General features: G+C 58.7%; 93 protein-coding genes, 1 tRNA gene, 3 rRNA genes, 3 pseudogenes and 1 other annotated feature (2 of these 101 cut by a window edge). Of the genes and pseudogenes, 31 read left to right on the top strand and 69 right to left on the bottom strand.

Features of this window, described 5'->3' with window-relative positions:
• On the top strand, positions 1–444 hold the 3' portion of the coding sequence (locus HD598_RS02305) for a Stk1 family PASTA domain-containing Ser/Thr kinase (protein WP_183663529.1). The gene continues 1,932 nt to the left of window position 1, outside the view; the window shows 444 of its 2,376 coding nt (coding positions 1,933–2,376); its start codon lies off the left edge, out of view; the stop codon is at positions 442–444.
• A gap of 137 nt (positions 445–581) precedes the next feature.
• Here the strand turns inward: HD598_RS02305 and HD598_RS02300 are convergent, their stop codons facing one another.
• On the bottom strand, positions 582–1,985 hold the full coding sequence (locus HD598_RS02300) for a class II 3-deoxy-7-phosphoheptulonate synthase (RefSeq protein WP_071893700.1): 1,404 nt from the start codon (positions 1,983–1,985) through the stop codon (positions 582–584).
• 255 nt (positions 1,986–2,240) lie between these two features.
• On the bottom strand, positions 2,241–2,939 hold the full coding sequence (locus HD598_RS02295; protein WP_183663527.1) for a lysophospholipid acyltransferase family protein: 699 nt from the start codon (positions 2,937–2,939) through the stop codon (positions 2,241–2,243).
• A 67-nt stretch (positions 2,940–3,006) separates the two neighbouring features.
• Here HD598_RS02295 and HD598_RS02290 point away from each other — a divergent pair, with 67 nt between their 5' ends.
• Together HD598_RS02290 and HD598_RS02285 are read left to right on the top strand one after the other, a co-directional pair.
• On the top strand, positions 3,007–3,789 hold the full coding sequence (locus HD598_RS02290; RefSeq protein ID WP_183663525.1) for an alpha/beta hydrolase: 783 nt from the start codon (positions 3,007–3,009) through the stop codon (positions 3,787–3,789).
• Positions 3,786–4,214, top strand: coding sequence for a hypothetical protein (locus tag HD598_RS02285; protein ID WP_183663523.1), 429 nt, complete (start codon positions 3,786–3,788; stop codon positions 4,212–4,214). The genes HD598_RS02290 and HD598_RS02285 overlap by 4 nt, the downstream gene beginning before the upstream one ends.
• 42 nt (positions 4,215–4,256) lie before the next feature.
• On the opposite strand, the gene HD598_RS02280 is transcribed toward HD598_RS02285, so the two are convergent.
• On the bottom strand, positions 4,257–5,225 hold the full coding sequence (locus HD598_RS02280) for an ROK family protein (RefSeq protein ID WP_183663521.1): 969 nt from the start codon (positions 5,223–5,225) through the stop codon (positions 4,257–4,259).
• Positions 5,226–5,327: 102 nt separating this feature from the next.
• On the opposite strand from HD598_RS02280, the gene HD598_RS02275 reads away from it, so the two are divergent.
• Complete coding sequence (locus tag HD598_RS02275; RefSeq protein ID WP_311538920.1) at positions 5,328–7,148, top strand: AMP-dependent synthetase/ligase; 1,821 nt, start codon at positions 5,328–5,330, stop codon at positions 7,146–7,148.
• 91 nt (positions 7,149–7,239) lie between these two features.
• Here the strand turns inward: HD598_RS02275 and HD598_RS02270 are convergent, their stop codons facing one another.
• Both HD598_RS02270 and HD598_RS02265 read right to left on the bottom strand, forming a co-directional pair.
• Positions 7,240–8,670 carry a mycothione reductase gene (locus HD598_RS02270; RefSeq protein WP_183663519.1) on the bottom strand — a complete coding sequence of 477 codons (1,431 nt, stop codon included), beginning with the start codon at positions 8,668–8,670 and terminating at the stop codon, positions 7,240–7,242.
• Positions 8,671–8,783: 113 nt separating this feature from the next.
• Positions 8,784–12,227 carry a pyruvate carboxylase gene (locus tag HD598_RS02265; protein WP_183663517.1) on the bottom strand — a complete coding sequence of 1,148 codons (3,444 nt, stop codon included), beginning with the start codon at positions 12,225–12,227 and terminating at the stop codon, positions 8,784–8,786.
• A gap of 326 nt (positions 12,228–12,553) precedes the next feature.
• Here HD598_RS02265 and HD598_RS02260 point away from each other — a divergent pair, with 326 nt between their 5' ends.
• Positions 12,554–13,453 carry a ParA family protein gene (locus HD598_RS02260; protein ID WP_157103206.1) on the top strand — a complete coding sequence of 300 codons (900 nt, stop codon included), beginning with the start codon at positions 12,554–12,556 and terminating at the stop codon, positions 13,451–13,453.
• Between the two features lie 110 nt (positions 13,454–13,563).
• Here HD598_RS02260 and HD598_RS02255 read toward each other — a convergent pair whose 3' ends face one another.
• The 4 genes from HD598_RS02255 to HD598_RS02240 form a co-directional block, all read right to left on the bottom strand.
• A complete protein-coding gene (locus tag HD598_RS02255; protein WP_071895147.1) occupies positions 13,564–14,118 on the bottom strand; it encodes a MerR family transcriptional regulator in 555 nt (184 codons plus the stop codon).
• A gap of 275 nt (positions 14,119–14,393) precedes the next feature.
• A complete protein-coding gene (locus tag HD598_RS02250; RefSeq protein WP_071893708.1) occupies positions 14,394–14,876 on the bottom strand; it encodes a bifunctional nuclease family protein in 483 nt (160 codons plus the stop codon).
• A gap of 16 nt (positions 14,877–14,892) precedes the next feature.
• Positions 14,893–15,660 carry a transcriptional regulator FtsR gene (gene ftsR, locus HD598_RS02245; RefSeq protein ID WP_183663516.1) on the bottom strand — a complete coding sequence of 256 codons (768 nt, stop codon included), beginning with the start codon at positions 15,658–15,660 and terminating at the stop codon, positions 14,893–14,895.
• Positions 15,661–15,804: 144 nt separating this feature from the next.
• Positions 15,805–16,278: an FHA domain-containing protein gene (locus tag HD598_RS02240; protein ID WP_071895149.1), complete on the bottom strand. Its 474-nt coding sequence runs from the start codon at positions 16,276–16,278 to the stop codon at positions 15,805–15,807.
• A gap of 347 nt (positions 16,279–16,625) precedes the next feature.
• Between HD598_RS02240 and HD598_RS02235 the strand changes: the two genes are divergently transcribed.
• From HD598_RS02235 to HD598_RS02210, 6 genes are all read left to right on the top strand, one after another.
• Positions 16,626–17,369, top strand: coding sequence for a hypothetical protein (locus tag HD598_RS02235; protein ID WP_183663515.1), 744 nt, complete (start codon positions 16,626–16,628; stop codon positions 17,367–17,369).
• A gap of 133 nt (positions 17,370–17,502) precedes the next feature.
• Positions 17,503–19,365: a heavy metal translocating P-type ATPase gene (locus HD598_RS02230; RefSeq protein WP_311538919.1), complete on the top strand. Its 1,863-nt coding sequence runs from the start codon at positions 17,503–17,505 to the stop codon at positions 19,363–19,365.
• An 86-nt stretch (positions 19,366–19,451) separates the two neighbouring features.
• Complete coding sequence (locus HD598_RS02225; RefSeq protein ID WP_183663513.1) at positions 19,452–21,674, top strand: MMPL family transporter; 2,223 nt, start codon at positions 19,452–19,454, stop codon at positions 21,672–21,674.
• Positions 21,634–22,929 (top strand): sensor histidine kinase, encoded by a 1,296-nt coding sequence (locus HD598_RS02220; RefSeq protein WP_221244574.1) that lies wholly within the window; start codon positions 21,634–21,636, stop codon positions 22,927–22,929. Before HD598_RS02225 ends, HD598_RS02220 begins: the two co-directional genes overlap by 41 nt.
• The gene (locus HD598_RS02215; protein ID WP_183663512.1) at positions 22,929–23,549 is read left to right on the top strand and encodes a response regulator; all 621 of its coding nucleotides are present in this window, start codon (positions 22,929–22,931) and stop codon (positions 23,547–23,549) included. Before HD598_RS02220 ends, HD598_RS02215 begins: the two co-directional genes overlap by 1 nt.
• Positions 23,550–24,515 (top strand): arsenic resistance protein, encoded by a 966-nt coding sequence (locus HD598_RS02210; RefSeq protein ID WP_183663510.1) that lies wholly within the window; start codon positions 23,550–23,552, stop codon positions 24,513–24,515.
• A gap of 8 nt (positions 24,516–24,523) precedes the next feature.
• Here HD598_RS02210 and HD598_RS02205 read toward each other — a convergent pair whose 3' ends face one another.
• Complete coding sequence (locus HD598_RS02205) at positions 24,524–25,687, bottom strand: NAD(P)-binding domain-containing protein (RefSeq protein ID WP_311538918.1); 1,164 nt, start codon at positions 25,685–25,687, stop codon at positions 24,524–24,526.
• Between HD598_RS02205 and HD598_RS13825 the strand changes: the two are divergent.
• Together HD598_RS13825 and HD598_RS02195 are read left to right on the top strand one after the other, a co-directional pair.
• Positions 25,672–25,926: pseudogene (locus HD598_RS13825) on the top strand (DUF1304 family protein); the annotation flags it as partial. The gene HD598_RS02205 and the pseudogene HD598_RS13825 sit on opposite strands and share 16 nt — an antisense overlap.
• A gap of 303 nt (positions 25,927–26,229) precedes the next feature.
• A complete protein-coding gene (locus HD598_RS02195) occupies positions 26,230–26,667 on the top strand; it encodes a DoxX family protein (RefSeq protein WP_183663506.1) in 438 nt (145 codons plus the stop codon).
• Positions 26,668–26,887: 220 nt separating this feature from the next.
• On the opposite strand, the gene HD598_RS02190 is transcribed toward HD598_RS02195, so the two are convergent.
• The 9 genes from HD598_RS02190 to HD598_RS02150 form a co-directional block, all read right to left on the bottom strand.
• Complete coding sequence (locus HD598_RS02190) at positions 26,888–28,135, bottom strand: thermonuclease family protein (RefSeq protein ID WP_311538917.1); 1,248 nt, start codon at positions 28,133–28,135, stop codon at positions 26,888–26,890.
• Positions 28,136–28,261: 126 nt separating this feature from the next.
• Complete coding sequence (locus HD598_RS02185; RefSeq protein ID WP_183663503.1) at positions 28,262–29,494, bottom strand: Dyp-type peroxidase; 1,233 nt, start codon at positions 29,492–29,494, stop codon at positions 28,262–28,264.
• Complete coding sequence (locus HD598_RS02180) at positions 29,484–30,029, bottom strand: copper chaperone PCu(A)C (RefSeq protein ID WP_260170467.1); 546 nt, start codon at positions 30,027–30,029, stop codon at positions 29,484–29,486. The genes HD598_RS02185 and HD598_RS02180 overlap by 11 nt, the downstream gene beginning before the upstream one ends.
• A 99-nt stretch (positions 30,030–30,128) precedes the next feature.
• Entirely contained in the window at positions 30,129–30,755 is a 627-nt protein-coding gene (locus HD598_RS02175) for a hypothetical protein (protein ID WP_183663501.1), read from the bottom strand.
• A 163-nt stretch (positions 30,756–30,918) separates the two neighbouring features.
• Positions 30,919–31,704: an acetoin reductase gene (locus HD598_RS02170; protein WP_183663499.1), complete on the bottom strand. Its 786-nt coding sequence runs from the start codon at positions 31,702–31,704 to the stop codon at positions 30,919–30,921.
• Between the two features lie 230 nt (positions 31,705–31,934).
• Positions 31,935–33,146, bottom strand: coding sequence for a glycosyltransferase 87 family protein (locus HD598_RS02165; RefSeq protein ID WP_183663497.1), 1,212 nt, complete (start codon positions 33,144–33,146; stop codon positions 31,935–31,937).
• 148 nt (positions 33,147–33,294) lie between these two features.
• Entirely contained in the window at positions 33,295–35,556 is a 2,262-nt protein-coding gene (locus tag HD598_RS02160; protein ID WP_311538916.1) for a glycoside hydrolase family 3 protein, read from the bottom strand.
• A 334-nt stretch (positions 35,557–35,890) separates the two neighbouring features.
• The gene (locus HD598_RS02155) at positions 35,891–36,700 is read right to left on the bottom strand and encodes an alpha/beta fold hydrolase (protein ID WP_183663495.1); all 810 of its coding nucleotides are present in this window, start codon (positions 36,698–36,700) and stop codon (positions 35,891–35,893) included.
• Positions 36,701–37,773: 1,073 nt separating this feature from the next.
• Complete coding sequence (locus HD598_RS02150; RefSeq protein WP_183663493.1) at positions 37,774–38,883, bottom strand: SIR2 family protein; 1,110 nt, start codon at positions 38,881–38,883, stop codon at positions 37,774–37,776.
• 264 nt (positions 38,884–39,147) lie between these two features.
• Here HD598_RS02150 and HD598_RS02145 point away from each other — a divergent pair, with 264 nt between their 5' ends.
• Positions 39,148–42,210 carry an ATP-binding protein gene (locus HD598_RS02145; RefSeq protein ID WP_183663491.1) on the top strand — a complete coding sequence of 1,021 codons (3,063 nt, stop codon included), beginning with the start codon at positions 39,148–39,150 and terminating at the stop codon, positions 42,208–42,210.
• Between the two features lie 68 nt (positions 42,211–42,278).
• Complete coding sequence (locus tag HD598_RS02140; protein ID WP_183663489.1) at positions 42,279–42,755, top strand: hypothetical protein; 477 nt, start codon at positions 42,279–42,281, stop codon at positions 42,753–42,755.
• Positions 42,756–43,090: 335 nt separating this feature from the next.
• Here the strand turns inward: HD598_RS02140 and HD598_RS02135 are convergent, their stop codons facing one another.
• The 3 genes from HD598_RS02135 to HD598_RS02125 are packed head-to-tail and all read right to left on the bottom strand — an operon-like array spanning position 43,091 to position 44,834.
• On the bottom strand, positions 43,091–43,903 hold the full coding sequence (locus tag HD598_RS02135) for a TIGR02391 family protein (RefSeq protein WP_033107437.1): 813 nt from the start codon (positions 43,901–43,903) through the stop codon (positions 43,091–43,093).
• A 7-nt stretch (positions 43,904–43,910) separates the two neighbouring features.
• On the bottom strand, positions 43,911–44,462 hold the full coding sequence (locus HD598_RS02130; RefSeq protein WP_183663487.1) for an ImmA/IrrE family metallo-endopeptidase: 552 nt from the start codon (positions 44,460–44,462) through the stop codon (positions 43,911–43,913).
• 3 nt (positions 44,463–44,465) lie between these two features.
• The gene (locus tag HD598_RS02125; RefSeq protein ID WP_183663485.1) at positions 44,466–44,834 is read right to left on the bottom strand and encodes a helix-turn-helix domain-containing protein; all 369 of its coding nucleotides are present in this window, start codon (positions 44,832–44,834) and stop codon (positions 44,466–44,468) included.
• 309 nt (positions 44,835–45,143) lie between these two features.
• Between HD598_RS02125 and HD598_RS02120 the strand changes: the two genes are divergently transcribed.
• The 3 genes from HD598_RS02120 to HD598_RS02110 are packed head-to-tail and all read left to right on the top strand — an operon-like array spanning position 45,144 to position 49,401.
• Positions 45,144–46,151, top strand: coding sequence for a nucleotidyltransferase domain-containing protein (locus HD598_RS02120; RefSeq protein ID WP_183663483.1), 1,008 nt, complete (start codon positions 45,144–45,146; stop codon positions 46,149–46,151).
• A complete protein-coding gene (locus HD598_RS02115) occupies positions 46,148–47,614 on the top strand; it encodes a ThiF family adenylyltransferase (RefSeq protein ID WP_183663481.1) in 1,467 nt (488 codons plus the stop codon). The genes HD598_RS02120 and HD598_RS02115 overlap by 4 nt, the downstream gene beginning before the upstream one ends.
• Complete coding sequence (locus HD598_RS02110; protein ID WP_183663479.1) at positions 47,611–49,401, top strand: SAVED domain-containing protein; 1,791 nt, start codon at positions 47,611–47,613, stop codon at positions 49,399–49,401. Before HD598_RS02115 ends, HD598_RS02110 begins: the two co-directional genes overlap by 4 nt.
• Before the next feature lie 73 nt (positions 49,402–49,474).
• Here HD598_RS02110 and HD598_RS13685 read toward each other — a convergent pair whose 3' ends face one another.
• The 3 genes and pseudogenes from HD598_RS13685 to HD598_RS02095 form a co-directional block, all read right to left on the bottom strand.
• Positions 49,475–51,109 (bottom strand): LA2681 family HEPN domain-containing protein, encoded by a 1,635-nt coding sequence (locus HD598_RS13685; protein WP_183663477.1) that lies wholly within the window; start codon positions 51,107–51,109, stop codon positions 49,475–49,477.
• 60 nt (positions 51,110–51,169) lie between these two features.
• Positions 51,170–51,352 (bottom strand): annotated as a pseudogene (locus tag HD598_RS02100) (N-acetyltransferase family protein); the annotation flags it as partial.
• Positions 51,353–51,387: 35 nt separating this feature from the next.
• Positions 51,388–51,546: pseudogene (locus HD598_RS02095) on the bottom strand (integrase core domain-containing protein); the annotation flags it as partial.
• Between the two features lie 54 nt (positions 51,547–51,600).
• Here HD598_RS02095 and HD598_RS02090 point away from each other — a divergent pair.
• Positions 51,601–52,989 carry an IS256 family transposase gene (locus tag HD598_RS02090; RefSeq protein ID WP_183663474.1) on the top strand — a complete coding sequence of 463 codons (1,389 nt, stop codon included), beginning with the start codon at positions 51,601–51,603 and terminating at the stop codon, positions 52,987–52,989.
• Positions 52,990–53,002: 13 nt separating this feature from the next.
• On the opposite strand, the gene HD598_RS02085 is transcribed toward HD598_RS02090, so the two are convergent.
• The 5 genes from HD598_RS02085 to HD598_RS13285 form a co-directional block, all read right to left on the bottom strand.
• Positions 53,003–53,836, bottom strand: coding sequence for an IS3 family transposase (locus tag HD598_RS02085; protein ID WP_183663473.1), 834 nt, complete (start codon positions 53,834–53,836; stop codon positions 53,003–53,005).
• Positions 53,747–53,881 (bottom strand) — a sequence feature (AL1L pseudoknot). Its footprint overlaps the gene before it by 90 nt.
• On the bottom strand, positions 53,839–54,156 hold the full coding sequence (locus HD598_RS02080; RefSeq protein WP_071893850.1) for a transposase: 318 nt from the start codon (positions 54,154–54,156) through the stop codon (positions 53,839–53,841). (Overlaps the previous feature by 43 nt.)
• A 233-nt stretch (positions 54,157–54,389) precedes the next feature.
• Positions 54,390–55,678 (bottom strand): IS3 family transposase gene (locus HD598_RS02075; protein ID WP_183663472.1). Its coding sequence is split into 2 segments (ribosomal slippage): positions 54,390–55,405 and positions 55,405–55,678, totalling 1,290 coding nucleotides; the frame shifts between segments, so codons are not numbered across the junction.
• A 169-nt stretch (positions 55,679–55,847) separates the two neighbouring features.
• Positions 55,848–56,075 carry an IS3 family transposase gene (locus HD598_RS13290; protein ID WP_221244573.1) on the bottom strand — a complete coding sequence of 76 codons (228 nt, stop codon included), beginning with the start codon at positions 56,073–56,075 and terminating at the stop codon, positions 55,848–55,850.
• Between the two features lie 133 nt (positions 56,076–56,208).
• A complete protein-coding gene (locus tag HD598_RS13285) occupies positions 56,209–57,084 on the bottom strand; it encodes an IS3 family transposase (RefSeq protein WP_221244572.1) in 876 nt (291 codons plus the stop codon).
• A gap of 26 nt (positions 57,085–57,110) precedes the next feature.
• Here HD598_RS13285 and HD598_RS13280 point away from each other — a divergent pair, with 26 nt between their 5' ends.
• Positions 57,111–57,284, top strand: a complete 174-nt coding sequence (locus HD598_RS13280) for a hypothetical protein (RefSeq protein ID WP_221244571.1) — start codon at positions 57,111–57,113, stop codon at positions 57,282–57,284.
• Between the two features lie 89 nt (positions 57,285–57,373).
• Here HD598_RS13280 and HD598_RS02065 read toward each other — a convergent pair.
• Positions 57,374–57,447, bottom strand: a tRNA-Pro gene (locus HD598_RS02065).
• Positions 57,448–57,630: 183 nt separating this feature from the next.
• Positions 57,631–58,296: a TetR/AcrR family transcriptional regulator gene (locus HD598_RS02060; RefSeq protein ID WP_183663471.1), complete on the bottom strand. Its 666-nt coding sequence runs from the start codon at positions 58,294–58,296 to the stop codon at positions 57,631–57,633.
• Between the two features lie 39 nt (positions 58,297–58,335).
• Between HD598_RS02060 and HD598_RS02055 the strand changes: the two genes are divergently transcribed.
• A complete protein-coding gene (locus HD598_RS02055; protein ID WP_183663470.1) occupies positions 58,336–59,502 on the top strand; it encodes an ABC transporter permease in 1,167 nt (388 codons plus the stop codon).
• Positions 59,503–59,637: 135 nt separating this feature from the next.
• Here HD598_RS02055 and der read toward each other — a convergent pair whose 3' ends face one another.
• The 7 genes from der to HD598_RS02020 form a co-directional block, all read right to left on the bottom strand.
• The gene (gene der / locus HD598_RS02050) at positions 59,638–61,173 is read right to left on the bottom strand and encodes a ribosome biogenesis GTPase Der (protein WP_183663469.1); all 1,536 of its coding nucleotides are present in this window, start codon (positions 61,171–61,173) and stop codon (positions 59,638–59,640) included.
• A gap of 101 nt (positions 61,174–61,274) precedes the next feature.
• Positions 61,275–62,012, bottom strand: a complete 738-nt coding sequence (gene cmk, locus HD598_RS02045; protein ID WP_183663468.1) for a (d)CMP kinase — start codon at positions 62,010–62,012, stop codon at positions 61,275–61,277.
• Positions 62,012–63,154 carry a prephenate dehydrogenase gene (locus HD598_RS02040; protein WP_183663466.1) on the bottom strand — a complete coding sequence of 381 codons (1,143 nt, stop codon included), beginning with the start codon at positions 63,152–63,154 and terminating at the stop codon, positions 62,012–62,014. Before HD598_RS02040 ends, cmk begins: the two co-directional genes overlap by 1 nt.
• Before the next feature lie 7 nt (positions 63,155–63,161).
• The gene (locus HD598_RS02035; RefSeq protein ID WP_071893728.1) at positions 63,162–64,169 is read right to left on the bottom strand and encodes a pseudouridine synthase; all 1,008 of its coding nucleotides are present in this window, start codon (positions 64,167–64,169) and stop codon (positions 63,162–63,164) included.
• Positions 64,166–64,720, bottom strand: a complete 555-nt coding sequence (gene scpB / locus HD598_RS02030) for an SMC-Scp complex subunit ScpB (protein ID WP_071893729.1) — start codon at positions 64,718–64,720, stop codon at positions 64,166–64,168. Before scpB ends, HD598_RS02035 begins: the two co-directional genes overlap by 4 nt.
• Positions 64,713–65,543: a segregation and condensation protein A gene (locus HD598_RS02025; protein ID WP_183663464.1), complete on the bottom strand. Its 831-nt coding sequence runs from the start codon at positions 65,541–65,543 to the stop codon at positions 64,713–64,715. Before HD598_RS02025 ends, scpB begins: the two co-directional genes overlap by 8 nt.
• Positions 65,544–65,552: 9 nt before the next feature.
• On the bottom strand, positions 65,553–66,389 hold the full coding sequence (locus tag HD598_RS02020) for a ParA family protein (protein ID WP_260170607.1): 837 nt from the start codon (positions 66,387–66,389) through the stop codon (positions 65,553–65,555).
• A gap of 309 nt (positions 66,390–66,698) precedes the next feature.
• Between HD598_RS02020 and HD598_RS02015 the strand changes: the two genes are divergently transcribed.
• Positions 66,699–67,925 carry an amidohydrolase gene (locus tag HD598_RS02015; RefSeq protein ID WP_183663462.1) on the top strand — a complete coding sequence of 409 codons (1,227 nt, stop codon included), beginning with the start codon at positions 66,699–66,701 and terminating at the stop codon, positions 67,923–67,925.
• 128 nt (positions 67,926–68,053) lie between these two features.
• On the opposite strand, the gene HD598_RS02010 is transcribed toward HD598_RS02015, so the two are convergent.
• The gene (locus HD598_RS02010; protein ID WP_183666491.1) at positions 68,054–69,271 is read right to left on the bottom strand and encodes a cation:dicarboxylate symporter family transporter; all 1,218 of its coding nucleotides are present in this window, start codon (positions 69,269–69,271) and stop codon (positions 68,054–68,056) included.
• A gap of 244 nt (positions 69,272–69,515) precedes the next feature.
• On the opposite strand from HD598_RS02010, the gene HD598_RS02005 reads away from it, so the two are divergent.
• Entirely contained in the window at positions 69,516–71,243 is a 1,728-nt protein-coding gene (locus HD598_RS02005) for a sensor histidine kinase (protein WP_183663460.1), read from the top strand.
• On the top strand, positions 71,236–71,940 hold the full coding sequence (locus HD598_RS02000) for a response regulator (protein ID WP_183663458.1): 705 nt from the start codon (positions 71,236–71,238) through the stop codon (positions 71,938–71,940). Before HD598_RS02005 ends, HD598_RS02000 begins: the two co-directional genes overlap by 8 nt.
• Before the next feature lie 55 nt (positions 71,941–71,995).
• On the opposite strand, the gene HD598_RS01995 is transcribed toward HD598_RS02000, so the two are convergent.
• Entirely contained in the window at positions 71,996–73,894 is a 1,899-nt protein-coding gene (locus HD598_RS01995; protein WP_183663456.1) for an AMP-binding protein, read from the bottom strand.
• Positions 73,895–74,077: 183 nt separating this feature from the next.
• Here HD598_RS01995 and HD598_RS01990 point away from each other — a divergent pair, with 183 nt between their 5' ends.
• From HD598_RS01990 to HD598_RS01975, 4 genes are read left to right on the top strand one after another with little or no spacing between them, the layout of a single operon-like run.
• Complete coding sequence (locus tag HD598_RS01990) at positions 74,078–74,722, top strand: GntR family transcriptional regulator (RefSeq protein ID WP_183663453.1); 645 nt, start codon at positions 74,078–74,080, stop codon at positions 74,720–74,722.
• A 49-nt stretch (positions 74,723–74,771) separates the two neighbouring features.
• A complete protein-coding gene (locus HD598_RS01985) occupies positions 74,772–76,289 on the top strand; it encodes an MmgE/PrpD family protein (protein WP_183663451.1) in 1,518 nt (505 codons plus the stop codon).
• A 1-nt stretch (position 76,290) separates the two neighbouring features.
• Entirely contained in the window at positions 76,291–77,220 is a 930-nt protein-coding gene (prpB, locus tag HD598_RS01980) for a methylisocitrate lyase (protein WP_183663449.1), read from the top strand.
• A 28-nt stretch (positions 77,221–77,248) separates the two neighbouring features.
• On the top strand, positions 77,249–78,391 hold the full coding sequence (locus HD598_RS01975) for a bifunctional 2-methylcitrate synthase/citrate synthase (protein WP_183663447.1): 1,143 nt from the start codon (positions 77,249–77,251) through the stop codon (positions 78,389–78,391).
• A gap of 90 nt (positions 78,392–78,481) precedes the next feature.
• Here HD598_RS01975 and HD598_RS01970 read toward each other — a convergent pair whose 3' ends face one another.
• From HD598_RS01970 to HD598_RS13390, 16 genes are all read right to left on the bottom strand, one after another.
• On the bottom strand, positions 78,482–79,780 hold the full coding sequence (locus HD598_RS01970; RefSeq protein ID WP_183663445.1) for a hypothetical protein: 1,299 nt from the start codon (positions 79,778–79,780) through the stop codon (positions 78,482–78,484).
• A 91-nt stretch (positions 79,781–79,871) separates the two neighbouring features.
• On the bottom strand, positions 79,872–81,272 hold the full coding sequence (locus HD598_RS01965; protein ID WP_183663442.1) for a hypothetical protein: 1,401 nt from the start codon (positions 81,270–81,272) through the stop codon (positions 79,872–79,874).
• 5 nt (positions 81,273–81,277) lie between these two features.
• Positions 81,278–81,808 (bottom strand): RNA polymerase sigma factor, encoded by a 531-nt coding sequence (locus tag HD598_RS01960; RefSeq protein WP_183663440.1) that lies wholly within the window; start codon positions 81,806–81,808, stop codon positions 81,278–81,280.
• Positions 81,809–81,943: 135 nt separating this feature from the next.
• Positions 81,944–83,413 (bottom strand): hypothetical protein, encoded by a 1,470-nt coding sequence (locus HD598_RS01955; protein WP_183663438.1) that lies wholly within the window; start codon positions 83,411–83,413, stop codon positions 81,944–81,946.
• Between the two features lie 4 nt (positions 83,414–83,417).
• A complete protein-coding gene (locus HD598_RS01950; RefSeq protein WP_183663436.1) occupies positions 83,418–83,948 on the bottom strand; it encodes an RNA polymerase sigma factor in 531 nt (176 codons plus the stop codon).
• 148 nt (positions 83,949–84,096) lie between these two features.
• Positions 84,097–85,218 (bottom strand): hypothetical protein, encoded by a 1,122-nt coding sequence (locus HD598_RS01945; RefSeq protein ID WP_183663434.1) that lies wholly within the window; start codon positions 85,216–85,218, stop codon positions 84,097–84,099.
• Between the two features lie 139 nt (positions 85,219–85,357).
• Positions 85,358–85,600 (bottom strand): hypothetical protein, encoded by a 243-nt coding sequence (locus HD598_RS01940; protein ID WP_183663432.1) that lies wholly within the window; start codon positions 85,598–85,600, stop codon positions 85,358–85,360.
• A gap of 270 nt (positions 85,601–85,870) precedes the next feature.
• Positions 85,871–86,806 carry a site-specific tyrosine recombinase XerD gene (gene xerD, locus HD598_RS01935; RefSeq protein WP_183663430.1) on the bottom strand — a complete coding sequence of 312 codons (936 nt, stop codon included), beginning with the start codon at positions 86,804–86,806 and terminating at the stop codon, positions 85,871–85,873.
• The gene (locus HD598_RS01930) at positions 86,803–87,273 is read right to left on the bottom strand and encodes an NUDIX domain-containing protein (RefSeq protein ID WP_260170465.1); all 471 of its coding nucleotides are present in this window, start codon (positions 87,271–87,273) and stop codon (positions 86,803–86,805) included. Before HD598_RS01930 ends, xerD begins: the two co-directional genes overlap by 4 nt.
• Positions 87,270–87,461, bottom strand: a complete 192-nt coding sequence (locus HD598_RS13395; protein WP_260170464.1) for a hypothetical protein — start codon at positions 87,459–87,461, stop codon at positions 87,270–87,272. The genes HD598_RS01930 and HD598_RS13395 overlap by 4 nt, the downstream gene beginning before the upstream one ends.
• A 66-nt stretch (positions 87,462–87,527) precedes the next feature.
• On the bottom strand, positions 87,528–89,246 hold the full coding sequence (locus tag HD598_RS01925) for a CTP synthase (protein WP_183663428.1): 1,719 nt from the start codon (positions 89,244–89,246) through the stop codon (positions 87,528–87,530).
• Positions 89,243–90,970, bottom strand: coding sequence for a DNA repair protein RecN (gene recN / locus HD598_RS01920; RefSeq protein WP_183663426.1), 1,728 nt, complete (start codon positions 90,968–90,970; stop codon positions 89,243–89,245). Before recN ends, HD598_RS01925 begins: the two co-directional genes overlap by 4 nt.
• Complete coding sequence (locus HD598_RS01915) at positions 90,967–91,989, bottom strand: NAD kinase (RefSeq protein ID WP_183663424.1); 1,023 nt, start codon at positions 91,987–91,989, stop codon at positions 90,967–90,969. The genes recN and HD598_RS01915 overlap by 4 nt, the downstream gene beginning before the upstream one ends.
• A gap of 109 nt (positions 91,990–92,098) precedes the next feature.
• Positions 92,099–92,893, bottom strand: a complete 795-nt coding sequence (locus HD598_RS01910) for a TlyA family RNA methyltransferase (protein ID WP_071893750.1) — start codon at positions 92,891–92,893, stop codon at positions 92,099–92,101.
• A 243-nt stretch (positions 92,894–93,136) separates the two neighbouring features.
• Complete coding sequence (locus HD598_RS01905; protein WP_183663422.1) at positions 93,137–94,192, bottom strand: HAD-IIA family hydrolase; 1,056 nt, start codon at positions 94,190–94,192, stop codon at positions 93,137–93,139.
• Positions 94,189–96,453 carry a hypothetical protein gene (locus tag HD598_RS13390; RefSeq protein ID WP_260170463.1) on the bottom strand — a complete coding sequence of 755 codons (2,265 nt, stop codon included), beginning with the start codon at positions 96,451–96,453 and terminating at the stop codon, positions 94,189–94,191. The genes HD598_RS01905 and HD598_RS13390 overlap by 4 nt, the downstream gene beginning before the upstream one ends.
• 173 nt (positions 96,454–96,626) lie before the next feature.
• Between HD598_RS13390 and HD598_RS01895 the strand changes: the two genes are divergently transcribed.
• Positions 96,627–98,153 (top strand): DNA-3-methyladenine glycosylase 2 family protein, encoded by a 1,527-nt coding sequence (locus HD598_RS01895; protein ID WP_311539046.1) that lies wholly within the window; start codon positions 96,627–96,629, stop codon positions 98,151–98,153.
• The gene (locus tag HD598_RS01890; RefSeq protein ID WP_084636999.1) at positions 98,150–98,656 is read left to right on the top strand and encodes a methylated-DNA--[protein]-cysteine S-methyltransferase; all 507 of its coding nucleotides are present in this window, start codon (positions 98,150–98,152) and stop codon (positions 98,654–98,656) included. Before HD598_RS01895 ends, HD598_RS01890 begins: the two co-directional genes overlap by 4 nt.
• 49 nt (positions 98,657–98,705) lie before the next feature.
• On the opposite strand, the gene HD598_RS01885 is transcribed toward HD598_RS01890, so the two are convergent.
• From HD598_RS01885 to HD598_RS01860, 6 genes are all read right to left on the bottom strand, one after another.
• Positions 98,706–99,431: a M15 family metallopeptidase gene (locus HD598_RS01885; RefSeq protein WP_183663418.1), complete on the bottom strand. Its 726-nt coding sequence runs from the start codon at positions 99,429–99,431 to the stop codon at positions 98,706–98,708.
• A protein-coding gene (locus tag HD598_RS01880; RefSeq protein WP_183662812.1) for an IS3 family transposase occupies positions 99,428–100,716 on the bottom strand; the annotation gives its coding sequence in 2 pieces (ribosomal slippage) (positions 99,428–100,443 and positions 100,443–100,716; 1,290 coding nt in all). The genes HD598_RS01885 and HD598_RS01880 overlap by 4 nt, the downstream gene beginning before the upstream one ends.
• A 32-nt stretch (positions 100,717–100,748) precedes the next feature.
• Positions 100,749–101,036, bottom strand: coding sequence for an SH3 domain-containing protein (locus tag HD598_RS01875; RefSeq protein ID WP_183663416.1), 288 nt, complete (start codon positions 101,034–101,036; stop codon positions 100,749–100,751).
• A gap of 552 nt (positions 101,037–101,588) precedes the next feature.
• A 5S ribosomal RNA gene (gene rrf / locus HD598_RS01870) occupies positions 101,589–101,705 on the bottom strand.
• 221 nt (positions 101,706–101,926) lie between these two features.
• A 23S ribosomal RNA gene (locus HD598_RS01865) occupies positions 101,927–105,028 on the bottom strand.
• A 513-nt stretch (positions 105,029–105,541) separates the two neighbouring features.
• Positions 105,542–107,065, bottom strand: a 16S ribosomal RNA gene (locus tag HD598_RS01860).
• Together the 16S, 23S and 5S rRNA genes form the textbook arrangement of a ribosomal RNA operon.
• Before the next feature lie 43 nt (positions 107,066–107,108).
• On the opposite strand from HD598_RS01860, the gene HD598_RS01855 reads away from it, so the two are divergent.
• Positions 107,109–107,390 (top strand): hypothetical protein, encoded by a 282-nt coding sequence (locus HD598_RS01855; RefSeq protein WP_183663414.1) that lies wholly within the window; start codon positions 107,109–107,111, stop codon positions 107,388–107,390.
• A 475-nt stretch (positions 107,391–107,865) separates the two neighbouring features.
• On the opposite strand, the gene tyrS is transcribed toward HD598_RS01855, so the two are convergent.
• From tyrS to HD598_RS01825, 6 genes are all read right to left on the bottom strand, one after another.
• Positions 107,866–109,188 carry a tyrosine--tRNA ligase gene (gene tyrS, locus HD598_RS01850; protein WP_409366166.1) on the bottom strand — a complete coding sequence of 441 codons (1,323 nt, stop codon included), beginning with the start codon at positions 109,186–109,188 and terminating at the stop codon, positions 107,866–107,868.
• 35 nt (positions 109,189–109,223) lie between these two features.
• Positions 109,224–111,515, bottom strand: a complete 2,292-nt coding sequence (locus HD598_RS01845; protein ID WP_183663412.1) for a HelD family protein — start codon at positions 111,513–111,515, stop codon at positions 109,224–109,226.
• 44 nt (positions 111,516–111,559) lie between these two features.
• Positions 111,560–112,096 carry an adenine phosphoribosyltransferase gene (locus tag HD598_RS01840; protein WP_311538915.1) on the bottom strand — a complete coding sequence of 179 codons (537 nt, stop codon included), beginning with the start codon at positions 112,094–112,096 and terminating at the stop codon, positions 111,560–111,562.
• 112 nt (positions 112,097–112,208) lie between these two features.
• The gene (locus HD598_RS01835) at positions 112,209–112,985 is read right to left on the bottom strand and encodes a maleylpyruvate isomerase family mycothiol-dependent enzyme (protein ID WP_183663410.1); all 777 of its coding nucleotides are present in this window, start codon (positions 112,983–112,985) and stop codon (positions 112,209–112,211) included.
• A gap of 80 nt (positions 112,986–113,065) precedes the next feature.
• Positions 113,066–114,502 (bottom strand): argininosuccinate lyase, encoded by a 1,437-nt coding sequence (gene argH / locus HD598_RS01830; RefSeq protein WP_183663408.1) that lies wholly within the window; start codon positions 114,500–114,502, stop codon positions 113,066–113,068.
• 152 nt (positions 114,503–114,654) lie between these two features.
• Positions 114,655–115,343, bottom strand: partial view of an argininosuccinate synthase gene (locus HD598_RS01825; RefSeq protein WP_183663406.1) — the 3' portion only. Its footprint extends 526 nt past the window's final position; only the last 689 of its 1,215 coding nucleotides appear in the window; its start codon lies beyond the right edge, outside the window; the stop codon is at positions 114,655–114,657.

The raw sequence follows: 115,343 nt of genomic DNA, 5'->3' as shown, positions 1-115,343 counted from the left end.
GGAACCGCGGTTCGCCGCGGAACGGAAGTCAGCGTCGTCGTATCTAAGGGTCCTGCACCAGTTTCCGTTCCCGGGCTTGCGGGAATGACCCTCGCCGAAGCCACCGCGGCTCTCGAGAATATCGGTTTGAATCTTGTTGAGGGCCAAGAGGAGAATTCGGCTTCTGTTCCAGCTGGTCAGATTTCAGCCCAAAGCGTCAAAGAGGGCACGAAGGTTTCACGCGGGACCGACGTCTCCGTGAGCATTTCCTTGGGCCCACGCATGATTGAAGTACCGCGTGTGATTGGAATGCAGCTCGACGAAGCCCGGAGCACGCTCGAAGATCTGGGCTTCGAAGTCAGCGTGAAGTACCCGTTAGGCAATCTTTTCGGCACAGTGCACGGTCAAAGCGTCCTCGGGGACACCGCGGCAGAAGGCTCGACTATCACCCTCACCGTGGTGTGACCTCGTCCCAGGCCATAACGGTGACTGGGGGAACGTCGATTCGTACATACAAGTAGGGTTAGGAATCACTAAGTGACTCCTACCCCTACTGTGTGCTTACCTCGCGGGTCTAGCCGCCAGACAAGCTGAGGATGAAATTAGGACTTCTGGTGTGCGAGAGAATCGGCCACCAAGAAGGCCATCTCAAGGGACTGCATGTGGTTCAAGCGTGGGTCACACACCGACTCGTAGAGAGCATCGAACTGGTCTTCACGAATCGGATCAGAACCGCCCAAGCACTCTGCAACGTCGTCGCCAGTCATTTCAACGTGCAAGCCGCCGGCTACAGAGCCGAGCGCGCGGTGCACCTCGAAGAAGCCTGCGACCTCGTCCATGACGTCGTCGAAGCGGCGAGTCTTGTAGCCGTTCTGGCTCGTGACGGTGTTGCCGTGCATCGGGTCAGTAACCCACACAACCTTGGCGCCTTCCTTCTGGACGGCCTCCACGATTGCCGGGAGCTTCTCGCGAATGTTGCCAGCACCCATGCGGGTGATGAACGTCAGACGGCCAGGCTCGCGGTTTGGATCAAGCTTGTTGATCAATGCAATTGCGTCATCACCGGTGGTGGTTGGGCCAAGCTTCACGCCGATCGGGTTACGAACACGGGACAAGAAGTCAACGTGTGCGCCGTCCAGCTGGCGGGTACGCTCGCCGATCCACAAGAAGTGTGCCGAGGTGTCGTATGGCAAGCCAGTGCGGGAATCCGTACGGGTCAGCGCACGCTCGTAGTCCAACAACAATGCTTCGTGAGCGGCAAAGAACTCGGTGCGCTTGAGCGCCTCGAAATCTGCGCCGCAAGCGCTCATGAAGTTCACGGCACGGTCAATTTCACCGGCGAGAACGTCGTACTTCGAGTGGGCAGGGTTCGCCATGAAGCCCTGGTTCCACTGGTGAACCGAGCGCAAATCTGCAAAACCGCCCTGGGTGAACGCACGGATGAGGTTCAGGGTTGCAGCCGACGTGTGGTACGCCTTGACCATGCGCTGCGGGTTGTGGCGGCGCGATTCTTCGGTAAATTCGTACCCGTTCACAATGTCACCACGGAACGCTGGAAGCGTCACGCCATCGCGGGTCTCAGAATCGGAAGAGCGTGGCTTGGCGAACTGTCCAGCCATGCGCCCCATCTTGATGACCGGCATGGAAGCGCCGTAGGTCAACACCACTGCCATTTGCAGGATGGTCTTGACGCGAGCGGAAATCTTGTCAGCGGTGGCGCCGGCAAAGGTTTCGGCGCAGTCGCCGCCCTGAAGCAAGAAGGCGCGTCCTTCGGCAGCTGCCGCGAGTCGCTCACGCAAAACGTCAACTTCGCCAGCAAAAACCAGCGGAGGCAACGTGCCGAGCTCGGCGACAGCCTGCTCATACTCTTCCGTGCCATGCCACGAAGGCTGTTGCGCGATGGGAAGCTCGCGCCAAATGTCCAGCTGCGGATCGGCTGCAGGACCGGAGATAGTTCCGGTCGGGGAAGTCGAGGAGAAATCGAATTGAGGTGCTGTCTGAGTCACCCCTCAAGGTTAGTCTCCCCTACGCCACTCGCCCAAAGCGTGACCACAGAGTGAACACCGTGTGTCATCCACGCATCAAATCAGCACCATAAAGACCCAGAATTCACCCACAAAGTAGGCGAACCACCGTGCAGCAGCGACAACAATCCCCAGCAGGGTCCGCGAAACTCCCGAAGTACTCAAACTCCCCAAGAATATTCGCGGAACTACCGCATCAAGTGGGTTAAGAGGCAGGTGGGTTAAGACCTAGGTAAGTTAGGAGCTAGCTCCGTGCTTGTGAGCGGCTCGCGCCTTGATCTTCTGCGCGTACTCGTCCACGTACTCTTGACCGCTCAAGCGCATGATGGAGTCCATGATTTTGTCCGTGACTTCGCGCTGAGCAAAGCGATCGTCTTCGCGGCCAGCGTAAGCGGAGAAGTCCAGCGGCTCACCGACGATCATGCCGACGCGTCGAATATTCGGAACGGTCTTGCCGATCGGCTGAACCTTGTCCGTGCCGATCATGGCGATAGGAATAACAGGCACGCCTGTGGCGATCGCCAATCGAGCGACGCCCACCTTGCCCTTGTGGAGCTTGCCGTCCGGGCTACGGGTGCCCTCCGGGTAGATGCCCAGGAGCTTTCCTTCGCGGAGTGCTTGTGCGCCTGATGCCAAGGAATTCATGGAGGCCGCGCCGCCAGAACGGTCCATGGGAAGCTGATTGGTCATTCGGAAGAACGCCGCGGTGACGCGACCTTTGAGGCCTTTACCGGTGAAGTACTCGATCTTCGCCAAGAACACCACGGGGCGGTCCACCGTAACAGGCAAGAAGACTGAGTCTGAGACCGAAAGGTGGTTGGACGCCAAAATGGCGGCACCCTCTTTGGGAATGTTGTCCAGACCCTTGACCCAAGGACGGAAGAGGACTGTAGTAATCGGGGCGACGACGAACGTCTTCATGAACCAATAGAACACTCTGCAAGAATACTGGGCAGAGGCACTTACTGTTGGACACTCACCAATCGAATGGACATTACCGGGCATGAACACGGCTCTTCCCGCTCCCCAGCCACCGCTTGATCCCACGCAGCCCTTCACTGTGTTGCGCCCGGGCTCTACGGCGGTTTTGGTGATTCACGGTTTTACCGGTTCACCATTGTCGGTTCGCCCGTGGGCCAACGCTTTCCTGGAGGCGGGGTTCAGTGTCAGCGTCCCGCTCCTTCCCGGGCATGGAACACGCTGGGAAGACCTCAATGGCACCAGCTACAAGGCGTACATCAATGCGGTGTCGGCGCACTTTGATCGTCTTCGACGCGAGCATGAGAACGTGGTGGTGGCGGGGCTATCGATGGGTGGAACGCTCGCCCTTCGCTTGGGGGAAATTCGAGATCCTGCTGGCATCATCACTGTCAATCCATCACTGAAGTTTGCTTCCCCTACTGCGAGTCTGGCCCCTGCTCTGCGGTGGGTCGTCAAATCGGTAGAGCCCATTAGAGATGACATCGCCAAGCCAGGGGTCACTGAGGGTGCTTACTCGCGGACGCCTGTGGGTGGTGTCGCCGAGCTGGGCAAGCTCATGGCCGTGACGCGTGGGAAGCTTTCACAGATCACCGCCCCCGTCTTACTGTTCCGCTCAGCCACTGATCACGTGGTCCCGGACTCCAGCATCAAGATCCTCGAAAAGGGGCTCGCCAAGAATCCCCTCAAGGGCAGCAATGTGCAGGTGACCGCGCTTCCGAACAGCTTCCATGTTGCTACTTTGGACTACGACGCCGCAGCTATCGAAAGCGGTTCCGTTGCGTTTGTGAGGGGTCTAGTTAAGTGACGCAGGGTCGCAATCCATCGGACGAGGAATGGGACGACTTGGTTCGCCGCTTCTTTGAGTCCGACGGCGTTGAATCTAACGGCCCTGAATATGTCAGCTCTGAATATGTCAGCTCAGAGTCTTCCGGCCGAGAAGCGAGCTCGCCGGAGATTCCCGAAGAGTTGAACGAATCCTCAGGTGAGCTGGATGAGCATTTCGTGCCGCCAGAACCGCGGCCGCTGGGCGTGGGTAATCCGTTGACGGTGTTGGCGTGGCTGGCCGCGGCGGGTGGACCGCTGCTCTTGGTGCTCTTCGCTATCGTGTGGCGTTCCGCGCCCTTCATGGCGTGGTTCGGAGCGATCGCTCTGGCCATCGCCGGAATTGGGTACTTGTGGTGGAATCTTCCGTCGGAGCGCAACGATTTCAACAACGGCGCCGAACTTTAGGCTGAGTTCTCAGCGGAACTCGGCTGCGAGAAACCTTTCGTACTAACTCTTGTGATGTGCAGCGAGTAGTGCCGCCCCCACCGCGCCGGCTTCGGGACCCCACGTGGCAACCTCTACGGGGACGAGCGGGCGTGATTCGGGTCGGGACGCCAGCGCCGCGTACTGGCGCCGCAACGAGTCCAGGAAGTATGGCGAGGCCGTTCCAAAGCCGCCACCGATGACCACTACACCAGGATCCAGTGTGCCTACCACCATGGTGAGCGCTTGCGCTAGGGGCCGGGCAACGTCGTCAAGCACTGCACAAGCGTCGCGATCGCCCAGCTCAGCGGCGGCTACGAGTTCACGACCGGTCATCATGAGACCGGCCTTCCATGCAGCACGTTCGGCGCCAGTTCCGGAGGCGAAAATTTCCAGACAGCCGATTCCGCCACAAGCGCATTCAGGTCCGGTGGGGTCGATGCACACGTGCCCTAATTCGCCCGCCATGCCGATCGCGCCACGAATCAGAGTGCCGTTCGCAATCACCGCAGAGCCGAGCCCGGTCCCTAGTGTGAGGCAGACTGCGTCGTCGTAATCCAGTGCGGCGCCCAAGCGAAATTCCGCCCAGCCTGCCGCATCGGCGTCATTCGCAATGACAACGGGGCGGCCCACACGGTACTCGAGCTCGTGCTTGACGAAGACGCCAGTGAGCGGCAAGTGCGGGCTGAAGCGGACAAAGTCGCTGGTCGCGTTGAGCCAACCGGCAATAGCAAAACCGACCGAGCATCGTTCGCGGTGTTCGGAAGGCGCCGCGTCGATCAATTCGAGCGCAACCCGAGCGAGCCCGTCGAGGAGGGATTCGGTGGAACTCTTGGGTACCGGCAATGTAGCGCGCGTTACAATTTGATTGTTACCATCGAGTAACAAGCCGGCAATTTTGGTGCCACCCACGTCGATGCCCACGGAGAATCGCGACTCGCTGACGAGTGATAAATCGCTCTTTACGGACTGATCTAAGTGATTCTTCAACATGATGTGATCCAAGACATATAGGCTGATAGTAACTGCATTGTTGGACCCATTTCCCGGCAATGTGATCATGCTGTACCAGCAGCCAGTGACAAAGGAGAGCCCGTGCGCGAATTCAGAGTACCCGCTAGGACCGAGTCCTCGCCCGAAACGAACATCACCGATTTCGTGATGGTGCACGCGCGAAACAGTCCAGATCTCACCCTGTTCTCAGTTCGTAACCCCAACGCCGCCGAGGGCCAGCCAGCCTGGACCCCCGTTTCGGCCGTTGAATTCCGCGATGACGCTATCGCCATCGCTAAGGGCATCATCGCAAGCGGCGTAGAGGCCGGGGACCGTGTGGCCATTATGGCTCGCACTCGCTACGAGTGGGCGCTCGTGGACTTCGCAATCTGGTTCGCTGGCTGCGCATCCGTGCCGATCTACGAAACCAGCTCCCCAACGCAGGTCGCTTGGATTATTGGCGACTCCGGCGCGACGGCCGCGGTCGTCGAATCCGGCAAACACGAGAACGTTGTCCGTACGGCCGCCCACAATGAGGGACTTGATCACCTCAAGCACGTGTGGCTCATGGAGGACAACGGCCTGGACGCCCTTCGCGAAGCCGGTAAGGATGTCTCGGACGAACTACTGGAGGAGCGCCGCCGCTCGCTCAAGCTCGATTCACTTGCGACCATCATCTACACCTCCGGAACCACCGGCCGTCCAAAGGGCTGCGAACTCAGCCAAAAGAACTTCGTGGATCTTTCCAAGAACGCACAGCTTGAGCTTCCAGAGGCCGTTAACCCGAGCGCATCAACGCTGATGTTCTTGCCGTTGGCTCACGTCTTTGCCCGATTCATCTCCGTCCTGGGCGTCGCAGCTGGCGTGAACATTGCCCACACGCCAGACGTCAAAAACCTGCTCCCAGACCTTCAAAGCTTCTCCCCCACCTTCCTGCTTGCAGTGCCGCGAGTCTTCGAGAAGGTCTACAACTCGTCCCTGCTCAAAGCTGAGGATGGCGGCAAGGGCAAGATTTTCCACGCGGCAGCAGACACGGCCATCGAATGGTCCCGTGCTACCGAAAAGGGTGCCGTGCCACTGGGTCTCAAGCTCAAGCACACGCTCTTTGACAAGCTGGTTTACGGAAAGATCCGTGAGGCAATGGGTGGCCGTATGAAGTACGCCGTGTCCGGCGGCGGCCCCTTGGGTGAGCGTCTGGGTCACTTCTTCCACGGAATCGGCCTCTTGGTCCTCGAGGGCTACGGCTTGACGGAAACCACTGCCCCCATCACGGTGAACACGCCAAAGCTCATCAAGATCGGCACGGTGGGCAAGCCACTGCCCGGCAACGGCGTCAAGATTGCAGACGACGGCGAAATCCTTGCCACCGGTATTTGCGTCATGCGCTCGTACTACAACCGCCCTGATTTGCAGGATGAGACCTTTGAGGGCGAGTGGTTCCACACCGGTGACATCGGCAGTCTCGACGAGGACGGCTTCTTGAAGATCACGGGCCGCAAGAAGGAAATCATCGTGACCGCCTCCGGCAAGAACGTGATTCCTTCTCAGCTCGAAGACAACATCCGTGCGAACGCCTTGGTCTCCCAGTGCGTTGTGATCGGAGACAACCAGCCGTTCATTGCTGCCCTGGTGACGTTGGATCCCGAGGCCCTTCCGGGCTGGTTGCAGCGCCACAACCTACCGCACATGTCCGTGGCTCAGGCCGCTCAGCTGGACGAGGTCCGCACGGAGATTCAGGCTCTCGTGGACAAAGCCAATGAGACGGTCTCCCGCGCCGAGGGCATCAAGGAGTTCCGGATTGTCGCCTCCGACTTCACGGAAGAGTCTGGTCACCTCACGCCATCGTTGAAGATCAAGCGAGCCCAGGTCTTGAAGGACTTCCAGGCCGAGGTGGATGCGATCTACGGAACCAAAGCCAACTAAAGAGCGCGAGCCAATAAGGCCCGCCCGCTTAACCGACGCCGCCCCGCCAGCTGAACAGCTTGGTGGGGCGGCGTCGTCGTACTGAAATGAACTACAGCGTTCCTGAATCCTTCGTGCCCAACGAGAGCAGCGCGTTCTCCACGACCTCCATGAGCGCCGGGTGAATCCAGTACGGAGCACGGGCCAGTGTGTGGGCGTCAGTGCCAAACTGCATCGCTTGAACCAGCGGCTGAATGAGGTTGGAGGCTTCATGCCCCATAAGGTGAGCACCCAGGATTTCGCCGGTTGACTTGCGGGCCAGCAGCTTCACAAAGCCTGTCTGGTCCTCCATGGCCCACCCGTAGGCGGTGGATCCGTACTCTTGAACGGCGATGGCCAGCTCATCCTCGGCCCAACCCTCACGCTCGGCGAGCTCTCGCGCTTGCGGCTCCGTGAGCCCAACGCTTGCCACTTGCGGGTGCGTGAAGACTGCCGAAGGCACGGCGCGGTGGTCGGTGGCCCGGAGGTCTTCGGGGTGCTCGAGGTTGTGAATGACCACGCGCGCTTCGCGGTTGGCCACATGCTTAAGCTGGTACGTATTCGACACATCACCGAGCGCAAAGACGCCATCTAGCGGTTGCCCGTTGGAGAGCACACGCTGGAATTCGTCCACGCTCAAAATGCCGTCCGCGACGTCAAAGCCTGCTGGCTGAGGGTCTAGTCGGTCCACATTGGACACGCGCCCGGTAGCAACCAGCACCACGTCCGCTGCGATCTCGCCGGCCTCCGTTCCGCCCTGATCTCGGTTTTCATACCGTACGACGACGCCGCCATCCGTTGCGCTTTCAACCGCGGTGGGGGTGGCGTGCAGAACGTTCCACCGTTTGGAAGCCTCAGCCGTGAAGCGTTCCGAGACAAGCGGATCGTGGGTGCGCAAGAGCTCGCCCGAGCGTGACAGCTGCGTCACCATGGCACCCAGGCTGTGGAAGATATTGGCGAACTCGGCTGCAATGAAGCCCGAGCCCACCACCACGACTCGCTGCGGGAAGTCCGCGCGCATGATGGTGTCAGAGGTATGGACTTGGGGAAGATCGATGCCCGGGATATCGGGCAAGACAGCTCGGGATCCAGCGGCGATGACTACCTTGTCTGCCGTGATCTCTTTGCCGGAGGCCGTCACCATTGATTTCGGAGACGTGAACGTAGCGAACTCCGCGTAGAGGTCTACGTTCTCGAGTTCGATGTCCCGGTACTTGCGTCCAGCATCCGAGATGAAGTCGATGCGTCCGAAGATGCGTTCGCGAATCTCGCCCCACCGGGCGCCCTTGAACTCGAGGTCCACACCAAGGCGGGCGGCTTCGTCAACGGAATCCGCAAGCTGGGCCGGGTAAACAAACATTTTGGTGGGGATGCAGCCCACGTTCAGGCAGGTACCGCCGAAGATACCGCCATCGACAATTGCCACCTTCTTGTCATCCCAGTACGGAGTAATAAGGGAGTTACCGGAACCGGATCCAAGAATCAGCAAATCGTAATGAGTCATAGAAATAGGCTAGCCGCCTCCCGTGAAGAAGGCGGCTAGCCTATGAGCTCGTTACGCTTCACTCATCTGGAAGCGTAATCCGATGAAGAGTTGTTTCCTCCCGGAAGGATTGGCTACTCGACCACCACGATCAAGTCGCCACCCTGTACCGGTTGTGTGCCGGAAATCGCAACGCGCTTGACGGTGCCGCCGGTAGGGCTTGTGATGGCAGCTTCCATCTTCATCGCTTCGATAGTGGCGATCGTTCCGCCCTGAGCCACCTGATCGCCCTCAGCAACCGTGACGGTGACAGCGCCCGCGAACGGAGCAGCCACGTGAGCCTTGTTGCTTGGATCAGCCTTCTCCGCGGACTTCACAGTGGATTCCACCGAGCGGTCGCGAACGGTGATCTGACGCATCTGACCGTTGAGCGTGAGCATGACGGTACGCATGCCCTTCTCGTCAGGTTCTGAGATTGCCTGCAGCGTAGCCAACAAGCGTATGCCCTTGCCCAACGAAATCACGTGCTCGCGATTCTTCGTCAGGCCGTACAGGTAGTCGCGGGTGTGGAGCACCGAAACGTCGCCGAACTCCGCCACCGTCTTCTCGTAATCACGAGTTGGGCCAGGGAAAAGCAAGCGGTTGAGCGTTGCGCGGACGAGCATGGAATCTCCGTTGAGAGCTTCCGAATCCTCCGCCGAGAGTTCTTCGACGTGCGGCTTGATGGTGCGACCCTCGAGCGCCTTCGTGCGGAACGGTTCCGGCCATCCTCCTGGAGGATCGCCGAGCTCGCCGGAAAGGAACTGAATGACGGAGTCCGGGATGTCGAACTTTTGAGGGTTCGCCTCAAACTCGGCCGGATCCACGTTCATGCCTACGAGCTGGAGGGCGAGATCGCCCACCACCTTCGAGGAAGGAGTCACCTTCACCACGTTGCCCAGCATCGTGTTGGCGGCCGTGTACATGTCTTCGATCGCTTCAAAGCGCTCGCCCAGACCCAGCGCAATCGCTTGCTGACGCAAGTTGGAGAGCTGGCCACCTGGAATCTCGTGACGGTACACGCGTCCCGTTGGCGCGGTCAGCCCGGATTCGAACGGCTTGTAAATCGTTCGAACGGTCTCCCAGTACGGCTCAAGCGAAGCCGCCGCTTCTAGATCAATTCCGGTATCGCGTTCGGTGTTGGCAAGTGCCGCAACCAGCGCTGAGGAGCTGACCTGCGACGTCGTACCAGCCATTGAAGCAACCGCAACGTCCACCGCATCCACACCAGCATCAACTGCCGCCATGAGCGTTGCCAACTGGCCGCCCGCGGTGTCGTGGGTGTGCAAGTGAACAGGAAGGTCGAAGCGCTCGCGCAACGCGGCCACCAGCTTCTTCGCGGCCATGGGGCGCAAGAGACCGGCCATGTCCTTGATGGCAAGAATGTGCGCGCCGGCAGCCACAATCTGATCCGCAAGGTTCAGGTAGTAGTCCAGCGTGTAGAGCTTCTCGTTCGGATCCAGCAGGTTGCCGGTGTAGCACAGGGCCACTTCAGCAACAGCGGTACCGGTCTCACGAACAGCCTTGATCGCAGGAGCCATCTGGCTGACATCGTTAAGCGCATCGAAGATACGGAAGATATCAATGCCGGACTTGGCCGCTTCCTTCACGAAAGCATCCGTGACCTCGGTGGGGTACGGGGTGTAACCCACCGTGTTGCGGCCACGAAGAAGCATCTGCAACGGAATGTTTGGCAACTCGGCGCGGAGCAGCTCAAGTCGCTTCCATGGGTCTTCGCCCAAGAAACGCAAGGAGACGTCATACGTAGCGCCACCCCAGACTTCCATCGAGAACAGCTGCGGCATAATGTGAGCGTAGGCCGGGGCCGCTGCGAGGAGCTCGCGAGTACGCACGCGGGTAGCCAGCAAGGACTGGTGAGCGTCGCGGAAGGTGGTGTCCGTGACGGCCACAGCGGTCTGCTCTCGCAGGGCCTTCGCGAATCCTTCTGGCCCTAGTTCGTCGAGCTTCTGCTTCCAACCGTCCGCCGGCTTGAAGGTGGACGGGCCGTCGAAAGGACTGCGATCCGGCTCAGCGCGTTTGTCACCGGGGTAACGAGGCAACTTATCGCGAGGATCGATGCCGTCAACGCGGTCACCGTTTGGCTTGTTGACCGTGACGTCCGCGAGGAACTGCAGCGCCTTGGTGCCGCGGTCCTGAGACTTGTTGCCCTCGAGAAGATCCGGACGGGAGTCAATGAAGTCAGTAGCGACGTCGCCCGCGATGAACTGCGGATCGCTCAGCACGTTCTGCAAGAACGGGATATTCGTGGACACGCCACGAATACGGAACTCGGCCAATGCGCGACGAGCACGGGCCACGGCCATCTTGTAGTCGCGGCCGCGGCATGACAGCTTGACCAGCATCGAGTCGAAGTGCGGGGACACCTCGGCGCCGGCGTAAATGGTGCCGCCATCCAGGCGCACCCCGGAACCGCCAGCGGAACGGTACGCAGTGATGGTTCCCACGTCCGGACGGAAGCCGTTCTGTGGGTCCTCGGTGGTGATACGGCACTGGAGCGCGGCGCCTCGGATGCGCAGCTCATCCTGACGGATACCGAGCTCTTCGAGGGACTCGCCGGCGGCAATACGCATCTGGGAAGCCACGAGGTCCACGTCCGTGATCTCTTCGGTCACGGTGTGCTCAACCTGGATACGCGGGTTCATTTCGATGAACACGTGCTGGCCAGCGCGCTCGCCCACGGTGTCCACGAGGAATTCCACGGTTCCGGCGTTCTGGTAGCCCAGCGCCTTCGCAAACTTCACGGCATCGGAGTACAGAGCCTGGCGAATGTTCTCGTCCAGGTTTGGCGCGGGCGCAATTTCGATGACCTTTTGGTGGCGGCGCTGCAGGGAGCAGTCGCGTTCGAAGAGGTGCACCACGTTGCCGTGCTTGTCCGCGAGAATCTGCACTTCAATGTGCCGCGGGCGCAGTACTGCCATCTCCAAGAACACCGTGGGATCACCGAAAGCGGTGTCCGCCTCACGCATGGCAGCGGCCAAGTTTTCTGGCAGCGCTTCGCGCGTATCAACACGGCGCATACCGCGTCCGCCACCGCCTGCGACGGCCTTGACGAAGATCGGGAATCCGATCTTGTCCGCTTCAGCGAGCAAGAAATCTACGTCCTTGCTGGGCTCCGAGGACTGGAGGACAGGAATTCCGGCGGCACGAGCGGCTTTCAGGGCAGCGACTTTGTTGCCCGCAAGCTCCAGTACTTCCGCGGGTGGGCCCACGAAGGTGATTCCCGCATCAGCGGCGGCACGGGCTAGATCCGGATTCTCGGAGAGAAATCCATAGCCCGGGTAAATTGCGTCTGCACCAGATTCTTTAGCTACGCGAACAATCTCATCAACATCGAGATAAGCGCGGACCGGGTGTCCCTCTTCGCCAATGCGGTAGGCTTCGTCGGCCTTTTGGCGGTGAATGGAATTTCGGTCTTCATAAGGAAAGACGGCAACCGTCTTGGATCCTAGTTCGTAGGCTGCACGGAAAGCACGGATTGCGATTTCTCCGCGGTTTGCAACCAAGATCTTGGAAAACATACGTCCCCTAAGGTCTGGAGTCTGGTATCTCGATCAATGCGAAACCTCGGTAGGTTCACCATCGATCCCAGCACTGAACGGGAGCCCAGTGCTCCATGTCACGCTAGCGCGTTTAACGAGTCACACCTACTTCATTGCGAGACTTGTCACGCCCGTGACCGTTCACCCCTACCGCAAGGGCCTTTCAGGTCAAATGAAGGGCTCAATACGCGAAACGTCAAGACAATCAGCCTGAGAATTTGGGAAGACATGACTACCATGGGGAAGGTTTATCTCTAAACTTCCCGCGCCACCGCGGGTTCCAAGCGAAGGGCGTGGTTTATCCCGTGCAGGTAGTGAGCATTTCGAGCCTCAAAGGCGGCGTCGGCAAAACTTCCGTGACACTCGGCCTGGCATCTGCTGCGCTCGATGCTGGCCTCAAGACCCTCGTTGTTGACCTCGATCCTCATGCTGATGCCAGCACCGGTTTGGGAATCAATCCCACCGGCCGCGAGCCCATTGGCCTGATGCTGAAGAACGTGCGCCGTTCCAATCTCAACGCCAACGCTGTTCCTAGCTCTTGGACTGAACGTCATCAGGAGATTGTGCGCTCAGTCAAGGAGAGCGCTGCTCGTTCGCAGAACGACGACGCAGCTCAAGACCCAGCGGACGCTGCGGCTTCGGACAACTCAAGCTCGGACAACTCAAGTGAGGCTTTTTCCGAGGGCCGTTTGGATGTTGCTTACGGTTCCGCTTTCACTGGCATCTACGATCGCCCAGATTTGCGCTTGCGCGATCTCAAGCGCCTCAAGACGGTCCTGTCACGAGTCACTGGCTACGACCTCGTGCTCATCGACTGCCCGCCATCGCTCAACGGACTTACCCGCATGGCCTGGTACGCCTCGGATAAGGTGCTCTTGGTCGCCGAGACCTCACTCTTCTCCGTAGCCGGCACCGAGCGCACCATGCGCGCGCTCAACATGTTCCGTCGCGAGTTCGCGCCATCCATTCAGACCGCCGGAGTGGTAGCTAACAAGTACCGTCCCGAGTCCGGTGAGCACCAGTTCCGCTTGAAGGAAATGGCCACCATGTTTGGCGACGCTCTTCTCTCCCCCGTACTTCCGGACATTCCAGACTGGCAGCAGATTCAGGGCGCTGCGCACGCTGTTCACCAGTGGCCCACGGAGTCCGCTCGACTCAGCGCCGTACTGCTCAGCGAACTGCTCGACGCCGTCCGCAATAAGTAAGCGCTTCACCACTCACGCAAAAGCCGCCCGGTCGCATCGCAGATTCTGCGTGCAGCCGGGCGGCTTTTGACTAACTACGTGTGGCTACATGCTGAGCCTGAGTGATCGCTTTAGCTTGCTGACTTCTTCGCAGCGCGACGCTTGGACAGTTCGTCCTCAGGGTAAGCCTGCGCATCGTCGCCGTCGTCGACTCGTTCTGACGGCAGCTCAGCCAAGGTGCCCTCGACTTCGCGCCATACTCGTCCAACAGCGATGCCGAATACTCCCTGGCCTCCCTGGACGAGGTCGATCACCTCGTTGGCGTTGGTGCATTCGTAGACGGAGGCGCCGTCGCTCATCAGCGTGATCTGGGCAAGATCCTCCACACCGCGTTCGCGCAAGTGGATCACTGCAGTGCGAATCTGCTGGAGGGAAACACCGGTGTCCAAAAGACGCTTGACGACTTTGAGGACCAGAATGTCGCGGAAGCTGTAGAGCCGCTGCGATCCAGAACCGTGAGCGCCACGGACGGTGGGCTCCACCAAGCCGGTGCGCGCCCAGTAATCGAGCTGACGGTATGTGATCCCTGCGGCACGGCACGCAGTGGGTCCGCGGTAGCCGGCGGTGACGTCTAGGTCGGGAAGATCATTGTCAAACAACAGACCTTGTCCGTTGCTAAGACGCACCTGGACAGGTTCAGGCGCACTTGGGCCGTTCTCAGTGCCGCGCGTGTTGTCCGTTGGACTCACGTGGACCTCCTTCAGTGGCTCCTTGCAGGCATTGCCTGAACCTCTCGTGGAGAACCTCTCCAGACAGGTGTGATAAAAAGTTTTTCTAGTAATGACGGTAGGCCGCTTTCGAGCTTCCGTCAAAGACCTTCGACCTTAACTTGAAGGCGTGTCGCACACACGGTGCTTCATGTGCCTTCCAAGCGTCAACAAAGACTACGAAGCCGCAATGATCAGGAGGCGAAATCTTCCGGATCAATGGTGTCCAAGAATTCGCGGAACTCCTTGAGTTTCTCTTCGTCCTCAATCACGTCGTCGTCAACGCGCTCGGGCACTATTCCGGTCTCTTCCATCACCGATTCGTCACAGAATACGGGGGCTCCCGCACGCAAGGAGAGCGCCAAGGCATCCGAGGTTCTTGCATCGATGCGTGAACCGTTGCTGAGCACCAGCGACGAGTAGAAGACGGCGCCTTCAACACGGTTGATTTCCACGCGGTCAATGCTCACGCCGGTGGCGGCCAAGGTATTGATGAACAGATCGTGAGTGAGCGGACGCTCGGTCTCAATCCCCTGTTGCGCCATGGCGATGGCCGAGGCCTCCGGCGCACCAATCCAAATGGGAATCTGGCGGTTGCCTTCGATCTCACCTACCAGGACCACAGGTTGAGTGGACGGTAGCTCAACACGGACGCCGGTAATGCTGACAGGAATCATGCGTTCAGTCTGCCGCTTAATGGTCCAGCTCGGAAAGTGCAGCATCCACGAGCGAAGTATGGATCGCCAAGAAGCTATCGCTAATTTCACGGGCGGTCTCGGCAGTCCTTGCCCGAGAAGCCACATCCTTGCGACCTGCCAAGGGCGTGATCGCGTGCTTGACGAGGGCGACTTGTCGATCGGCGGACTGCCGAAAGATTCCCAAGTGCCGAGGCTCAATACCGTGCTGCGCCAATTGCACGCATGAACGCGTGATCTTGACCGAGTGTTCCGTGAACCGTCCGGCAGGATTTTCTTGGATCAATCGGTACTGCAGCAGCGCATCAATGAGATCGCCGGTGGCTCCGGTAGCGCCAATGAGTTCAGAGCGGGTCAAACTACGACGACGCTGGGTCGCCTTTTCGGAGAAGGATTCAGTGACAGTCTGCGGAGTGAGCTTCATGCCGCCAGGCAACTGCTCAGGCTCTTCCCCGCGGTCTACTGCATCGAGGTAATCCTTGATGACTCGTAAAGGTAAGTACTGGTCTCGCTGAAGCGCCAAAATGAAACGCAAGCGATCGGCGTCGTTCTTGGTGTACTTGCGGTAGCCCGCAGCGGTGCGCTGGGGCGAAATCAGACCCTTTTCCTCCAAGAAACGAATCTTGGAAGCCGTGATCTGCGGGAAATCCTCAGCTAAGAGAGCGAGGACTTCACCAATGTTGAGAACGGAATTCGTGGACGAAGGAGTCCCTTGAGAAGCGGCGCTCGCAAGGCGACCGCGCGCAGATGTACCCAAAGTGGCCATGTCGCCCCCGTTCTTGAACATCGATGAATGACACAGCTTGGCACACCCCTTGCCAACGGCGTCACGAAGAATTTGGGTCACACTCCCTACGGGACCAGGCCGTTTTAGCAAGGCCCGGGACGTGGAAGCGTGTCCCTCCTAATTCTAGCTGTTTACTACGCCCTGACGAGCTGGTCGAGTTCCTACATAGAAGGTCAGACGGAACTTGCCAATCTGAACTTCTGCACCACTGCGCAAGGTAGCCGCGTCGACGCGGTCGTGGTTGACGTACGTGCCATTGAGGGAGCCTGAATCAACCACTTCAAAGGTGCCATTGGTACGGCGGAATTCTGCGTGGCGGCGGGAGACCGTGACATCGTCCAAGAAGATATCGGCCGACGGATGACGTCCTGCCGAAGTGACATCCTGATCAAGAAGAAAACGTGCTCCACGGTTTGGACCGGAGTGCGCAATCAAGAGCGCCGAACCTTCAGACAAAGCTGCGACAAACTCGCGCTCAGATGGGGACAACTGGTAGTCCGCAACCTCTTCTTCGCGATAAGGAGGCAGGGAAATGCTCGTAGTCTCGGAGGCGGTTTCGGGGCTCACGGCTGAGGCGCCGAACGTCTCTTCGCTCATGGTGTGGTGTCCTTTCCCCGCGGCGGGGGCTTGTCCAGTGGTGGCAGCATTCGTGTGTGTGGGGCTCGGGGCAGATGGCCGATCATCTTTGCCCGCAGAGGTAGGCGCAGGCGGAATGGGCCAGCAATCGGACATATTCGTTTCCCATCCCTCATTGACCTCTAGTTTCTGGTCTTTCGGAACGAGGTTGAGCTCACGTTTGTCCTGCGAATCCATCACAACACCCTACCTCCTTTACCGGAATGTTACCTAAGTGCAGTGCCTCTTGAACACCCGGGCGGAAAGCATTTACTGAATGTCCCACAAATATCAATCGGCAATTCACTAGCGTCTGCAAGAATCCCTATATGACTCATGGTTCAACTCAGCCTTCCGAGGCCACTGCTCAGGCACCTCAAAAGCCACGAACGCGCTGGGGCATGCGCATCATCATTGGGCTTGTCCTGCTGGTCGTCGCGGCTCTCGCCTTCTGGCTCTTGTCCGCATTCCTACCCATCTGGTGGGCAGACACCATCGCACAACAGGTCGGCGGAAACCTTGGCGGCGGAGTGCTCCTTGGCCTCATTTACGGCTTCGGCTTCACCATTATTCCCCTGCTTGTTCTCTGGCAGGCTCGCCGACGCCGCGTCTCTTGGGCTTGGAAGGGCGTCCTCGCAGTTCTTGCCGTCCTGATCTCCACTCCAAACCTCTTGACTCTCGCCATCATGACGGGAACGTCAGAAGCTGCACAGAACGCTCGAACCATCCTCGGCACCTCCGCAACATGGTTCACACAATGGGTGGGAATTGGCGCCATCATTGCGGCCGTCCTGTTTGTCATTTACATGATCTGGTCTCTGATGTGGTCCAAGCGCGGTCGTGACATTCGCAAGCTTAAGAGCCAAAAGGAAGCCGCCGAACTCGAGCGCGAGCAGTTGCGCACGGCGGCCGCTGCCCAAAGCACCCCTGAGACGTCGGCTCTCGGCACTGCCCCACGAGGCACTGCCCCACGAGGCACGGCATCTGACGACGCCCTAGCGCGCGATAACTCGCTGCAGAATTCGCCAGAACACACGGAGACGAACTCTCGCCAGAGGGACATCGAACTCTAAGATGATCTGAACTGAGGCAGTAACGTGAGGCCGTGCGAGAGCACCTAGCCTTACCTTGCTGGAATACCCCGCCCATCATTGGTAAACCTAAAGTATGGGCGGGGTATTTTCGTTGGTAAAGCAATATCCATTCGTGCTGGCGACGCTGTTGGTGGCTGGCACTGCCGGAGCGCTCTCCGTCACTTCGGCGGCTGGACTGGCGCCCTGGCTGCTCGGCGGTTTTGCCCTTCTGATGGCCGGCCGTTCTTTCATAGGCATGATCAAGGAATTGCGGTCAGGTTCCTTCGGTGTTGATCTGCTAGCCATTACGGCAATTTCGGCAGCTGTCGCTGTCGGCGAATATTGGGCAGCCCTGGTCATCGTGCTCATGTTGACCGGCGGTGAAGCCCTCGAAGACTATGCAGCCCATCGAGCAACACGAGACCTCACGGCGCTGTTGGCGAAGGCACCCCAAACAGCAAACCGTATGAGCGTGGACGGCACCGTGACCGTTGTTCCTATCGAGGATTTGTCCCCCGGAGACAGCGTGCTGGTGCGAGCCAACGAAGTGGTTCCAGTCGATGGGACCCTTGATTCTGAGTCTGGCGAGTTTGATGAATCCTCGCTCACCGGCGAAAGCCTTCCCGTGGAATTGCGCCGCGGCGATGAAGTGCTCTCTGGCGTGGTCAACGGCTCGGCGGCCGTCACCATCACGGCAACGCGGTCCGCTCAAGAGAGCCAATACCAGCACATCGTTGCATTGGTTGAAGAGGCAGCGTCGAGCAAAGCTCCCATGGTTCGGCTGGCCGATCGCTTCGCGGTTCCCTTCACGCTGATTTCGCTCTTGATTGCGGGCATGGCGTGGTGGTTCTCCGGCGACCCGGTGCGATTTGCGGAAGTCTTGGTGGTTGCCACTCCGTGCCCCCTCATCATCGCGGCTCCCGTGGCGTTCATGGCTGGAATGAGCCGTTCGGCTCGCGGCGGCGCGATCATCAAGAACTCAGCCACCCTCGAAAAATTTCACCGTGCGCGCTCTTTTGCTTTCGATAAAACCGGAACGCTCACGTATGGCCAACCGTCGTTGGTTGCCGTTCGAGCCACGCCCCGAGCTCAAGGTGCCGGCTTGACAGAGAACGAGCTCTTGAGGCTCGCGGCGTCCGCCGAACAATCGTCCTCTCACACGTTGGCAACAGCGGTCATCAAGGGCGCCGAAGCTCGCGGCGTCCATCTCATGGCCCCCGAATCCGCGCTCGAATCCACCGCTAAGGGTGTGCAGGCGGTCGTGGACGGCCGCGACGTAGCTGTCGGCAAACGAACGTTCATCGAACAGATTGTGGGTGCCGCCATCCCGCGCACGGCACTCAGTCCCGGCGAGCTGGCAATCTACGTGGCTGTGGGCGGCCGCAATGCGGGTGCACTGATTCTCAAAGACCAGATCCGGAAGAACTCCGCCGAAACTCTAGAAATTCTCAAGCACCACGGTATCCAGCACTTCACGATGCTCACCGGTGATGACATTGCCACTGCCGAACATGTTGCCGCTCAGTTGGGCATCGATCGTGTTCGCGCAAACTGCTTGCCCGCTGACAAGGTGGAAGAAGTCAAGAACATCACCAAGCGGCCAGTGGTGATGGTGGGCGACGGCGTCAACGACGCCCCGGTTCTTGCCGCGGCGGACGTGGGCATTGCGATGGGCGCTCGCGGGGCTACGGCAGCAAGCGAGTCCGCTGACGTGGTGATCTTGCGCGATGACATTTCGCGGGTGGCTCACGCCATGGTGGTGGGTCGCGAGACTGTCAACGTGGCGCTTCAAGCGATTGCCGCGGGCATCGCACTGAGTCTTGCCTTCATGTTGATCGCTGCCGTGGGAAACCTTCCGGCGATCGTGGGGGCGTGGATGCAAGAGCTCGTGGACATCGTGGCGATCCTGTGGGCTCTGCGGGCATCGCGCGGTCGAGACGTGGTTCCGGAATTGCACGCGTCAACGTGGAAATCCTCGGTTTCTGCGAGCGCTTAAGCCTCTCGTCTCCATCAAAAGTTGCATACCGAATGCAACCGGATAGGCGATGTGAGTAAGGGCGGTTTATCGCTGAAATGGTGAGTATGGAAAAAATTCGTGCTCTCCCCCGCACGCTCACCTCGCGCCGTGGCGCGTGGGTTTGGGCGCTCATTAGCATTGTGACGTTTGTGGCCCTGTTTGGGTTCTTTGGGCGGGCTACGGCTCCGTCATTGAGTGCGACGGCGCCGCTCACCTCTGAGTCCGCTCGCGTTGCGGACATTCTGGATACTTTTCCTAACGCGGATCAGCAGTCTGTGATTGTGGTGATTTCCCAGGACGACGACGCAGCGTTGAGTCCCGCTGTCATGGCGGCTTCCACGAGCCTGACGTCGGCTCTTTCTGAAGAGACTGGCCTGCCTGCGACCGGTCCGGTTCCGAGCGAGGATGGTAAGGCCGCGGTCATTGTTGCTCCCATGGTGATGACAGGAGATAACACTGAGAATGCGGAGCATCTCAAGGAATTGCGAAGCTTCTTAGCTGAGCAGAAGGATCAGTCTGCGGCACTCGAGGGTGCTTCCTTGTTGGTGACTGGCGGGCCGGCGTTTGGCGCGGATATCGCCGGAGCCTTCGAAGGTGCCGATCTTCGCTTGTTGCTCGTCACGATCGCCATCGTGGCCGTGTTGCTCATCCTCACCTACCGGTCCCCGGTTCTCTGGCTGATTCCGTTGGTAGTGGTGGCACTCGCAGATCAGTTGGCCAGCAATGTCACCGCCTGGTTGGGTGCCCAAGCAAACCTGCAGTTTGATGCCGGCATTATTAGTGTTCTGGTTTTCGGTGCGGGAACAAACTACGCGCTCTTGTTGATCTCTCGTTACCGTGAAGAGCTTCGTCTCCACGCCAACCACCGCACGGCACTGGGCGCGGCATGGAAGCACACGGCTCCGGCCATCCTTGCCTCCAACCTCACCGTGGTGGTGGCACTGGCTACCTTGGTCTTCGCGACTATCCCGGGCACTCGTGGTTTGGGAGTCGCTTCGGCAGCAGGGTTGGTGATCGCGCTTGTGGCAGTACTTTTCGCGCTTCCGCCGGTCCTTGCCATTGTGGGGCGAAAGGTATTCTGGCCATTCATTCCACGCGTCCAAGCACTTGCTTCCAGCAACACGTCAACCACGGCCTCCCCAGCGGTTGATACAAGCGTTGAAACGAACGTCGAGACGAACTCCGTGTGGCATCGCATCGCTAGCACCGTGGTCCGCAAGCCTCTGGTGAGTCTGTTGAGTGCCGTCAGCCTTCTGGCCGTCATGACGGCCGGACTGTTGGGTACCTCCGTGGGCTTGAACCAGCTCGAGAAGTTCCGTGAACCCTCAGAATCTGCGGCAGGACTCCAAGTCCTCTCCCAGCACTTCTCCCCCGGCGAGGCGCAGCCTCTGCTGATCGTCGCCGACTCCACTCAAGCGCAAGCCGTCGCAGACCGCGCCGCGCAAGTAGGCGGCGTCGTACGCGCAAATATCACCGGAGAATCAGCGGATGGCGCGCTCTCTAAAATCACCGTCACCGGAGACTACGCTACGGGTACTCCCGAGAGCCTCACGCTGGTGAATGAGCTACGCGACGCCGTCCATGAGGTACCAGGTGCTAACGCTCTGGTGGGCGGCGCCATTGCCACGGATGCCGATGCCCGAAGCGGCAATCTTGCAGACTTCCTGCTGGTGGTTCCGCTGGTACTCGCAGTATGTCTAGCGGTGCTCGTGCTCTTGCTCCGTTCCATCGTGGCACCGGTGCTCTTGGTAATCGTGAACTCGTTGAGTGCGCTCGCGGCGATCGGTGCAGGCTCATGGCTGAGCAGGCAGCTGTTCAACCAGCCAGCGCTTGATCTTCAAGTGCCGCTCTTGGCGTTCTTGTTCTTGGTTGCCTTGGGCATTGACTACACGATCTTCTTGGTGCACCGCGCGCGCCACGAATCTCTGCTGTACGGCACGCGAGCTGGAATGGTTCGCGCTGTCACCGGAACCGGTGGCGTCATCACGAGCGCGGGCATTGTCCTGGCCGGAGTGTTCGCGGCACTCGGCGTCCTCCCGCTCGTAACGCTGGGGCAGCTCGGGCTGATTGTGGGCCTCGGAGTAGTTGTCGACACCCTAGTAGTGCGCACCGTGTTGGTACCGGCGCTCTTTAGCCTGGTGGGTGAGGCCATGTGGTGGCCCGGAAAGCTTGCTGCGGGAGGCCCCCACAGCTCACGACGCGACGATCCTCACTCCGTGCACGGCGCGGAAGTGAAAGACTCAACTCATGACAACCCGGCAACAACCCCCCAGTTCGTTGGAAGATAAGAACTCAGCATCGCTGGTTTCAACCAGTGATCAGGGATTCAAGACACCGCTCGCGCCTTTCACCGAGGCTCGGGCGGTGTCCGGCATGCGTCTTGGCCAACACGTCATCGCGGTGGTGCTTCCGGCGGTTGCCGCGATCAGGGCAATCACCGATGGCACTCATCCAGCACTTGTCCTGAGCGCGGCCGGACTCTTCCTGGCGTGCTACTTCTTCGGTGTGCAAGCAGCACCCCATCGAGGCGGCGGACGACGCCCGCACCTGTGGCTCCTTGTTCTCTCCCTGGTCTGGGTGGGGTGCGTGGTGGTATCTGCTGAGTTCGTGTGGGTGGCGTTCTTGCTGTGGCTACTCGCGGGGCACCTGTTGCGGTGGCGAACCTCGATTGCGTTCTCTCTCGCCGTGTTCCTTGTTGTGGTGCTGGCCCCCGTGATGCACCACGGCACCACAAGCTACGCAAATGTCTTTGGACCGCTCATCGGCGGTGTGTTCGCACTGGTGATTTCCCGCGGCTACCTCGAATTACTCAAGGACGCTCGCGAACGCGAGGCACTCGTCACCACCTTGCAGCGCACGCAGACGGAGCTCCTGGGACTCCAAGACGAACTCGCGTTGTCCCAGCATCAAGCCGGCGCCATGTCAGAGCGCACGCGCATCTCCCGAGACCTCCATGACACCGTGGCGCAATCGTTGACTTCCATCCGCATGCTCGCGCTCGCAGAAGGCGCAAAAGCAAAGGACGACCCCTCGCAAACGGCGCTCAGCCAGATCGAGACCATTGCTCGAGAGTCCCTGGCCGATGTACGTCGAATCGTTGCAGCCCTCGCTCCCACCGAGCTAGAAGATCACGCTCTGGGTGAGGCACTTCGTCGTATCGTCGATCGCTTCCGCCAAGACACCGGTTTACGCATAGAACTGAACATCGACGCAACGGTCCCCGCGCTCTCCCCCGAAGTCAACGTGGTCCTGATGCGAATCACCCAATCAGCCCTCGCCAACGTTAAGCAACACGCGCACGCAAGCTTCGTCGTCGTCAGCTTGGTAGATGCCGCCGATACCGTACGGCTAGATATTCTGGACGACGGCAAAGGCATGGACACCACCGCGCTCGCAGGCACGTCACGCTCGGACAACTCCGGCTATGGTCTGGAATTCATGCGCTCGCGCTTGCGGGAGCTCGGCGGCGGACTGGATCTTGAAAGCACACCCGGCGAAGGCACCGTTATCAGTGCTCACGTACCGCTTCGAAAGGATTTCTGATGGTCGCAACTGTCATGCTGGTGGATGACCACCCTGTGGTGCGCACCGGTTTGCGTGCAGTCATCGACGCGCACGATTCGGTGGAAGTGGTGGGTGAGGCCGGAACCGGTGAGGAAGCGCTCGAACTCGCTGCCGCCATCCACCCGAACGTGGTGCTGTGCGATCTGCGCCTCGGCGATGGAATGGACGGTCTCGCGACAACCCGCGCGCTTCGTGCCCTCCCGCAGCCGCCCGCAGTGCTGATTTTGACCACGTTTGATCGCGATGCCGAAGTGCTGGGTGCGCTCGAAGCAGGCGCCGCCGGATACTTGCTGAAAGATGTCTCGCCGGAGACCATTGTTCGCGCCATCGATGTGGCCGCTCGCGGGGAACTATTCATGCCGCCGGAGCTTTCAGCACGCGTCATGCAGGGGCTGCGTGCACCGTTGCCGAAGCTGACGGATCGCGAGCTAGAAGTGTTGCAGCACGTGGCCTTGGGAGAGTCCAATAAGGATATTTCCAAGGCGCTGTTTGTTTCTGAGGCCACCGTGAAAAGCCATTTAGTGCATGTTTTTACGAAACTAGGGGTGGATAGTCGAGCTCGCGCGGTGCGCGTAGGCCAAGAGACGGGCCTGTTGTAGGTGACGGCGCTGACTCGGGATCGGCTTGAGCGACACCAGCTGTGGTTCTATGTTGCGGGCTTCTGTCTGGGGCTTGGCTTGGCGTTCTTGGCCCGTGGTGCGCGGGGAATCGCCGAAATATTGGTATGGCCGCTCCTGGCGGTTTTGCTGTTTGCAACCTTCGCACAAACCCCTTTTGCGCTGATACCTTCGGCATTCAAGGACGTCCGCTTTATGACGACGGCGCTGCTTGCGAACTTTGTGCTGGTTCCGATTCTGGTGTGGTTGCTAGTGCAATTACTGCCTTCGGTTCCTGCGATGCAGTGGGGTCTGGCGTTGGTCCTTTTGGTGCCGTGCACTGACTGGTTCTTGACCTTCACGCACTTGGGTGGGGGCGATATGCCGCGGGCCGTGAGCCTGACGCCCGTGAATCTGTTGCTACAACTGTTGCTCTTGCCGATCTACCTACCGCTGGTGACCGAAGGTGTGACGCCGCCTCTTTCCTTCAGCACGCTGACGCCGGTGGTGTTGCTTTTAGTGGTGCCGCTGATCTTGGCAGCGATCTGCGAACGCACTGTCTTCATGCTCCCTGCAGGGCGACGAATCCAGAGCGGGCTGGCATGGATGCCGGTTCCGGTCTTGGCTTTGCTCATCCTGTGCGTAGCGGCGGCCAATGGTGTGACCTGGGTAGCGTCAATCGATGTGCTCTGGACTGTGGTGGTTGCGAGTATCGCGTTTGCGGTCCTCGCCCTTACGCTGGCGCTTGTTCTCGCCCGGAGCGTGCGACTTCCAGCGACCCACGGGCGGACCCTCGCTTTCACCTTGCTGACACGCAATTCGTTTGTAGTGCTGCCTCTAGCACTTGCATTACCGGCAGGCTGGGAGCTCGCGAGCCTCACGGTGGTGACCCAATCCTTCGTGGAACTCAGTTTGCTCATTCTTGGTGTTCGGCTGGTGCCGAGACTGTTTCCGACTTCCCGGGACTGACGTTTCGCCTATCGACTTCCAACCGTTTGTTGTGCGGCTAGCTCTCGAGCAAGGGATGCCACAGCGGCTCGGCCGGCGCGGTTTGCACCCACGGTGGACGATGACGGACCGAAACCAATGAGGTGGATGAGTGGTTCACCGACCGGGTGGGTGCCTTCAAGCTGAATACCACCCAAATCATTGTGGAGGTTCAACGGGTCAAGGTGATGGATAGCCGGCTTGAAACCCGTCGCCCACATGATGGCGTCCACGCTGGTAAACGTACCGTCAGCCTCGCGGACCCCGCAGGGTTCCACTGCTGTAAACATCTTGCGCCAGTCCAGCGCCCCGTTAGCCTTGGCTTGTTTGGCGTACTTGTTTTCAAGCGAGAGTCCCGTGTAGGACACCACACTGCCGGTCGGCTTACCGGCTTCAACATCAGCCACGACTTTCGCGATGGTTTCTCGACCCGTCACTTCGGGCTCAAATTTATCCGTACGGAAATCGGGGGTCCTACGGACGTACCACAGCGTCGTCGTCATCTCCGAAATTTCCGCCAAATGCTCGATCGCGGAAATTCCTGCGCCTACGACGGCGACGCGCTTTCCACTGAACACCTCCGCAGATTGATACTCATGCGTGTGCAACTGCAAGCCGGTGAACGTCTCAAGGCCTGGAATCTCCGGAATCCGGGGGTTATCCCACGTCCCCGTCGCATTGATGAGCGCTTTGACCCGCCATGTTCCAGCAGTCGTGTCAATGACAAACTCTTGGGTGAGCTGATCTCTCGTGACGGTGTTGACGGTAACCGGACGCTGAATGGGTAGCTGGAATTCTTGCTCAAATGCAGCGAAGTACGCGGGAACTGCTTCGTTGCTGCGGCTCTTCGGATCTGCTGGTGGCTGCGGAAAACCCGGAAGATCGAAGATCCCGTTAACAGAGTCCATGAGCAAAGAATCCCAACGATGCTGCCAGGCTCCCCCGGGCGCAGGATTAGCGTCAAACATCACGAAGGTCTTTTCTGAGTCCACCGCCAGCTCGGCAGTGCCTTGTGTCGTCTCTGACGGGGCACCGAGTGCGCTTAAGAACCCCCGCTTTTTGAGATGGAAGCCGGCAGAAAGGCCCGCTTGACCGGCACCAATCACGGCGACAGTGGCGCTACGTTCAGCAACGTTCAATGAATCATTTTGCACGCGTTGAGAATATGTCATCTCGCCCGTGTTGTCTTACCAGGATCTTCATGGTGAAGTGTGAACATCATCCCGCCTCAAGGAGTACTGAAATGACTGTTGTTGCACTGGTACTGGGCGGGCTCGCCGCTCTCCTGCATGTCTATATCTTTTACATGGAATCGGTGGCGTGGACTAAGCCCAAAATACGAGCCACGTTCGGGATCAGCGAGGCCGAAGCGCTGGCTACCAAGGAAATGGCCTTCAATCAGGGCTTCTACAATCTGTTCCTTGCCATCGTGACTGTTACGGGAATTGTATTTTTGTCTCTGGCAATCTTGCCGTCGGTGCAGCGCTCATCTTCGCAGGCGCGGGCTCCATGGTGGCCGCCGCTTTGGTGCTGCTGGCGTCGAGTCCAGACAAGGCGTCCGCCGATATCAAGCAGGGTCTCTTTCCGCTCTTGAGCGTCCTCGCGTTGACGTTCGGTCTTTTGGTATGACACAAGCGACTCATTGATTGAAGTTTCATTAGTTGAAAGTTCAATCAAACGCCTCTACTGTGGTGATATGACTTCATCACAAACACTTCAGCACGTAGCACGTCTTGTTCTTCGCCTCGCGCTCGGCTTCATCATGGTTGCGCATGGACTCCAGAAATACAGCGAATACACGATCCCTGGAACGCAAGGCGCCTTCGTTCAGATGGGTATTCCAGCAGCAGAATTCGTTGCTCCCCTTGTTGCGACCTTTGAAATTGTTGGCGGCATCCTCTTGATCATCGGATTCTTGGTCCGCCCAGTAGCAATTCTTGCTACCGTTCAGATGCTCGGCGCACTCTTCATGGTGCACGCTGGCGCTGGCATCTACGCAGAAAAGGGCGGCTACGAGCTGGTTCTTATTCTTGCTGTCGTAGCCGTCACTTTGGCTCTTGTTGGCCCAGGAAAGTACTCCATCGACCAGGCTGCATTCGCGAACCGTAGCGGAGCCGTTTCCAAGCTTGCCTAGTTTTCGCCCCCTGACGTAAGAAAGAGGAGGAGCCATCAGGCTCCTCCTCTTTCTTTGTTGAATCGACGTTGTGCTCTATGCGACGCCCACTTGGTACATAGCATTCGGGGGTATTGACGCCCTACACAAGCAACGACGCGCGGATCTCCTCGGCTTGCGTCGTCGTCATTTAGTTATCAGCACCCCTGTTTAGCGCTCTGAATTTACCGCTGAGGCGAGGTTAGGGGCACGGCTTCCAGGATTGCCCGCCGGGAGCGTAGCAACGTGGCCCGGTGTAGCCCGGGTAAGGGTTGGATGGTTGTTGCCGCGGTTGCTGTTGTTGTTGCTGCTGTTGCTGCTGGGCCCGACGGGCCGCCTCAGCAGCGGCAGCCTGACGAGCAGCTTCTGCAGCAGCGGCCTGGCGACGTGCTTCAGCCGCCGCCGCAGCTTTTCGTTCTGCCTCGGCCGCAACGGCGGCTTTTCGTTGGGCTTCAGCTCGAATCACGGCTTGCCTCTTCGCTTCTGCAGCTGCGGCTGCTTGTCGCTTGGCTTCGGCTGCCGCCGCCGCTTTACGCTCGGCAGCTTCCTTCTTCGCTTGCGCTGCCGCTTGCAACTTTTCCAGCTTTGCGTTGATGGATGCACGAGACTTCTGTCCCGATGCGAGCGCCTTCTGCGCTCGGCCAGCGTCGCTGGTTCCTAAAGCCTTGTTAACTCCGTAGAGAGGCCGATTAGCTGCCTCCGGTCCCGGTACGGCCGAACCAATCAGTCCGATGAGACGCTTGGCGGTTTTGATGGAGACATCGATCGAGGCCAGCGCGGCAGCCGCAGTTGCGATGCTCGTGGGATCCACCGGTGCGGCTTCAAGCGGCGCCAACGGTCCAGCAAGTTGACCTGGAAGCGTGCAGTCAATGGCCGGGTTGAATAGTCCCGCACCCTGATCTTCAGCCTTCTTCTGAGCTTCCAACACTTCTTGATAGAAACGTCGGTTGGGCTCAAACAGCACCGCTACGCCGAGTCCCATGGCTGCGATGTCGGCGTTGACGAGCGTTCCGGATTCGTAGACGCCTGCAAGAGTGCGACCATAACGGTCTAGTCGTTCAACGTCATACTCGAGCCCGATCTCGTCGCCGGGCGCGAGCCGGCTTTCAAGATACTCCGTCGCCTCGGGACCCAAGCACTGGATGGGCTCGTTTGGGTGCTTGGTTTCTGGCGTATCAATGTTGAGAAGTCGAATACGGGTCTCGGCTCCGTTCACGGTGGCGTCTACGGTGTCGCCATCGATCACACGGATGACAGTTCCGGTGTCCTCGTAGGACTGATCGCCATCGTTGCTAGCAGCCTCTCTCTGTCCTTGCTGCGCGGCAATTGCCGCCTGACTAGCAGATTCCCCGGATGCCGAGGCGGCGCTGGCAGAGTTGCCTGCGCCGCCGGAACAGCCCGTGAGCAACAGCGACCCGATGGCCAGACCGGCCATGAGCCTAGAGCTCACGGATGTCTCTTTGAAAATCATTAATTCCCCAAACATTATTTTTAAGCGATGAAAAGTTCATTGAACCAACAACTATTCAAATCACCAAAAGGGTGTGGAGAATCGCCTTCATGTTGAGGTAACGAGCTACCCAAAGAGCGTTTCGCCCACGAACCCTCCTTCATGGCACCCCGGCAATATCGCGAAGACCGCCGACCCGATAGGCGTGGTCCACTGATTCAGTAGGTCCAGTTCATCTAGGCGGTGCTGCAGGGGAACGTATTGTCGATCAACATCGGCTTGATACGAAATGAAGATCAAGCCGGCGTTAGAGACCTCCGAACCGGTGGGAGCGTCGTCGTAATTGTAGGAACGGCGAAGAATCCGCTCACCCGGAACCGCACTACGCGAGCGTGCCACGTGGGAGAACTCCGGAATAACTTTCAATCCCCCAGCCGTGGTTGCCTCGAAGTTCGGGACCTCAAACTCCGCAGCCGGGTCATGCGGGGAGCTCGTGAGCGGCGCCCCGTTTGATAAGTAGCGACCCACGGATTGCTCGCGCCCGCTACGGTCCAGTTCGTCCCATTTATCCAGATCCATACTGATTTTGCGGACGACGACGCTGCTTCCGTTCCGTAGCCAGCCTTGCGGTTCCCAGACCAAGGCATCGAAGTCGGGGTCGCTGGGCTGCGGATTGCTGGTGCCGTCCACTTGGCCGAACAGATTACGCATGGTGGTTCCTGCGGTCACGCTTCCGTGGGCGCGACGGAATCCTCGCTGGGACCAGGCGATGCTGGCGAAGCGACGCGCGTCTTTAAGGATCATCCGCGATGCATGCGCCACAATCAGCGGGTCATCGGAGGCGAACTGGATGAAGATGTCGCCACCCGAGAACTTCTTTTCCAAACGATCAATGCTGAAGGCTGGAAGATCCTTGAGCCAATTCGGCGGTTGTTTTCCGGCAAGCTGGACCGCGTGGCGGCTCACCCCGAAAGTGATAGTGAGCCGGGCAGGGTTCTGCGCAAGCTCGGGCTCGGTATCTGCAAGCGCAGGCTGTCCTTGGGTGAGACGAGCCGCGTCGTCAGAGATGAGCCTGAACATTCGTTTCAGCCCCGCGCCGTCGGTGGCCCGTGCGAGCGTCAGTGCAACGAAGAGCGCGTGCGCCTGCGGAGCGGTGGTGATTCCCGCCTGATGATCGCCAAAGAACGGAATGCGCTCTTCGCCATTTAGCGGAGTCTGCGTTTCGGCAGCCGACGACGGAGCAACAAGCTGCTGAGCTGACAGCGTCCCGAGGACTCCCACACCTGCCGCTCCCCCGCCGAGGAGGAGTCTGCGACGAGTGGGGCCCTGACGGCTTATAGATGCTGGATTAGTGCTCATAGTTCTCATTGGCTCCTGCGAAGTCCTTGACAGGAGCTGTGTACGTAAACGTCGATCCATCTGCAAACGTCAACGTGATGGTGACGTCATCCCCTGCGTTCAGTGCGGATTTCACGCCCATGAACATCAGATGGTTCGCACCGGGCGCTAGAACCACGTCACCCTGTGCGGGGATAGTGAAGCCGCCGTCGACTTCGCGCATGGTCATGGTTCCGCCTGATCCCGCAGTGGTCTCATGAAGCTGGATCTCGGCGGCTACCTCTGACGATGCCGCCACAATCTGCAACGGCTGATCCGTGGTGTTGGAGATGATGCCGAAACCTGCGGTCATACCGGAGCTAACGGCCTTGATCCAAGGGTCTTTGACGCTGAGTCTTGCCGCCGAGGCGGAGGAAGTGGAGGAGGTTGAGGCGTTTGACGCGGGCTGAGTATTGGTCCCGCCGCTACCAGCGGAGCAACCGCTGAGTGCGAGCGCCATGATGGCCGCCCCTGCAGAGAGTTTGCTGAAGGAAAGAGTGAAGGAATTGCGGGTCAAGGTAGTGCCTTTCAAACCAAAAAGTGGACGCCAACAAACCACGGGAGCATAGCGATGCCCTGCGCGTGGAACGGCTCTAAAAATGGATGTTGGCCGGAACTAAGCGGCGAGAATGAAAGGCGGGCCACGTCGTCGTACTGACCGCAGAACTGTCTGCGAAGCCAGCGAAACGTGCGTGTCCGTAGCCGGCACGGCAGGAACTGTGCCGACCGGAGCAAAAACGGCCAAGAAGAGCCGCAAAAGGCGCCGAGTGACGCAATCTAAGCAGGCTGGAAGAGAACGAAGCTGGCGCAACAGCTGATCGCCGCCCAGCAAATAGGCCACCGTGATAGCACCAGCAAGCACGTGGCCGGCCCACATGGTTTCCCCTGCGCTCAACAAGCTGATATGGCTATCTGCGAGAGCCGGGGCGTACGTACCATGATGCGCGTGTGCGCCGATCAAAGACGCCTCAGACGACGGCGACGCTGGAATCGGAGTTCCAAGCACGAAGAGTGCGTGGAAAAGAATTTGGCTAATGGCCACCGCGAGCGACGTTCGCACCACTGAAAGCTTTTTGCCCGCAGGAGCCAGTGAAAAAGGGAGGGACAACAGAAACGGAACGGCAATACCTGCCAGTCCCGGCATATCGCCCCCACCAGCTAGGTGGGCAATCAGCGCAACGAGTGTTGCCATCAGCGCAGTCGTCAGTCCACGCACTACGCGAGGAGCGGTGGGACTGGCCATGGGGACATTCTGCCAAACTTCTACGATGCATAGAAATTGTGGGCGAAAACGTGCTGAAGCAGTTTTGGACGAGCGAAGGCCGCCATCCAGAAATGAGGATGGCGGCCTGCAGATGCCCTCTACCGGTTTCCGTCACTGGCGGACAACTCCGGAAATGAGTGGATTAGTTGTAGAGCATTCCGCCGTCAACCAGGAGAACCTGACCGGTGACATACTCAGCGTTAGGGCTTGCGAAGAACGACACAACGCCGGCGACGTCTTCAGGGGTTTCGATGCGGCCAAGGCTAATGCTGTCCACATTCTCCTTGAGGTTCTGACCAACAGGCTTGCCAGTGATTGCGGCAAGCTTCTTGTCGAGATCTTCCCAGAGGCTGGTGCCAACGATGCCAGGAGCGTAGGCGTTGACGGTGATGCCGTGCACGGCGAGTTCCTGCGAGGCAACCTGTGTGATACCGCGGACGGCAAACTTGGAAGCCGTGTATGGGGCAAGAATTGGGAAGCCCTTGATGGCTGCGATGGAGGCAGCAGAAATAATGCGGCCCTTCTTGCCAAGCTCAATGAACTTTGCAGCGGCAGCCTGGATTCCCCACAGGACGCTGTTCACGTTGACAGCGAAGACCTTCTGCATCGACTCTTCGGTGATCTCAGCGATCGGAGCAACCTGGCCCACGATGCCAGCGTTGTTAACCATGACGTCGAAGCTTCCCAGCTCTGCAGCAGCCTTGTCTACAGCTGCGGCAACCTCTTCACGCTTGGAAACGTCGGCAGAAACGAAGATTGCCTTGCGGCCCAACGCTTCAATCTCGGCGACGACGCCGCGACCCTTTTCTTCCTGGAATGCCATATCGGCAACAGCAATATCGAATCCGTCAGCAGCGAGCTTCAGCGCGATACCGCGACCGATACCCTGAGCTGCACCGGTGACCATAGCGACTTTGATGTCAGACATTTTTAGCCTCTTTGTAAAATCACTCCGCAATGCCTTCGCCTGCGGACAGATAGCCTGGCAGTCAGAACCTTTTCGGGCTGTCATGATGGGCCATCGATATATGCAAACGCATGGATAATGAGAATAGTTCCCACTTATTTTCAACCGGCGAGAGTGATGTTCAAAGCCTTACCTCCGCGGCGCCCCGAGGTGACGTCCAGCGGCCACCCTCGGCCCCAGCGATGGTCTGACTAGGCGGTGGCCCTTTGATCGGAGTGTGCGTCCGGCTGCCCTCCAGGCGCATTCTGGCGCGCGAAAAAGCCCAAGTAGAGGCAAATAATGTTGGCAATAACAGGCAATGTTGGGGCGATGTAACCCCAGGCCGGAACTACTTCCCCATCCGCGTAGACACCAAACATAAGCGAGACGTACTTAGGCGAAAGAATCAGCGCAAGGGAAGAAAGCGCAGTCAGCGCCCACGTGAGATATTTCACTGCCTTCGGAGCCGATGCCACAAGTGAAATCCAGCCATAGGCAATAACGGGCCACCACACCCAGTGATGAGACCAGCTCACGGGCGATACCAAGACGGGGCAGGCAGACGCGATTCCAAGGAGAGCAACGCGGTCCAAATGAGGCGCGACCTTCCAGAGCAACGCAACGAAGGAAAGGCCCACAATGAGCGCGATGACAAACCACAGCGCTTGCGATTGACCCGCACGTTCAAGGACGGCCTGAATGGAGACGTTATCGATGTAGTCAATGCCGCCCACACGCGAGGGATCGCGGAGCACGTCGGTCCAATAGTGAATGGTGTTCTGCGAGGATGCGATGAAGCCAATGAGCTGCGTTCCAATGAAAGCAGCAATACCGATTGCAACAGCACGCCACTTCTTCATGGCGAACGGGAGGATCAGGAACGCAATGGGTGTCAGCTTGATACCAGCGAAGACACCAACGGTGATCACGAACGGCGTCAACGACTTGAACTTCACAAACGTGAGGTAGCACGCCGCGAAGATCAAGATATTGATTTGCCCGAAGCCAATGGTGTCCCTGAACGGACCGGAAATCATCATGACGGCACTGACCGTGAGCGTGGTGACCCACGGCTGCAATTGCGGCCATCTGGCCACTAGTCGCTCGGAAAGATCCTTACCCACATAGAGCACCGCAATAATTGATGCCACATTGGAGATGAGGTAAGCAACCGAGAAGGGCACAAGCGCGATCGGCACAAACAGGAGTGCGGCGAATGGTGGGTAAGTAAACGGCAGACCGGGGTCACCTACGGCACCTAAATACGGGTCGTAGAGTGAGGAAGGATTGTTAAGTAGAGCCAGTCCGCCCTCACGATAAACCTCCAAGTCCAAGCCGGTGGGATTCTTGTTGAGAATCAACCAGACCGCTAAAGCCACCAATAGTAATTCCAGAATGATGGTGGCCGGTTTTGCCCGCCGCACAATTGATGAGTAGATCGCTCTACACCTTCCCCTGATTGTTTTCTTCCAGATTAGCCGGTCAAACGGATGCCGCAGTTTTGTCTGCGCTCCCCCGTCAATCCGTTCCACCCGCAATTCGCAACGCTCAGGTCCTCAGGGCCTCCCGCAACTATCCCGCAACCAAATCAACCTTTGCGTGAAGTGCCAGCTTGGTGACCGACGTACCAACGTGGAGGATGTACTCGCCGGATTCGTAAACCCAGCGGTCTTCCCAGTAGGCCAGCAGACGCGTTGGAAGTTTCACCGTGAGGTTTACGGTTTCGCCAGCATCGGCCCACACAGGTGCGGAGGCTACGAGCCATCGCACTGGGCGATCAACTGCTGAGTCGGGTTTCTCCGCATACACCTGAACGACGGTCTTTCCCGCGCGGGATCCCACATTCGTCACGGTGATGCTGATCGAGCTAACTTCACCGGCTGTTAGGTTCTCAGGTATCTCGAGGGAATCGAGAGTCCAGTCTGTGTAACCGAGACCGAATCCAAACTCATAGGCTGGTTCGGCGCCGGCTTTGAGCCAGGCGCGGTAGCCAATGTGAATTCCTTCGTTGTAAGTCAGAGTCCCATTGGATTCCGGCGTCACATTGATGACTGGTACATCTTCTTCGTTGGCCGGCCACGTGGTGGGCAGTCTGCCGCCTGGCTCTGCTACCCCCTTGAGAATATCGGCGAAGGCATGTCCGAATTCTTGACCGCCGAAGAATCCAATCAGGGTGGCGGCAACGTCATTTCGCCACGGCATCAGTACCGGCGATCCTGCATTAACCAGAACCACGGTGCGAGGATTGGCCGCTGCAACCTCGGACACCAAACGATCTTGCATTCCGGGCAGTGCTAGTGAGGTTCGGTCGTATCCTTCGGACTCCACTTTGGAGTTAGTTCCTACGACGACGATGGCCACATTCGCGGCGCGGGCCGCCTCTGTAGCCTCACGTATCAGCTCATCAGGGTCAGTGTCTTTCGGCTCTAGACCAATAGTCACACCGAGGGTGTTGGACAACTCTGCGTTCGAGCGAGGTGTAATTTCAATCAGAATCTCAAGAGGGATCCCCTGCTTTACTGTCTCCGGCGCTGAAACTCCTGGTGGCGCCAGCAAGGCAGCGCCTAAATCCGTGCCAACGGGATCTACAGTTGCCTCGCGGAGAAGTTCACCGTCCGCGAAGATCCGTCCATGTCCAACGCTTGAGAACCCGAGGTGGATGGTTCCGGTTTCTTCCGGCGCGTACTCGGTGTGAAATCGGATCTTTGAGGCGGACGAAATGGGAGCGTCCCCTCCGAACCACACGAGCGAGGTAGAAAGGCGGTCTTCAGCGAAGAGCACTTGACCGTCGGGCTCCACGAACTCGACCCTCATTCCCGGTTTGCCGGTGTGCGGGTGAGTGATGTGTTCCAGCGGTAGCTCGTTAATCCCGTCCTGAACAATCGCACCAGCACTATAGGTGACGTTGTCCGAACCAAACACTTCCTGAATGCCTTCAAGTGGGGTCACAACGCGCTCTGGGATAACGGTTGCTGACCCGCCTCCCTGAGTGCGCGCAAAGCGGGCATTGTGGCCAATAACCGCCACTTTCGTGTCTTCGTCCAGATTCAGTGGAAGGATGCCATCATTCTTCACCATGACAGTGCCGGCGATCGACGCCTCACGCGCAAACGCGACGAGGTCTTCGGTGTCGACGAGCTCAGTGTGAACCGGTTCGAAACCCTTAAGCGCTCCCACTCGTGCTGCAAGTTTTAGGATGCGAAGTACTTTGCGGTCCACTGGGGCCTCAGACACTTCACCTGATTGCACCGCAGCCACCAACGCTTCGCCCCAGGGTCCATCTGGGCCCGGCATCGCTAGATCTTGGCTGGCGTTGGCGCTACGGAGGCTACGAACTGCGGTCCAGTCGCTGATAACCACACCGTCAAAGCCCCACTCGCTATTGAGAGGCGCTTCGAGCAGGTGATTTTCGGTCGCCGTGACACCGTTGATTGAGTTGTAAGCACTCATCACAAGCCACGCCCTCGACTCAACGATGGCTTTCTCAAATGCCAGGAGATAGAGCTCTCGCAAAGTCCGCTCGTCGACTTTCACATCAACAGTGAATCGGTCCGTTTCCGAATCATTAGCGATGTAATGCTTCGGAGTGGCCCCAACTCCGTTGCGCTGAACGCCTGCGACGTATGCAGCAGCAAGCTCAGCGGTAAGCACGGGATCTTCGCTGAATGCTTCAAAGTGACGGCCACCCAGTGGAGAACGGTGCAGGTTGATGGTCGGGCCGAGAACCACGTCGACGCCCTTACGGCGGGCCTCAACAGCTGAAGCCGCACCGAGGCGGCGCGCAATGGAAGGATCCCAAGACGCGCTAATAGCCGTAGCTGAGGGGAAGTTCATGGAAGGCTTCCGCTCATCCCACTCCTCACCCCCTCACGCCGGAGGGGCCGTCAGAAAAGAGCATGCGTCGAAGCCCGATCTTTTCCAGAGACCAGGTCGTCCAAAAATCCCGACCAGTGAGCAAAAGAACCTTTTCCTCTAGCGACAGTTCAGATATGAGGGTTCTGAGTCGGTCGTCAGTATTCAGATCATCGTTCGGCGTATTGAATTCGGAATCCATCATTGCCTTTCTTGTCTGGTTACCAAGCGGTCAAGGCGATTCACTCACTTGTACTTGAGCAGGATTCGTCGTCGAACCCACACGTGTTAATCTACAGAATTCACTTGACCTTGCTCAGACCGTCGACGACTTGATGAATGCCAACAGTTCGCCGTTGAATTTCTCTGGCTCATTCCAATGAGGGCAGTGTCCACTCTCTTCAAAGACGGACAACGAAGCGTTCGGCAAGGCGTTCGTCATCCACTCCATGCCCTCAATCGGGAACGACGGCGAAAAGCGACCAGTGGATACCCACGTCGGCACATCAACACGTGGTAGGACGTCGCGCCAGTCAGCAGCAAAGTGATCGGCCAGCAAAGGGACCACACTTTCAGGGAAGTTCCAGAATCCGCCGACTTCTTCGAAGAGATTCACGACGTGAGCTGGCGCTTCAGGTTCCCGCGAAGGATCACCCCACGCAAAACGTCCGTTCACGGAGTCCCAGACGTTGCTCCAGTCAACTAGGCGCACACCCCAATCCCAAGTTTCATCATTGATCAGTTTCGGAGATTGGTCGATGGCAGCGAATGATCGAACTTTCTCCGTGCCGAAAAGATCGATATAGGAAAGGCAAACGGATACGCCCATTGAGTGTCCCACCAGCGCCACGTCATTGAGGCCTAGATGCTCAATCAGCTCCGCGAGGTCCGCGCCGAGGCGGGAAATACGCTGGCCCGTGGCCGGAAAATCTGAAGGTCCGTGGAATCGCAGATTTACAGCGATGGCACGATATCCAGCGGAAACTAGAGCTTCTTGCTGAAATTTCCAGTGTGCAGCGATGCACGAAAATCCCGGAACAAGAATGACCGCGGGACCGGATCCGGCATCCTCGTAGGCCAACTGCACGCCATCTGCAGTGTGGAAAAACTTCGGATCAGCGCTCATATGGACTCCTCTGGAATTACGCATAGTTCACCTGCCGAATTATTTCGACGGGCACCCGGAGCCCACAGGATGCTAAAGAGAAAGAGAATGAAGTTTGAAACAATAATTCTTTCGAAAAACTTATCAAAAAACACCATTCGGCTATCACTCAATGGTGTTCGTTCACCCCTCGAGCGCTCAAGCACGGACTCAGGACACAACCATTGCGAGAACAAACGGTCAGTACATCTTCATTGCAGATGTACCCGCACCAATTTCCTTCGCCTGTAAAGATGGCGACCGTTTCTAAAGACTAGAGAGTAAATTGGCGAGTATGACTTACATCTTGTTAGCGGTAGTAGGGCTTTCGGTTGGAATCTTGTTTCCAAGCAGCTTGATTCCACGAACTCGAGTGGTGCCGCTAATCGCCAGTGTGGTCGTAGTCTTCGCCAGTATCTATTACGTCAGCCTAATCCCTGGAATAGACTCAAACGGGTCCACGCTGTTTGGCCTTTCTGGTTTGGTCGGAGCTCTTCTCGCCCCGGGTTTTCTTTGGAAAGACCATCCGATGCTCAGAGATTTAGGATATTTCGACAGATTGAAATTCGCCTCACAGAACTTCAAGAGGCTTCGGGAAACTCAAAATGAGCAGTTACCAGACTGACGGTCTTGATTGTCCTATCCGACTACAGGCCAGAAGAGGTGCGGACTCCCTTCGGGCTACATTCCCAAGACGTCTAGTTGAGGAAACAAGGAAAGACCCAGCATCATCAGATGCTGGGTCTTTCCTTTACTTGCGGTAACTCTAGCGGTGTTGACGCCCTAAATCGGACCGTTCTCACCAAATCGAATTCGCGTTTCCGCAGGTCATCCTGCGAATTTGGTCGGGCTAGCGGGATTTGAACCCACGACCTCTTGACCCCCAGGCGTCCAAACGACCCAAATCGGGCCAAGAACCGCGTAGTTCCGGGGATCAGATCATGCAGGACACGTCATGCAATGCATGGTTTGCATGATTCTGGTCCCCTTTTGGTCCCCGCTTTCGACCGCCGAGCTCTCAGGGCTCAGGGCTCAGCCCGAGGGTTGCTTAACGGCTAAGCAACCAGCAGCGGGAGCTGGCTCTCCACGCCTCCAGTCAGGAAGATGATCCGGTTTTGTCCGAAGGTGGAAGCCACTGATGGAGCATGAGCCTCCGGCGTCCGGTACTCCGCATCCATCGCCCAAAGCAATCCGCCAAGTGTGTCCTCGTCTTGGCCGATGTGGCGACGCGGGTAAGGGTCGATCACGACGATGCGACGGGACGGTGACAACGAAGCCCAGCGGCGGATCGCCGCATCCACATGTTGATCGCGGAAGGAGTAGCCGACGACGACCAGCAGCTCTGATTCCTCAAGCCAGTCGTGGAACTGACGAGTCAACGCTGGGAAGGCCGAGAAGGGAGTGGTTTTCGAACCCGACCCGAAGATCACGGTCGGGGTCAGGAGTCGATTCGGCGCCGCCTCGTTGAGACCATTCGTTTCATAGAAGCCCACAGCCGGGACGAGGTTCCCGCTTTCGTGGTTGGTGGATCGAGAGCCGCGCCAGGTCATGGAGCCATGCAGCTTCAGGAGAGGCACGGCTGCTGTCTCGAATTGCCACTGGAAGCCTCCAGCCCACAGCTCGGCCCCTGCGGAGACTTCGACACCGAACCTCTCACCAGCCCGCTCAATGAGCTGGTCGTAGTTGAGCGTGACGATGCCAGTCTTGTCGGCACGAAGCAGCGGCTCGAAGTGGTCGAGAGGAGCGTTCGCCTGAGCAGCATCAAGCGCACCAAGCGCATGCCCCTGGATCATGTCGAGAATCCACTGCGCGTCTCGAGCCAGCGCTGCGGTGTCACCGCCATAGGTAGGGAACTCCATGAAACCGTTCACCCAGAACCGCGTTGGGTCGGAGTCCTGATAGGTCAACGTCTCGACGGCTTGATAGAGATCCTCGATGTTTGAGCCCATCGATAAGACCACCGGACGAATATCCCGCCAGAGCTCCGGGACTCGCGATTCAGCGGCGAAGTTGGTTGTCGCCTCATCGATGCTCGTGAGCACGATGTCAGTGAGCTCAGCGGAGACCGGAAGCGCAGGTTTAGAAGCACCCGCGCCCAAGAGAAAGAGGACTCGGCCGCCCGCCTGCGCCACCCACTCACGGGCCGTATTGAGATTCGTCTGCACGATATCAGCATGGCAGCGGCGACCCGTCCCTCACCAGCGACGCGGGGCAGGCACGAAAAGTGCCCACGCCTCCGGGCGGATGGCATCGGCCCTGGAGGCCGGCTCTTTCGCCGCATGAGATGCGGGCCAGTGACGGGGTGTCCCCCACGTTTGGCGTCGGGACTTGGTTCAGGAGTGCGCTCTAGCGCCCCTGTAGGATGGAGTCGACGGGTTCGTCCCCTAGTTCAGGGGCGCGATCGGGGCTGGGCGAGGCGGGAGTTTTTTGTGGCTGACTGGAAACCTCTGTCGCTGGCTTCATCGCTTTACGCGCCGGCGTCGGTCACCACCCCGGCTCCGGTGATCGGCAAGCTCGAGGAGCTTCCATTCACCTCCCTTTCTTGGGAGAACTTCGAGCGCCTTCAACTACGGATGATGCGAGACGTCGAAGGACTTCGCGAAGCACAGCTCTACGGAGACCGCGGGCAGGCCCAACTCGGACTCGACATCGTTGCACTGGCGCCGGATGGTGCGGGCGTCGCTCTCCAGAGCAAGAACTACAAGCAGTTCGGAAAATCTCAACTCACCGCCGCGATCAAGAAGTTCCGCAATGTGGAGCAGCCGTTCACGGTTCAGCGCCTGATCCTAGGCGTGGCATGCGCCGTCAAGAGCACCGGCGCAGTCGAGGAACTCGCTGTTCAGCGCAAGGAGCTTCACCCAATCGTTCTCGACCTTTGGGATGCGCAGGAACTCTCGGCGCTCCTGCGAAAGCGGCCAGAGATCGTGATCGAGTACTTCGGTATGCCCACCGCCGAGGCCTTCTGTCACGAGTTCAAGATCGACGTCACCCAAGTCCCCACCGCCGATGCTGCCGGGGTGCGCGAGGCAATCGCACGCACCCCAGAGGTCTCCACGGGCGCCCAGGAGTTCTTCGACAAGGCGGCTGAGACGACCGATCCCGAACAGGCGCTTGCTCTCATCGAGAAGGGGCAGGCTGCCCTGCAAAATGCAGGGTTCAAGCCTCATGCGGCGTCTCACGACAAGGAGCGCGTGCGCCTCTTGGCTCTCAACGGACGAGCCGAGGAGGCGGCACGCCACACTCTCGATGAGTTCTGGTCGGCACTCGAGCAAGGCCTCGCGACAACCGCCCAGATAACGCAGTCACGTCTCGCGGAGCTAACAACTCAGGCCGAGATTGCCCTAACAGTAGATGCCTGCCGCAAGGTCACCGAAAGCGCGATCAACCTCTATATGAATCCGCTCGGCTACCTTCCGGACATCAAGGAGCTGCGGCTTGGGGAGCCCGAGGACCAGGTGCGCCTCGCGCTCCTTGCGGGCGAAACAGCTATTGCTAACGACCGCTCCGACTGGCTGAGCAGCGCCGTCCCCACCCTGGCCGAGCTGTCCCGTCTTCCTGGTCTCGATCAAATACGACGCACGCGCCTTCGCCTGATCATCGCCGAGTCGACGCAGGACTGGGCAGAGCTTCTTGCCGATGCTCGAAAGATCACCCACGGATATAGCGTCTCCGGGCTCATCGCCGCTCGCCACGCACGCAGCCTCGCTCGATACGAGAAGTTCAAGGAAGCCGACCTGGCCTGGGATGAGGCCTCCGGCTTTGCGTCGCTTGCCTCGCAGTGGGGCGAAGCATCGACGTGGATCTTCAGCAGGCGTTCCTTCCGCTCACGCTGGAACCCGTTCACAAGCAACGAGCTACTCCCTCTGCAAACCGCTGTCCGGGAAATGGGCACCTCAAGGCCAATCGTGCCGACGGCCCATGACGCCTACGTCGACGCGCTATCAGGACTGAACGAGGGCACCCTGCGATCTGCGGCGATCTCCGCGCAGCGCGCGCTGCGCGATGCGGTCGCGACTAGCGACTTGGTAGAAGAAGAACGCGCGCGGCGCGTGCTTGCCTCGATCCTGATCGATTCTGACGAACCTACCCTCGCCGCTCATCACCTCGCGCAGGTCGGTGCGACAAAACAGATCGACTCACTGGGCAAGTCACTGCCGCTTCAATTCCTTGACATCACGGAAAATCTGGACGCGCCGAACTACTGGACGGTCGGCGCCACCTACCGCCTCATCGCTTCCCAGGCGGATCTCGTGCCCGACACCCTCGTGGACTTCATCGCGGAGCATATCGTTGCGGAGCTCGCAGCAGCCGAGGAAGGTACCCGACCCGATCTGCGCTCCTTTGCCACCTCGCGTTATAACAACGCGATCAAAGCATTGGCGGGTATTGCCGGCCGCATCGCTCTCGAACCGGCGACCGCCGCGTTGGAGCACTTTGAGCGGCAACCGGAGGTGCAGGAAAACCACTACCGGTTCCACGATGACGATGAAGCGCTTGCTGTGGCGAGAATCGCGCTCAGCCATCCGAACCTCGCTCCACGGGCCATCGCCCATCTTGTGCCGCTTCTGGGCAGAGCGCAGGGCGCGCGAAGTGAGACTGCCCACGATGCGATCAGCAAGTACGAGACGCTCGCACGCGACGGACTCACCGTACTCGCCGCAGCACGCAACCACTGGGCACAGGAAACGCTGGCACTCGCCAACCCGACCGACATCGATCCGGCCGTCGCGACCGATGCTTTGGCGCGGCTCACCACACCGCTTGCTCACGTCGCCGGCGTCTACAGCGTCGGCACGAATGCGATCGGCGACTCACTTCTCATCCGTCATCTGCCCTCAGACTCAATCAACACCGCGGTTACCGAACTACTGATTCGCGCAGATGATCCGCACCTTGGCTCGAGCGATCGCGCGGACTATCTAAACGCGGCAGGCAATCTCACACGTCATCTCAATAAAGCCCACCGTTCAAGTCATTTTGAGACTGCCATGCGACTCGCAACCTCGCCCACTCCGTCGAAGTACGACGAACTCAACGGCCAGTACACCCACAAGCTCGGCGGCTTCCGCATGAACGGGATGCCCCAGGGAAGTAGCGGGCAGGCGCTAGCGCTTGCCGCCAGCCTCGCAGGCAACGATAACCAGCGAAGAGAAGTCCGACGCGTCGTCTACGCGCTACTCGGCGAAAAGGCCGATTACTGGCCGACCATCGCGCTGCAACGTCTCGGTGACACGGTGAAAGACGACCTTGCGTTTCTCTCGATGCAAGGATGGGCTATCCGGAGTCTGGTGGCGCTGAAGTGGGTTGAGCACGGCGAACCTGAACACCTCGGCATCCGCTTGGCGCGGGACCCCGACGCGCGCGTCCGTCGAGCACTCGCACGCGCACTCACGGACCAAGCCAATCGGAATCATGCAGATGTGCGCGCTGTCTTGGCCGACGACCCCGCGTACAGCGTCCGCACGGCCCTTAGCGGCGCAGAGGCCCCCTAGATCCGACACTCCGACGCAACCGAGGACCGCCTCGCCCTCATGTCGGCGCCCCCTGCCACTATGGGCAGATGAGCGACGAACCGACTGACTGGACCGAAGAAGACGACGCGATGGTGACCTACGAGTCGCTCCCCGATTGGCATCCATCACTCTTCGTCGATGTATTTCGTACCGGCCTCGAGATGGAACAAGCGAATGCCGGAGAACTGTTAGGCGGCGCATTCGTCACTCCCGAATCGCTTGGCACCTGGGAAGACTTCTCCCGAGCTCGATCCGTCTTCTCATCAGGTCTCAAGATCAGCACCACAGCGTTATTCGGTATCGGGGCACCGGACGTCGCCTACGTGCGCCTCGTCGAAACCGATGCGCATCTCAACGATGACATCGCCGCCGTCCCCGCAACAATGCACGTGACACTCGTGTGGCGCCCAGAGATCGCGGTCGTGCCAATCAGCAGCTGGCGCATCCACCAACTCGGTGAGGCGATCGAGCCCACTCTCGTGCCGCGCACTGCGGCTGGCTTCGATCCGCGAACGCAGGCCTAGCCTGCAGCACGCTGCGAGCTTGGCGAACTGATTTTGGAACCTGTAGCGCGAGGCTGGGCTACCCGCGACCGCCGCCCATGCTTGCTCCACGTCGGCCCAGTCGTCACCCACAAGCGACTTTGCGTCAGCATCGTTACGCCCGAGTGCGCTGGCCAACTTTGATCGCGTGGCGACGTCGGTGTCCAGAGCATCCCACAGGAGGGTGGTCAGGCCTCGGGTGGCGGGGAATCGACTACTGATCGATAGCCCAGCAACGACAACCCCACCTACAGCTAGCGACGCACCCGCGCTCGCGATCCGCGCTGTTAGGTCGACTGAAATAGCTCCAGCAATGCTTAGGTTCCCTCACCGTTCCGTGAGGTCGCTGTGTCCAGCCGACGATGGATCATGGACAGCGTTCCCAGAACGTCAAGTGCGTCCAGCTCGCTCATCGTCCAGTACAGCTTGGGCTCGTGAGCCACGGGGTTCCGGAAGGCGCTGAACAGACCTTTCGCGAGGTTGGCTATGCCGAGTTGCTCGTCCCGTTCGGTTCGGGTTAGCCCTTCGTTGATCCGGAGTAATGGGCTTGAGCCGGCCATCGACTTCTCGATGAGGCCGTATCCATCGGCATCAACACCGGTCTGAGAACGAATTCGTGCCCCCAGACCCTTGATGGCCTCAAAGACCACTTCGTAGTAATCCTTGCGGAGGAGATCTTCGCGGCAGTACGCAAGCACTTCAGCATGTGCTCCGCGTTGTTCGAGAATCTTGTAGAGCCGCTCAGAGCGAGCCAGCGCCTCAGTGTCAGTAGACGCCCTCTTTGCCGTCGCTACTCGTCCGTCAGCGAGCACTTTGAGGCTCACCAGCGATAGCACCTGATTGAGTTCATCGCGTGCGATGTCTGCGCGGGACTTGCGATCGAGTGTGCGTTCCGGCCGCATTGCCGCCCGCACGAGAGCTACCAGCGCATTCCCATTACCGATCTTTGCTTGGTTGCTGGAGACAGCGTGGGCGAGTCGACGCCATTTGGTGTGTCCTTCGCCCGGGTCAGAGCGAAGCGGCACCTCGGCGATGATGCGTGTGAGTTCGGTGCCGCTGTAAAGGTCACCGACGATCTTGGCGACACCCTCAATAGTCCCGAGGGGAAAGGCGCTGATCGAGTTGGTCATGTGTGGTTCACGCCCATTTGGCACGAGCCCTTTGCATGACTTTGCGCGCTCCGCTGTGGTTCATTCGCCAGCGGGCAACCGCAAGACTCACGTCGAACACCTGAGCTGCACGCTCATCTGTGGCGTTGGCTCGGGCCAGCCGGAAGGCGCCGTCGTGGGGAATGAGCATCTCGCCAGAGAGCCAGTCGGCTTCCTCCTCCTGCTGGCCGCCGAGCCCGCACTTCCGTTCGTCGGACAGCGAGACACCAAATGAGTGCTCAAGAACAACGTGTGCAAGTTCGTGACACATTGTGGTCCGCCTCCGTGTGAGCGGTTGCGCATCGTTCTCCAGAATCACAGCTCCTGTGCCGTCTGGGATCAACGCGCCTGACAGCGCGCTCCCCTGTTCTTTCAGGAAATGCTCGCGGGCTGCTCCGTCGAGTTCGCTGAGTCGAACGACAGCGATTCCGTACTCCAACGCGAAGGCATACGGGTCGAAGGGCGCGTGCGCGCCGAGGCCTATTTCAGTCCGAAGCTCCAGTGCAAGGCGCTTCGCCTCGGTCTTGAATCCGCGACGCACAGATCATCCCTTCGCCCGAGCGCGTTCAACGGTGAGACCGATTACTTGCTGGAGGTAGTTGATATCCGTCTCGCTTAGATCCTTGCGGGCCCGGAGAAGGGGCGCGAGCTGCGCCATGAGATCCGGTTCACGCGCGTCGTCGGCATTGCTCTCGCCATCGCGCTCAAAGAAACTCTCGGCAGGGAGCCTGAGCCACGCAATGATCGTCGCGAACCCGTCGGTGTCAGGTTTCAGTCCGTTGCCGAGCCTTGAGAGCAGCGACGGGCTCACACCAATCTCACCCGCCAGCGTTCGCCACGAGAGCTGGCGTTCCTGGCGGGCAGCATCGAGCGCCGAGTAGAGCGCGGCCGTGTTGATCGTTGTTTTGGCCATGCTTGAGTGTCTCACATCTACAACGCCGAGTCACTCTCGACACGACTGTGTTAGAATTGAAACACGGAATCGAGTTTGGAACGCAAGGGAGGTGAGAGCAATGGCGGGTAAGCGAGGGCGTAGCGCCATCACCGGGCGCTTTGTGAAGCAGTCAACCGTGAAGAGTCACCCCAAGACGACGACCAACGAGAGCACTGGCAAGAGCGGCAAGAAGAAGTAGACCCACGTTCCGAGTCTTCCTCACGCTGTCGGTGGCGTGAGGAAGACTCGGAACACCCGACCCCCCTACAACCCGAATCGGAGGAGCCGATGGCTCACCTCAAACAGCAGTTCAAAGATGCGCTGAGTTCCATCGAGCCCAGCGATGACAAGACCAACGCGCCAGAAGCGCATCGACTGGTCCGCGATGCCCTCGAGGCGGACGCCAAGCTCACCGAGTACGGCGTCTCCCCCGTGTTAATCGGTTCATACAAGCGCAACGTGTCGATCAAACGCATCAAAGATGTCGACGTATTCGTGCGCCTCCCTGACATGCCGAGCGACGTCACATCGAAGGACATCCTCGATAAGTTCTTTGCCGTGTTGCACGCGGAATTCGGCACTGACTCCGACGGGCACCGACGCACCAAGCGTCAGGACCGCAGCCTCCAGGTCTCCTTCCCCGAGTACGACCTTTACGTGGACGCCGTCCCGGCCCGTCCCCATTGGGACGGAGAGACATGGGAGATCCCACAGAAGGGTGACGAAAACGAGTGGGTTCGCACAAACCCCGAGGGCCTTACTTCACTGTCCAGCGAGATGAACGCGGCTCACGATGGCTACTACGTGCCTACGGTCAAGTTGCTCCGTCAGACCCGGCGGGCCCAACTCGGCAAGAAGAAGCCCGGGGGCTTCTTCTTCGAACTGGCGACCTACCAGGCCTTCGCCTCGGGCGCCGTGTCAGGGAGTGACCAAGCGGAATACTATGTGTCAGCACTCACTAAGGTAAGCAAGATCCTCGAGAACTTCGTGACATACGGGATCGGCGTGAACGACCCCACCCTGGCTGGTGCGACGATTCACATACGTGCCTCGGACGAGGAACTTGAAGCGGCGCGAACTCGATTCGCGGATGCAGCCATCTCGGCAGATGATGCCCTGGCACAGGAGGATGAGGGCAAGGCGGCGCTCGCCTTCCAAAAACTCCTTGGCAAGAACGGCGACGACAAGACGGTGTTCCCGATGCCGCCCGGCTTCAACGAAGACGGCAGCAAGCGCGCGTCCGCAATCCTTGCTGGCGCCCGGGTGGTGCCCGCCGGCACAAGGACTTTCGGGTGAGCCTGACCGAGTACGACGACTACGTCGCCTACTCGCGGCAACACTTTGAAGAAGGTCTCATCCGTGGCGGCTTCACCGAAAGCGACGCCGGATGGCGGGGACCCATCTCGCACTCCGGCAGAGCTACGGAAGTGCTCATCACGCTACGATCGCGGTTCCCGTTCCAGCCGCCACGTGTCGTCCCCACTGAGCTCGATCTTGTGCCCTGGTCCTGGCACCGAGAACTCAACGGCTCACTGTGCCTGATCGCCGAGGACGATCATGACGGACTCTGGTGGACCGAAGCCAGCGAGTTCGTCGAGCACATCACCGCTTGGTTCGAGCAAGCAGACGCCGGTTGGCCAGACGATCGTCCCGATCTCGACCTCGACCGGTACTTCGACCCGTCCGAGGACGCTCGTGTCTACCTCTACGACGATCTCGCCCAGCACCGAAACGGCTTTGTGCGTTTCCGTCCCGCGAAGAACGACGTCATGCGAATCGGAACAGGCACGCGACCAGCGAAGGCCTCGAAGCACAGCAAAGACCGGTTCGGATACGTTGCCGACCTTGGCGAGGTGGCCGCTCCTCCCCGAACGTGGGAAGACATTTCAGCGCTGATCGATCCCGCAGTGGATCTGGATCGCCGGATTCGCGACCACGCAGTGGCAGTCCTCGTTCTCATCTATCGACGTGGTGCTCACGACGGCGCGATCGCTCTGGACGTCTGGCCGACGACCGCCGGCGGGATCGCCGTCAGACGCCTGCGTTCAGGAGCAGATACCAACGCAGCCAGAGAAGCTCGAGCCGGCATCCTGGCCCCCGCGCTCCGCGATCACCGTGTCGCCATCGTTGGTGTCGGAGCACTGGGCTCCTTCGTGGCAGACACGCTCGTGCGATCCGGTGTCCGCCATCTCACCCTCGTTGATACAGACGTCGTAATGCCGGGCAACCTCGTTCGCCATCTCGTTGGCCCCGAAGCCGTCGGGCTGACAAAGGGCAAAGCAGTAAAAGATCACCTTGTGGCTCGCGCCGACATCCAAGGTTCCGACATCCAAGTCATTGATGACAACATCAGTTCCGGCGACGCCGCCGTCGAGCTTCTCCAGAATCACGACCTTGTTGTCAATGCGACTGCTGACTTCGCGACGACGGCACTCCTCCATGTCGCGGCCAAATCGCTTGGAGCACGAGTTCTCTCGGCCGCGTTTCAGAACGATGGTGCCACTTACCGCATCGACGTGTTGCCGCCACTCGACGGCGCCACTCCTCACCCGCCCTCGGCGCTCAATGCTGAACGATCCACAGCGGAAGTGTTCGAAGCCGGATGCGGGAGCCCAATCTCGCCAACTCCGCCGTACGCGGTGATTGAAGCGGCTGCAGTGACAGTACGACACGCGCTCGGACTACTGACAAACAGCCCGCTCCACCCGGCGGGAGAGGTGCGAACCATCGCAACAAGCCCACAAGGAGATGAACTGTGACACGCTCGCCTGCCCGCATCGATTTGAGCGACGATGCTCACGAGACGATCGCCTCCAAGAGTGCAGAGCAGCTTCCACTCGAAACAGGCGGGGTCCTTCTCGGCTACCGGGAGGGACGCAACATCGTTGTTACCCACGCACTGACTATCGACGGGCAGGCCGGCACCAATCGCTACGTTCGAGACGACGTCCGAGCGAACGAGCTCCTTGAAGAATTCCTCGCCGGACGAGCAGATGACGACCCGACAGGGTACGTCGGCGAATGGCACAGCCATCCCACCCCCTCGGGGCCAAGTCCCACGGACGTCGCCGCCATGCGTGCAATCGCGAGAAGCATCGCTGACCCAGTAGCGCTGCTCGTCTATGCACCAGGCCGAACAAACCCGTTCATCGGACTGATCACCCAACGGCATCGGTTGGGTCGCATCACCAGCACCAGAGCGGAAGTTTCCTTCCCATCGTCGAGGTTCACACCCTTAGGCCCCTTGCCCGATGGAGCCGTGCGCGGAGACGGCCCGGTCTTCATCTCGTACCGACAGTCAGACGGAACTCCCCATGCCGAATCTATCGAGGGCCTCCTGAGAGCCGCGGGGCTCGTCGTGTGGAGAGATAACAGCGATCTGCGAGCCGGGACGACTATCGACCGGCTCGAACAGGCCCTCACCAAAGGACTCTCCGCTGGTGTTCTCGTCGTGACCCCGGAGATCGTCTACAGCGAAATCGTTCGCGAACGCGAGTTGCCTCGCCTACTCGAACTCGACAACGATTCGGCATTCAGCCTGTGTATCGCAAATGCGATTCCTCGGGCTGGGGACGGATCGAAGTGCGACTACGGCGGACCTGACCGCCTCCTACGGCTCTCACCCGCGCGAACGCTCGCAGACAAGAAGCAGAGCAACATGCTGGCTCCGACCGGTGAAGTAGAAATCGTGCGTGATCTACTCATGCACCGGGTCGAGCAGCGACGACCTAAAATCCGAGAGGAGGGGCGGCCGTTCACCATCCGAGTCCAGACGCGCCCCACACCGTTTGCCCTCGAAGCCGACGAAGACGACCTTCATATCCGTATAAGGTCGTCCGACAACGGGCGCCTGCCCTCCGGCGAGGGTCTCGAGAATCTCAAGACGACTCTTCCTCTTACCGGAGACGCCGTGTACGCCTCTGGCGCGAAAACTGCACGGATCTCCGGCGGGGCACACCTCTCGGTTGCCCTTGCTATCGGAGCAGCCCTCCCTGAAACCAAGATCGGCAACGTCGAGGTGCTCGATGCTCGCGATCAGATCTGGACGTCTGTCACCCCCGAAGACGATCCGATGATCACACAAGTCCACAGCAGGCGTCTCACTCTTGCAGGGCCACGAACACCGAAGGTCCAAGATCGTGCCGCGATCTTCATCAGTCTGACGCCCGCCCCCGACGAGACAGCGTTTGAACGACTCTTGCATGATTCAACCGAACCGTTCGCGACAGCGGCCGTGATCTCAATTACCGGATCAGATCGGATCGATTCTAGAGAGTCAGGACGGCTCAGCGCTGCCATCGCGCGCCTGATAAAGCAACTAGCCGCAACCAACGGACGTGCCGAGGTGCATCTTGCATTCCACGGCCCCTATCCGATGGCCATCCTGATCGGGCGCTATCTCAACACCTTGCGCACAGTGGTCTACGAATGGGAGAACAGCCACACGAGTGATTCCCTCTATTCGCCGGCCCTGATCCTCGAACCTGGCACCGCCGGAGGACCAATCACGGACGTACTCGTTCGAGGAGGACAGGGCGAGTCTTGATACTTGAAGCTTGGCTCCCAGCAGGATTGGCGCAGGCGGCGTCGTCAACTGCTGACAGCGACTACCACGTCGATCACGGTGATGGTTCAGTGGAATCTTGCGCATCGGTTGGCGAGTTTTGATCTGGATCGTCGGGAAGTTGCATGTACTCGAAGGAGGGGTACGGAGCGTACGTACCGGGATGATCGTCAGGGTGATTCCAACTCGCGACCAGATCGACGAGGTAGAGGTACGCGGATCGTGTTACTTGAAGAGCAAGGATCGTGGAGTCGACCAGTTCGAAGAGATCAACCCGGCTGCGGGCATCAATCGTCACGCCAGTTGCCTCCAAGTAGGCGGCATGCACGATTCGATGGGTTCCGGCATTGCGTAACGCCTGCGACGGGCCGTACATGCCGTCACCTTCCATGTCATAGGCAAGCTCAGAAAGCGCGTACGGGGGCAAAGAACGCTGAGGACTCTTCACCAGCTCTGGTCGAACCTGGCCATCTTTTTCGGCCCAGAACTTCCGGAATGAGATTCTTTTGGCTTCGTCTCCCGTGTCGAAGTGCTCGTTTGCGACAACGGCTGTCTTGTCGAGGACGTCGAGGGCGGATCGTTGCGCGAGGAACAGTTTCGAGTACTGAAGTCCGTAGAGCGAATAGTCGAGCGTCTCTACGTAGTAGCCGGAATCGTCCGACTTCTGTTCTGGACCTTCGGCGACTTGCACATAACCGTCATACGCAAGTTGGCGGGAGACAAGAAAGTCGGATTTCAGGACGTTCATCTCCGCCAGAATCGGCGGTGACATTTCGTCCACGGAGCCGCCAAAGAGCATCTCGATCGCGGCGCTATCCCAGTGCGCATCATCGGTCCCGAGTCCTTCGACCGCCGGTGACAAGGCGAGCCGGTATGCCGCGACCCACTTGCGGTACTCGTCGTCGGGGTCTTCCAACCCGTGTGCCAGGTGTCCCGGGCTTTCGGTCGGTTCGAGCCCGTCCCATCTATCGGCTATGTCGGCCCCTGCGAAGCTGATTGTGCCGTCGCGAAGGGATTGCGCCATCTTCGCGTACTTGTCATAGACCGCGGCGATGTGGCCGGTCTGCCCAACTCCCGACTGGATACGGTTCATCAGCAGTTGGGCCAAGTTGCCTGCGGCGTTACCGTTCGATGGGTCGGCTTCGAGTGCATGCAGGTAGAAGTCGTAGGCCTCGGCCCATCGACCGGAGTAGTCGAGACTGTTCGCCAGATTGCAGAACGCAGCCGACCGAGTGTGCGGGTCTGCATTCGTGGCTGATCCGACGGTAAGGAACATGCGCCTCGCCTGCCGCAGCTCTACCCGATTTGCCCGACGATTCTCCACGAGTTCCGACGCTCGATCCTCCCAACTGCCCGCAGTGGGCAATCCGAGGTCGCAAACGCTGACGATTGCGTTCGCGACGTTGTATATGCATTGGAAGTGCAGCGGTTGCTCTGATGTCGTGTCGCTCTGCGCGCTCATAGCGAGGTCTCGGCCTTTAGCGAGAAGCGCGATGTCGGCAAGGTCGACCCCCGCGTTGATGATCAGCGACGAACACACAAATCGGAGCGCAGACTTCTCATGCACTCCAAGATCAGAATTATCGATCTCCCCCGCGACCGTCAAGACTTCCTGCGCAGCAACAGCTCGATCCGCAGCTTGCTCAAAGCAAATGAGAAGTTGTCGGTACCAATCCTCATACGTTGCCACAGCACTCCCCTCATAGATCTATCGTTCGATATCGCAACGGCGAAACTTGATTGACCTCGGCTACTCGGTTGTTGCCCGGCGTTCAACAAGGATGGTGTCGCGCCAGCAGCCGGCCCACGGTCCGTAGCTCATGCGAGCGATGCGCTCACGTCGCCCGACCGTGCGGAAGCCGCATTTTTCATGCAGTGCCAAGCTCGCCGAGTTTTCGGGGAAGATGCTCGACTGGATCGTCCAGATACCGGCCGTGAACCGTACTGGGTTTGATAGACAGTTTGTGTTCACGCACTGAGGGTTCCAGCCGTGGTTTGTTGGTGGTAATTGGTTTCGAATTCCGTGGGAGTTTGATACCCGATACCTGAATGGATGCGCTGGGTGTTGAACCAGTGCACCCACTGCGCAGTGCTGGTTTCGACTTCTTGCACAGAGGACCTGTCAGATGGATTGTGTAAGACCTCTAGTCAATTGATAGGAAAAGATTAGGAAAACACGATATGACTATCCAGAAAGACCAGGCCGAACAGAGCATGGAAAACGCTTCCGATGTTGCCGAGAAAATCGCTGCCCTTGGCTCCATGGATGCCGTCAAGGACTCTGGCGCGTTCGATGAGCTGATGGGCTTTATTGATCGTGGCGAAATCCAGCTCGACGGCACAGACGGGTTTATTCAACAGATCATCCGTGCCGGTTTGGAACGTGGTCTGAAGTCCGAGCTGAGCAGTCACCTTGGCTACGAACAAGGCGAAGCCCACGGACGGTACGCGTCGAACTCCCGTAACGGTTCGTACCCGAAGACCGTGTCCACGGTGGCCGGGGATATCGAGTTACAGATCCCACGGGACCGGGCCGGCACCTTTGTCCCGACTTTGGTGCCGAAAGGTTCACGCCGCACCGGTGGGTTGGACGAGATGATTATTTCTCTGTATGCCGGGGGCATGACGGTGCGGGATATCTCCTACCACCTGGAAACCACTATTGGCACTGAGCTGTCCCATGACACGATCAGTAAGATCACCGACGAAGTCCTGGAAGAAGTCTCGATCTGGCAGGAACGGCCGCTCGAAGAGTTCTATCCGATCCTGTACCTGGACGCGATTGTCATCAAGGTCCGTACCGGGCATCAGGTGCGTAACAAGGCTGCGCATCTGGCTATCGGCGTCACCGTGGAAGGTGTCAAGCAGGTGCTGGGTATCTGGGTCACGGAGAACGAGGGCGCGAAGTTTTGGGCGCAAGTTTGCGCGCAGTTGGCCAACCGTGGGGTCAAAGACATCCTGATTGCCTGCTGTGATGGGTTGACCGGTTTCCCCGAGGCCATCGAAGCGACGTGGGCGCGGGGGACGGTGCAGACCTGCGTGGTGCACCTGATTCGGGCGGCGAACCGGTTCGTGTCCTACACCGACCGCCGCACGATCAGTACCCAGCTCAAGAGCATTTACACGGCGCCGAGCATCGAAGCCGCGGCGAAAGCATTGGACGAATTCGCGGCCTCCGAGCTGGGGCAGAAATACCCGTCGGCCGTGGCGACGTGGCGCAATGCGTGGGATCGGTTCACCCCGTTCCTAGAATTCCCTCCGCAGTTGCGCAAGGTCATTTACACGACGAATGCGATTGAGTCGATGAACTACCAGCTGCGTAAAGTCACCAAGTCCCGAGGGCATTTCCCCTCGGATACGGCCGCGGTGAAAATGCTCTGGCTCGCGATCTGCAACATCGAAGACAAGCGCGCCCGGGAGCGGTTCAAGGAGGCGCAGAAGAAGGGCCGAACCACAAGACCAGGGACGAGGTCCCACCTCGTGGAAGGAGCCGGAACCGACGGCTGGAACCAAGCACTGCAACAACTAGCGATGGCCTACCCCGAACGTATCGAACCGTATGTGAACTGATTGTTACGAAGCCCTAAATAACGGACATGACTAGGGGCTTACACAAACAAACTGACACGCTCTGCACAGAGCCCCACACTTTCCGCTTCATCGCGTGAATGAGTTCAGTCTTATACAAACCGATCGCCGATTCCATCAACGCGTTATCCAACGCGTCACCCACCGTCCCGATAGAACCCCGCACACCCGCATGTGACAAGGCATCTTTGAGTTCCGAGGACGTGTATTGAGTGCCGGCGTCTGAATGATGAATCAGCATTTTCACGCTGAAACGCTGCCCACTAAGCCGTCGAACCATGAGTGCATGATTCAACGCACTCGTCACCAACGAGGTACGCCGAGACGTATCCACGTTCCATCCCAGAATCCTGCGGGAGGCCACATCGGTAATGAACGCGACATACACAAACCCTGACGGGACACGCACATAAGTGAAATCAGCCACCCATACCGTGTTCAAATCCGTGACGTCCCACCCGCGTTTGACCAGATCAGGGAACCGGTGCGCGCTCCGATCGGAAACCGTGGTCACCGGCTTCTTGCCCCGAACGACCCCGTGAACACCGGCCAGTCGCATCAACCGTGCCACGTGATCACGTCCCACAACATGGCCTTCACGCTTGAGTGCATGCCACATTTTTACAATCCCATACACCCCGTAATGACGCTCATGCAGCTGCCTCACGACCGGCACAAGCTCACTATCACGTCGTGTTCTGGCGCTTATTGGTCGGGATTTGAAAGCGTAATACGTGCTCGGGGCGATCTTCACACCCGCATGACGCGTGAGCACCGTGCAGATCGGCTTGACCCCGTAGCGGTCCCGAAACTGATCAATGAATTTCACGATCAACCTCGTGGGCGGTCGAGCTCCGCCGCGAAAAAAGACGCGGCCGAACGCAAGATCTCGTTCGCCCGCTTCGCTTCCGCGAGCTCGCGCTTCAACCTACGATTCTCGCTCGCCAAATCCACACTCACAGCCCCTGCCAAACCAGGAGTTGATTGTCGATTCCATGTCCGCAACGTGTCATACGGCATCCCCACCACGCCAGCAACCTGACGAATCGACGCCGTAAGAGACTCTTCCTGATACTCCGAGCGCCGTTCCTGCAACAATCGGACCGCGCGCTCCCGAAACGCTGTGTCGTACTTCACTCCACTGGGCATAACTCATTCTCCAATCAATCATGAGTGTCTACCAAACCCAGTACGGTTCAAGGACTACCGCCAGAACACGCCAAACGAGCAGTGGAATGGTTCCTCTACCTGAACAGCGAGAACCCTTTACCGCCACACCAACTCATCCGACCCGAGCACTACAACCCACCCCCACAACACGCACGAACCCACGAAATCATCGGCCCCAAAGAACTTGAACTGTCCCAGGTTTAATGCCGCTGTTATGCGGGGAGCGGCTCTGGGGTGAGGGCCGCGTAATAGGTCGCCTCGAACTCGTCGGGGCTGACCATTCCAAGGCTACCGTGAAGCCTTCGGTTGTTATACCAGTCGACCCATCCAGCGGTCGCGAACTCGACGTCCGCGATCGTCTTGTAAGGGCCGTCGTGGAAGATCGTCGTGCGCACACACTCGGCCTTGTAGAGCCCGTTAACCGTCTCCATCAGCGCATTGTCATACGCATCACCCACCGACCCAATCGATGCGGCGATACCCTCCAACGCGAGATGCTCGGTGAGCATCACAGACGTATATTGAGATCCCGCATCTGAGTGATGCCGCAGCTGCCCAGGGCCGACTCGGTGGCCTTGCCGGTCACGTTCCCACAACGCCATGCGCAACGGGATCATGACCAGGTCGACATGCTTGGTGGTCTGGACATGCCAGGCCACGATGCGTTGCGAAAACACATCGAGGATGAACGCAACATATACCCAGCCCGTCCAGGTGCGGACGTAGGTGAAATCAGTGACCCACGTGTGATCAGGCCGCGGGGCAGTGAAGTCCCGGTTCAACAGGTCCCCGGCACGGATCCCGTCCTTCGCACGGATCGTCGTACGGATCGCTTTCGATCTCGTGACGCCCGAGAGTCCCAACGCCCGCATGGCGCGGTCGACTGCACCGCGGGAGACGTCTGGCAAGGCGGTACGGCGGATTAGCGCGGTCATCTTCTTCCGCCCGTACAACCCCTCCGGAGTCATCCGACGCCGTTGCGTGCCTGTCTGGTCGACGACGGTCTTCCAGGCGGCGTCACGGACCGCGTCCACGACCATCGCGTCGGTCACCGTACGAGCCGAGATCCGGGGGCGTTTCCACGCACGGTAGGTGCGTGCCGCGATCTTCACGCCCTGCTCACGCAGGACGCGTACGATCGACTCGACGGCGAAGCCCTCCGAACGCATTTGGTCGATGAAGCCCATCATCAGCGGTTGCGGGGGTCGAGTTCCCCCGCGAAGAAAGTCGTTGCCGCGCGCAGGATCGCTACGTCCTCACGGAGCTGACGGTTCTCGGCTTTGAGCCGCTTGATCTCAGCGTGCTCTTCGCTGGTCTGACCTTCCCGGGCACCGACATCGATCTCGGCTTGGATGACCCACCGGCGCAGCGACTCAGCCCCTACACCTTCTTGACGGGCAACGGCTGCGATCGCCTTCGCGTTCGATGGGTATTCCGCTCGGTGCTCAAGCACCAGCCTGACCGCTCGTTCGCGGACCTGGGCATCAATCTTCTTCGGCATGAAGCCATCCTCTCAACTCGAAAAGATACGGCATCAAACCTGGGACGGTTCAACTCGACACCGGCCTGGACGAAAACGAAGGACTCTGGCACCGAAAAGGATGGGCCGGACGCGCCTCCTAAAAGACACGCCCGACCCAGACACACATTTAAGGGGGTGCGGACTCTTTTTAGGAGTATTTCATCTTTTGTTCGGTCAAACGGCGGTAGGTTGCTATGCTTCGGCCGCCGAGGGACGTTTTGATTCTGTCATTGTTGTAGAACTTGATGTAGTCATTGACTGCTTTCTCGATTTCGGCCACGTTTTCCCACGGCCGGTGATAGAACATCTCGTTCTTGAGTCTGCCGAAGAATCCCTCGCAGGCCGAGTTATCCGGGGAGCACCCCTTCTTCGACATGGATCTGACCAATTTGGCTTCGCGAGCCAGAGCGATCCAACTATTCGAACGGTAATGAGTTCCTCTATCAGAGTGAATCACTCGGCGACGTTGAGTGGTTGGGAAAAGTTCGAGCGCATCTTTGAGCGAGTCATCAGCAAGCGCGGTGGTGGGGGTGGCGTCCGGTACGCCATCCCACCACCATCCCGTCATAACAATCGATGATCGCCGACAAGTAGAGCTTGCCGTTGTTAGCCGAGAATTCGGTGATGTCTGTCAACCACAATTCGCCAGGTTGATCTGCATGAAAATCGCGTTTGACAATGTTGCGCGGGGCTGGACTGATCTCACCCTCGTAACTGGAATAGCGTCGTTTACGCCGCGATGTTCGAACTTCTATCGCTTCCTCGATCATCAATCGTCTTATGACCTTTTCGCTGACGCGGATCCCTTCGTGGCGCAAGGCCCACCACATGCGGCGATACCCGTAGGTATACAGGCCGCGGCGGGCATGGTCATGCAGGCGTAACCTCAGCTCAGCGTAAGGCTGCGGCCCGTTCAAGACAGACTTTTGGTAGTAATAGCTAGAGCTACTCAACCCAAGATGTTCAAGCAGCATGAAGACTGGAAACTCGAGGCTCAGAGCGTCAACTACCTGGGTTTTCTGACGATTTGTCAGGCTTCCTGGCAGGACGCTCTCGTCTTTTTTTACCAAGGCCAACTCTTCAGCAAGCAAGGCCTTGTCCACTAATAGGTCGGCTGCGAGTCTGCGTAATTCAGCCGGATCATCAGGCAGTGATGCCTCCAGAGAAGCTCTCGTCGGAAACCCTTGAGCTTGTCTTCGCTCGCTCTTTGTCATCAATCCCCACTGACCGCCATTTTCACGAAAATTCTGAGCCCACTTGTAAACCAACATGCGGCTCGTCAGACTCAAACGAGTTGCGATTTCTTCCGGACGAAGACCTTCGCCTAGTAATTGGACTGCCTCTAACTTAACCGTCCAGGGATACGAACGCGGAGATTTCGACATTGTTTTCGCATTACGGACAGGCAGCAATGGCTCCCGCAACCACAAATGCAACGTCCAACGCCCCGGGTAACCAAGCCGGCGAACAGTTTTCACCACAGACCCAGTCCGACGGAAATCAGCCACCGCAGCCCGACGCTCTTGAAGAGAATAACGACGATTCACAAGTCAAAACCTTCCAGGAATACGTCCGCACCCCCTAATGTCCTATAACCCAGAAGGGGACCAGAAAAAACCGCCTCAGGAAACAACAAAACCCTGATGAAAATAGCTTCTCATCAGGGCTTCTCTGTCGGGCTGACAGGATTTGAACCTGCGACCCCCTGACCCCCAGTCAGGTGCGCTACCAAGCTGCGCCACAGCCCGTGGCATTCAATTTTCAGTTATTCGGGCCGTCCGGGAGGGGTAAACCCCTTAACCCCCAGTCAAGCGCGCTACCAAACTGCGCCATAGCCCGATGTCGGTTAGAAATTCTGCAATTCCTCGCCAAACAACCTGATAATACTATCCAAAGAGCGCTGACTTCGCGAATTGGCGCGCGCCTAAGAACTACCGAGCTTCCATCAATTTCAGTACATCTTGAACGCTACTGATGTAGTGATCTACGGATTCACGGACTTGGAGCGCAACGCTCAATGGCATCCCCTGAATCATCCCGATGGTCGCGGGAACAATTGAACGTGCGCGAGCGTCCGCGGTGTCACTGTCGAGGCCGCGTTCGGATGACAAATAGTGGCGGTAGTAATTCACCAGATAGTCGCCGAGCTCCGTGAAAATGCTGCTGGCAAGTGACTTCAGAGTCTCGTTATGGATCGCCTCACCCCACACTTGGACGGCCATGTTTGGGTAGGAGCCACTGCTGAGGAGTTCGCGGAAGAGCGCGGGGATCAGTTGGGACGGCGGCGGCACAGGGGTCTGCTGTGATGAGCTTCCAATGACGGCTAGCTTGATATCCAGAACAGCACGGCCCACGTCTACTACAAGAGCTTCTTTGTTCTTGTAGTAGAGGTACACGGCCCCGGCGGAAAGCCCTGCCTCGGCAATGATGTCCGCCATGGAGACGGATGAGAAACCTTTTCGCGCCACGCAGGCGAAAGCGGCTTGTTGAATCCGCAAGCGCATGGCTGCTTTGTGTTCCTCGGTAACTTTAGGCATCCCCCAGCGTACAAGAACCAGAACATTCATTCTTGATTTGGATTCTTCTGTGATGCTCATAAAGAACGATCGTTCCTTTTTAGTATTTCCAGGAGAACCATGACCCAACTCGACCCTGCCTCAGAGCACGCGGCGCCCGCATCCACAGCCACCGCTGAACACGCCACGGAAAGCACCGCCCGCGAAGAAAACAGCGGCCACCAAAAGACTCCCTTGGTTGGCAAGCACACCTCGTGGGTCCACGTCGCGCGAACCGCGCTCATTGCAGCAGCGGTTGTCTGCATTGTTCTTCTGGCTTTCGCCTGGCCCAGCGTGACCTCCAAGGTCCAGCATTTGCCCGTTGGCGCAGTGGGTAGCGCGGAGCAGATCGCACAGATCGAGGCACTCGATACCAACGATGCGCTGGAACTCCACACTGTCGCCTCGCGTGAAGAAGCCGTCAGCCTTATTCAAGAGCGCGACCTTTACGGCACCATCATCTTGGGCGACTCCCCCGAGGTGCTGACCGCAAGCGCGAGCGCTCCGGCAGCGGCAGCAACCCTGACTCAGATTGGTACGGGGCTGCGTTTGTCCTTACAGGGTGCGGCTCTGGCACAGATGGAGGCCGCTCTCAAGGCCAGCGCTGCAGGTTCGACGCTTGAGACGGGGAGCATTCCCAGCGACGTCGCGCAGGCTACGAACGTCACGATCACGGATGTTGTTCCTCTTGCCGAAACGGAATCGCGCGGCGCAGGCCTTGCCGTGTCCGGACTCCCCTTGGCGACGGGCGGCATGGAGGGCGGAGCGATGATCTCGCTGTTCGTCTCGGGCACGTGGCGTCGTCTGGCCGCCATCGCTGGCTACGGAATTCTTGCCGGTTTAGGTATCGCAGGAATCTTGCAGGGTTGGTTCCACATCTTGCAAGGCGATTTCATCGCGAATGCTGCTGCCATCACTTTCGGTACGGTGGCAACAGCCGCCACGATTGTAGGCTTGAATTCGCTCATTGGCCGCTTGGGTATTTTGGTGGGCGCCATCATCACCATCTTCGTGGGCAACCCGTTGTCATCGTTGCAGCAACCGCTCGAATTCCTGCCCGGCCTCTGGGGAAGCGTGGGCCAATACTTGGTTCCAGGCGCCAACGGAACCTTGGTGCGCGACCTCTCCTACTTCCCCGCGGCTGATACGTCATTCTCGCTGTGGGTGCCCACCGCGTGGACGCTGCTCGGCGCCATCTTGATGATGGTGGGTCACTTCCGGAACCAGCCGGCGGTTGCGGAAATCTAGGGCGCTACATTCCCAAGCGCCGCCTTCTCAAGCCCGGCGCCACCGCAGAAGCGGGGAAAACGCAAGCGGGCGTCGTCGTACTTTTTCAGGTACGACGACGCCCGCTTGCGTAAGCACTATTACTTGCGGAACAAACTACTTACGTGAGCGCTTCTCACGAACGCGCATCGACACTTCGATCGGCGTGCCTTCGAAGCCGAAGGTTTCGCGCAGACGACGCGTGATGAAGCGGCGGTACCCCGGATCCAAGAAGCCGGTCGTGAACAGCACGAAGCGCGGCGGGCGTGCCGAAACCTGCGTCGCGAAGAGGATTCGAGGCTGCTTACCGCCACGCACTGGGTGCGGGTTAGCGGCAACGAGCTCACCGAGGAATGCGTTGAGCTTACCGGTGGAGATGCGCTTGTCCCACGACTCAAGAGCGGTGTCCAGAGCAGGAACCAAGCGGTCCTTGTGCCAGCCGGTCTTCGCCGAGATGTTTACGCGCGGCGCCCACTCAACGTGTGCCAGATCCTGTTCGATCTCGCGCTCGAGGTAGCGTCGGCGGTCCTCATCCATGAGGTCCCACTTGTTGAAGGCCAGGACAATAGCGCGTCCGGCTTCGATAGCGGTGTTCAGGATACGAATGTCCTGCTCGGACAGGCGTTCGTCAACGGCCAACAAAATGACAGCGACTTCAGCCTTTTCGAGAGCTGCCTGGGTGCGCAAGGACGCGTAGTAGTCAGCGCCCTGAGCCATGTGCTGACGGCGGCGAATACCAGCGGTATCCACGAAACGCCAGACGCGGCCACCGAGCTCAATGAGCTCATCCACAGGGTCACGAGTGGTGCCGGCGAGGTTATCAACCACCACGCGTTCGGAACCAGCAAGCTTGTTCAGCAGCGAGGACTTGCCCACGTTCGGGCGGCCAATCAACGCAACGCGACGCGGTCCGCCGGAAGGGATCATGCCACCGTAAGCGGAGTGCTCGGGCAGCTTCTCCATGAGGTCATCAAGGAAGTCAGCCACACCGCGACCGTGAATCGCAGAAACCGGGTACGGCTTGCCCATGCCCAAGGACCACAGCGCGGCGGCTTCTGGCTCTTGGTTGAAATCGTCAATCTTGTTGGCGATCAAGAACACGGGCTTCTTGATGCGGCGCAGCAACTTCACGACGCCTTCATCGGTAGCCGTTGGACCCACGGCGGCGTCAACAACGAACACCACAACATCTGCAAGGTCAGCGGCAATTTCAGCCTGCTCAGCAACGCGAGCGTGGATGCCCTTGGCATCGTGCTCCCAGCCACCGGTGTCAACGATCGTAAATTCGCGACCAGCCCACTCAGCTTGGTAGGTGACGCGGTCGCGGGTGACGCCAGGGACGTCTTCCACCACGGCTTCGCGGCGGCCCAAAATACGGTTGACGAGGGATGACTTGCCCACGTTCGGGCGGCCAAGAATGGCGACCACGGGAGGGATGACTTCGTCCTCTTCAACGAAGTCATCATTGGCCGCAGCCAACAGGAGGCGGGCGTCTTCGTCTTCTAGTTCGTAGTCTTCAAGCCCAGCGCGGAGGGATTCCGCGCGGAGATTGGCTTCTTCTTCGGAAATCGCGTCGAGGCGCTCCGCGAGCTTGTCATCCCCTTCCGGGACATACTCCTCGCCAGGCGCGTCGTGGAACGTCGAGTCGGTCATTGGGTGTCCTTCAAATTTCGGAAAGGGTTGTCAATACTGTTCGTGCTCTGTCATCAAACAGGGCAGCACGGGTTGGCCGTCCAGTGAACAGACCTTCTAGTCTATCGGTTTTTGGCGGTAACTTGGCGCGCGACCGATGCCAACACCGCGTCCACCGTCTGAGCAAAATCTAGTTCGGTGGAATCCACCGTGTCCACACCGTCCGCGGCTTCCGTAAAACTCGTGGTTGCGGAGTCCTTTTTGTCGCGCTCGGTCACGATCTGCTTGAGCGTTTCTTTCGAGTACGACGACGCTTGCGCACCTTCCGCCATTGGCGTTGCGGTTGCTGATAATTGCAGTCCGCGACGAGCCAAGCGGGCCTCTTCGCTGGCGGTCAGCAGGATCCGCGCGTTGGCATCTGGAGCCACCACGGTGGTGATGTCACGACCTTCAGCAACGATGCGCGGTGCGGCCTCAATGATGGAGCGTTGCAGTGCGATCAAGTGATCGCGCACCGGCTGGATGCTTGCCACGGCGGAAACGGCCTGGCTTACCCGCTCGGTACGGATGTCCTCGGTCACGTCGATGCCGTTGACGCGAACAAACTCTTGGTCCGGACTCGTGGAAAACTCGAGCTGTCCGTCAAGAACGGTGCCGAGCACCAGGTCCTTGTCGTCCAGATCGATTGCTTGATCCAAGCACCACCACGTAGCAGCCCGGTACATGGCACCTGTGTCCAAGTACTGCGCGTGGAGTTGGCGGGCGGTCTCCTTAGAGACAGAGGACTTACCCGAGCCTGACGGGCCATCGATGGCAACGACCAAGGACTCCCGGGCGGCGGGATCTGCGATGTCCACCATTACTTGACCACTCTCCACTTCAAATTCTGCAAAACCTGTTCGAGTTCGGCTTCCTTGCCTGGAAGCACCGAAATCTCGACCATGCCCACAGGCCGGCCGTTGGCGTGATCCATGCGCAAGTCTTCAAGGTTGATGTTGGCGTCGCCCACATCTTTGAGCAAACGCGCGATCTGGCCCGGGGTGTCATCCACCAGGACGGTGACCACAGCGAAGGACTGCGGAGGCGCGCCGTGCTTGCCCGGAATCCGAGCATGGCCCGCGTTGCCCTCACCGAACAGCTCAGCCAAATCCAACAGCGCACCATCGGCGGATGGATCCTTGAGCGTGCTGATCAGTCGATCGATGTCCTCTTGCATGCCCTCGAGGTGGCCGACGATCTGCGGTGCATTGTGCGCCAAGATTTGAATCCACAAGCGCGGATCGCTTGCTGCGATACGCGTGGTGTCACGCAAACCGTTTCCGGCGAGCGCCAATTGTGAGGACTCCGCATTGAGCAAGCGGCTCGCCAACAACGAAGCAGTAATCTGCGGCATGTGGGAAACTAGCGCCACGGCGTGGTCGTGACTGAGCGGATCCATTGCTGTGGGCACTCCGCCCAAATCAGCAACCAAGGACCGAGCGGTGCGAATCGCACGTTCGCTCGCGCCGTCGTGCGCCGTAATCACCCAAGGGTTCGCCACAAAGAGCTCGCCGCGGGCGGCAGCCGGGCCAGACTTTTCACGTCCGGACATCGGGTGCGTCCCCACGTATCGGGACAACTGCTCCGACGTGAGCTGAGGATCCGCGAGCAGTTGATTCAAGATGCTGGATTTCACCGAAGCGATATCAACCACCACCGCGTGCGGGTAATCCCGAAGCGCTTGAGAAACCACACGAGCGGTCACATCAGGCGGGGCCGCACACACCACGAGCTCCGGCGACAGTTTCTCCCCCACGGGAAGAATGCGTCCGGCTCCCACATCTTGAGCAATCTGCTGAGCGCTCGGAGAAGGATCCTGAAGGTACACCTCAAGTCCAGCTCGAGTCAGGCCCAAGCCCACGCTCGCACCCAACAGGCCCGTTCCCACCACGAGGATGGGTCCCACCAGGTAGGTTGCTGCGGAAGTGGCGGCGGCGTCGTCGTCCTTGAATACTTCGCTCACTGCCGGCTTACAACCCCACGGAGGCCAACAAGTGGCCGACTTCCTGTGGTCCCAACAAACGCACGTTGCCCACCTTCGTGTTGCCCAGTCCAATGGGGCCCACCTGCAAGCGAACCAAGCGGACTACCGGGTGGCCCACGGCGTCGAACATACGGCGAACAATACGGTTCTTGCCCGAGTGCAAAACGACCTCGCACAGGACCTTGCCCGGGCTTGAGTCAACGAGCTTGAAGGAATCCACCTGCGCGAAACCGTCTTCAAGTTCAATGCCCTCGCGCAACTGCTTGCCAATACCAGGACCCATGGGGCCCTTGCACTGCACCAAGTACGTCTTAGGAACCTCGTAAGAGGGGTGCGTGAGACGGTTTGCCAGCTCACCATCGTTGGTCAGCAACAACAGACCTTCAGTGTTCTGATCTAGACGACCCACGTGGAAGAGACGCTCAGCCTGCTGCGGCTTGAGGTAATCCAGAATGGAAGGACGGCCCTCGGGGTCGCCCATAGAGGACACCACGCCCTTGGGCTTGTTGAACGCGTAGTAGCTCAAGCGCTCGTTGAGCTGAATGCGCATGCCATCAACGTGAATGGCGTCCGTCTCCGGGTTCACCTTGGTGCCAAGCTCCACCACGATCTCGCCGTTGACCTCAACGCGGCCTGCGGCAATGATCTCTTCACACTGGCGGCGGCTAGCCACACCGGCGTTTGCCAACACCTTCTGCAAGCGGACGCCATCAGCGGAATCCGTGCGGGAATCCCAGTTTGGCTCCGTCTTGCGCACCGGGCGCTTGGCATTCGGGGTGTTCGGGGTGGTTGCTGGACCCAAGTTGCGTCCAAAACGTTCCTTGCCGAACGCTACCGGGCCCTTGGGACGACCAGCAGAGGAGCGTCCTGCGCCCGACTTGCTGCCGCCCTTAGCACCCTTAGCGCCACCCTTGCCGAATCCTTGACCAGCTCCTTGACCTCTTTGTCCGCGTCCTTGACCGGAAGAGGGATTGGAGCGTGCTCCTTGGCTCATGAAAATTGTCCTTCGGGGTTGTCTTCGAATTCGTCGAGTGCGTCAATGCCCGGCAATAGCGGTGAAATGGGTGGCAACTCGGAAATACTGCTAATACCTAATCTTTCCAGAAAAGCGGGAGTTGTTTGATATAACGTGGCGCCGCTCTCAGGATCTACCCCTGATTCGGTGATTAAACCTCGTGTTACGAGAGTTCTCACCACTGAATCCACGTTGACGCCACGAATCGCGGCGACGCGGCTCCTGCTTACTGGTTGTCTATATGCCACGATAGCAAGCGTCTCCAAGGCGGCCTGCGTCAAACGGCTGGTTTGGCCCTCCAAAACGAACTTTCCAACCAGGTCGCCGAACTGTGGGCGAGAGAAAATGCGCCAACCGCCAGCAACCTCACGCAGCTCAAATCCGCGGCCCTCATAGTCCTGGACCAGGGTGCGCAGTGCGTCTTCAATCTCCTCGGAGGAGACTTCGAGCACTTCGGCGAAACGTTGCACCGTCACGGGAACGTCAGTGACCATGAGGATCGCCTCGAGGGCGGGGGTGAGCTCACTCATTTTGATCCTTCTCAAATTCATCCGTCACAGCATTCACGTCAAACTCTTTTTCGCCCGCGCTCCAGCGGACCACAAGATCTCCCAGCGGGGCCGCTTGATCAAATGCAATAAGGCCCTCGCGGAACAACTCCAAAATGGCAAGGAAACGCCCCACCACCACACTGAGAGAGTCAGCATCCGCAACGATCTCGCGGAAAGCCAACGGCTTCTGACCTTTGAGCATGTCCGCGATCAGCGCCGCTTGTTCCTTCACGCTGACCAGTGGCGCGTGGAGATGCGCTAGCGACACGTGATCCGGTGCGGCGGGCTTTGGCTCCAGTGCCTTGCGGGCGAGTGCCCCAAAATCCTCGAGGCTAAGCTTCCAGACGAGTTCCGGCAACAACGCGGCGAAGTGGGGTTCGAGGCTCACGGAGCGAGGGAACCGCACGGATTCCGCCTCGAGCCGGCGCGAAATATGAGTAGCTGCGAGCTTGAACGCCTTGTACTGCAAGAGACGGGCGAACAGGAGATCGCGCGCTTCGAGCGCGGCCACGTCCTCATCATTCTCCGTCTCACCGCCGGGAATGAGCCTCGCGGCCTTCATGTCCAGGAGGGTGGCCGCGATGACGAGGAACTCGGTGGTTTCATCCAGCACGCGTGCGCCCCACTGTTCGCGCATAGCGCGGATGTGGGCCATGAACTCGTCGGTGACTTTGGCCAGCGCCACCTCGGTGACGTCCAGTTCATGCTTGCCAATGAGATTCAGGAGTACCTCAAAAGGACCCTGAAAATTCTCAAGTGACACGCTAAAGGCCGGAGCCTTGGGTGTCTCCGCTGCGGTCATCGAGAAAGTTTAGGGAGCGCCGCCGCGCGAAATGAGCTCGCGGGCCAGCTGACGGTAGGCTGCGGCACCCGAGTGGTTTGATGCGTAGGAGGTGATGGGCTCCGCGGCAACGTTGGCGTCGGCGAACTTGATGGTTCGGCTAATGGCGGTTTCAAACACCTGATCACCGAAGGCTTCCACCAAACGGCCGATCACTTCGCGAGAGTGCAGCGTGCGAGCGTCATACATGGTGGTCAGCACGCCATCGATCTGCAGCGCAGGATTCAAACGATCCTGAACCTTCTCGATGGTCTCAACCAGAAGCGCCACGGCGCGCAAAGCGAAGAACTCTGCAGTCAACGGGATGATCACGCCGTGTGCGGCGGTCAACGCATTCACCGTCAACAGGCCAAGCGACGGCTGGCAGTCAATCAGGATGACGTCGTATTCGTCCGCGACCTTGCGCAAAGAGCTAGCGAGAACCTGCTCGCGAGCGACCTCGTTGACGAGCTGAACTTCGGCAGCGGAAAGGTCAATGTTTGCGGGGAGGATGTCGATGTTCTCGTAGTCCGTCTCCAAGATGGCATCGCGGATATCCACTTTGCGATCCATGAGCACGTTGTACACCGTGACATCGAGTTCGTGCGGGTTGGTCCCGAAACCGGCGGAGAGTGCACCCTGAGGATCGAAATCCACGAGCAAGACTTTGCGGCCGTATTCGGCAAGCGCAGCGGCCAGGTTGATGGTGGAGGTGGTTTTACCCACGCCACCCTTTTGGTTCACCATGGCAATCACGCGGGCGGGGCCGTGGGATTCCAGAACCGGAGGTTCGGGGAACGTGGTGAGTGGGCGGCCTGTTGGACCCATGACAGGAGGCTCCTTCAGCAGACCCGCTTTCCGCTTTCGCGGCGTCTCTGCCGTGCCCTCCGTCATTGCTTCCACCACGTTTCCATCGCTGTTTTCTACGCTCATTTGCGATCAACGTTAGCCCGTTTTCCTATGAGCCGCGGGAAATTCCGAATTCTCACGGCGAGCCTTTACCTTAAAGTTGAGGTGGAAGGTTGAAGGCTCGGTGTTTTCCGATGTTGCACCCAATACTACAGGCCCAGTGTGACCTCTTCCACGTTGACGGCGTAGGTTGCTTAGAACAGTACCGGCCACCTACAAGGAGAATCCATGGCGCTCCCCCAGTCTCTCGTCCTGACCGACGAGGCATACGAAACCCTCGTGACCAACTACAAGTACTTGCATCAGCACCCTGAGCTCTCCATGGCTGAGCACCAGACCGTGCAATGGCTCGAGGAACAATTCACTGCTTTGGGGCTGGAAACGTTCCGCTGTGCCGGGACGGGGCTGGTTGCCGTCTTGAAGAATGGCGAAGGCCCGACCGTTGGCTACCGCGCCGATACCGATGGACTGCCGGTGCGCGAAGACACCGGACTCGACTATGCCTCGACCGCGACCGCCCTCACGGTAGAAGGCGAAGAGCACCCAGCCATGCACGCGTGCGGCCACGACACCCACATGTCCATGGCACTTGCCACGGCCACCCTTTTCGCGAACGCGAAGGATACGTGGAGCGGCACGTTGGTGTTCATCCTGCAGCCGGGCGAGGAAACCGCAGCCGGAGCCAAGGCTATGGTCGAGGACGGCCTGTGGGACAAGGCGCCCAAGGCGGAGATCGTTTACGGGCAGCACGTCATGGGCTTCCAGGCCGGCAAGGCAACGATCGTCCCGGGCGCCGCCATGGCCGTGGCCGATTCGTGGAAGGTCACCGTCAAGGGCCGCGGTTCCCACGGTTCCATGCCCGAGGCCGCCATCGATCCGATTGTCGCCGGAGCTGCCATGGTGACTCGCTTGCAGACCGTGGTCTCTCGCGAAATCGGCGCTAAGGACACCGCTGTGGTGACGATTGGTACGTTCCACGCCGGAGTCAAAGAGAACGTCATCCCGGACCAGGCGGTCTTCACGCTGAACGTTCGCACGTTCACTCCGAAGGTCCGTGAGAAGGTGCTGGGCGCCATCGAGCGCATCATCAAGGCCGAGGCCGCTGCGTCCGGCGCTCCGGAACCCCTCATCGAAGAGATCAGCCGGTTCCCGATGTGTTTTAACGATCCAGCGGAATCGGAGAAGTTCCTCGGGGAAGCTCAGCAAGAACTCGGCGAGGAAGCAGTCCAGATTGGGCAGTCCCTCATGGGTTCCGAAGACGTGGGAGCGCTTGCGGATGCGCTGGGCGTTCCACTCGTGTACTGGATGCTGGGCGGCTTCGAACTGGATCAGCACTCGGAAGAGAACCCGGTTCCTGGCAACCACAGCCCGTTCTTCGCCCCGGTCATCGATCCCACGCTGCGCACCGGCGTCCGTCTGGCCACCACCGCGCTTTACTCGAAGCTCGGCAAATAGCCGCCCCGTGCGGATCTAGGGCGCCCAAAAATAGCCCCAAAAAAACGGAATACGACGGCGCAGCGTGAGCTTGCGTCGTCGTATTCCGTTAAGTGCGCCCCAGCTAGGGGCGGCACCGGTTATGCCATTTAGTGCTGGTTTTCCAAGAGCGTCGACTCGTCGAATGGTGAGGCGCCGGAAAGCGCGGCGCGGGCCTGATCCGTATCAAGCTCGCCAGTCCACTTGCCGATCAAGAACGTGGCCACAGCGTTGCCCGTGAAGTTGGTCAGCGCGCGAGCCTCGGACATGAACTTATCGATACCCACGATCACGCCCATGCCATCGAGCAGCTCGGGACGGTGTGCCTGCAGGCCAGCGGCCAGCGTGGCAAGGCCAGCACCGGTAACGCCGGCGGCACCCTTAGAAGCGATGATCATGAAGACCAAGAGAGCGATCTGCTCGCCCAAGTTCATCGGCATGCCCATAGCGGTGGAAACGAACAGCGCGGACATCGTTAAGTAGATGGCGGTGCCGTCCAGGTTGAACGAGTAGCCCGTAGGAACAACGATGCCGGCAACGGTCTTGGAGACACCAGCGTGCTCAACCTTGGCCAAGAGGCGTGGCAACGCGGACTCGGAAGAGGACGTCGAGAAGATCAACAAGTATTCGCGGCCCAAGTACTTGAGCATCGAGAAGATGTTCAAGCCGGTCACCAAACGCAGCAAGGTTCCAAGGATCACCACGATGAACAGTGCACACGTGGCGTAGAAAGCGCCCATGAGGATGAACATGGAGCCGATTGCGGCCCAACCGGTAGCGCCCACCACGGCGGCAATTGCGCCGAAAGCGCCGATCGGAGCAACCCACATGATCATCATCATGATGCGGAAGACCACGGCCTGGATGTTGCGAATACCCGTCAACACTGGCTCGCCAGCCTTACCCATGGACTGAAGGGCGAAGCCCACCAAGAGCGCGAGTACCAAGGTAGGAAGCACAGGAATCGAACCCGGGATCATCTCCAGCAAGAACTGGACCGTGGGATCTTCCTTGCCGCCAGCAGCAGTTTCATACGGCTGAAGCTTCAGGCCCTCGCCCGGGTGAATGATGTTGCCCACCACGAGGCCGATGGCCAGTGCAAAGGTAGACATCACAATGAAGTACAAGAGGGCCAAGCCGCCCACCTTGCCCACCGTGGCGGCCTTGGCTACGGAGCCAACGCCCAGCACAATGGTGCAGAAAATGATGGGGGCGATGATCATCTTGATCAACGCGATGAAGCCCGTTCCCAGCGGCTTCAATGACTTACCGAGATCCGGAGCCAAGAGGCCCACAGCTGCACCCAACACCACGGCGGCGATCACCATGATGTAGAGCCAGTGAGTACGGTCCACGTTCTTTTTGGAATTCACGCGGGTGGGTTCCGCGTTAAGATCAGGACCGTTAGGGTCCCGCTGATCGATAGTGCCCAAGGTAACTCCTCATTGAGACAGGTGCGGTTGATGGGGGCAGTGACACTGCACTGCAATGCATCCATCTTGCGACTGGGTGTGTTCCAACTAACCTTTGCGGTCATAATGGTCATGATTCGAATCACAGAAGGACGGTGTTGTGCACCCTTGGAGCATCGCCCGTCGACTCTTCGTCGGGCAGCTAATGTTCATCTTGATCGCCACCTTGTTGGTGACATGGGCTGTTTTTGTGCATAACCGGGACACCGTCTTCAACCTCGAACAAGACCGCATGTTGCACACCGGCCGCCTCATGGAAGGCGAATCCGAGGTCATCCGCGGCTACTCGTCTGCAAATCCCACCGAGATCCTGCAGCCGTACTCGCTGCGCATCATGGAGAGCGCCAATCTGGCATTCGCCACGTTCATGGATACCGACGGGAAGCGACTCACGTATTGGGATCCCAGCTGGATTGGCACCCAGTACCCGGGAAATATTGAGCCAGCGCTGCGAGGCGAAGAATTTACCGAGGTCAGCTCCACGGGCCGCGCGGGCCTGGCCGCCCGAGCCGTCATCCCCATCCAGATCAACGGCGAAATAGTTGGCGTTTTGACGGTGGGTTCGCGTGTCTCCGAGCTGGATATTCTGGCTCAATCGCAAATCCCTGCCGTGCTCATCGGCGCGGGGGTTCTCCTGGTGTTCTCCTCACTCGCGAGCTATCTGTTGGCGCGCTATCTCAAGCGCGTGACATTCGGCATGGGCCCCGAACAGATGAGCACGTCTTTCAACTTCCTTGATACCGCCTTGCACAACGTCACCGAGGGAATTGTGCTGCTATCCCAACACGGTCGCGTGCGCTTGTATAACGACAAAGCCGCCGAGCTCTTGAACTGGCCCATCATCCGCACTAGCGAGCCAGCCATCGACGCGCCGCAGCTCGCACAGCCACAACCCAATGGCACCTCGGGGGCCATGGGCATGCTGATCAATGACACCGAACTTCCCGAAGCGCTCAAGGCCCTCATGATTGAGGGCCGGGACGCCGAAGACGAACGCTACTTCGCGAACGGGCGCATTCTGGTGGTCAATCAGCACCGCATTGACCCGTCTTCTCGCGCCGTTGTCCGCGGCGCCCTCTCCGGCACGGTCATCACGCTTCACGACGCGACGGACGTTCAGGCTCTCTCCGGCGAATTGGAGAACACGCGCTCCCTTACGGACGCGTTGCGTTCCCAAACGCACGAGCATGCAAACCGACTGCACACCGTCTTGTCGCTCTTGGAACTAGGTCAGTCCGATCAAGCCAAGAACGTGGTGAGCGAGGCAGTGGGTGCCGGCGATCAGCGCGAAGGCGCCGCTGGTGTAGCTCCCGTCATGGAAGCGGTGTTGACCGGTAAGGCCGCACAGGCCCGCGAGCGCGGCATTGATCTCGATTTTTCGATTGAGCTCACGCGGCGCACCAATCTGGGTTCGCACATTCTGATTACGATTCTGGGAAATCTCGTAGACAACGCGATGGACGCGATCGACACTGGTGTGGCTGAGCAAGATTCCGCCGAGGATGCCGAACGGTGGATTGAGGTGGATGTTTACGACTCCCCCGCTCAGAACGGCCGCTGGTTGACCATCATGGTGGCCGATTCCGGTCCCGGTATCCCCCAGCCCATCATCGAACGGATCTTTGAGCGCGGCTTCTCCACCAAGGACCACGGTGAAACCGGTCGCGGACATGGACTCTGGCTGGTCAATTCCACTGCGAAGCGCTTGGGCGGAACGGTAACGGTGGCACAAGATTCCGGTACCGTCTTTACGGTCGAGATTCCCATTCCGGATTCTAGAATTACTGGATTAGAAGTAGCGAGTCAGGAAGGTACCAACCGTGGCTGACTTACGAGTGCTGGTGATCGAGGATGATCCCACTACTGGTGCCGTGTACGTCGAGTATCTGCGCAAGGTTCCTGGCTTCGCTCATGAATTCACCGCCAGATCCGTGGCCGAAGCACAACGGTTTCTAGGAGCTCGACTTCGGGAAACGAGCACCTTCGGAATTGACGTGGTGCTCATGGATATTCACCTACCTGACGGCACCGGACTCGACGTCGTGCGATCCATGCGCAACGTGGGGTACGAAGGATCAGTGCTCGCGATGACCGCAGCAACGGATCGGGCAACCATCCGCTCGGCCCGCAATCTTGGCGCGGTCCAGTACCTCATCAAACCCTTTACGTTCGCTGACTTTGAGTCGCGCCTTGCCGCCTTCCGCCAACTATCCACCGAATACACCGGCGGCGGTGAAATCTCCGACCAAGCCGAAATCGACCGCATGTTTGGAGCGCGAACGGAAGCTGCGTCGTCGTCCTTGCCAAAAGGACTCACCGAATCAACGCTGGCCGCAGTGCAAGAGCGGCTCACGCACGCCACCGCGCCGCTCTCCGCCGGGGAGGTGGGCGAAGCCGTGGGCATTAGCCGCGTGACCTCACGACGTTATCTGGAGCATTTAACCCGACGCGGGGATGTCACACGGCAACCGCGCTACGGGACGCCGGGGCGCCCCGAGCACGAATACACCATCACCGCTCCGTAACCGTCTTGTTGGTGGAGCCGCTGTCTGTTCGGTGTGCGAATCCGATCTCCGAGTCTTAGACCGCCCGAAGAATGCTGAGTAGCTCCTCGATCACGGAGGGATCCTCGATGGTGGACGGCACCACGTATTCCTCTCCGTCAGCGATCTGACGCATGGTCTTGCGAAGGATCTTGCCGGACCGAGTCTTCGGGAGTGCCCCAACGATGGCGACGTCTTTGAAATCAGCGACCGGCCCGATGTCCTGGCGAACCAGCCCAATGAGTTCTTTGCGCAGCTCCTCTTCGGGAATGTCCACGCCGGACTTCAGAACCACATAACCGGACGGCCGCTGGCCCTTGAGCGGATCTGCCACGCCAATGACGGCGCACTCCGCAACCGCAGGATGGCTGGCAACTACCTGCTCCATGGCGCCTGTGCTCAAACGGTGACCGGACACGTTGATCACGTCATCCGTGCGTCCCATCACGAACAGGTACTTATCTTCGTCAACGTACCCAGAATCCCCGGTGGTGTAGTAACCCGGGAACGCGTCCAAATAGGAGGACTTGTAGCGGTCATCGCTACCCCACAAAGTGGCGAGCGTTCCGGGAGGCAACGGGAGCTTGATCGCGATATTGCCTTCGACGTTGGGTTCGGTGAGATCCTCGCCGAAAGCATCCAGGATGCGCACGTCGTAGCCGGGAACAGCGAACGTGGGTGAACCGATCTTGCGTGGAAGTTCTTCAAGGCCAAACGGGTTGGAGGCGATGGGCCATCCGGTCTCCGTCTGCCACCAGTTATCGATCACGGGAACGCCGAGAGCATCTTCAATCCAGCGGCTCGTGTCCGGGTCCAGCCGCTCGCCGGCCGCAAAGAGTGCTTTGAGGGTTGGCCTGGGAGTGTTCTGGATGAATTCTCCGGCGGGATCGCTCTTGCGGATCGCCCGGAGCGCCGTGGGAGCCGTGAAGAGCACCTTCGCGCCGTGTTGAGAGACCACTCGCCAAAACGCTCCAGCATCCGGGGTTCCCACTGGTTTGCCTTCATACAGCACCGTGGTGGCGCCAGCGATGAGCGGTGCGTAAACGATGTAAGAGTGGCCCACCACCCAGCCCACGTCTGAAGCGGTGAACATGGTTTCACCGGGGCCAACGCCATAAATATTCTTCATGGACCACTGCATGGCCACGGTGTAGCCGCCGGAGTCGCGCACCACGCCCTTAGGCTTACCGGTGGTACCGGAGGTGTACAGGATGTAGAGCGGGTCCGTCGCCAGCACCGGCACTGCCGGATGCGGGGCAGCCGCTGACACCACGGCGTCGTAATCATGCCACTGAGCGCCCGCGGACGGAACACTCGACAAGGAGTTCTCGAAACCCTCGCGGTCCTTCACGAGAACGTGATTCACCTGATGGGTGGACATTTCCATCGCTTGGGAAACGTTGGGAAGGTACTCAACGCGACGGCTCGGTTCAATGCCACCGGACGCGGTAACAATCGCCTTTGGCTCAGCATCTTCAATACGAGCCGCCAGCTCCTTCGGTGCAAAACCTCCGAAAACCACAGAATGAATGGCGCCCAAACGAGCGCACGCCAGCATGGAAATGAGCGCCTCCGGGATCATCGGCATGTAGATGATGACGCGGTCCCCCTTGACCACACCGAGTTCTGCGAGCGCTCCCGCGGCCTTCTCTACTGCGGACAGGAGTTCGCGGTACGTGTAGGTGGTGACGGTGCCGAGGACGGCCGAGTCGTAGACGAGCGCGGCTTGATCCGCTCGTCCGCCAGCCACGTGGCGATCCAGCGCGTTCGAGGAGACGTTGAGCTCGGCTCCCGGAAACCAGCGGTACATCGGGGCCGACGATGAATCGAGTGCTTCGGTGGGCGGCACAGTCCACTCGATGTCCGCCGCTGCCTCCAGCCAGAACTGTCCGGGATCTTCTTGACTGCGTCGGTAAGTGGCTTCGTAGGTGCTCATGTAACCCTCCATCGGTCTGGTGCGCCATTGCGTGAGGACCAGCCTCAACCATGAGTTCACTCTATGAGCAACATCACACTCACTCAAGAGGTGTGTATACAAATTTTTGCCGTTTGCGCCGAAAGGTATCCGAATTGGGACGAAAGGTGTAGACGAATGCCACCTTCTGTATACAATGGTGGCATGAGAGCGAGTGATAAAGCGTATGAGACATTGCGCGACGAGATCCTCGACGGCACCATTTCTCCCGGCACCGTCCTGGGCGAGGTAGAGCAGTCGGAGCGACTCGGTGTATCCCGCACTCCCCTGCGCGAAGCACTTGCACGGCTGGCCGCGGAAGGACTCGCCATCCAGCAACGTGGCCGTGGAACCGTTGTCTCTGATGTCTCCTTGGACCATGTGGAGGATCTCTTTGAGCTTCGCTCAGCCCTTGAGGTTCAGGCCGCACGTTTGGCCGCGCGCCGCGTTACGGCGCAGCAAGAGGCATCCTTCCTAGAGCTGGCCTTGCGGTTTAGGACCGCATCCCAAGTCGATGCCGGCTTTGTTGCCACGGACTACTACGCGCTCGCGGCCTCCCTCGACGCGGCCATCGACGAAGCTGTCCGCAATGACTATCTAGCGAACGCTCTCAAAGGCCTTCGCACCCACCTTGCTCGCGTCCGCCGGCTTGCCCAAGACCAACCCACCCGACTCGCCGCCTCGGCTAGCGAGCACGCACTCATTGCCGAGGCCATCGCTCAGGGTTCGCCTGAACTGGCCGAAGCTGCCACTCGAGTGCATTTGAACCAATCGCTCCAGCACATCCAAAAACAAACCGCTCATTCGTGAGTGCCAGCCACAACATCTCTACCGCGTTAAAGCAATCGGAAAGGCAACAATGAAACTGCACGAAGTCCGGGTCTACAAGTCCGAAGAAAACCTGCCCCGTGAGGATCAGCTCGCGTACAAGATCGCACAGGTCGCCGCTGACCCAGTTGCTGTGACCGAAGATGTCACGGACATGATCATCAACCGCATCATTGACAACGCCTCCGTGGCGATCGCTTCCTTGAACCGTGGCCCCATTGTTGCGGCACGCGCTCAGGCCCTCACCCACGGACCATCCACCGGCGGCCAGGGTGCGGCGGTGTTCGGAATCTCTGAGAAGGTGTCCCCTGAGTGGGCAGCTTGGGCAAACGGCGTTGCCGTTCGTGAGCTGGACTACCATGACACGTTCTTGTCCGCCGAGTACTCCCACCCGGGTGACAACATTCCTCCTATCCTTGCCGTGGCCCAGCACGTCGGCGCTTCCGGCCAGGACCTGATCCGCGGCATCGCCACCGGCTACGAAATTCAGGTTGATCTGGTCAAGGCAATTTGCTTGCACAAGCACAAGATTGACCACGTTGCCCACTTGGGTCCATCGGCATCAGCAGGTATCGGCACGCTACTTGGCCTTCCGGTAGAGCAGATCTTCCAGGCTGTTGGACAGGGCTTGCACACCACCACGGCAACGCGCCAGTCCCGCAAGGGCGAAATCTCCACATGGAAGGCACACGCTCCGGCGTTCGCTGGAAAGATGGCCGTGGAAGCCGCCGACCGTGCCATGCGCGGCCAGACCTCCCCCGTGCCAATCTATGAAGGCGAAGACGGTGTCATTGCCTGGCTGCTCGACGGCCCGGATGCCCGTTACGAGGTTCCTCTTCCCGAAGCAGGCGAGGCAAAGCGCGCCATCCTGGACACGTACACGAAGGAACACTCGGCTGAATACCAGGCCCAAGCGTGGATTGACTTGGCCCGAAAGCTGCACCGCGAGCACCCCGAGGCTGCCGATGCTTCCAACGTTGCTTCCGTCCTCATCAAGACCAGCCACCACACGCACTATGTGATTGGCTCCGGCGCCAACGATCCTCAGAAGTACGATCCCACCGCGTCCCGCGAAACCTTGGATCACTCGATCATGTACATCTTCACGGTCGCTTTGCAGGATGGCGCGTGGCACCACGTTGACTCCTACGCCCCTGAGCGTGCGGCTCGCCCGGACACCGTGGAACTGTGGCACAAGGTCACCACGGAAGAGGACAAGGAATGGACGCGCCGCTACCACTCACTGGATATCAGCGAAAAGGCTTTCGGCGGCACCGTGGTCATCACCCTCAACGACGGCACCGTCATAGAAGATTCGATCGCAGTAGCTGACGCTCACCCGCTGGGCGCCAACCCGTTTGCTCGCGAGCAGTACATCAACAAGTTCCGCACCCTCGCTGAGGGCCTGGTGGAGCCAGCTGAAATCGATCGCTTCTTGGACACCGTCCAGCGCCTTCCAGAACTGAAGGCCGGCGAGCTCGATCAGCTCAACATTGTTGCCGCTCCGGGTGTCATTGACCTTGAAAGCGCCCCGAAGGGACTGTTCTAAAATGCTGTACTCCACCGTGACGCCGAATGAAAAGCGCAAAGCTTTTCGCGCGGCCGTACAACCGGGAGCTGCGGTGCAGTTCCCGGGGGCGTTCACTCCCCTGTCTGCCAAGCTCATTCAGGAAAAGCAGTTCCCGGGTGTCTACATCTCCGGCGCGGTCTTGGCCAACGAACTCGGTCTTCCCGATGTTGGTCTGACGACGCTTTCTGAGGTTGCTCAGCGCGGTCGCCAGATCGCCGATGCCACGGACCTGCCCACGCTCATTGATGCGGACACGGGCTTCGGCGAGCCGATGAACGTTGCCCGCACCATTCAGGAACTCGAAAACGCGGGGATCTCTGGCTGCCACATTGAGGACCAGTTCAATCCCAAGCGCTGCGGCCACCTGGATGGGAAGAACATGGTGGACATCAAGACGGCCACCATGCGCATCAAGGGTGCCGTGGATGGTCGCCGCGATCCCGACTTCGTGATCATGGCCCGCACGGACCTTCGCGCCGTCGAGGGTCTGGACGCAGCCATTGATCGCATGAAGGCACTTGTTGATTCGGGTGCTGACATGATCTTCCCGGAAGCGCTCAAGGATTTGAGCGAGTTTGAACGCGTGTGTAATGAGATCGACGTGCCGATCCTCGCCAACATGACCGAGTTCGGCAAGAGCGATCTCTACACGCGCCAACAACTCGCCGACGCCGGCGTTGCCATGGTGATTTACCCCGTCACTTTGCTACGTATCGCAATGGGAGCTATCGAGCGTAGTCTGGACACGATCGCCACCGAGGGTACGCAGCAAACCAAGGTCGAGGAAATGCTCACGCGTTCTCGCCTGTACGAACTCGTTGATTACGAGGCCTACAACCAGTTCGACTCCGGAATCTTCAATTTCAAGGTTCCGAGCCTGGACATTCAGACGAACAACGCGAATCTCTAGGGACGCGGAACAGGTAAAAGGAGAAATCATGACTGCAACTGAGGAGATCAAGAAGGGACTCGCGGGCGTCGTTGTTGACTACACCGCGATCTCGAAGGTCAATCCTGAGTCCAACTCGTTGCTGTACCGCGGTTACCCGGTGCAGGAGCTGGCTGCGCAAAAGTCCTTCGAAGAAGTAGCGCTGCTGCTCTGGAACGGCGAATTGCCCTCAGCCGAAGAGCTTGCCGAGTTCACGAGCTTCGAACGTTCCAACCGTGCGTTGGATGCAAACGTGAAGGCTGCCATTGACTTGCTGCCCACGAACTGCCACCCGATGGACGTGGGCCGCACCGCGGTCTCCGTGATTGGAGCGAACCACCCCAAGGCGGAGGACTCCTCCCCTGAGGCTGAGTTGGAGAAGGCGAAGCACCTCTTCGCGAAGTTCCCAGCCGTGGTTGCCTACGATCAGCGCCGTCGCCGCAATCAGGAAGTTGTCGAGCCACGGGAAGATCTAGATTATTCGCAGAACTTCTTGTGGATGACTTTCGGCGAAGAAGCCGCCCCCGAGGTCGTCGATGCGTTCCGCGTTTCGATGGTTCTCTACGCGGAGCACTCCTTCAATGCCTCCACGTTCACGGCTCGTGTGATCACCTCTACCCTCTCTGACTTGCACTCGGCCGTCACCGGTGCCATCGGCGCTTTGAAGGGCCCACTGCACGGTGGCGCCAACGAGGCCGTCATGCACACCTTTGACGAGATAGGCATCCGTAAGGAAGAAACCCGTGAAGAAGCGGCCACTCGCGCGAAGGCGTGGATGGAAGATGCGCTGGCCCAGAAGAAGAAGGTTATGGGCTTCGGTCACCGCGTCTACAAGAACGGTGATTCCCGTGTGCCGACGATGAAGGGCGCTTTGGACAAGATGATCGCGTACTACGGTCGCGACGAAATGCTGGGTCTCTACGACGGTCTTGAACAGGCCATGGATGAGGCCAAGTCCATCAAGCCAAACTTGGATTACCCGGCCGGACCCACGTACCACCTCATGGGCTTTGATACGGAGATGTTCACCCCGCTGTTCATCGCCGCACGCATTACCGGTTGGACCGCCCACATTCGTGAGCAGCGTGCCGCGAATGCCCTCATCCGCCCGCTGTCTGCGTACAACGGACCGGAAGAGCGTCACCTTTCGTAAGCACTGACTTACTTCTTGAAGTACGACGACGCCGCCTCGCCTCGGATTTCCGGGCTGAAGCGGCGTCGTCGTTCTGTAAGGGGAAAAGCTTTACTGAGCGGAGTTACCTTCGATCGTGAGGCTCTTGGCGAACTCCAACGAGTCCTTCCAAACTTGCGAGGCAAGGAATTCTTCCTTTTCGGCGTCGCTCTCGAAGCCGTACAACGGGCGCAACGTCGTGTCGAAGAATTGGTCACCGCCGAGGCTCATATAGCGCGGGAAGTCGCAATATTTTCCGCTGCTAGGGGTAGACGAGGGAATCAGCGACACCGAGGTGAACTCATTACCGTATTCGTCCTCGCTCGTGACGAGTGCCAGGGAGAGGTCCTGGTTCTCAAGTTGCGTACCTAGCGGCTCCGCCTTGTCGATTTCGTACGGCAAGGACGTATTGGGGCACAGCTTCAGTTCAGCCTCAGACGGTGTGGCCACCCGGTAGAGATGAAAAGCCGTCGCACCTGTCTTGTCAAAGAACCAAGCGTGATCTTCCGTGGTGTTGCCGACCTCCGAGGTCTTTGCTGAGACAGTCCAGTCACTTCTCATCTGACCGGTAAAACCTTGCTTTGACGCATCGAATGCTTTCCAGCTCGACGTGCTTGGGAATGCCCAGGTGACCCGGTTTGGGCCTACTAGCTTCTCAGGATCTGACACTGTAATCCCCTGAGCCTTCAGCCGGCTCACCATGAGTTCGGATGCGGGCGTGTTGTCGCTTCCTTGGAAGGTTCGGAGGTTCGGGTAGAAGTTCACTGAGGTGTTGTACTGAGCACCATCTTCGTCTTGTCGGCTCTCAACAAGCCAGCGCTTGCCATCCCATTGAGCAATGAGGATGATGGTGGGCACGTCTTGAATCTGGTCCTGTTGTTCATGCGCTGTGCGATCCGAAAGTCCGACGAAAGCCGCGTAGTCCTCGATACACCCCACAACTGGATTATCGGCGGACGTGCCATTGAAGGCGACCGGTTCGGCGTCTTTGCCTTGTTGGATCATGACCGTTTTTACGTCGAACTCGCGGCATGCTTCAGAGTCCTCCCAATAGACCTCAGGGTACGCTGGAGCCAGCCCGTTCGGCAACGATGTCTGGCTGCCACTTTGAGAAGGAGCGGACGAGGATGCACTCGTGGTTCCAGTGGCGTTTGAGGATCCCGCGGTGCTCGATGAACCTGCAGCGCTTGAGGACCCTTCAGTTCTTGAGCTTGTGGTTCCGCTGGGATTTTCGCCAGTTTGCGAGCCACCGTTGTTGAAGCCTAGTGGGTTGAATGCCCAAATGATTCCAATGACGGCCGCCACTGCCACTGCGGCAATCCAGACGGCGGGTCTGGTGTACCACGCTTGCTTGTGAACTTCGCTGTCCATACGTTGATCCACCTTTTCTCGGAAAGTGGGAATGAAGACTTGTTCTCGGGATTGGTTGTTGAGTGAGGAGCTGAAGGTCGGGTAGGTCGGACTAAGGAGTCATACTCACGTACGTCAGGTCCTTGGCGAATTGCACGAGATCCTTCCATTCTTGGGAAGCGAGGAACCCTTCTCGTTCTGACTCGGTTTCGAATCCGAACGGTAACCGCAGTGTGGGATCCACGTAGTATTCGTCTCCGAAATTCAACGCAACCGGAAGGTCGCAAACGTTTCCGCTTGTCGGAGCGTTCGCCGGAATCAGCTGTACGCTCGAGTTCTCGCCCGTGGTTGAGCCTTCAACGGTCACCAGGGCAACTGCGAGCGCACCGCTCTCCGCGCGTAAACTGATCGGTTCGGAGACGTCTATTTGATAGGTGTCCGCTGTCCCACCGCACACGAACATCTCGTCCGGATTTGCAGCAGTTCTGCGGCTCAGCTGAATTGCTGTGGATCCGTAGACATCAAACATCCGCACCTCATCTTGGGCGAACGTCCCATAGTCATTCGAGCGAACGGCGACAACCCAGTCCATGTTCTTTCCTCCGGTAAAGCCTTGCTCAGATGCATCAAAGCTCGTCCACCCGTTGGTCTCCTGCGGCGCCCAAGAAGCCCAATTTGGGCCTACGAGCTTTTGGGGATCGGAAACTGATATCCCGAGCTCCGCGAGTCTTGCGTCCATGCGTTCTGCGGCGGTTCCTTCCGCACGCTTCGGAAACGCACGTACTTCCGGGAAGAAGTCAACCGATGTGAGCTCTTCTCCACCGGAGTCGCTGGGGTGAGCTTTAACAATCCATCGGTCACCATCCCATTTGGCAATGTTGATTACTTTGGCTTTCCCTTGGAGTTGTTGATCAAATACCGCGCTTTCAGGCATAGAGATAAATGCTGCATATCCTTCGTGGCAGCCCACCACCAGATTGTTGTAAGGAGTGCCGTTGAGCGCTGCGGGTTTGCCACCTGAGAGGCTTTCAACCATCACGGTCGCGACGTCGAAGGCGTTGCATGCTTCCGAGTCCTCCCAATAAAGGTACGAGTGTGCCGGGAGTTGTCCGTTCGGAAGGATGGCCGCTCCTCCGTTAGGAACCGCAGGTGTTCCGGAGGCGGAGGGGACAGAGACATCGGACGTTTCGGATGCAGGCGCGCTGCTGCTCACTGCGCCGCCGGTGGTGTTGCCGCCTGGCAAGGTGTTGTTGGCGTTGATTCCAAATGGATTGAACGTCCACACCACCCCCACCACGGCGGCGGCCGCAACGCTCGCTATCCAGGTGGAGGGCTTGGCGTACCACGGTTTGTCTACCGGGCGTGTGTCCTCGCTGTGGTCCGGGCTCTCCACGAAAGTGGGGATAAAGGGCTGGGAGGAATCGGTGTGAGGTGAATCCAAGATCAGAGGACCCGGTGCCGAGATTCCCTGGGCAGGATCAGAAGCTTTCATGAGATTTTCGATGATGTCCATGGAATTCAGGCCTCCTTCGCGCTTCGCTGAGCAGTGGATGTGGTGGATGGATTCATGAGGTGCGCCGGGGCCTTCTTGGCGAAGGCTTGCCGAGCCCTGTTAAGCCGAGTGGCGGCGCTGCCTTCACTGCAGTCCAGCACCTTCGCTAGATCTGCTGCACGCAGTCCGTCCCAGTACGCCAGGATGAGAATTTCACGGTCCTTCTCCCGCAGCTGGTCAAGTACTTCGCCCACTTCGCCGCTGATCCCCGAATCATGAGGACTCCCAGTGAGGAGCGCGGATTCTTTGAGGCGGTCGCGCAAGCGAACTTCGCGATAGGAACCGCGCTGCATGTTCAGAATCAGATTCTTAGCTGTCACCACCAGCCAGGCGATATCAATGTTCGTGCCGGCTTGCTGCTTTTGCCACGCCACACGGAACACATCATTCGTTAGTTCATTGGCGTCGTCGACGTTGAACACACGACGGTAAATGAACCGCTGAACAGTGACCGCGTGGGCTTGATACAGCGCATCGATGTCGTGAGTAGTTTCCATGTCCACCCCCTACCCCTTCAGATGTTTCCCTGACACAGTGGTGACGGCAATTGTTAACTGCCGTCACCACTGTTTATGTCCATCAAAAGCCAAAATCTTTCGACGTTTTCAAAAGATTTTCGTTACGACATCTCGTTACTGTGCTGACCCGCTGACATAGGTGAGGCTCTTGGCGAATTGGACGGAGTCCGCCCACTCAACTGAAGCAAGAAATTCTTCCTGTTCCCCCTCTGATTCGAAGCCATAGGTTGGCCGAATGATGGAATTGACGTATTCGTCATTGCCGAAGCTGATGAATGCGGGAAGATCACAGGCTTTTCCGGTGCTCGGTGCCGAGGATGGAATGAGTCGGACAGCGCTGGTCTCTCGACCAAAAACGTCCGTGGTTGTTACCAGTGCCACGCTCAGTGCGTTGTCCTCACCACGCAGATCAATCTGCTGCTTGTCGTGCAGCAGGTAGGTCACGGCCGGATCGTTGCATTGAAGAAAGTCGTCTGGAGATGAAGTTGTCCAGCGTTCGAGCTGAATCGCGGTAGCACCGTAGGCGTCAAAGAGACGCACGCTGTCCACTTTGGGATCACGGACCGCGTTGGTTTTAGAGACGAGTGTCCAGTCGTTTCTCATATCCCCAGTGAAGCCTTGTTCAGAGGCTTCAAGTTCCGTCCAAACGCCTTCGACCTGTGGCGCCCAGGTAGCGGTGTTCGGCCCCACGAGCTGTTCAGGATCGCTCACCGAGATTTCCTGAGTCGCAAGCTGGGCGTCCATCCGTTCTTCAGCGGACTGTGCATCTGCGTCCGGGAATGATCGGAACTCTGGATAGAAGCCCACTGACGTCAAATACTCGGCGCCGTCAGCGTTCTGCCGGTATTTCACGACCCACTCTTCACCGTCCCATTCGGCAACGTAGATCACGAGAACTACGTCTTGCAGTTCCTGCTCGAAGTAGACCTTGTCCGTCAACCCCACGTACGTGGCGTATCCGTCGACGCAGCCAACAACCGGGTTATCTTCGGGAGACCCGTTAAGCGGTTCTGCCTCGCCCTGATAGCTGCTCTCCACCATCACGCTACCGATATTGAAAGCCTGGCACTGTGCCGAGTCTTCCCAGTACACGGAAGGATGCGCCGGCAACAGCCCGTTGGGAAGCGCGTTGACGCTCCCTCCAGTGGTGGCACTGGATGACGTGCTCGACGTACTCGCAGAACTAGCTGGCGCGGAGGAATTAGCGGAACTCGAGCTATTGGCGCTGGAGCCGCTTGTGCTCGAGCTATTGGTGACCGCGTCACCGGAGGCTGCCCCGCTTGTTGAGCTCACGCTGGAGTTATCTCCCGGCAGCGGATAGGTGTTGTTGAGACCAAAGGGGTTGAACACCCATACGGTTCCCACGACCGCGGCTGCGGCCACAGCGGCAATCCATACTGCCGGCTTCTTGTACCAAGACTTTTGTCCGTAATCGGTGTCTGTTGCCTGATCAGCGGTTTCCACGAATGTGGGAATGAAACCTTGCGATCCATCTGGGTGAGGTGGTTCCAAGTTGAGAGGACCCGGAGTGGGGATACCTCGAGCAGGATCTGAATTTTTCATAAGTTCTTCGATGCGATCCATGGTGTTACACCTCCTCCTTGCCGTGGCGCGTGGTGTGCGCGGTTGATGGATTCATGAGATGAGCAGGGGCCTTCTTAGCGAAGGCTTGCCGTGCCCTATTAAGCCGTGTGGCAGCGGTCCCTTCGCTGCAGTCCAGCACCTTCGCTAAATCTGCCGCTCGCAGTCCGTCCCAGTACGCCAGGATCAGGATCTCGCGATCCCGCTCGCGCAATTGGTCAAGTACTTCGCCCACTTCGCCGCTGATTCCCGAATCGTGAGGACGCGCTGTAAGGAGCGCGGATTCTTTGAGCCGGTCGCGCAAACGCACTTCGCGATAGGAACCGCGCTGCATGTTCAGAATGAGATTCTTAGCCGTGACCACCAGCCACGCGATATCAATCTCGGTGCCGGCTTGCCGCTTCTGCCACGCAACGCGAAACACGTCGTTGGTGAGTTCGTTCGCATCGTCAACGTTGAACACGCGGCGATAAATGAACCGCTGAACAGTGACCGCGTGGCGTTGATACAACGAATCAATATCCTGGACCGTATCCATGTCTGCCCCCTACCTCCTTCTCATCCTTGCAAAACGTGCGATGAAAGCAACCCCTCACGCAACGACGCAGCCCGCAACCCCTGACCAACTACAGCTGGCCTACGGTCGCAAGCTGCGCCGTCGTCATGAAGAGTGCACCTGAACTGAACTAACTGAATTGCAGGCTGCCAGCGAAGCGAACAATGTCCTGCCACGCAACTGACTTCGTGAAGGAATTGAGTTCTTTCTTGGAATCAAATCGGACACCACTCATGATGGTGGGATCCATGGAACCGTGGCCGTCGATGTTCAACCATCCGTTAAGGACACACAGTTCGCCGGACTTCGTTGCTGATCCAGGAAGCAACACCACTCGGTGGCTTACGATTCCCTCTTCGGTAATGGAAACGAGTGCCACTTTGACCTTCTCGCCGTTGGACGTCAGTCCCAACTCAGCGGATTTCACAATGCGGTAGTCCCCAATCGGCCCATTGCATTCGCTCGGAGTTTCTACCGAGGAATCGGTGTGGAACACGGACAGGTGATAATTGCCGAAGCGGTCCATGATCATGTCAGGTGTGCCCTCGGACCAAAGATTCCTGTAGATAGTCCAGTCATCACGAATCTCGGCGGACACGCCAGGCTGTCCGGGCAAATCTTGCCTCGACCACGAATCGGCCGGTTCGTTGGAGGTCCACATTGCGGTGTTCGGGCCCACAAGCTGATTCATGTTTGGAACCCAGATTCCCGCATTGAGGAGCTGGTCTTCCATTTCTTGTTCGAGCGCAGGTCCCGTGGCATTTGTTAAGGTGCGCAAGAACGGGTACGGCCAGACGTACGCAAAGTCCCCGTGCAGGGTCCATGCATCGCCGTCATGGTAGGCGAACATCACGCGAGTGTAGTCGCCGTCAATTTCATCCTCAGAGAGTTGCACGTAGTATTCCTCGCTCTTGTTGAGGAATGCCACGTACCCGTCAACGCAACCGAGCACTGGGCTGGAGGAATTCGTGTACGGACCATCGATGGACGCAAAGGAGAAGGAGGCGCAGGCCTCGTTATCGGCCCAGAAGACTGAGTCATGAGCCGACTGAAGTCCTTCAGGCAACTCGATGCCGACTTCTTCGACGGTCGCCGCCGGTGAGGAAGTAGAAGCTCCTGAAGCAAGTTGTGCCGGTGCAGTTGGAGCTGCAGCTGCTGCCGAGGGGATGAAGGATGCCGCGAGGAGCGAAGATACCGCTACGCCAGCAATGGCATTACGAATACGCCAATCTTGGGTGGAGTGTTCCGTCATGATCGTGCCTTTCAGAGAGAGCGCGAGGAGCTTTGTGTGCGCCCCGTCACTCTCTATATGTCTGACAAAAGTATTTTCTTGACACTAGCCAAGATAAATTTTTGATAACGACGACGACATCCCTGATTACCGCCGGGATCTACTGGGTGCGCTGCAGAGAATTAGCAAGACGAATCAGGTCAGCCCACTCCTGAGAGTCAACGAACTGGCTGACTTCATCCTCTGACACGAATCCGTAGAATCGGCCAAAATCCGCAGTCCACGAGCCGCTCGGTGTCTCGATAAGTTCCGGATAGTCGCACCCTGATCCCGTCACTGGCTGATCCTGCGGCAGGAATCGAAGATTCGTGCGCTCGTTGCCGTCAGTATCCGTGGTGGTCACAGCGCTAGATCATTGGACGCCGCAAGACCGTTAGTCAGAGGTGCTCGTGCGACCACACGGTCGGTGAGATCCTGGTTGAAGCATGGCGCTGATATAACGTGTTGACGTCTTGCTCATATTGAACGCTCACTACTCCCCCTTCGCTGGCGACCGGCCATCCCCATTGATAGCTACTCTGAGTCTTACTGCAGATATGTCCGACAGTCCGGAAAATCTGACAGTTCAACCCAAAGATTTTGGCGGCGATACTAGGGAGTGCGAAGGAGCGTGCTAGAGACGAGCTCTTGGGTGAGCGGACGCGTAGATTTCACGCAGCGTGTCCACGGTGACGTGCGTGTACACCTGAGTTGTGGTGACGGACGCGTGTCCAAGGAGCTCTTGAACCACGCGGACGTCCGCGCCGCCTTGAAGCAAGTGAGTGGCAAAGGAGTGCCGCATGGTGTGCGGGGAGACTTCCTTGCCGATCTGCGCGCGCTCGGCAGCGTGCTGAATGATGGTCCAGGCGGACTGTCGGGAGAGGCGCCCACCCCGGAGATTCAAAAAGAGCGCTGGGGTGCCTTTGCCCTTAGCAACAAGGAGCGGTCGCGTGCGCACCAAATAGTTATTGAGCGCCTCGAGGGCGAAACTGCCCATGGGAACAATGCGCTCTTTGGAACCCTTACCGCGAACGCGCACCATGCCAGGGCCAGGACCTTGCTGATCCACGAATACGTCATCCACATCCAGTGACACTGCCTCAGAAATACGTGCGCCCGTGGAATACAAGAACTCCAAGAGCGCCCTGTCACGAAGCCCGGCAGGCGTTTCGTTCTCGGTAGCTTCAAGAATGCGTCGCACTTCATCGATCGTCAGTGCTTTAGGCAGCCGCTGCCCCACAGAAGGTGGCTGGACCTCGGACGCTGGGTTATCCGTCGTCGTACCTTCGAGCACCCAAAATTTATGGAGCCCACGCACCGCAACCACCGTGCGCGCCGCCGAGCGTGCGCTCAGTGGGGCTCCCCCGTCCGCACCGTCGCGAATGTCTTGGGCGAACGTGGTGACCTCGGCGCGCGTGACATCTTCGGCGCGCTGAACGCCACGGTTCTCAAGAAACGCTACGTACCGCTCAAGATCGCGCCGGTAGGCGGCGACCGTGTTCTTGGCTAGCCCGCGCTCGATCGCGACGTGTTGAACGTAGGATTCAAGTTCGCGGCGCAGCTGATTCATGCGTCCTGAGCGCTGGGTGAAGTCTGATCGCGGAAGGCGGGGTGCGCACTCCAGTCAGCGTCCGGTTCGCGGAGCGCATCCAGGCCGCGCTGTTTGGCAACGAACAAGGCCATCAGTCCACTCACAGCGCTGGGGTTATGAATCCGGCCGTCCATCACTGCATCAAGCGCTTCGGCAAATTGCACCCAGCGAAGCTCCATGGAGGCTTCCTCACCGTCACGGGTGAAGCGCTCACTCTCTGGAATCTCATGGATTTCCTGTGCCAAGAAGATGCGCAACGCTTCGGCTGAGGAGCCCGGAGAGTTGAACTGATCCACCAGCACGTGCCACTCGTCGGCTCGAACATCGGCCTCTTCGAAGAGCTCGCGCTGCGCGGCGGTCAATGGATCCTCGCCGGCGATATCCAACAAACCTGCGGGCACTTCCCAAAGGTACATGCCCACGGGTTGCCGGTACTGCTCAATCATGAGGACACGGTCTTGCTCATCAAGAGCCACGACCGCCACGGCACCGGGGTGATCAATGTAGTCCCTGCCGAGAGTCTCACCGTGTCTGGGAACACGAACTTGTCATGAACAATGTTCCAGACACGGCCCTCATACACGACGGACCGCGAGGCCACTGGAAAGTTGACTGCGCGGTCCTGAATCGTCATGAGGAGAGTCTTCCTTGAGAGTTTTTGCAGCTGGCGGTTCTCACGTGGAAAACCGCCAGCGTCACACTACTTAGCTGCCGGAGCGTTGGCGGAAGTGCGGCTCTTCTGGTGAGCAAGGCCAGCCTTGATCAAACCAGCGAACAACGGGTGAGGACGCGTTGGACGCGAGCTCAACTCTGGGTGAGCCTGAGTTGCCACGTAGTACGGGTGCTTCTCAGCTGGAAGTTCCACGTACTCCACCAGCTTGCCGTCAGGAGAGGTTCCGGAGAAGACCAATCCTGAAGCAGCGATCTGATCGCGGTAGTCGTTGTTGACTTCGTAACGGTGACGGTGACGCTCGGAAGCTTCGGTCTTGCCGTACGCGTTAGCCACCACGGAACCCTTGAGAAGGTTTGCTGGGTAGAGGCCAAGGCGCATGGTTCCGCCCAAATCGCCGGCGCCTTCCACGAAGGACTTCTGCTCCGCCATGGTGGCGATAACAGGGACCTTAGTTTCAGGATCAAACTCGGTGGAGCTTGCACCCTTGAGGCCGGAGACGTTGCGTGCGTATTCGATGACCATGCACTGCAGGCCAAGGCAGAGGCCCAAAGTTGGGATGCCGTTTTCGCGCACGTACTTCAGGGCGCCGAGCTTGCCTTCGATACCGCGGATACCGAATCCACCAGGAACACAGACGGCGTCAACGCCAGCGAGGGCCTTCTTGGCACCTTCTGGGGTCTCGCACTCGTCCGACTTCACCCAACGAACATTGACCTTGGCGGAGTTCGCAAAGCCACCGGCGCGCAGGGCCTCGGTCACGGAGAGGTATGCGTCTGGAAGGTCAATGTACTTGCCCACCAAAGCAACTTCGATCTCATGCTTAGGGTTGTGCACGGCGTCGAGGAGCTTGTTCCACTTGGACCAGTTGACGTCCTTGAACTTCAAGCCGAGCGCCTGAACAATGTAGGCGTCCAAGCCCTGACGGTGAAGCTCTACGGGGATGTCGTAAATGCTCGGCGCGTCAGCGGCGTTGACCACTGCTTCTTCGTCGACGTCACACGTACGGCCGATCTTTGCGCGCATCTCATCCGGGATTGGACGGTCAGAGCGGATCACCAGAGCGTCAGGCTGAATGCCGATAGAACGCAAGGTCGCAACAGAGTGCTGCGTTGGCTTGGTCTTGAGTTCCTGGGATGGGCCGATGAACGGAACCAACGAAACGTGCAGGAAGAACACGTTGTTGCGGCCAATGTCCTGGCGGACCTGACGTGCGGACTCGAGAAACGGCTGGGATTCGATGTCACCCACGGTGCCACCGATTTCGGTGATGATCACGTCGGGGGCCTTCTTGCCCTCGGCTGGAAGGCGCATACGGCGCTTGATCTCATCGGTGATGTGAGGGATGACCTGCACGGTGTCGCCAAGGTAGTCGCCGCGGCGTTCCTTCTCGATGACCGTCGAGTACACCTGACCGGTGGTTACATTGGCGGAACCGTCAAGGTTCTCATCCAAGAAACGCTCGTAGTGTCCAATGTCGAGGTCAGTTTCAGCACCGTCATCCGTGACAAACACTTCGCCGTGCTGGAAGGGATTCATTGTGCCTGGATCCACATTCAAGTATGGATCTAGCTTCTGCATCGTGACAGAGAGTCCGCGTGCGCGGAGGAGATGTCCAAGGCTTGAGGCACTGAGCCCCTTACCGAGGGAGGAGGCAACGCCTCCCGTGACGAAGATGTGCTTCGTCTGCTCGTTGGAACGGGAAAAACGGGAATTAGTTCGTTGCACCACGGAATTCGAGCCTATCACTGTTGATTCTCCGCACGAGCATCCTGCAGGAGCTCTTTTGCGTGTGCTTGCGCGGATTCAGAGTCTTCTTGCCCGGCAAGCATGCGGGCAAGCTCACTAATTCTTTCATCTTCGGTCAATAATGCGATATCACTGGCTGTGACACCACTCTCACTCGAAGATTGCTTGATGACGCGCACGTGTCGATCCGCGTAGGCCGCCACTTGCGGAAGGTGGGTCACCACGATCACCTGAACGTGCTGTGCGAGCCGCGCGAGGCGACGCCCAATATCCACGGCTGCCTTTCCGCCGACTCCCGAGTCCACTTCGTCGAACACGAACGTCGGTACCGGATCAGTACTCGCGAGCACCACTTCCAGAGCCAGCATGACGCGCGAAAGCTCACCGCCGGAAGCTCCCTTGCCCAGCGGTCGCGGCCCGGCCCCGGCATGCGGTTTGAGCAGCATGGACACGGTGTCCGCTCCGTAGCGGTGGGGTTCGGCTTCTTCCACTACGACGACGAGGCTTGCGTCCGGCATGGCCAGCCCCCGAAGTTCGGTGGTCACCCGGGCAGCCAGATCCTCCGCGGCAGCTTGGCGCAACGCGGTAAGCGCCTTGCCGAGAGTGTCTCGTTGAGCCGTGAGCTCTTCGATACGCGCCGCGAGTTCATCGATGCGCAGTGTGTCATCGCCGAGCTCGAGGGAGCGTTCGCGAGCAAACCCTGACCATTCGAGGACCCCGTCGATCGTTGGCGCGTATTTCTTGGTCAGTCCGTTGAGCGCGGCCCGCCGCGTTTCCACTTCAGCAAGCCGTGCAGGTCCTTCGGAGTCCAGGGAGCTCGCGTAGCTTGCGAGGTCACTCGACAGATCCGCCATGAGGTAGCCGATTTCAGCAAGGCGGTCTGCGAGCGCTTTGATCTCAGGATCATCCTCGCTGACCATCTCAAGCACACGCTTGCCCTCGTTGACGAGCGAGGTGGCGTCGACGCCTTCGGCATACTCCTCGGCCACGAGTGCCGTGTGAGCGCTCATCGCGGCCGTGCGGAGGCCTTCTACGTTGGCTAGCTTGGTGGCCTCTGCTTTGAGTGCTTCATCTTCGCCGGGCTGCGGATCCACGGCGTCGATTTCTTCGAGTGCTACGCGAAGGGTCTCGGCTTCGAGCGCTCGTTCTCGGGCTTGCGTGACGAGTTCGTCGCGTAGCTGCTGAGCGTTTCGCAGCTCGTCCCAAACGTGCTGGTACTCGGCGAGCTTGGCAGCCAGATCTGGTCCCGCGAAACGGTCCAGAGATTCCCGTTGTTCGGTGGCACCTTTGAGGCGTAACTGATCGGACTGGCCGTGCACAGCCACTAGCGCATCCCCGATTTCGCCCAGCACGCCAATCGGAGTGGTGCGCCCACCCACGGTGGCTTTGCTTCGCCCCTCGGACGTCACGGAGCGTGAGAGCACGAGGTGAGCTACGGCGTCGTCCGCTTCCGAGTCAGTGTCATAGGTACCGCCCGCATCCGTCGCCCGCACAGCAATATCGCTGTTGGCGTGCGTCTGGATGATCGCTTCGACGGAAGCGTTCTTCGCTCCGTGGCGGACGGAGCCGGCGTCAGCGCGCTTACCAGTCAAGAGCGCCAAAGCTGAGGTCACCATGGTTTTGCCGGCGCCAGTTTCACCGGTCACTACGGTGTAGCCAGGGCCAAGCGGCAGCACGGCGTGCTCAATGACGCCGAGATCCCAAATACTGATTTCTTCGATCATGGCGTGTTGTTGTGATGCCCCGGTAGGTATTGGAGTCGTTCGGTGTTGTGCGGCGGTTCCACCACGTCAGCTTCGCGGATCACAGGAATTGCCGTGGTCGGCGTATCCCGTGACGTGGTAGGGACGGGTCCGCGCCAGCCCTTGATGGGCAATTCGAATTTGCGAACGAGGCGTTCGGCGAACGGTGTTTCGCTCAAGCGGGCTAGGCGCACGGGGAAGGCGGAGCGAGTCACTTCTACGCGGGCGCCCGGGGGTAATTCGACGGTGCGTCGACCATCGCACCACAAAACACCCTGAGCATCCGTCCGGGTGAGCACTTCGACCGCCATGGTGGAGGCTGGAGAGACCACTAGCGGCTTTGCGAACAGCGCGTGAGCCGCAATCGGGACCATCACCAACGCGGACACCTCTGGCCACACCACAGGTCCTCCAGCAGAAAACGCATACGCCGTGGAACCGGTGGGGGTTGCCATGACCACACCGTCGCAACCGAAGGTGCTGATGGGGTTGGCGTCTACTTCAATAACCACTTCGAGCATGCGCTCTCGGTCTGCTTTTTCGACGGTTGCTTCATTGAGCGCCCACGTGTGAGCGATCTTCTGGTGGTCAAGCCACACTTCCACGTCAATGGTCATGCGCTCTTCCACGACGTATTGACGATTGACGACTCGCTGCACGGCCTGAGTGAGCTCAGTGTGCTCGCTCTCCGCGAGGAAACCTACGTGCCCCAGATTGACGCCCAACATCGGCGGGTTGGCGTCGCGAACGATCTCAGCGGAACGCAGAATGGTGCCATCTCCACCAAGGACCATGCCGAGTTCGATCTCGTCGAGTGGCACATCCCGATCCAGAACTTTAACCACGTCAACGAGGCTCGGTTCTGCTTCCAGAATGCAGTCAAGATCAGCGGCGCGAATCACGGGCATCAAACCGGCGGAAACAAGCTGGTGGCACGTGTCTACGGCCGATTGAACTGCCTCGCTTCGACCAGTGTGCGCGAGGACCAAAATGTGCCGCATTCGTGCCTTTCCATTCGAAGCTACGTTCCATTCAGTATGAAACTCTAACCTCTGTCAGTTTCGATCCGGGAAATCTGTTGCTCGTCATTCAGTTCAAGCGTGGTTCAGGTCAAGAATAGTCAAGTTGTTCCAGCATTAGGCTGAGATCCGCTTCGGGCCGCGTTTCTGTGGAAACCGTGAACCAGGCAAAGAATTCACGGTTGCCATCTTGACCCGGCAACGGGCTTCGCTCGAGCCGGTTCACACGCAATCCAACCTCCTGAGCGCGCGTCACCACTCGTTCTACGGCCCGGCGGCGCTGTTCGGGCGAGCTGACCACGCCGTCTCTTGCGAGAGCCTCGCGGCCCACTTCAAATTGGGGCTTGATCATCAGTACGACGTCGCCGCTCGGCTTAGTTGCCTTCGCTAGCGGCTCCAGGACAAGGTTGAGCGAAATAAAAGAAAGATCGCCAACCGTCAGGTCTACTGGCCCGCCGATATCTTCCGGGTTCATGTAGCGAACGTTGAGTCCTTCGTACACATGAACACGATCGTCGTGGCGAAGTTCGTCCACGAGCTGCCCGTGCCCCACGTCCACGGCTGCGACCTCCCGAGCTCCTCGTCGGAGCAACACATCCGTGAATCCGCCCGTGCTGGCCCCCGCGTCGAGGCACCGCTTTCCTGCCACGGTGATGTCTTGAAGTGCTTCGAGTGCTCCGTGGAGTTTGTGGCCGGCGCGAGAGACAAACTGGGTCGTCTCATTCTCGGCGACGTCTAGGACGTCAGATTCCTCGACGGACTGCGATGCTTTCGTTGCGGTCACACCGTTGATGGACACCGTTCCCTCGGCGACGAGTTTCGCCGCAACCGTTCGAGAGCGCGCGAGGCCTCTCGCCACGAGCGCTTGATCGAGGCGTTCATTCACGGTGATCCTTACAACGAAAAGTGCGGTCAGGGATGGGTGGCTGCAGGTTCGCTAGGGTCGTTCTAGCTAGAAGCGTGTGGACCCTGTGGGGATCGGTTCAGGTGAGCCTGGAGGTCATCGAGGATCTTGTGATATTCCTCAGGACGGCCTTCCAAGGGGCTCTTTCCTAGTTGGTTTGCACGGTCGATCAGTTCACTGAGTGCTGGATCGTTAATGCGGATCGCTTCCTTTTACTGCGAGTTCTTATGGGACAAAAACTATGTGGGGACTGCGTTGCTCCGGCTGGTGCGGAACGGCATTCCAGTACGCAGCACACGCTGCGCGCCAGGCTCTGACGTCCTGCTTGCCGGAGTTCGGTGAATCCCCCACTAGCGTTATCGTTTCACTTTCAGGATCGAATTCCGCCGTCCAGGGCCCGCATGTCCAGGAATTATGAGCGTCTTCGGAGGCTGGTTCGGCGGGCTCGTACGTTTCGAAAAGCTCGGTGAGGGTGTTCAGGATGAACGTGGGACGCTCTTCCGTAACAGCTGCCAGTGCAGTCTCCACCGAGTCGATGCCCGTGAGCACTAAGACGGTGGGAATGTTGGCAGCATTGCCGCCCCTGATGTCCGTATCAAGTCGATCGCCCAAAACCACTGGCTTCGAGGCATTCAGTTGTCGAGCAGCCTGATTGAACATGACGGGTTCCGGTTTTCCGGCGACCACTGGCCGCTTTCCCGTCGCCATCGCCACAGCGTTGACCAGTGCTCCGTTACCGGGAGCGATGCCTTCCGCACGTGGAATGGTGAAGTCCGTATTGGTGGCCACCCACAGCGCTCCGCGGTTGATGGCGAAGGAGGCGTTCGCCAAATCTAGCCAGGACAACGACGGATCAAAGCCCTGAATCACCGCGCCGTATGTGAGGGTGCCGTCAGCCTCTTGAGCACGCACCGCGGTAAACCCGGCTTTTCGCACCTGTTGTTCTAGGTAGGCGGAGCCGGCCACCACAACGGTGCCGAGCTGTTGCGGAGTCTGACCGAACCGTGCAACTTCATCCACCAGTAGTTGTACGCCAGCATCAGCTGAGCCAAGCACGGTGTCCTCAGTAGCCGGCGCACCAAGCTCTTGCAGATGTTCGGCCACTTGACGCGGTGAACGCGACGCGTTGTTCGTAATGAAAGCTACGTGCAACCCGCGCCGGGCGCATTCCTGAAGCGCTTCAGGCGCTCCAGGAATTGCGCCGGCACCGGCGTACACCACCCCGTCCAAATCGGACAGAACGGCATCAAAACGCTCAATCAGAGCATCTGATTGAGTCACTTTTCAGTAGGCTCGTCTGATTCAGGAGCGGCCACGAAGCTCTCCGAGTCGTCCTCAGAATCATCCTGATCAGACTCTTCATCGTCAGATTCCTCGTCATCCGAGTCTTCATCCTCTGAATCTTCGTCGTCAGATTCTTCACCGGACAGGACGTCGTCGGACTCGAAGTCGTCCTCGTCCTCGTCCTCAATGTCATCGCTTGACGCGTTGTCGCCTTCGTAACCGTTGCCGTAAGCGGAAGGAGCGCCGGTAGCTTCGGCATCATCCGACTCGCCCGGCGTGTCCTGAGCGCCTTCGCGGTCTTCAGCTGCGTCGTCGTCCTCAACGAGGTCAACGATCTCTGGCTCCTCAAATTCACCCATACCCAAAGCAGACTCGGCCACCTTGATCTGGTTACGCCACTTCACGGCGTCCTCAGCGCGATCAGCTTTCTCAAGGACGTCTGCGTAAGCCTCAAACAAGCGAGGGCTGAAAGAGAATGCGCGGTTGATATCCAACTGAGGAATCTCCAGCTCGGCGATGGCAGCCTCAAGGTTGCCAAGGTCCTGCTGAGCACCCGAAGCAACAATCGCAAGCTCCACCTTGGTAGGAACGTCGAGCTCCTCCGCAGCCTCGCTGTGAATCGTCTCGAGAGCCTTTTCAGGTCGACCCAATCCGCGTTCGCAATCGGCCATGAGAGCCAAGTGAATGTTGGAGCCGCTAATGCGACGGAACGTGCGCAGTTCGCGCAGCGCCTCGTGGTAATCGCCCTTGTTGTAGGCCGTGAGGCCCACAGCTTCGCGAACCACGGCAACGCGGCCGCCACGGCGGCTTGCAGCAATAGCGTGCTCGTACGCCATCTCCGGATCTTCATCCATGAGACGGCCAGCCATCACGAGGTGCTTAGACACCCACTCAACGTTCTTGTCATCGAGGTAACGAAGCTCGGCGCGCGTAAAGCGGTCAAGCTCCTTGCCCGTCACGTCAGCATCAATATCTGGGGACTTGGGACGGTCCGGACGGTTGGACGAACGCAAATCCGCTGGATTGTGCGTGCGCTGGCCCCGCTCGCCATCATCGAATGGACGGTAGCCTGGGCGGTCTTCGCGAACGAAGGTCGAATCCCGATCATCACGGTTGAAATCATCGCGCGAACGGCCTGACTCCTGCTTGCGGAATCGTGGCTGCTCAGGGCGTGAACCGCGCTCTTGGTCATCGCGAGGAGCGAAGTTGCGTGGGCCGCGGTTGTCACGATCACCAAACGACGGACGGTCACCGCGGTCTTCACGGCGCTGGAACGGACGATCTCCACGATCCTCACGCGACTTAAAACCACCACGGTCATTGCGATCACCGAAAGATGGACGGCCGCCACGGTCATCACGACGAGGGCCACGGTTGTCGCGGTCACCAAACGACGGACGGTCACCGCGATCGTCACGACGAGGGCCACGGTTGTCGCGGTCACCAAACGATGGGCGGTCACCGCGGTCTTCACGACGCTGGAACGGACGATCCCCACGATCCTCACGCGGCTTGAAACCACCGCGGTCATTGCGATCACCAAACGACGGGCGATCTCCACGGTCTTCACGACGCTGGAACGGACGATCCCCACGATCCTCACGCGGCTTGAAACCACCGCGATCGTTGCGGTCACCGAAGGACGGACGGCCGCCGCGGTCATCGCGACGCTGGAAACCTTCACCACGGCTGTCGCGGTTACCGAACGAACGGCGCTCTCCCCCACCGGCACGATCATCGCGACGCTGGAAGCCACGGTCGTTGCGGTCGCCGAAGGACGGACGCTCGCCACGATCTTCACGCGGCTTGAATCCACCACGGTCGTTACGATCACCAAACGACGGACGGCCACCGCGATCATCGCGACGCTGGAACGGACGATCTCCGCGATCCTCACGCGGCTTGAAACCGCCACGGTCGTTGCGGTCGCCGAACGATGGACGGTCGCCACGATCGTCGCGGCGCTGGAAACCTTCACTGCGGTCATCGCGACGCTGGAAGCCTCGCTCGCCGCCGCCTTGGCTTTCTCCGCGGAAGCCCTGACCGCGATCTTCGCGGCCACCTTCACGTGAGCCGCTGAAGCCGCGGTTTCCGGAGAATCCACGACGATCGTTGGACTCGTTGCGGTCGCCTCCGCTTCGTTGCGGGCGATCTCCGCGTGCTACAAATTCTCGCCTCGGCCGATCCGAGCGGGAATCACCCGACTCTCGACGCCGCTCGTTGGCGGCGTCGTTATTCTCGGAATCGTGACGTGACATGTAAAACCTTTCGAAGGAAAACGGGAAAACTCCCGGTGAACTCCCTAAATTCTAGTGCACTGAGCGAATTTGCGCCGGGGAACAGCCGTTCGGGTAAAAGATGCATCGCTTCTCACAGCCATGTCCGATTTCCGCTAGCGCAGATCTCTCTAACAACGCACACTTGAATAGTGATGATTGATCAGGAACTGGATCCAGAGGTGTGCTTTGCCGCGGTCGATAGCCGCGACAGCCGTTTCGATGGCCGTTTCTACCTCGGCGTTCGCACCACGGGAATTTATTGCCGCCCATCGTGCCCCGCCCGCACGCCGTTGCCCCACAATTGTCACTACTTCCGCACTGCTGCGGGAGCTGTGGCCGCAGGCTTTCGAGCGTGCAAAAGGTGTCGTCCAGACGCATTGCCAGGGTCTCGAGAATGGGATTCGGGATCCGACCTTGTCAGCTGCGCAATTCGAGCTATCCGTGCAGGGTTCGTAGACACTCAAGGAATTTCGGGACTGGCCGAGAAAATGGGTGTGAGCGAAAGGCATTTACATAGGCTCTTCATTGAAAAGGTGGGAGCGACGCCTTCGCAACTAAATCAGACGCGCAGGTCTCAAATCGCGCGCCTATTAATTGAGCAAACGCACCTTTCCATGACGGAAATCGCCTATGCCGCGGGCTTTGGCAGCATTCGCCAGTTCAATGACACCATGGCTCTGGAATACGGTACGACGCCGTCTCAGTTGCGTCGCGCTTCTAGCGCCCAGGAGGCGACCGTTCAGAAGGGGACGGCCGAGTTGCGGAATGCAAGCAGCGAAAGCCTTCAGCTATCGCTTCGCCTGAAATTCCGGCCCCCGTACGATATAGACGCAATGTTCGGATTCTTTGAAAGGCACACGGTTCGCGGACGGGAGATTTTTAGCCCAGCGAGCAACGACGGCACGCCAGCTACCTTCACCAGGGTTCTTGATCTTGAGAACGGCATTGGAAAAGTGTCCCTACCCGCTAACGTCAGCGGAGACAGTGTGCACGTGCAGCTCGAAGTCCCGGACCTCAGTGGACTTCCACCCATTCTGCAAAACCTCAGGAGATGGCTGGACCTCGATGCGGACCCCACCATCATCGGCACAGCACTGAGATCCAGTGAAATTCTTCATCCGCTGGTTTCCGCTCGTCCTGGAATTCGAATACCAGGATCACTTAATCCTTATGAGACGTCGATCTTTACAGTCCTGGGCCAGCAAGTTTCCCTCGCCGCAGCGCGAACGTTCCAGACTCGATTTATAGAAAATTTCGGACAGAGTTCACGGGATGGCTGGTATGCATTTCCGGCTCTTTCAGATCTTCAAGCGATCCCGCCGCTAGAGTTTCAGGCAGCAATTGGACTCACGAGAGCCCGCTCGGAGACCCTCTCGACGCTCATTCGAGCCCTCGTAAAAGATGTCTCGTTTGATACTTCTGAAGATCCCGCCTCAGTGAGGCAACATCTTCATGCGATTCGCGGAATTGGTCCGTGGACAGTGGAGTACATCGCCATGCGATGCCTCGCTGATCCCGACGCCTTTCCCGCGAGCGATCTGGTCATTCAGCGAGCACTAGGGGCACCCTCCTCCCGAATCGTTGGAACCATGGCAGAAGCGTGGAAACCCTGGCGCGGATACGCCGCCATGCACTTGTGGGAATTCGAACTTCAGAGAAAGAAGAGCACCGAGCAGTGAATGCACTCATGATCATCACCGAGCCTTTGTTCAACGAGCCATTTCACATGGTGCTGGATAGTTCCGACCGTGCCGTGCTCGCTTCCGGGTTCGGCTCTCTCGAGGAGCTCATCGCCCGGATGCCATCGGCTCATCAGCAATTGCCGCAGGTAGACGAGGCGGCGGAAGCCCCTGAACGAGCTTGGATTCAGGATTACGCAGCGGGGAATCTAGAGGCGCTGAACCGTTTCACGGTGCGTCAGTCGGGAACTGAATTCTCACAGCAATGTTGGAAGACGCTTCGAAGCATCGCACCCGGCGAACCACTAACGTATAGCCAGTTCGCGGCAGAGGCGGGCCGCCCCGCTGCTGTTCGCGCAGCGGCAAGCACGTGCGCAAGAAATCTGGTGGCCCTCGTGGTTCCGTGTCACCGAGTGGTGAGAACAGACGGATCCGCCGGAAACTATCTCTTCGGAACAGAACTCAAAGAGAAGATTCTCCGTTTTGAAGCCACGAACGCATAGAAAGAGGGGCGTCGGCGGCTTTCGACGTACCTCAAGAAATTTCCCTGAACTATTTGCCGACGTATTCGAAGTGCCACGACTCAGCATAGGGATTCAAGGAACCGTCGGCGCGATACTGCTCAAGGTTGGTCCTATGAATCCAGTTGCACTTGTAGGAGTTTGCCTTCAACCACTTGTAGTACGCCCCGTCGAAGGAATACTCAAAAGTCTCTGGAACATCAATTGCCATGCCCCAACCATGGTTAGAGGTGCCAGGTTTGGCCGCAATATAGGGACCTAAATCCTCATACAGATAGCGCTGCGTACCGAGCGTACGGTTCGCAAGATCGACATCCAGATTCTTCGCGAATTTCACTTTGAAAGCGTTGTTCAACCGCGTCAGATCAGCGAGGGCTGGTGCTGCAATCAGGGTCTTTTCTGGATCCCAGGGGATGGCGACCAGATGCTTTGCCGCAAGGGTTCCGTTTGGAACGCTCAGAATCAGAGTTCTGGTCCACCCTAAAGTGTTACTGGTGCGTGCTGTGCTGGTCCGTGCCAAGACGGACGCTTCCATCCAACCCGATGCACCTTGTGTACGGACAAAGAACCACCCAGGCACTTCGCCTCCGAGCTTTTCGTTGACCGGATCGCGGTAAACCACTGAGTTCGCCGGGACATCGCTGATACGAACTGCTCCAGCGACCGACACCAGAAGCGGTGTCAGGGACGGCGTCGTCCAGTACCGATCTGTCAGGCCTGCTCTGTTGGAGGTGTAGTGAACCGTCCCGGGAATCATGCCGCTTGTTTGTTGGCGGCGTCGTCGGGTAACGAGCTGGTTTGTAGATCATAATATGTCTGCTCGTATTCCTCTGGCGTTTGGTGGTCCAGGGCGGAATGCAGGCGTTCGTTGTTGTACCAGTGGACCCACTCGAAGACGATTTCCATGACGTCGGTTTCGGTCTTCAACGCCCCGCTGCGGAACGGTGAATCCTTCGCAACGGCCTCGTTCTTGAACAACCCCATCACGGTCTCGGCTGCTGCGTTGTCATAGGCGTCACCAACGCTGCCAATGGACGGTTGTAGGCCCTCCAAGGCCAGGGTGTCGGTGTACCGGATCGAGGTGTACTGGCTTCCGGCATCGCTGTGGTGAATTAGTCCCGTCGGTGCCGGGCGGCCGGTGTGTTCGCGCCGCCACAAGGCCATCCGCAGGCAGTGTTCGACAAACGCGGTGTCCTTGACGGTTGAAGTTTCCCAGCCGAGGATCGCCCGGGAATACAGGTCGATGACCAGGGCAACGTAGACGAATCCGGAGTAGACCGGGACGTACGTAAAATCAGTGACCCAGATCTGGTTCGGAGCCGCGGCGGTGAAGTCCCGGTTCACCAGGTCCCCGGCACGGCGGCCGTCCTTGCCGGGGATGGTGGTGCGGGTCTTGCGGCCTCTGACGAGCCCGTTCATGCCTTCTTCGCGCATGAGCCGGTCCACGGTGTGTTTGGAGGCTTCCGGGAAGCCGTTACGGCGCAGCCACTGTGTCATTTTCCGCCGTCCGTAGATGATCTCGGGACGGGGGCGTCCCTTCGCGTCGGGGACTTTCACAGCACGAAGTGCATCGGTGAGGCGGGCGTCTTCGATGGTGCGCAGGGCTGGAAGGCGTTTCTTCCACGCCCGGTAGGTTCGTGCGGCGACCCGCACGCCCTGCTCCCGCAGGACGGCACAGATCGACTCGACCGCGTAACCTTCAGCGCGCATTTCGTCGATGAATCGACAGATCAACGGCGGCGAGGGTCGAGCTCCCTCGCGAAGAAAATCGAGGCCTGTTTCAGGATCTCGTTAGACTCTTTCAAGTCCCGCACCTCAGCCCGGAGCCGCTTGATTTCCTCCAACTCATCAGTGCTTGGTCCGGTCTTCTCACCGGCATCGATCTGAGCCTGGACAACCCAGCGCCGGAGCGATTCAGGGCCCACCCCGAGCTTCGGGGCCAGTGCCTTGCAGGCAGCATAGACAGACGGGTATTCGGACAACCGATCCATGGTCATGCGCACTGCACGGTCACGAACTTCGGGCGGGAACTGCTTGGGCATAGTCACTATCTTTCTCACAGAAGATAGCGGCATCAAACCCGGGACGGTTCATAGTCCTCTGTAATTTCAACTTCGCGACCGCCCACCACGGTCGTCGGTGTGCTGACGTACTTTGCGGAGACCCAGCCAAGTTTTACAAGATAGTAGATCTTGTGCCAGACGTTGTAGGTGAGATAGGGGTAGACCACAGTTCCCGCCGGCACTACTGCCAAAATCGTGGAGTTTACCGTATAGGAGGAACGCAGATTCAGACCTGTGATCGTGGTTCCTGCCGTCAGTGCGCCACTGGGCGTCGCCAAAACAACGGCGCTTGCACCCACTACTGCCGCGCTTCCTATGCTTTTCAAAAGCACACGACGCGAAGTGACCATACGTTTCTCCCTCTGAAATGAACCGCTAACTCGGATTCGTAGCACCATCGTCCTGGCAGCGTCAACGGACGACGGACCGGTTGATCGAGTTGCTAATGTGCGTCTCGAAATCAGCGGGCGTCTAGTGTCCGAAGACAGATTACAGGTGGCACAGAAACTGACAATAGACCTGTCTGGAACTCACCCCGAATATGACAAGCGCTGGGCAATCGTACAAGAATAACGTCGTTGACAAGGCCTTTCTCAGTCCCGGTAGAAACCGCATCCAATACGACGACGTGGCTTGGGTTGGGCATCAACCTGCCAGTTACGCCCAGCTTGGGAAAAGACTTTTTGGCTGATTTGCCGCTGCAGCAGGTTACGCACGAGGGAATAAGAACGCTGCGTTGCACTAGTTAAACGACAATGAGCACCCAAAAAAGGATGCTCATTGCGGTCTGTTTCCAGTGGTTACAGTGTGGAAGACCCTCACGTCGTTGTGGGGGTCTTCCTGTAAGGGTTGTCCGGCGGTGTCCTACTCTCCCACACCCTCCCGGGTGCAGTACCATTGGCGCTGTGGGTCTTAGCTTCCGGGTTCGGGATGGGTCCGGGCGTTTCCCCCACGCTATGGCCGCCGTAACTTTGGCGAACCAGCAACGTTCCACATGTTGTGGTGTTGGGTTCAAGTATTCACACATGGTGTGGTGTCTACCCCTCACTGAACCGTTTGCACGGTTCCCGTTCACACGTTGTGTGTTCGGGTGTGGGGGTGGTTTGTTGTTTCGGTGCTGTATGGTGGACGCGGCAGCTTTTCTGCTGGAATGTTCTCCCCCATTTTTCACACGGTGTGTGTTGGGGTGTGTTGTAAGTTGTTGGCCTATTAGTACAGGTCAGCTTCACGAGTCTTTGGTTCTCGCTTCCACATCCTGCCTATCAACCCAGTGGTCTAGCTGGGGGCCTTCAACACTCTAGGTGTATGGAAATCTTATCTTGAAGGAGGCTTCCCGCTTAGATGCTTTCAGCGGTTATCCTGTCCGAACGTAGCTAATCAGCGGTGCACTTGGCAGTACAACTGACACACCAGAGGTTCGTCCGTCCCGGTCCTCTCGTACTAAGGACAGCTCTTCTCAAATTTCCTACGCGCGCAGCGGATAGGGACCGAACTGTCTCACGACGTTCTAAACCCAGCTCGCGTACCGCTTTAATGGGCGAACAGCCCAACCCTTGGGACCTACTCCAGCCCCAGGATGCGACGAGCCGACATCGAGGTGCCAAACCATGCCGTCGATATGGACTCTTGGGCAAGATCAGCCTGTTATCCCCGAGGTACCTTTTATCCGTTGAGCGACGGCCGTTCCACAACGTGCCGCCGGATCACTAGTCCCGACTTTCGTCCCTGCTCGAGATGTCTCTCTCACAGTCAAGCTCCCTTGTGCACTTACACTCGACACCTGATTGCCAACCAGGCTGAGGGAACCTTTGGGCGCCTCCGTTACTCTTTAGGAGGCAACCGCCCCAGTTAAACTACCCATCAGGCACTGTCCCTGACCCAGATTATGGGCCGAAGTTAGGAATCCGGTACGGTCAGAGTGGTATTTCAACGATGACTCCACGAGCACTAGCGTGCCCGCTTCACAGTCTCCCACCTATCCTACACAAACCGCACCGAACACCAATACCAAACTATAGTGAAGGTCTCGGGGTCTTTCCGTCCTGCTGCGCGTAACGAGCATCTTTACTCGTACTGCAATTTCGCCGAGTTCATGGTTGAGACAGCGGGGAAGTCGTTACTCCATTCGTGCAGGTCGGAACTTACCCGACAAGGAATTTCGCTACCTTAGGATGGTTATAGTTACCACCGCCGTTTACTGGGGCTTAAATTCTCCGCTTCGCTTACGCTAACAGGTCCTCTTAACCTTCCAGCACCGGGCAGGAGTCAGTCCGTATACATCGTCTTGCGACTTCGCACGGACCTGTGTTTTTAGTAAACAGTCGCTTCCCCCTGGTCTCTGCGGCCCTGATCCGCCTCCACCCAGCAAGTGGGTTTCACGGTTAGGGCCCCCCTTCTCCCGAAGTTACGGGGGCATTTTGCCGAGTTCCTTAACCATGATTCTCTCGATCGCCTTGGTATTCTCTACCAGATCACCTGTGTCGGTTTGGGGTACGGGCGGCTAAAACCTCGCGTCGATGCTTTTCTTGGCAGCAGAGGATCACCGGATCACCCACCAATGTGGGCGCCTATCAGGTCTCAACCTCTATGAGTCACGGATTTGCCTATGACTCGGCCTACACCCTTGGACCAGGTCATTTCCATTGCCTGGCCCGGCTACCTTCCTGCGTCACACCTGTTAATACGCTGACCTCACATTCCCGGGTCCCACGCCGCCAACACAACCATCCTCCCGAAGGAGAACAACAGTATCTTTGGGGTGGTTAGCAGAAAACGATATTGGTATGGGACGGTTTTTCGCCGGTACGGGAATATCAACCCGTTGTCCATCGACTACGCCTGTCGGCCTCGCCTTAGGTCCCGACTAACCCAGGGCAGATTAGCTTGACCCTGGAACCCTTGATCATTCGGCGGACGGGTTTCTCACCCGTCATTCGCTACTCATGCCTGCATTCTCACTCGTGTACAGTCCACCACACGGTTACCCGGCAGCTTCACCCCGTACACGACGCTCCCCTACCCATCCAATCAATAATTGAATGATGCGACTTCGGCGGTGTGCTTGAGCCCCGCTACATTGTCGGCGCGGAATCACTTGACCAGTGAGCTATTACGCACTCTTTCAAGGGTGGCTGCTTCTAAGCCAACCTCCTGGTTGTCTAAGCAACTCCACATCCTTTCCCACTTAGCACACGCTTAGGGGCCTTAGTCGGCATTCTGGGCTGTTTCCCTCTCGACTATGAAGCTTATCCCCCACAGTCTCACTGCTACGCTCTCACTTACTGGCATTCGGAGTTTGGCTGACGTCAGTAACCCGGTGGGGCCCATTAGCCATCCAGTAGCTCTACCTCCAGTAAGAAACACGTAACGCTGCACCTAAATGCATTTCGGGGAGAACCAGCTATCACGGAGTTTGATTGGCCTTTCACCCCTACCCACAGCTCATCCCCTCCATTTTCAACTGAAGTGGGTTCGGTCCTCCACGCGCTCTTACACGCGCTTCAACCTGGCCATGGGTAGATCACTCCGCTTCGGGTCTAGACCGTGCCACTCAAACGCCCTATTCAGACTCGCTTTCGCTACGGCTTCCCCTCACGGGTTAACCTCGCGACACAGCACTAACTCGCAGGCTCATTCTTCAAAAGGCACGCCATCACACCTACAAGGATGCTCTGACGGTTTGTAAGCACATGGTTTCAGGTACTATTTCACTCCCCTCCCGGGGTACTTTTCACCATTCCCTCACGGTACTAATCCGCTATCGGTCATTGGGTAGTATTTAGGCTTACCAGGTGGTCCTGGCAGATTCACACGGGATTCCTCGAGCCCCGTGATACTCGGGTATCACCACAAAAACATGCATGCATAGACCAGCTACCGGACTCTCACCGTCTACGGTCAGGTTTCCCAACCTATTCGCCTCAACACACACACATTTCACGACCCAAAACGGTGATCGTACGTGGTAACCCCACAACCCCCATGATGCAACCCCCGTCAGGTATCACACACCACAGGTTTAGCCTCTTCCGCGTTCGCTCGCCACTACTAACGGAATCACTTTTGTTTTCTCTTCCTGCGGGTACTGAGATGTTTCACTTCCCCGCGTTTCCCCCAATACCCTATGTATTCAAGTATTGGTCACACGTCATAACACGTGCGGGGTTTCCCCATTCGGACATCCTGGTATCAACGCTCGGTTATCAACTCCACCAGGCTTATCGCAGATTCCCACGTCCTTCATCGGCTCCCAATGCCAAGGCATCCACCATGCGCCCTTAAAAACTTACAAACACAAAAAGCTCATAAGCAAAGAACAAACACAAAACAAACACAAGAAACAATCAAAAAATGGTTTACTCGATTTATTGCAGAAAACAACAACCACACACAAAAATGTGTGATTGTTAGATGCTCGCGTCCACTATACAGTTCCCAAACAACAACCCACACACCCCACACCACGACCCGGGAAACCCCGAGAATCGCTGTTAGCAGCGTGCAGACACCAAAAACAACACCCAACACCACTCACGCAGTGCCGGCCTGTTGTTTCAGGCCCCAATAATGTGTCATACACCCCCCGACTCGAACCACCCCCACCCGCGTTCCAGACCAGAAAACCTCGAAAGATTCACAGTCGTACTAACCGGTGGTGATCATCCACTACGCCAGGAAATTATTTGTTGATATTCCACCCATGAGCACCACGACCCTGTAACACAAGTACAGGAAATCGGGATATTCTCTACCACCACACAAACAAACCCATTAGAGCATGCTGGTGGTGTTAGTTGCTCCTTAGAAAGGAGGTGATCCAGCCGCACCTTCCGGTACGGCTACCTTGTTACGACTTAGTCCCAATCGCCAGTCCCACCTTCGACAGCTCCCTCCCACAAGGGGTTAGGCCACCGGCTTCGGGTGTTACCAACTTTCGTGACTTGACGGGCGGTGTGTACAAGGCCCGGGAACGTATTCACCGCAGCGTTGCTGATCTGCGATTACTAGCGACTCCAACTTCATGGGGTCGAGTTGCAGACCCCAATCCGAACTGAGACCGGCTTTTTGGGATTAGCTCCACCTCACAGTATCGCAACCCTTTGTACCGGCCATTGTAGCATGCGTGAAGCCCAAGACATAAGGGGCATGATGATTTGACGTCGTCCCCACCTTCCTCCGAGTTGACCCCGGCAGTCTCCTATGAGTCCCCACCATAACGTGCTGGCAACATAGAACGAGGGTTGCGCTCGTTGCGGGACTTAACCCAACATCTCACGACACGAGCTGACGACAACCATGCACCACCTGTGAACCAGCCCCGAAGGGAAACCACATCTCTGCGGCGATCTAGTCCATGTCAAGCCTTGGTAAGGTTCTTCGCGTTGCATCGAATTAATCCGCATGCTCCGCCGCTTGTGCGGGCCCCCGTCAATTCCTTTGAGTTTTAGCCTTGCGGCCGTACTCCCCAGGCGGGGCACTTAATGCGTTAGCTACGGCGCGGAAAACGTGGAATGTCCCCCACACCTAGTGCCCAACGTTTACGGCATGGACTACCAGGGTATCTAATCCTGTTCGCTACCCATGCTTTCGCTCCTCAGCGTCAGTTACAGCCCAGAGACCTGCCTTCGCCATCGGTGTTCCTCCTGATATCTGCGCATTTCACCGCTACACCAGGAATTCCAGTCTCCCCTACTGCACTCTAGCCTGCCCGTACCCACCGCAGATCCGGAGTTAAGCCCCGGACTTTCACGGCAGACGCGACAAACCGCCTACGAGCTCTTTACGCCCAATAATTCCGGATAACGCTTGCGCCCTACGTATTACCGCGGCTGCTGGCACGTAGTTAGCCGGCGCTTCTTCTGCAGGTACCGTCACTTTCGCTTCTTCCCTACTGAAAGAGGTTTACAACCCGAAGGCCGTCATCCCTCACGCGGCGTCGCTGCATCAGGCTTTCGCCCATTGTGCAATATTCCCCACTGCTGCCTCCCGTAGGAGTCTGGGCCGTGTCTCAGTCCCAGTGTGGCCGGTCACCCTCTCAGGCCGGCTACCCGTCGTCGCCTTGGTGAGCCACTACCTCACCAACAAGCTGATAGGCCGCGAGTCCATCCCTAACCAAAAAATCTTTCCAACACCCACCATGCGATAGATGCTCATATCCAGTATTAGACCCAATTTCTCAGGCTTATCCCAGAGTCAGGGGCAGGTTACTCACGTGTTACTCACCCGTTCGCCACTAATCCACCTAGCAAGCTAGGCATCATCGTTCGACTTGCATGTGTTAAGCACGCCGCCAGCGTTCATCCTGAGCCAGGATCAAACTCTCCGTAAAAAAATACAGACACCACCACACCACACGGGAAAACGCGTGATCGATGGCACCAAATTCAAACCCAGCAATAAAAAACCAACAACAAACCCAAAACGGATTCATCATCAGCAGTTATTACCGAAAAAACTTCGGTATCAACAAACATGACACACTATTGAGATCTCAAACAACAGACATCAGCCAAACATTCACGGATAATTCTTTTTTCCGTTTCCGCCTTGGCGACTTATCTAATTTACAACCCTTTTTCGTTTCCGTCAAATTCACTTTATGTGAGCCTGACCTCAACGAAAAACCCCGACAATCTCACCCCCACCACCCATAAAAGGCAACAAGAACTCAACCCTCAAAGATTTTTAGTGGATTGGCCACCCGAATCAACAAGCCTTCCGACCCGTTCTCCTCGCGGCGACAGATGAAAACTTTACCCACTTTCCACCCACACCACAAATCACACAACACCCCGGGCGTGTCGCACCCACCCCCACACCCCAACAAGCCCCAAAACACGCGGAAAATTGGGGGTTCGCTTCTTCGTCTGGGTGCGCGGGCATCAGCTGCCAAACGCCATCCCGCTTGAACTCTTTGATTGCGAACTGGATCACAGGCTCGCCGCCTGCAGCAGTTCGGGTTTCGATTGGGCCAGTCCCCCAGGTTCAAGGGCGTGTTGATGAATCGGGTGAAAGTGCGCAGCGGCAACAAAAACGGCTGGGCCGGCGGTTCATTCTCCGCCGGCCCAGCCGTTGTAGTTACGTATTTCTATTTCGCTTTATATGAAACAGATTATGTTTTGCGCTTTCTTAGGAAGCTTGAACTTCCACAAAAGCAAGGTTCTTCTTTCCGCGACGGATCAGCAAGTACTTGCCGTGCAGCAAATCCTCGGTGCCGATGACCTGTTCAGGATCAGAGATCTTGTTGTTGTTGACGTAAGCTCCGCCTTCGCCCACCGTGCGGCGAGCTTCCGACTTAGACTTCGAAAGACCTGAGCTCACCAAGAGATCAATAATTCCGGTTTCGTTCACGGGAACAACAGCAAAAGGAAGTTCCGCCGTAGCTGCCTTCAAGGTATCAGCGTCAATTCCAGCAAGTTCACCCTGACCGAATACAGCTGCCGATGCAGCGATCACGTTCTTCGTTGCTTCAACGCCATGAACAAACGCAGTCACGGCAAAGGCCAAAGCGCGCTGAGCTTCACGCGTGTGTGGACGCTCTGCTACAGCGGTCTCGAGCGCCTCGATTTCTTCGCGGGTTTTGAACGTGAAGACCTTGAGTCGAGAGATCACATCAGCATCGGACGTGTTAAGCCAGAACTGGTAGAACGTGTACGGCGAGCACATCGTCGGATCCAGCCAGATGGCGTTGCCCTCGCTCTTACCGAACTTGGTGCCATCGGAGTTAGTGATCAACGGGGTACCCAGGGCGTGAACATGCTTGCCCTCGACCTTACGGATGAGCTCGGTTCCTGAGGTGAGGTTGCCCCACTGATCGGATCCACCGCTCTGCAATACGCAGCCGTACTGACGGTGCAGCTCCAAGTAATCCATGCCTTGCAGGATCTGGTAGCTGAACTCGGTGTAGCTAATACCTTCATCGGAGTTCAAGCGCGCCGCAACAGTTTCCTTCTTGATCATGGTGCCCACGCGGAAGTTCTTTCCGATGTCACGCAAGAAGTCCAAAGCAGACAACGGAGCCGTCCAGTCCAGGTTGTTCACCATGCGAGCAGCGTTCTCCCCTTCAAAGGAGAGGAAGCGCCGTACTTGTGCCTGAAGCTTCGCGACCCACTCGGCCACGGTTTCCTTGGTGTTGAGCACGCGCTCTGCCGTCTGGCGGGGGTCACCAATCAATCCAGTAGACCCACCTACGAGTCCAAGTGGCTTGTGGCCGGCAAGCTGCAGCCGGCGCATGACCAAGAGCTGGACCAGGTTGCCAAGGTGCAAGGAAGGCGCCGTGGGATCGAAACCGCAATAGTAGGTGATGGGCTCTCCGGACAACGCTTCTTCAAGCGCGGCCTCATCCGTGGAAACGTGGACCAAGCCACGCCACTTGAGTTCTTGCCACACATTCGCAAATGACGGATCATTGCGAATTTCATCTTCTACCAAGGGGATTTCGTTCACTGACACGCTTTCTAGGGTACCAACGAGGTTTACAAAACGAGCTATTCCTTAACGATGCCCGCTGGAATCTCTTGCTCAGCCAGAATGCGCAGTCGCTGAGTAGGACGGGTCATGGCCACATAGAGTGATCCCACTGACCCACCGGACTCCTCAACAATTGCGGCAGGCTCAAGAATGATGACGATGTCATATTCGAGGCCCTTGGCATCGCTCGTCGATGTCACCACAATGTCCTGATCCAAGGCACCGGAACCAGTTCCCACACGTGCGCCAAACATCTCGGCCGCAACCGCGCGAGTCTCGCGCAAAAGCTGCTGTGGAGCAATGATCGCCACCATGCCGCCCTCAGCGAGTTCAACTTCGACTGGCAATGCTTCACGGAGGGTCGCCATCAGCTCACCTTCGGAGGCAAGGGTGATGATCGGCGGCCAGTCGCCCTTGCGGACAGCTTCGGGCGCAGACACGGACAAGCCGGCGGCCCGGGCCATGCGAGTTGCGGACTTCGCAATCTGCTTCGGCGTGCGGTAGTTGACGGTCAGTTCCTCAAGGCGGAAACGGTCCTCAACAAATGGCTCGAGCGCTTGAGACCAGCTCTTTGACGCACTCGCGGAGCTTGCTTGCGCAATATCTCCCACGATCGTGAAGGACTTCATGGGGCAACGGCGCATGAGCAAACGCCACTGCATCGGCGAAAGCTCTTGAGCCTCGTCTACCACCACGTGCCCGTAGGCCCACGTGCGGTCCATCGACGCACGCTCGGCGGCGGTAAAGGACGTCTCCGAAACCTGGTTGAACGCAGCAAGCTCTTCGGCGGACAAGACGCCGTCGATACCGTATTCGGCAAGCATGGCATCAACGTTCCGCAGTGCTTGCTCAGCATTTGCCAAGTCGCGGGCATCATCGGATTCCTGGTTTGCCTTTTGGCGGCCGTTGGAAGAGTCGTACTCCCCCAACAACTCAGCAGCTTCGTCCAACAACGGGACATCGGCTTCGGTCCAGGCGCTGCCACGCTCGCGGTACAACGCCGCGCGTTCCTTCTTCTTCAAGAACGGGGCAGCCCAAGCCAAACGCTCGGGATTCGCATAGATGTCAGACAACAGCTTTTCAGGCGTCAACGGCATCCAGCACAAGTTCAGCGCGATGCGCACATCCCGTGAGGCGCGTACGTCCTCGGTGAGGTACGAACGGTCCACATTGTTGCCGCCACCAGAGGACTTCTCGAGCTTGTCCTTGAGCTGGTCCGCGAGTTCGCGCACCATAATCTTGACGAAGGTCTCACGGGCCTGGTTATGCGGCTTGCCGGTGGCTCGTGCTTTGTCCCGCGCACGCTTGACCAGCTTTGGCGAAATCTTCAAGGTGGTTCCTTCCACCTTGACGAAGCGCGCGGAAGGGAACGTCCGTTGACGTTCGGCCACTGCGTTTGCGACGAAATCCACCATCTCGAGGCGTCCCTTGACGCGGGCTGTCAGGCGGTCCTTTTCGGGGATGGCCTTGATGCCTGGCATGAGTCGTCCAACGCTCGCCATCACCACGCCGGTCTCACCGAGGGACGGCAGCACGCGCTCAATGTAGGTCATGAAGGATGCGGACGGACCCACCAACAGCACGCCTGCGGACTTCAAACGCTCGCGGTGTTCGTAGAGCAAGTACGCGGCACGGTGCAACGCCACTGCGGTCTTACCGGTTCCCGGACCGCCCTGAACCACCAGCACACCTTGTTGTGGTGAGCGAATAATGCGGTCCTGTTCGGACTGAATGGTGGCAACGATGTCCGCCATGCGTCCGGTACGGCGTTGGCTCACAGCCGCCAGCAACGCTCCACCGCCCTGCAACGATTCACCGTCGGCAAGGAGGGAGGAGTCGAGGACGTCGTCTTCAACGCCAATGACGTCGCGGCCCTTCAGGATCAGGTGCCGGCGGCGGCGCACGTTGCGTCGTTCGAAAGCTGTGGCTTGGTAGAACGCACTGGATTCCGGTGCGCGCCAGTCCACCATGAGTCGCGTCTGATCCTCGGAGGTCAACCCAATGCGGCCGATGTATCGCGGATCCGGGGTGGCGCCGTCGTCCTTCGGATCGAAGTCCAACCGGCCAAACACCAAGCGATCTTCCACCGCGTTGAGTTGCGTCAGGCGGTCCTCGTACATGGTGGCGAAGGCGTCGCGTTCGGTGGCGTTCTGCATGGTGCCTACGGCGCCAGCCTTACGCACCTTCGCGAGCTGAGTTTCCTTCTCCGCGCGCAACTCGTCGAGTCGCTCATAGAGGCCGTGGACGTAGGTCCGCTCTGCCTCTATGGATCGCACGTGATCGGTGGGCAAGCTTTCGATGCGGTCCATCGTTCCCCTTTGCTCATGCTCGCGGACAGTCAATTTTACGCGCCTCAGACTGCGCTTAAGGAATGGATGTGACGGCCCGGCAATCTTCCGCGTCCGCCGAGGTCTTCAAGTTCCATCACCACGCCGATTCCCACGACCACTCCGCCTGCTCGTTCAATGAGCTTGGTGGAGGCGTTGAGGGTTCCGCCGGTGGCGAGCACATCGTCCAAGACCAGCACGCGAGTGCCGGAGGGGATGTCATCGCGGTGAACCTCGAGGGTGGCTTCGCCGTACTCGAGTTGGTAGGACTCGGCCAGGATCTCGCGCGGGAGTTTTCCCTTTTTGCGAATGGTCAGCATTCCGGTTCCGGTGGCATAGGCTGCCGCGGACGCCAAGATGAAGCCGCGTGCCTCAAGACCAGCGATCAGGTCAAAGGTGCCGCGGAAGGGATCCACGATGGAATCCACGATGCGGCGAAAGCCGACAGGATCCGCAAACACGGGTGTCAGATCCTTAAAAGAAACCCCCGGTTCTGGATAATCCGGAACAACAGCGGCCAGCCGATCAATCAGCTGCGAAATAGACTCGGTCTCGAATTGCACCCGTCTACCCTACAACCATTAGTCAAACGGGCGGTTTACCTGCAATTCACTTGGTGGTCACTTAGCGCAGACAGGTGATAGGTACGCAGTATTTCTAGTACGACGACGCAGCTTACTCGGGTGCCAGGGTTCGCTCTTCGTCCGGCGTCAGGAGGTGCGGTTTTGGCCACGGCAAGAGCTCGGGTAGGGCGACGCCGTCTGCTGCTGCGGTGGCGCGAATTTGTCCTGAGGGGTTTCTGCCCATGAGCCATGTGGCGATATCAAAGTCCAAGCCTTGCACCACGATGGTGCGATCGCCGTGGCCGATTACGTGGGACTGACCACCGAGGCGCTGCAGGTTGAGCTTGATGGAGTCGGGCACTCGCTTCTCACCGAAGTCGATGTAGTGGCGGACCATCTCTTGCGTCCAGTCGATGGGCTGGGCGCCCTTTTTGAGATCCACGGAGTGAATGCCGTACTCGCGAATGCAGGCGAGCATGATGCGGCGAATGGAACCTTGAAAGCGTGTGGGCTGATCCAGATAAGCATCGTCCGCCGTTGACAGCGCCTCGAAGACTCCTGTCATGGATTCAAGTGCTCGCGTCCGCAACGCCTCTGGCTGCATGAGCGCCCCGAGCTCAATCCTGCGATTTCGCTCGTCCTGACCGCCCTCGTAAAAGTCGCGGAACTCGCCCAGCTTGGCTGCTTCGAGCTGGTTCAGAACGCCGCGCGAGAAGTTATCAACGTGCGCAATGACATGGGCGTTCTTCCACTCGGGCAAGTTCGAAGGCTGGCCGAAGGACTCCGCCGGGAGCTTTTCCAAGTGTCGCTTGTACAGCGTGAAAGCGTGGTGGAACGTGTCGATCACTTGCGCGGTAGCGGACGGATCAAAAAGTACGGCGGTAGTCATGACCACAGCCTAATCAATCAGGACTGTGATGTCCGCAACGCGACCGCGTGGGCCGCGCTGCGTCGTCGTACTCCTTAGAACTACTCCCCTACGAAACCGCGCACGTCGTCCAGTTCGTGCTTGAGCTGTGCGAGCTGCAAAGCCACCGCAGACGGAGCCGTACCGCCCTGACCGGAACGCGCATTGAGCGATCCCTCAGTGGACAATACGGAGCGAACCTCGGGAGTGAGGTGCTCGGAAATGCTCGCGAACTCCTCATCCGTGAGATCCCACAGTTCCACGCCGCGCGCCTCGGCAATGCGAACGCACGCGCCGGAAAGCTCGTGAGCTTCGCGGAACGGTACGCCCTGACGGACAAGCCACTCGGCAATATCCGTCGCCAATGCGAAGCCAAGCGGCGCCAGCTCGGCCATGCGCTCCGTGTTGAACGTCAGCGTTTCGATCATGCCGGAGACCGCAGGCAAGAGCACTTCGAGCGTGTCAGCAGAATCGAAGACAGGCTCCTTATCCTCTTGAAGGTCGCGGTTGTAAGCCAACGGCAGCGCCTTGAGCGTTGCCAACAAACCGGTCAGGTTACCGATCAAACGGCCGGACTTTCCACGAGCGAGCTCCGCAACGTCCGGGTTCTTCTTCTGCGGCATGATCGACGAACCGGTGGAGAACGCGTCATCGAGCGTGACGAAAGAGAATTCCTTCGTAGCCCAAATGATGATTTCTTCGCTCACGCGGGACAGGTCAACGCCGAGCATCGCAGTAATCCACGCAAATTCTGCGTAGACATCGCGGGACGCCGTGCCGTCGATCGAATTCCAGACCGCAGAATTGAAGTTCAAATCCTGGGCGACAGCCGAAGGGTCCAGACCCAAAGTATTTCCGGCAAGAGCACCCGAGCCGTACGGGCTGATGCCAGCGCGCTTATCCCAGTCCTGGAAACGCTGAACGTCCCGCAACAGGGCCCACGCGTGAGCCAGCAAATGGTGCGAGAGCAACACGGGCTGAGCGTGCTGCAAGTGCGTGCGTCCGGGCATCGCCGCGTTGGGGTGCGCCTCGGCCTGATGAATGAGCGCCTCAACCGTGGCAATGGTGCCGCGGGCGATGATGCGCGCGTGATCACGCAAGAACATGCGTCCCAAGGTCGCGATCTGGTCATTGCGGGAACGTCCCGCGCGAAGCTTGCCGCCCAACTGTGCGCCGGCGCGCTCAATGAGGCCGCGCTCGAGCGAACCGTGAACGTCCTCGTCACTCTCGGCGGCCACGTAGGCACCGGACACCACGTCAGCTTCGAGCTGATCCAGAGCAGCGATCATGCCGTCGAGCTCTTCAGCGGTCAGCAGGTTGGCACGGTGCAAAACGCGAGCGTGCGCACGCGAACCTTCGATGTCATAGCGAGCCAAACGCCAGTCAAAGTGAGTGGACTTGCTCAATGCAGCGAGAGCGTCTGCCGGTCCCCCGGCAAAGCGTCCGCCCCAGAGGGAGCCCTCGTTGGTGCTGGCCGTTTTCTGGTTGGAATCCTGCATGCGTGCTACTACTCCTGCTGCTATCTGGCTGCGGTGTGGGACGTGAACGGTACGTGTATAAGTTACGCCTCGACGCAGCGCTTTGAGTGCACTATGTCGAGGCGTAACGAGGTGGCGCTACGGAAGCGCCGTTGCATCACTAAAGTGTTGCGTTACTTAGCTTCGTTGGACGCTACGCGCTCATCGCGCTCGGTAGCAACCTTGGAAGAGAGGCCGTAGATGTCAATGAATCCACGAGCGCTGGACTGGTCGAAGGCATCGCCTTCGTCGTAGGTAGCCAAGTTGAAGTCGTACAGCGAGCTCGAGGAGCGGCGGCCCTGAACCGTGGCGCGTCCACCGTGCAGTTCAAGACGGATTTCGCCGTTGACGTGCTGCTGGGTGTCTTCGATGAAAGCATCGAGGGAGCGCTTGAGCGGGGAGAACCACTGTCCGTCGTAAACCAATTCGGTCCAGCGCTGGCCAACAGTCTTCTTGAAGCGGGCGAGCTCGCGCTCCACCGTGACGTTCTCGAGTTCCTTGTGCGCTGCAATCAAGGCCATGGCGCCTGGAGCTTCGTAGATCTCGCGGGACTTAATGCCCACGAGGCGGTCTTCAACGATGTCGATGCGGCCCACGCCCTGAGCGCCTGCGCGGCGGTTCAGTTCTTCGATGGCCTGCAGCGGGGTGACAGCGTTGCCGTCGATGGCAACAGGGATGCCCTGCTTGAATTCGATCGTGACGACATCCGGTGCCGGCGGGAATTCTGGGCTGGCGGTGTAGTCGTACACGTCCTTGGTAGGACCGTTCCAGATGTCTTCGAGGAAGCCCGTCTCAACGGCGCGACCCCAGACGTTCTGGTCAA

It is taken from the genome of Neomicrococcus aestuarii (assembly GCF_014201135.1).
Taxonomy (GTDB): Bacteria; Actinomycetota; Actinomycetes; order Actinomycetales; family Micrococcaceae; genus Neomicrococcus; species Neomicrococcus aestuarii.
The sequence above is the reverse complement of the archived record's forward strand: the minus strand, read 5'-3'. Positions and strand labels throughout refer to the sequence as shown.

What these genes read in the sequence shown, in the direction of transcription:
- cmk (WP_183663468.1), bottom strand. Translation starts at nt 62,012, where the DNA reads ATGGTGGACATCGCAGATCCCGCCGCCCGGGAGTCCTTGGTCGTTGCC.
- HD598_RS02175 (WP_183663501.1), bottom strand. Translation starts at nt 30,755, where the DNA reads ATGGCCAGTCCCACCGCTCCTCGCGTAGTGCGTGGACTGACGACTGCG.
- HD598_RS02185 (WP_183663503.1), bottom strand. Translation starts at nt 29,494, where the DNA reads ATGAGCACTAATCCAGCATCTATAAGCCGTCAGGGCCCCACTCGTCGC.
- HD598_RS02025 (WP_183663464.1), bottom strand. Translation starts at nt 65,543, where the DNA reads ATGACCGCAGCGGAGACACCCAAGGCTCCGGCCTTTAGCGTGTCACTT.
- HD598_RS02220 (WP_221244574.1), top strand. Translation starts at nt 21,634, where the DNA reads ATGACAACCCGGCAACAACCCCCCAGTTCGTTGGAAGATAAGAACTCA.
- HD598_RS02140 (WP_183663489.1), top strand. Translation starts at nt 42,279, where the DNA reads ATGAGCGACGAACCGACTGACTGGACCGAAGAAGACGACGCGATGGTG.
- HD598_RS02120 (WP_183663483.1), top strand. Translation starts at nt 45,144, where the DNA reads ATGGCTCACCTCAAACAGCAGTTCAAAGATGCGCTGAGTTCCATCGAG.
- HD598_RS01915 (WP_183663424.1), bottom strand. Translation starts at nt 91,989, where the DNA reads ATGCGGCACATTTTGGTCCTCGCGCACACTGGTCGAAGCGAGGCAGTT.
- HD598_RS02055 (WP_183663470.1), top strand. Translation starts at nt 58,336, where the DNA reads ATGACCCAACTCGACCCTGCCTCAGAGCACGCGGCGCCCGCATCCACA.
- HD598_RS02125 (WP_183663485.1), bottom strand. Translation starts at nt 44,834, where the DNA reads ATGGCCAAAACAACGATCAACACGGCCGCGCTCTACTCGGCGCTCGAT.
- HD598_RS02225 (WP_183663513.1), top strand. Translation starts at nt 19,452, where the DNA reads ATGGAAAAAATTCGTGCTCTCCCCCGCACGCTCACCTCGCGCCGTGGC.
- HD598_RS13280 (WP_221244571.1), top strand. Translation starts at nt 57,111, where the DNA reads ATGGCTCCCGCAACCACAAATGCAACGTCCAACGCCCCGGGTAACCAA.
- HD598_RS01950 (WP_183663436.1), bottom strand. Translation starts at nt 83,948, where the DNA reads ATGGATACGGTCCAGGATATTGATTCGTTGTATCAACGCCACGCGGTC.
- HD598_RS13390 (WP_260170463.1), bottom strand. Translation starts at nt 96,453, where the DNA reads ATGTCACGTCACGATTCCGAGAATAACGACGCCGCCAACGAGCGGCGT.
- prpB (WP_183663449.1), top strand. Translation starts at nt 76,291, where the DNA reads ATGCTGTACTCCACCGTGACGCCGAATGAAAAGCGCAAAGCTTTTCGC.
- HD598_RS02155 (WP_183663495.1), bottom strand. Translation starts at nt 36,700, where the DNA reads ATGAGCGCTGATCCGAAGTTTTTCCACACTGCAGATGGCGTGCAGTTG.
- HD598_RS02250 (WP_071893708.1), bottom strand. Translation starts at nt 14,876, where the DNA reads ATGATTCCTGTCAGCATTACCGGCGTCCGTGTTGAGCTACCGTCCACT.
- HD598_RS02280 (WP_183663521.1), bottom strand. Translation starts at nt 5,225, where the DNA reads ATGTTGAAGAATCACTTAGATCAGTCCGTAAAGAGCGATTTATCACTC.
- HD598_RS13290 (WP_221244573.1), bottom strand. Translation starts at nt 56,075, where the DNA reads ATGTCGAAGAAGGGGTGCTCCCCGGATAACTCGGCCTGCGAGGGATTC.
- HD598_RS02015 (WP_183663462.1), top strand. Translation starts at nt 66,699, where the DNA reads ATGGCGCTCCCCCAGTCTCTCGTCCTGACCGACGAGGCATACGAAACC.
- HD598_RS01985 (WP_183663451.1), top strand. Translation starts at nt 74,772, where the DNA reads ATGAAACTGCACGAAGTCCGGGTCTACAAGTCCGAAGAAAACCTGCCC.
- HD598_RS02235 (WP_183663515.1), top strand. Translation starts at nt 16,626, where the DNA reads ATGACTCATGGTTCAACTCAGCCTTCCGAGGCCACTGCTCAGGCACCT.
- HD598_RS01855 (WP_183663414.1), top strand. Translation starts at nt 107,109, where the DNA reads ATGGCACCAAATTCAAACCCAGCAATAAAAAACCAACAACAAACCCAA.
- HD598_RS02160 (WP_311538916.1), bottom strand. Translation starts at nt 35,556, where the DNA reads ATGAACTTCCCCTCAGCTACGGCTATTAGCGCGTCTTGGGATCCTTCC.
- HD598_RS02035 (WP_071893728.1), bottom strand. Translation starts at nt 64,169, where the DNA reads ATGAGCCAAGGAGCACGCTCCAATCCCTCTTCCGGTCAAGGACGCGGA.
- HD598_RS02215 (WP_183663512.1), top strand. Translation starts at nt 22,929, where the DNA reads ATGGTCGCAACTGTCATGCTGGTGGATGACCACCCTGTGGTGCGCACC.
- HD598_RS01995 (WP_183663456.1), bottom strand. Translation starts at nt 73,894, where the DNA reads ATGAGCACCTACGAAGCCACTTACCGACGCAGTCAAGAAGATCCCGGA.
- HD598_RS01975 (WP_183663447.1), top strand. Translation starts at nt 77,249, where the DNA reads ATGACTGCAACTGAGGAGATCAAGAAGGGACTCGCGGGCGTCGTTGTT.
- HD598_RS02010 (WP_183666491.1), bottom strand. Translation starts at nt 69,271, where the DNA reads ATGGTGATCGCCGCCGTGGTGTTGGGTGCAGCTGTGGGCCTCTTGGCT.
- HD598_RS02270 (WP_183663519.1), bottom strand. Translation starts at nt 8,670, where the DNA reads ATGACTCATTACGATTTGCTGATTCTTGGATCCGGTTCCGGTAACTCC.
- HD598_RS01960 (WP_183663440.1), bottom strand. Translation starts at nt 81,808, where the DNA reads ATGGAAACTACTCACGACATCGATGCGCTGTATCAAGCCCACGCGGTC.
- HD598_RS02060 (WP_183663471.1), bottom strand. Translation starts at nt 58,296, where the DNA reads ATGAGCATCACAGAAGAATCCAAATCAAGAATGAATGTTCTGGTTCTT.
- HD598_RS02135 (WP_033107437.1), bottom strand. Translation starts at nt 43,903, where the DNA reads ATGACCAACTCGATCAGCGCCTTTCCCCTCGGGACTATTGAGGGTGTC.
- HD598_RS02290 (WP_183663525.1), top strand. Translation starts at nt 3,007, where the DNA reads ATGAACACGGCTCTTCCCGCTCCCCAGCCACCGCTTGATCCCACGCAG.
- xerD (WP_183663430.1), bottom strand. Translation starts at nt 86,806, where the DNA reads ATGAATCAGCTGCGCCGCGAACTTGAATCCTACGTTCAACACGTCGCG.
- HD598_RS01955 (WP_183663438.1), bottom strand. Translation starts at nt 83,413, where the DNA reads ATGGATCGCATCGAAGAACTTATGAAAAATTCAGATCCTGCTCGAGGT.
- HD598_RS02020 (WP_260170607.1), bottom strand. Translation starts at nt 66,389, where the DNA reads ATGGGTCCAACAGGCCGCCCACTCACCACGTTCCCCGAACCTCCGGTT.
- HD598_RS01930 (WP_260170465.1), bottom strand. Translation starts at nt 87,273, where the DNA reads ATGATTGAGCAGTACCGGCAACCCGTGGGCATGTACCTTTGGGAAGTG.
- ftsR (WP_183663516.1), bottom strand. Translation starts at nt 15,660, where the DNA reads ATGGCCACTTTGGGTACATCTGCGCGCGGTCGCCTTGCGAGCGCCGCT.
- HD598_RS01970 (WP_183663445.1), bottom strand. Translation starts at nt 79,780, where the DNA reads ATGGACAGCGAAGTTCACAAGCAAGCGTGGTACACCAGACCCGCCGTC.
- HD598_RS02240 (WP_071895149.1), bottom strand. Translation starts at nt 16,278, where the DNA reads ATGAGCGAAGAGACGTTCGGCGCCTCAGCCGTGAGCCCCGAAACCGCC.
- HD598_RS02265 (WP_183663517.1), bottom strand. Translation starts at nt 12,227, where the DNA reads ATGTTTTCCAAGATCTTGGTTGCAAACCGCGGAGAAATCGCAATCCGT.
- HD598_RS01885 (WP_183663418.1), bottom strand. Translation starts at nt 99,431, where the DNA reads ATGATTCCCGGGACGGTTCACTACACCTCCAACAGAGCAGGCCTGACA.
- HD598_RS02170 (WP_183663499.1), bottom strand. Translation starts at nt 31,704, where the DNA reads ATGTCTGACATCAAAGTCGCTATGGTCACCGGTGCAGCTCAGGGTATC.
- HD598_RS01835 (WP_183663410.1), bottom strand. Translation starts at nt 112,985, where the DNA reads ATGACTACCGCCGTACTTTTTGATCCGTCCGCTACCGCGCAAGTGATC.
- der (WP_183663469.1), bottom strand. Translation starts at nt 61,173, where the DNA reads ATGACCGACTCGACGTTCCACGACGCGCCTGGCGAGGAGTATGTCCCG.
- HD598_RS01895 (WP_311539046.1), top strand. Translation starts at nt 96,627, where the DNA reads ATGATTGATCAGGAACTGGATCCAGAGGTGTGCTTTGCCGCGGTCGAT.
- HD598_RS01945 (WP_183663434.1), bottom strand. Translation starts at nt 85,218, where the DNA reads ATGACGGAACACTCCACCCAAGATTGGCGTATTCGTAATGCCATTGCT.
- HD598_RS02090 (WP_183663474.1), top strand. Translation starts at nt 51,601, where the DNA reads ATGACTATCCAGAAAGACCAGGCCGAACAGAGCATGGAAAACGCTTCC.
- HD598_RS01845 (WP_183663412.1), bottom strand. Translation starts at nt 111,515, where the DNA reads ATGGACCGCATCGAAAGCTTGCCCACCGATCACGTGCGATCCATAGAG.
- argH (WP_183663408.1), bottom strand. Translation starts at nt 114,502, where the DNA reads ATGCAGGATTCCAACCAGAAAACGGCCAGCACCAACGAGGGCTCCCTC.
- HD598_RS02195 (WP_183663506.1), top strand. Translation starts at nt 26,230, where the DNA reads ATGACTTCATCACAAACACTTCAGCACGTAGCACGTCTTGTTCTTCGC.
- HD598_RS13395 (WP_260170464.1), bottom strand. Translation starts at nt 87,461, where the DNA reads ATGACGATTCAGGACCGCGCAGTCAACTTTCCAGTGGCCTCGCGGTCC.
- HD598_RS02080 (WP_071893850.1), bottom strand. Translation starts at nt 54,156, where the DNA reads ATGCCCAGTGGAGTGAAGTACGACACAGCGTTTCGGGAGCGCGCGGTC.
- scpB (WP_071893729.1), bottom strand. Translation starts at nt 64,720, where the DNA reads ATGAGTGAGCTCACCCCCGCCCTCGAGGCGATCCTCATGGTCACTGAC.
- HD598_RS01965 (WP_183663442.1), bottom strand. Translation starts at nt 81,272, where the DNA reads ATGGACATCATCGAAAATCTCATGAAAGCTTCTGATCCTGCCCAGGGA.
- HD598_RS13285 (WP_221244572.1), bottom strand. Translation starts at nt 57,084, where the DNA reads ATGTCGAAATCTCCGCGTTCGTATCCCTGGACGGTTAAGTTAGAGGCA.
- recN (WP_183663426.1), bottom strand. Translation starts at nt 90,970, where the DNA reads ATGATCGAAGAAATCAGTATTTGGGATCTCGGCGTCATTGAGCACGCC.
- HD598_RS01990 (WP_183663453.1), top strand. Translation starts at nt 74,078, where the DNA reads ATGAGAGCGAGTGATAAAGCGTATGAGACATTGCGCGACGAGATCCTC.